This window comes from Flavobacterium sp. C3NV (assembly GCF_046825355.2).
Classification (GTDB): Bacteria; Bacteroidota; Bacteroidia; order Flavobacteriales; family Flavobacteriaceae; genus Flavobacterium.
In genome coordinates this window covers 1-115,343 of record NZ_JBKQBJ020000013.1, presented here as the reverse complement: position 1 = coordinate 115,343, position 115,343 = coordinate 1, and the positions used below count along the sequence as shown (strand labels likewise).

Here is a 115,343-nt window from a genome sequence, read left to right as displayed (position 1 = left end):
CTACAACCCTTGTTTTAATTTCGCCTGAGCTAATAATAAAAGGATGTTTCTTGTCTTTGGCTATTTCAAAAAATGCATTTCCTTTTAGTAAAGAAACTTTTCTTTGTTCGCCCATAAATTTTTCAGGATACTGAAATGATGAATTTGCTGCCAGATAAATTTTCGAGTCGTCACTTAATTGGATAGATTTGGGGGTATCTGACGTTTTAAATGATAATTGCTTTTCGGCTGTAATAGCTGGTTTAAAGTAAATCCCTAAACCAACCAGAAAAAGAATGCTGGCAGCTGCCATATATTTTAAGTAAGGATTGAAGGCCTTCTTCTTTCCTATTCGAATTTGAATATTGTCGTAAATATCCTGAGCAACTTCGTCCGGGTTTCCCATTGAAGTTGTATCCCAATTTGATTTTTGATATTCACTAAAAGTAAAATTATGCAACAAATCTTCTTCTGCTCTTGAAGTTTTATGTCGGGAACTTTTATTGATAAGATATTCTAAACTGTGCTTGATTCTTTTTACCATAATACTTGTTATTATCAATAAGTACCAGAAATGCAAAATCGTACTATCGTGAAATATTATGAAACCATTAACAGAAAGTTATCTTAAAAGTTTTTGTGCAAAATAATGTATGGAGCAAGCCAGGCAAGGTCTTTCAGGCCTTCACGCAATTGTTTTAAGGCCGAAGAAATTTGATTTTTTACGGTTTGTTTCGAAATCCCAAGTTCTTCGGCAATCTGATCAATTGACATGTCCTGAAATTTGTACATCAGCAAAACTTCTTTTCGTTTCTCCGGAAGTTTGTCTAATAAGGAATAAAGCAAATCCATTAATTCAGGATCGATCGAACTGAAATTATCAATAATATAATCTTCGAATTTATCCTCAAGAATCGTCTTGTCGAACTTGTTATTCTGGTAATGTTTGAAAACCTGATTTTTTACCGCACGAAACAAATAAGGTTCGATGGCATTTATAGTAATGTCATCTTTTCTTTCCCATAAATCGATAAAAACATCCTGAACAATGTTCTGCGCCAAGTCTTTATCCTGAGTCATCGTATACGAAAAAGCATTCAGCTTTTTCCAGTAATCATTATACGTTTTTTCAAATACTTCAGGATTTTTCATAGCTTATTTTGGGACTGTTTGGTGATGTAAAATAATAAAATGTTATACCAAAGTTTTTTGCCTGAACGTTATCTTTAAATTAAATAAAGAATTATTCTGATGTAGAAATACTACTATTTTAGGGCAATGATGACAATCAGGTTGCGATTTCTTTTTTTTTTAATAACATAAAAATCAAATCCTGTCTTTACATTAGTACTTTCTAAAAAAAGGTAATTTTCTAGTGCTGCGTCCTCAGTTCTAATAAAAATTACACTTTCAAAATCATGAAACAAATTCTGTTTACTTTATTTCTTGCCGGCGCCATAAACAGCAGCGTTCAGGCTCAAAATGACAATTTAAAAATCAATCAAATACAAGTAATAGGTTCTCATAATAGTTACCGCCAGAATATCGAACCGGATTTATACAATTTCATTCAGGCAAAAGACACTTCGCGCTCTCTAAAAGGATTGCAATACACGCATATTTCAATTACAGATCAATTGAATAAAGGTTTGCGAAATCTTGAAATTGATGTTCAGGGCGATCCTAAAGGCGGAAAATTTGCACATCCAAAAGGGTTGGATTTGGTAAAATCTGAAAAAGTTTATGACCCAAATGGAGAAATGAACAAACCTGGTTTTAAGGTTTTTCACATGATCGATATTGATTTTAGAACATCTTGCTACACGCTTCAAAATGCTCTTGCAGAATTAAAAAAATGGTCTGATGCCAATCCGGATCACGTTCCCGTTTTTATCACGCTGGAACCCAAAGATGACGACAGTTTTTTAGGTACAAAAGCAGAGAAATTTACACCTGAATTATTTGATGCTTTAGATGTTGAACTCCGCAAAGGTTTAGGCAATAAACTAATCACGCCGGATATGGTTCGCGGAAAATACAAAACCCTTGAAGAAGCGGTTTTAAACAACAATTGGCCAACGCTGAAAAAAGCAAAAGGTAAATTTTTATTTATTTTGGATAATAACGGAGCCAAAAGAGATATGTATTCGCTGAATCATCCATCCCTAAAAGGACGCTCCGCTTTTATCTGTGCAGAACCAGGAAAACCGGAAGCAGCCACTTTAATGATAGGCAATTCTGAAGATCCAAAAATCACAGATTTAGTTAAAAAAGGATATCTTATAAGAACCAGAGCAGATTCTGATACTAAAGAAGCCCGCAAAAATGATTACACACACTTTGAAGCTGCCAAAAAATCCGGCGCTCAAGTCATCACAACCGATTATTATTTACCAAGCACTTTCTTCGATTCTCCTTATCAGATCAAATATGATGATGGCAGTTATGTGAGAATGAATCCGGTTACTGGAGTGGAATAAGTTTTCAGTCTCAGTCTCATTATTCAGGTTGGAATGAGCGAAAAAATTTAACCGCAAGGAGCGCAAAGGTTTTTTGTTTTAGATTGCGGTTAGTAAACGCAAAGTTCGCAAAGCTAATTGATAAAGCTTTGCGAACTTTGCGTTTTATATAAACCTTACATGTAAAAAACCTTTGCGCTCCTTGCGGTTAAATTCACACCCAAAATTACGCTCCAACAAAACTTGAAACCTGAAACTATTTTTCAGTCTTAATCTCTCCACTCTTCAAATCAACCGTAAAATGATCCGCAGGAACTTCATGCATGAATTTATTAAAAATGATCAGAAACAATCGCATTTGGTTTTGCAATGGTTTTTCTTTTGATGCATTTTCTTTATGGTTTTCGAAAAATAACTGAGATACTACTTTATATTGTTTCGCTCTTTCAGTTCCCACATCTGCTAAAGCCAATTCGTCGGCGCTTCTGAAACGGTAGAAATCTACTAACATGTCATAACCTGTCCAATTAAAATCTTGTTTTTTTAGATTGTTTTCAGACAAAAGTTTATCTGTTTTACTTTCAGCTTCTGACCATTCTTTTTTGAGATTTTCTTTGTTCTTTAAAATCACATCAAAATCTTTATCCGATTGCATATTGGCTAAAACCAATAAATCTTTTGCAGAAATATTGAGAATAAAATTCTTGAAAGATTCCGGCCAATCGTCTTTCAGGAAACGCAAACGAACTAATTCCTTTAGATGAAAATCGGTAAAATCGTGATAATTTTTGGTTTTTAAAATATCGATATTCCAGATGTCTTTTGTGTTTTGACTTTCTAAGAATTGATATTCCATTTTATACAAATCAAAAAGTTCACCGTATCGCGGAACCTCATCAATTGTAATCGTTTGAATGTCTACCAAATTATCTTTTTTGATTGTCAATAATTTATAGGCCGGAATATAAGCTGCCAAAGATGGTGTCTGAATATTGACCAAAGTATTTCCTTTTGCTGTGGTTCTGGTTCCTGTATCATTAATATGCATATGTCCGCCAAAATGAATCTTCAATCCCGCATCAGCAAAAACCTGAGCAACTTCTTCAACCGGAACGCGGTTCAATTGCCATTTATTTGGACCAAGCAACTCTTTTATTTCCGCGGAAGCGTCATCATTAAAATCAATCATCGGGAAATGACTAAAAGCAATCAAAGTTTTGCCTTGTTGTTTGGCTTGCGCCGAAATTTCTTCGACCCATTTTATAAGGTGTTTTTTGTTCGAAAGTACATTATTATAACCAGTACTGGCTTCCGAATAATTTTTAGGATCTTTTGGATCTCCCTCGTTCTTTTTAGGGATATAAACATTTCCGTCGATTGCCATTAACCAAAGTCCATCGACAGGTTCAACGACATAACTCACATCCGGAACTTCAAATCCAAGGGAAACATTATAGACTCTATTGGATAATAAAGCGGCTTTTGATGCTTTTTCGAAACTATAATCTTTAGAAGTATAAGTTGAAAATGGTGTTGCCCAGAATTTGTATTTTTTGTTGGGATAAAAACCAAAATTTTTGAGATTATCAGTAATTCCCAAATAACCCATTTTAGCAATATCGGCGGTCACAACAACAGGCTGTTCGATGGTTAAGTTTGGCTTATAGAGGCCTTCTTTGCTATAAATGGGTTGACTTTTACCGTCTTTTCCTAAAAAATCTTCTTTACCGGATTCCTGAGCAAAAGGTCCAACGGGATCGTGATTTCCAGTGGTAATGAAAAACTCGATATTGTATTTTTTTCTGTATTCATCTAAAATTTTCTCTAAGCCTTTTACGTGAATCGGCTGACCGTCATCTGTGTAATCTCCCGGAAGTGCGACATATTTTATCTTTCTTTTTGCGATATCTTCTAAAGCCGCGATGAAAGCAAAATAGTTCTCATTGAAAATTCGGGTCGAATGCAACTGAGACGCCATTGTTCTCATTAACGTATATTTTCCGGTTTTCGTATTCAGAATGCCTTTAAAATCATTATCAGAAAATGTTCCGAACAAATCCTGTAAATGAACATCAGATAAAAAAGCAACCTGAACGCCATCAAGATTCTTTTGTTTTTGTGCTGAAATTGTATTGTTTAATAAAACAAAAAATAGACTGGCGAAGCAATATTTATGTAGAGAGGAAAATTTAAAAATCATAGGTTAGGCTTTTGTAAATGGGGATTTTTTAAAACGATTTGCAATTTTATGAATTAAAACTTTAAAATCCTTTATCGTATTGTTACCTAATGATAATTATTACTGCTGTGCCGTGATGTTGATTTAACCGCAAGGTTCGCAAAGTTTTTTAAACTGGTGCGTAATAATCGCGCAAAGTCGCAAAGGCGCCAAGTTTTTATTTTCTTTGCGCCTTCGCGACTTTGCGATTAAAAAAAATCCTTGCGAACTTAGCGTAAATCTTAGCGCTCTTCGCGGTTAAACCTTAATAATCAAAAACAGGGTTTAATGACAGAACACGGACAAAAACTTATTGATATCGCCAAAGAAAATGGGAAATGGGAACCTGTATAAAAAAACAATCTTGCCATTTCTGACAAGATTGTATTAACCCTTCTCAAAGTCTACAAGTTTGACAAAGGTTGAAATAAACATAACTAACAATATGTGCAATTGCGAATTTAACCGAGAAGAAACAAAGCTTTTTATTTTCTTTGCGACTCTGCTACTTTGCGAGATTAAAAATTAAATCTTAGCAATTAAATCTTATTTTTTAATAAAACGTCTCACGGTTTGCGTACCTTCTTTTTCAAAAACAATCAAATAAATACCTGATTTTAAAAGAGAAACATCTACGCTATTGTTGTTTACTTTTGAACCTGAAACAACAGCACCGGTTTGAGAATCTATAATACTCACATTGGCATTGCTTACATCCTGAGTAATAGAAAGTGTACTATCAACAGAAGTTGGATATATATTTAAAGCCACAAACTCTTCTGAAGCTGCAGATTTTGCAGCTAAACCTGCTCCCGATTTCGTGATTCTGAACCAATTGATATTGACACCCGAACTTTGTATAAATATCCCGAAATTGTACGTTCCGGCATTTACATTTACAGTTTGAGAAACCGTTTGCCAGTTTTGCCATCCTCCTGTATTAGGAATATTGACATTCCCTAACTGAATACTTCCCGCATTTAAATCTGATGATATCCTGGCACCGGTTACGGCACTTGCGACTCTATATTCGATTACGTAAGATCCTGAAGTAGGGAAATTAATATTCGAATATGCCATCCAGTCGCCTGTATCTGCGTAACCAACATTAAGGCCTCCGCCTGTATCTGTAGTAGATTCAGTTTGTACACCACTCATCGAAGAGTAGCTTTCTGCCTGTATTAAAGTTCCTGTACCTGTTGGTGGATTACTTCCGGTAATAACCTGATTTACGGCTGTCAATAATGATTTGGCACCGGTCGCGTCCTGAGACAATTCCCAAATCATAACTCCGCCCGCATTCTGAATCGCGAATGTTGTTTTTGCTTTGATTGTTGGAATTCCGTTATAATAAATCGTATTTCCTACCTGATCCAGATTTTCTGCTCCCGGATATTGCGCTACGATATTGGCATAAGAAATTCCCTGATTAGCAGAAGCTCCAAAACCATATCCGTAAAACGGAAGTCCAATGATCGCTTTACTTGCCGGTAAACCTCTTCCTGTCCAGTAATTAAACTGATTTACGGCCATGCTATACGGAGAATGTTGTCCTGGGTTTCCCGGTTGCCACGGTCCTGTTGCATCATATGCCATGATGTTAATCCAGTCAAAAGCTGCAAAAGTAGATGCAGGTACATTTGCACCACCATATCCTTCTGAAAGTGCTGCCGAAATTAGTTTTCCATTAGCATGCAATTTCGCAGCAAGCGCTATTACAAATCCGCCATAATCGCTATTTATTGCCGGCCCTTCAAGATCCATGTCGACACCATCAAAATTATGAGCCACAACATAATCGTAGATTTTCTGAATAAAAGCTGTTCTGTTGGCAGCTTTAATCAAATTGAAGTAGTTATCACGAATAGCGCCTCCTTCAGAAACTGAGCCTCCTCCAAGGGAAACAAACACTTTTACATTCTGAGCATGTGCCGCATTAATGATGGTATTAGATCCTGAATTAAAAGATAAATATCCGTTGGCATCCGGATTTTCAAACGCAATATTGATGTGCGTTAATTTGCTGTATTGAACGCTGCTCGAAAAGGCATTCAGATCTACCCAATTTGGGATATAAGCGATAACTTTTTTTTGGGCAACTGATAAGTTAACAACACCCAGAACCAAAATCAAGATCCATTTTAGCTGGATCACTTTGTAATTGTTTTTCATAGTAACATTTTTTAATAGATTAATAGATATGTAAATTTTCGGGGGAGAAAATAATTTTAGTTTTTAGAATTTAGATTTCAGATTGGTTGGAACCTAAAAATCTAAAGTCTTAGATCTAAAATTTCTTTTAAAACTATTCTTTAATGCATTGGGTGCAATCCATAAAAATCTTAATTAAACACATAGAAACATAGATTTTATTTGTTTGAAAAAAGAACATTAAAAAGAAACTCGTTTCTATCACATAGCTATGTTTGTTAATGCAAAGTGAAACGCCTTTTTTGATCTTTATAATTCTATGTTTCTATGTGTTAAAATAATTACACCCAAAAGCTTATTTCTTTATAAAACGTTTCACCGTTTTTTGACCGTCTTTTTCAAATACTATCAAATAAATTCCTCGTCGTAAATACGAAACATCTAAACTGTTATTATTGACTTTTCGCCCGGAAAACACAGTTCCTGTCTGAGAATCTACAATGCTTACATTTCCTCCGCTGACATCTGTAGTAATGTAAAGTGTATTTTCGACCGGACTTGGATATATGTTTAAAGCTGTTTCAACTGAATCTTCTTCAACTACCGGAGCCAAAGCCGTTTTAGCCGTTAAACCAGCTCCCACTTTTGTGATTTTTATCCAGTTGATATTCATTCCCGTATTCTGAATATAGATTCCAAAATTGTACGTTCCGGCATTTACATTTACCGTTTGAGATACGGTTTGCCAATTTTGCCATCCTCCTGTGTTTGGGATATCAACACTTCCTAAAACAATCGTTCCTCCGTTTAGATCAGATGATAATTTACCACCCGTTACGCCGCTTGCAACACGGTATTCTATTAAATAAGAACCAGTCGTTGGGAAATTAATACTGTTATAAGCCAACCAGTCACCGGTTTCGGTATAACCAACATTTGAACCTCCGCCCGTATCTGTAGTCGCTTCAACCTGAATGCCGCTCATGGCAGAATAATCTTCGGCCTGAATTAAAACAGAAGTTTGCGAAGTCGTTGCCGGAACCAATTTCCATTGTCCGCACGTTTGATTGTTATTGTCCCATTGTTGAACCACTGCGCCAGAAGCTGTACTTGCTCCTGCAACCTCAACGATTCGACCGCTATGTCTGGCTACAATTTTATAGAATCCATCACCTGTGGCAACTAATACAAACTGTTGATTAGTCGTGGCATTGTATGGATATTGCTCTACTTTCGCACCATTGGCTTTATTAAAATTGTTTACATCTAAAGACTGACCGCTATGATTGGCAATGATTTTGTACAATCCTTCGCCCAAATGCGTGAAGGTAAATTTCTGATTGCTACCTGAATTCAAAGCGCCCTGATTGATAGCTGCACCATTAGATAAATTTGCGTTCCAGACATCCATGTATAAATTGCTGTTTCTGTTTTGAAGATAAAAGGTTTGATTATTCAAAGTAGTCACTCCATTTGCCAGAATTCTAACCGAAGTTACTTTATCATTCCAGGTTGTATTCAAACAAGAATTATCAGAATTGATTACCGTTGAAGCTCCTGTAAAATTATCATCCTGATACAAAATAGCCTGAAAACCCTGAGCTACTTTAATCGAAGAAATATCATCGTTTAAAACTCCTAAAGTATTCAAACGCGCCAAATTATAATCTCCAATAGTCAATCCGCCCGAAAATCCGGTGTAATTACAATCTTTATAAACCGTAATAACATCTGTTGTAGCCGGAACCGATGGTGTTGATCCTGCATATCCTCCAAACGCTGCAATTACTTTAGTAGGTTGTGTTGTATGAAGAGATGGCGATTGATCAGCCACATCATCATAGGCAAATCCGTAAGCCAGATTATCTACACTTATTCCTGGTAAATGCCAGAATTTCGAATAATGATTGGTTGGATTCACCTGATAAAATTTTGATGCATCGTACCAATTTTGTTGTCCCGGATTTGGCGTTGTAACATTTACCACATGGCGGTTAATCGCCGCCGTTAATTGCGCCTGAACCACAAGATCCAAATCTCCGTCGACCAATCTTCTGTCCAGAACACCTTTTCCTTCAAGCGCTTCCTGAGTAGATGGTCGATATTGAACACGTCCTGTACGACCCACAAAACCTCCTGATTGCCCAACCATTTCCAGTTGTTCACCAATCACTCTTCCTTTGAAAACTCCGGCATCTCCGGCATAAAATATTAAATCTTCATTTTTATATTTGTTCCAAATGGCATCAATATAAGGTTTTAGATAATTGGCCTGAGCTCCTACAGAAGTTCCTCCGGTTCCATCTGCGAAAGCGGGAGTTTTTGATGGTGCCGTAATTTCGCCTGTTGCATCATTTACACAACCCTGAAATTCTGATGGAACATTGGCTTTGAAAGCCGCCACAATATCGGCGTGTTTTTTTAGTTCACCTACTCTTTTCTGATATCCATTGGCACCAAATAACTCTAATCCCATTGGGTATTTATACGAATCGACTCTCGATGGATTTCCAAAAAAACCATATTGATTATTCGTCAATTCGATAATTTCATACAAAATGCCCTGATTTGGGTCTGTAGCATTCAACGGATTTGGAGATGTATATCCTGACGGAGCGCCGCTTGCACCAAAAAAGTAGAAATACAATTGCTGCCCTTTGGCAATAAAAACCCTGCAGCCTGCAATTTGAGGAAGCGTAAAAGTCTTGTTTGGGATTTCGCTTAATTTGGTAAAACAATTGGCATATTTTGAATTTTGTCCCGGTCCGGTATTTCCGCCAATTGTAGGTCCTGTAACAGTATTGTAAGAAGCACTCATAGGCAAAACCTGACTTGTTTTGGCATTGACCCAAACGTGATTTCCGGTATTGTAATCGATACCTACAATGGCGACATACAATTCGTTATCATTAAATGTTGACGTATTACTTATCGTAAACGGAATTGGGCCCTGCCCGTACATAAAATTGCATAGCAATGCCAGAAGCAATGCGGTAAAAAACCTTTTTTGTAATTTAAAATTTCTCATTGGTTAAAATTGTTTGGGTTAATAAACTTGTTTTTAATTCATTAGTAAGAATGAGAAAATATTAAGCTATAACTCGTCGCATTTAATTCGGAAAATTTATTTAAACACATAGAAACATAGATTCTATGGATGAAAAAGTATACAAAAAAGAAATCCATTTCTTTCACATAGCTATCTATGCGCTTTTATATAAAGTGAAACGCCTTTTTCGCAAACAAAATCTATGTTTCTATGTGTTAAAAAGAATCATAACTACGAGTTTATTTATAAAAGTTGGGTGTAACTATTAAGGATCATTACACCCAACTGGGTTTTAGATTATTGCTTGATCAGTTTTTTAGACCAGCTTTTCTGATCTGATTTAAAGTTCAGAATGTAAATTCCTTTTCTAAGTTTACTTACATCAATGACATCTTCTTTAGCATCAGCATTCAGTTTTTTCTCTACCAGCAAGGTTCCTGAATCATCATAAATCGTTACGACTTTGTTGTCTAATTTTTCAGGTATTGCCAATTGAATAAAATTGCTTGCCGGATTAGGATATACCGCAAATGCTGTAGCTGTTACATCAGCTTCTTCAGTTACAACCGCAGCTTTTTTAGCTGTAAAGGCAGATCCGTAAGCTTCGATTTCGAATAGAGAATATCCGTACGGAGCCAAAGCTTTCGCCGTGCATAAAACTCTAATGTATCTTCCGGTTCCGCTTACAGTCAAATCATCAGTTCCGCCGTCGCTTGCCGTTTGTGTGTTTACAGTTTCATTTTCGGTAAAAACACTATCCGTCGAAATTTGCACTTTGTATTGGGTGGCAAAAGCAGCTTCCCATTTTAATACTACACGATTGATGTTGTAATTACTTCCTAAATCAACATAAATCCATTCGCTTGCATTGACAAAACTACTCGCCCATCTTGTTCCTGCGTCTCCGTCTGTGGCTTTCGCCGAAGAATAAGTGGCATTTTCTTCTGAAGAAGCTAAAGTTGTTTTGGCTAAAGCCAAATTGACATTGTTCGTTGGCGGCGTGATATTTCGAACAATAACATCGCTGAAAACTCCTGTTGCCAAAGTTCCGTTTGCATGAGAAGTCACTGCCATACCCACATAAATGGTGTTGGCCATGGCAATCGTTCTTGGCGTACCCAATGGTGTCCAGGTTGAACCATTATCTGACGTATAAGACGTAAATACATTTCCTGCTCTTGTTAAACGAAGCCATTTTGGAGTCGTTCCTGTAGCTGTCTGAGCTGTTGTGATTGCAGAAACAGCATCTCTGGATAAAAATTCTACTCCAGCTGCGGCCGTAATATCAGTCATAGCATGTTTAGAGGTTGGTGTCAAAGTTTCGCGGAACATTACTCCGGCTTTTGCATATGTATTGGTATTGGTTAACGAATTTACTTTCGCAATAATTTCAGCATCGCCCGTAATTGGTTGGTTTACAAATTGAAATTGATCGCTTGATTCCCAAATATCAGTTCCTGATCCTTTTATGGTGAAAGTTCCGCTGGCATGAGTGGCTTCTCCCGCTGGAGTTACAGCACCTAAATCTGAACTTACCCACGGCGCTGGTAAAGTTGCCGGAGGATTTTCTGTTCCCACTAAATTTACCGCTCTGATATTGTCAAAATAATACGTATTTCCTGAATTTGTTCCCGGTTCAAACAAAAACACAAAACGATTCACTTCAGTATCTAGTGTCGATGCATCCGGAGCGCTCGCATAAGTAAACGTAATGGTATGCCACGTATTGGTTTGTTTTACAACACCCTGATAAATACTATGTCTTCCCACAGGATAATTAGAAGGAACCGAAGCACTGCTTTCTGCCTGCCATGAAATCACAGATCCAACCGGCGCAGAGGTATAAACATCCATAGCAAATTTCTTGGTTCCGCTTTTGAAATCTCCAATATTATTTAAAGTAGTATTGAAAGAAAAGTTATCATACAATTCAGTCGATTTTCTAACATATTTTCCAACGTTAGAAGACGTATTGATTCCGCTTGCACTTGGATTTGGCGTGTTTGCCGTATAGGTTCCGATGGCATCTCTAAACGTGATATTGTGAACGGTTTGGTAATCTTCGTAAACGACTCCGGGCGTAAAAGTATCCGGTAATTTAGTAGAACCAATTCTGATATTATCAAAATAATAAGTATCGTTTGTAAAAGAACCTGAATTGACTAAAATCACCATTTGATTGACCGCCAGATTGGATGTTCCCGGATCCGGACTTGAATTGTAATAGAACGTTAGGGTTTCCCATTGATTCTGTTTGGTCGTGATCGCAACATAATTACTGTTTCTTCCTGTAGGGAAATTAGCCGGAAGCGATGTTGCGCTATTCTCTAAATTCAGACTAACCACTGTACCAATTGGCGCTGTAGTATAAACATCAATCATGATTTTATTGGTCTGACTTTTTAATAAACCTGCATCTTCGATATTACCTTGCGTATTAAAGAAAAGTACATCATATTGTTCGGTAATATTTCGAACATACTTCGCCACATTCGCAGACGAATTTACCGCATTTGCTCCGGGATTTGCTACAACAGAATATACTCCGGTTGTAGTTCCTTTAATTATCTTATTGATACCATCATAATTCTGAAGAACATCTGTAGCAATAATTGGTTTTTCCGGCGCTGCCCTTGTAAGCAAATTATCAAAATAATAAGTCGTGCCGGTATTCGAATTCGATTCAAAAAGAAACACTACATTATTGATCGATAACGCGCTTGTATTGGCGTCGATTACTTTTTCGAATTCAAATTCAATAGTTTCCCATTTGTTCTGAACTGTAGTTGTGGCTTTATAACCGCTGTGTCTTCCTGAAGGAAAATTCGTTGCCGTGGTTACTAAACTATTTTCGAGTTGCATCGAAATTTTTGTACCAACAGGTGCTGAAGTATAGATATCAAAAGAAAGCTTTTTTCTGCCATATACATAATCATTCGCATTGCTGATGGTTACATTTTTAATATTCATAACATCGTATAATTCAGATGCATTACGAACATATTTCCCCACCAAAGCCGAGGTATTGATTCCTGTAGCTGATGGATTTGCCACCGCTTCTGTCAAAACTCCTGTTTTAAGTCCGTAGACGATATTTCTATTCGATTGAAAATCTTCGTAGATTCTTTCTACTGGTAAAGGTACTTCTGTTATAACAGCCAATTTATAAGTATTACTGGCACATCCTGACACTGTAGTCGCTACAGAAACATCTCCGCCTGTAGTTCCCCAATTTACAGTAATTGTATTGGTACCTTGTCCTGAAGTAATGGATGCTCCCGCCGGAACGGTCCAATTATAAGTGGCTCCGGGAATCGCATTGATCGAATACGTTTTACCTGTTTCGTTATGGTATACTTTTGCATCGCCCAAAACGCCATACGTAAAACTACCGCTGTAAACACGAACATAATCTACTTGTAGTTTTGCCGGAAAGTCAGCCGGAATTGGCTCTACACCCGCTCCGTTTACACTTGTATAAGGTGTTCCGCCACTACCAACCGCCAGATTTAAAATAATATAAAACTGTTGGTCATTAAAAGGCCATCCGCCATTTACGGTCGTTTGTGGCGTGGCAGTATGAAATAAATTGCCATCAATAAACCATTTAATGATATTTGGTCCCCATTCTACCGCATAAACGTGAAATTCTGAAGATAAATCCGTTGGTGAAGAATAACTTCTTCCCGTATAATGATAGCCACCTGCGTCATAATGAAGCGTTCCGTCTACAGATTTTGGGTTTCTGTGTTTGGCTTCCATGATATCAATTTCGCCTGTAAAAGGCCAGTTTGATGTTCCGGCAGGTAACATCCAGAAAGCGGGCCATGCGCCCATTCCGTTAGATAATTTCATACGGGCTTCGATTCTTCCGTATTTGATGGCATATTTACCTTCTGTGGTAAGTTTTGCAGAAGAATACGGCTGTGACGGAAAGGCAGCATTCGGTTCGTATTTTGCCTGAATGTTCAAATAACTGTTTGTTCCTTCTTTGACAATTGTCGCCTGATTAGGATCATAACGCTGCGCTTCGGCATTTCCAAATCCGCAAAGCGATGGACAGCCGTTTCCGGAAATACTTTGCCATTTGGTCGCGTCTACGGTTGTTCCGTTAAATTCATCCGACCAAATTAAAGTGTTGCATTGTGAGTGAACTTTTAAGAGTGGAAATAATGCCAGAACGAGTAACATTAAACACCTTTTTAATACATTGTAATTACTTTTCGGTGGTCGGCCGAAAAAAGAGTCTTTTTGCTTCATTTGTTTTTAGGTTATTTGTTAGTAAAGATTATTAGCACAATAAATACCTGCTTGTAAAAACAGATTGTTATTGTAATAATAATGAGACAATATTAACGAATAAATCAGGCAAGACTTACATTTTACAATACGGTTTGACTACGGTGTTTGTAAAAAAATGTAATAATTAGCGTTCAAAAAGCGTAAAACTACTTAGGATTTTACTGATTTTAAAAAGTTCGTTATGTGTTAATTATAAACCGATAGAAGATGGATTTTAATTGTAGGAATATAAAAGAAAATGCAGTTTGCGTTTAGTTTGTCATTTCGACGGAGGAGACTCGAGCGATAGCGACTGGCGAAGCAAATCTTCGCAAGAAACTCCGTAACAAATCTAGCCAATCTTTGTAGAATTACTTACGGAGATCCCTCGTTCCTCGGGATGACAAGATTGCGGTTATGATTAGATTAATCTGGAACTTTTAGAATTAATACGTTATAAAATAAAACATCTGCGCACATCTGCTTAAATCTTTTTAAAATCTGCGTGGAAAATTTTAGCCACAGATTAAGTGATAAAAAAGATTAAAAAAATCTGTTCGATCTGTCAAATCTGCGAGAAAAAATAAACCCATTTAAAAATTCAAAATAAACTCCGTAATATTTGCTTCTGATGAAAGCTGTAATTTTTTACGAATGCGATATCGTGTATCTTCAACTCCTCGAACAGAAATTCCCAAAAGCGGTGCTATTTCTTTGGTATTAAAGTTCATTCGTAAATAAGCACACAATCGCATATCACGCGGAGTCAATTCAGGAAAACTTGTTTTCAATCGTTGCATGAAATTATCATGCAGCTGATTAAAAATCTCTTCAAACTCATTCCAGTGCTGATCTCCTTGTAATTCGTGATCAATGATTCGGTTGATTTTCTTTAATAAGCCAAAATTGGTATTAAAATCATTGTTTTTATCAATCTGACCAATAAGCTCTTTTATCGAAAGTAAAATTTCATTTAAATGAATCAAATTCACCGTATTCGAAGCTACTTTCGCATTTTTGAGATTAATCGTTGTTTCGAGATTCTCCTTCATAATCGCCATGTTTTCCTGTTCTAAAGCCAGTTTTTGTTCGTTTAATTCGGCGCGATTTCGGAGCAATTCCTTTTCCTGATTCAGGATTAATTGTTCACGTTCTCGTTCAGCCAGATTTTTTTGGTATTTGATAATCGTATAAATCAAAACACCAAACAATATTAAATACAAAATATAAGCCCAGGTTGTTCTGTACCAAGGCGGTAGAATTTCAAATTTAAAAACGGCTTCTTCGCTGACAACATCATAAATATTTTTTGCTCTTACGTGAAAAACATATTCGTTCTCCGGTAAATTGGTATATTCTTTTTCGGTCTGAAGATTCCAATCCGACCATTTGGGTTCAAAACCTTCTAGCCAATATTCGTATTTAGTTGCATCGGCCTCATCATAACAAAGCGATGCAAACGAAAAGTGCAAAGCGTTATTCGAATACGATAAAACAGGCGAAAATGTATTTGCCGATTCTATATTGGTTGGAAGTACATCATATCTGCTGGAAAACAACAAACTGTCTTTGGGGAAAATACATTTAACCTCAGAAATTATTGCTTTGTACTTCGACTGATATTTCTTGTTTTTGGTAGTGTTATAGTGAATCAATCCTTCTTGTGTTCCAAAAAACACATCTCGGTTTGCAGTAGTCTGAATATTCTCGAATCCCGGAATGTATAAATATCTCAGTTTTCGAAAAGGCAATTCTTCTACAGTAAAACCTCCGCCCGCTTTGTGCTCCATTTTTCCGGTATTCTCTCCAGAAATGTACCAGATATTGTTTTGAGGATCTTCTTTAAGCAAACGAATATGGCTATTCATTCCCAGATATTTCTTGAAGTTATTATCGGGAATCATTTTTTTTGAATGAGTATCTTGTTTGTAAACGCCTTTTGTGGTTCCAAAAAGAATCTGATTCTTAATTTTGAAATTATTCAAAAACAAACTCGACGGAAAACCATTTTTATCATTATAAAATTCAATGTTCGAAACAGCATCAAATGTTTTATTCAATCTCATTTTGAAGATGCCTTTGTAACCATGCGCAATCCAGATATTCTCATTTTGATCGGTTACAATTACCCTACTGCTTTCTTCAAAACCTTTTATTTTATGCTGATACACCCAGGAATTATTGATCTGTTTTAATAAATACAAGCCATTATAACCGCCCACAAGCAATAAATCAGGATGATTCGGAATAAGAACACCTTGCCAGGCGCCATCTGTTCTGGCTAACAATTGTGCCGAATTACCTTTGATCTCAAAAACTCCATTTTTCTCAAAAGCCAAAAGTGAGTTTCCAAAAATGCCAATATTCCAAACGTTTTCAGACATTCCTGATATATGCTGAAAGTGAACATTCTCATGCTGGCCATTTTTATACGCATTCCAATCCAGCCAAAAAACACCATTATCAGTAGCGATATACAATTTGTTTTGATAAATCTGACTGCAGTATATTTTGGTTTCTGAATTCGATGTATCGAGTATTTTTGACAACGGCGACGAAATCTGAATCATCGAAATACCATCTTTCAAAGTAACCCACAGATTGCCTTCCCTATCCATTTTAAGGTTGGTCACATAATCATTTTGCAAACCTGTCTGTTTATTAATATGCTGAATTAAATTTCCTTTGCTATTAATAACTATCAATCCGTTTTGACGTGTCCCGATTCCGAAATAGCCATCAGAAAGTAAAATCCCTGTCGAGATCTGATTCTGTTTCAATACATTATCCGCTTCGGTTACAAAAGGTTTTAACTGATTGTTTTTGTAAACCAACAAACCTTTCTTTTGTGTCAGGATGATCAAACCTTCATTGGTTTCAAAGATTTTCCTGATCTTCATTCCGATAAATTCTTTACTGTTCGGAATTTCAACTAAAGCATCATTTTCTAATTTCAGCAAACCTTTTACATTGTCGGAAACATAGATTTCTTTGCCAACTTCAAAAAATTCATCAAACTTGGCCTCACATCGTATTACTTTGATTTTGTTGTTTTTATAAATAAAAAGTTCTTCATTCGAGAAAAAAATTACTTCTTTATGGCGAATAACCGTATGCAATACATCACCAAAATTTTTGGCAGAATCCGGCAGCAACTTTACCAGAGAAGTGTATTTATATTGTCCGTTTGGTAACTGAACCGTATAACCAAATTCGCCCTGAGCACCAACATACATTTTATCCTTTTTATCGATCGCAAGAGAACGAACCATACTTTTATTTTCCGGCTGTGCCACAATGCTCCATCTCACGCCATCAAATTGCATAATACCAAAATGATTCGCAAAAAACATCATGCCTTTAGAATCCTGCAAAACATCCCAATTTTCAGATGCTGATTTATAGGTTTTAGGATTGTAATTGGTAATAAAAGGAACTCCAATTTTTTTAATTTGGGCATTAACAATTGGATACAAAAGGGATATCCATAGAACTAAAATTCTAAGTAAAAATTTTGTCATTTTTGTTTCGGTCTGTAGGTTAGTTCGTAGCTTTTTAAGAGCTACAGTCTCAAAACTACCCCTTTGGGAAAAGGCATTTTTAAGCAAAAAAGACATTCTTATTACTACTCTTAAAATTATAATTTGATAATTAAAAGCATCAAAAAAAATGAATCTTTATAATCAAATATATAAAAATTTATTTTAATGTAACAAATTACATTTTAATTAGAGGATTTGATAATGAAGAAATTGGAGAATGTGAGAATTAGAAAATGCTTAAAAGACGAAAGCTTTGTCAAAGTTTAAAACCAAGGCTGTAAGGGACTTTTTGAAAGCGCAATTTTAAAGTTGGTATGCGCATTTTCATCATTTCATAAATGAAAAAGTTACAACCTAATTTAATTTCTATCTTCAAATATAGCCCGTGGTTTCAACCACGGGAACACAATACGAGGAGCGATAATATTGCACCCCGTGGTTGAAACCACGGGCTATGTCTGACAAGTTTACAAGTAAAAAAAACTTGTCAAAGTTTAAGAACAAGTTCCTTACAACCTTGGTTTTAAACCTGAAACTTTTTAATACAAAAAAGCTAACTCTTCATAAGAATGAAAAAGCTCTGCGCCTTCTTTTTCTAAGTCTTCATTGTTATAACCATTGGCAAAACCGTAAACTTTGAATCCACCGCTAATTCCAGAGATTACTCCGGCTTTGCTGTCTTCGATTACGATGCAATCTTTTACTTCAAATCCCATTTCTTTTGCAGCGTGAAGAAAAATTTCGGGATCTGGTTTCCAGCTATTAATCTGGTACGAACTGAATATTTTATTTTCGAATTTATCCAGTAAACCTGCCACTTCAAGATTCAGTCTGATTTTATCAACCGGACCGCTTGAAGCTACACAATAAGGGATCTTTAATTTATTAAGAAATTCAATGATGCCTTCCATTGGTTTTACCTGCGTTTTAAAAGCTTCAAAACTTTTCTCACGATAATCTCCTTCAAAAGTATCGGGAAGTTTTTTGCCAATAGCATTCTCGATATACAGGAAACACTCTTTTAATTTACGACCGTTAAAATCGCGATACGCATCTTCCAGTTTCATCTTAAAACCATATTCTGCTGCCATTTCAAGCATGATTCCGTTACCAATTTTTTCAGTATCTACAAGAACTCCATCACAATCGAAAATAATACACTTAACTTCCATATTTTTTAATTTACATTTTTAATCCGTTGGGTGTAATTATTTTTAACACATAGAAACATAGAATTATTGAAATCAAAAAAGACGTTTCACTTGCATTAAAAAACATAGCTATGTGTTAGAAACGAGTTTCTTTTGATTTACTTTTTTCAAAATCATTAAATCTATGTTTCTATGTGTTTAATTAAATTTTTATCCATTACACCCAACGGTTACATTTTTAATTATTCGGCTTGACCGAAAATGTAAATTACAAAATTATTCCCGAAAGCAAGGCAAATTTTAGAGCGAAGAAGAAATTTTAGAGATTATCTGAACAATAAAATCAGCCTGTGCGGGATTTATTTTTTTTAAAGCATGTTCGGTTTGAAACCATTCGGCTCTGTCAACTTCCGGAAACAATTGTTGTTTTCCTGATTTTGGTGGCCATTCCATTTCGAATTCATTGCTTTTTACAAGCGTGGCATCAATGTCAAATTCTAACGCCCAGGCAAAAATGGTTTTACCTGATTTTAGTTTTACTGAGTCAAGTTCAATAAAATCGGTTTCTGATTCGCTTTCTAATTTAAAACCGGTTTCTTCATAAAACTCTCGTTTTGCAGCATCAAGCGGATTTTCATCCTCTGTAAATTCGCCTTTCGGAATCGACCAGCTTTCTAAATCTTTATTCTTCCAAAACGGACCACCAGGATGAACCAATAAAAAGAATATCGTTTTGTCAATAAATTTGTAGAGTAATATACCGGCGCTTTTTTTCATGGGGTTTTAAATTTATCATCTAAAGATAGTATTTAATTATTACGCTAATTACTTAATTTACTCACTTTGCTTTGGGCAATATTTTTTATTAAACACATAGAAACATAGATTTTATCTTTAGAAAAGACAATCAAAAGAAACCAGTTTCTCACACATAGTCCAGAAGCATCGGGATTATTCATGAAAGTGAAGCGCTTTTTTTGAGTTCAACAATCCTATGTGGCTATGTATTTAAATAGTTCCAACCAATAGATCAAATTAATTCTATTATCCAAATTCTGCACATATTTACCCCAATTCTGTATTTTTAATCAATTATCTATTTGTAATTTTATCATTCTTAAAATGTCACTTTACAAACATTAAAAAATAACCACTTTGAAAAAGCCTTTTTTATTTCTCGCAATTCTGGCAAGTAGTTTTGCCATTCATTCTCAAAACAAAATCATTACCGTTACCAATTCTCTTCCTATAGATCGTGAATTCGAAACCATTGAATTGACTAAAAAATCCCTTGGATTAGCAACTTCTGTTAAACTGGAAAATTATGCTGTAAAAGAAGCTGGTACAAATACTTTTTTGACTACACAATCGATCGATAATGATGGCGATGGAATAACAGATGTATTGTTATTTCAACCTAAAATAAAAGCTTCATCACAGCAAGATTTTGAAGTTTTGGTTGCCGAAAATCCATCAAAAGAAGCTACAATTAGCTGTTATTCGAGATTTGTTCCGGAACGAACAGATGATTATGCATGGGAAAATAATAAAGTCGCCTTTAGAACTTATGGTCCTGTGGCTCAAAAAATGGTCGAAGACAAAATTGCGGGCGGAACTTTAACCAGCGGAATTGATGCGTGGCTAAAAAGAGTCGATTACCCAATTATCAATAAATGGTACGAAAAAGCCACTAACGGAACCGGAACGTATCATAAAGATACTGGCGAAGGTTTGGATAATTTTCATGTAGGTGACAGTCGTGGTGTAGGTGGTATTGCCGTTAAGGTCGATGATAAATACTATTTTTCTAAGAATTTCACTAGTTGGAAAACCATCACAACCGGACCTATCAGAACAAGTTTTATCCTGACTTATGCCGATTGGGATGCAAAAGGCAACAAAATAACCGAGTCAAAATTAATCAGCCTTGATTACGGAAGTTACCTTTCTCGTTTTGAAATCAATATTACCGGAACAAAATCTATTGCAGCCGGATTAACGCTGCATGATAAAAAAGGAACAATTGGAACCAATATAAAAGAAGGCTGGTTAAGCCACTGGGAACCAATCGACGATTCTGAAATTGGAACCGGAATTGTAGCTCCAAAAAATACTTTAACGAGTTTTGATAATCATATTACCGAAGATAAAGATTTAAGTAATTTATACGGAAATATTGAGGTAAAGAACAATAAAGCGATCTATTATGTTGGTTTTGGATGGAAAAAAGGAAGCCCGTTTCAAACTCAAAAACAATGGGAAACATATTTGAGTTCGTTTGCTAAAAAGACCAATAACCCGCTGGTTGTTAAGGTGAAGAAATAGTTTTTTATGGCCCGCGGATTTGACGGGTTTCAACTGGTTTTCGCGGATTTTTTTTCGCAATCTTGTCATCCTGACGCAGGAAGGATCACACCAGAAGCTCGACAAAGATTGCGGCATCACTTTACGGATTTCCTAGTGTGATCCTTCGTTCCTCAGGAAGACAAGCTTGCGTTGAACAATCAGCACGCAACATAATCCCAAAGTATTTGTCATCCTGGCGCAGGAAGGATCACACAAGAAGCTCGACAAAGAAACTCGACAAAGATTGTGGCATTACTTTACGGAGTTGCTAGTGTGATCCTTCATTCCTCAGGAAGACAAGCTTGCGTTGAACAATCAGCACGCAACATAACCCCAAAGTCTTTGTCATCCTGACGCAGGAAGGATCACACCAGAAGCTCGACAAAGATTGCGGCATCACTTTACGGAGTTCTTAGACTGATCCTTCGTTCCTCAGGAAGAAAAGCTTGCGTTGAACAATCAGCACGCAACATAACCCCAAAGTATTTGTCATCCTGACGCAGGAAGGATCACACAAGAAGCTCGACAAAGAAGCTCGACAAAGATTGTGGCATCACTTTACGGAGTTCCTAGTGTGATCCTTCCTCCGTCAGGATGACAAGATTGCGAATAAAAAAATAAAAAATCCGCGAAAACCAGTTAAAACCCGCTAAACCCGTGGGCCAAAACTCTACGATTTCCTCGCAGGAAAATAATTCTCTTTCAGAATAATTTCCAACGGAATATAATGTGTATTCTCTACAATTTCCTGCAGGACCAGTTTTTTATACAAGTGATTAATTCCCATATACCCCTGTTCTTCGGGTCTTTGGTTGATTAAAAAATCGATTACGCCTTTATTTAAATATTCGATATTATCTTTTAATAAATCGTAACCAATAATTCTCACGCCTTTTATATGGTTTTGTTCTAAAAATCTTGCGACAATATAAGCTCTTGAATTAGGTACAAAAACACTATTGATACCGGAAAACATTTCCATATTCAATTGATCAATTCCGGAATCTTTGATGGTAATTTCAGAAAATTTAAAATTCCTGAGTTCATCATGATCTTTAAAAAACGAATAAAAACCATCGATGCGTTGCAAATAAACCGATGTACTTTCGATCTCTCTGGTGATTTTAAAAATCAGAATTTGTCTTTCATTTTTTACTGCAAAACTGATTAATCTTCCGGCAAGATATCCACTCTGAAAAGCGTCTTGTCCAACATAAGCATGTTCGTCATTATTCGAAATATTCGAATCGATCATGACGACCGGAATATTTTTCTTTTCATATTCTGCTAAAAAACGTACCGATTCTTCATAAAAAATAGGCGCAAATAAGAGTCCGTCGCAATCAAATTCCAGCACTTTTTTAACGGCTTCTTTAAACGAAGCTGCATTAAAATCATAAAAGAAATAATCCAGTACAATACCGAATTTACTAAACTCAATAGCAGCTTTTTCTATTCCTGTAATTTGGCTTTTCCAATATTCCAGATTTTCGTATTGAGGTAAAAATACTGCAAAATGAAACTTTTTATTCAAGGCCAGATTACTCGCCAGAATATTACGTTTGTAGCCATATTGCTCAATAATAGCATTTACTTTATCTACATTTTCCTGAGCAACCTGCCCACGATTGTGTATAATTCTATCAACAGTTCCAGGGGAAACGTTGGCTAATTCGGCAATTTTTTTTATCGTTATGATATTGATGAGTTTTAAGTTAAATGATGCTTTACATCATTCGAAATTATTATTTTTTTATTGAATATAAGTTGTTTTACTTAACTTTTTATATACATTTGTAAAAGCCCGTGTGCGTACACGCAAATATACACATGTGTTTGAAAAAAACATTATATTAGAGAAAAATATTTGCATTTGATTATCGCTCTTACAGGATTCAGAAAAATTTTCATGACAAAAGACAGTGTAAATAACTAATATTGATATATAAACATTTAGTATTTATAAACCAGTATTTTAAGTAAAACAATATAAAGTAATTATTTAACTAAAAAGTAGCATTGATAATTATTTAATGCTCAAATAGAAAACATAAAAACCAAATAAAATGATTGTAGATTCATTACAAAACGCTGCAAAATATTTCAGCCTTCATCCTAAATTCAAAGAAGCATTTGATTACGTAAATCAAAATGACATTAACAAACTCGAAGAAGGCGCATTTGAAATTGCCGAAGGATTAAAAGTTATCGTAATTGTTGGCGAAGGCGCAACCAAAGAAGAAAGTATAAAAGGTTTTGAATGTCATGACCAAAATATCGACATCCAGATTTCGATAAAAGGTCCTGAAACTTTTGCATGGAAACCAAGAGAAAAATGCGTGAGTCCAAACGGGGAATACAGCGACGAAAGAGATGTTCGTTTCTTTCACGACAAACCGGATATGTTTTTTGAATTGCAGGAAAAACAATTTGCGATTTTGTTTCCCACAGATGTTCACGCGGCTATGATTGGCGAAGGAACAATTAAAAAAATCGTCATTAAAGTTAAAATTTAAAACTGATGAGCACCATTCAAAAAACCATCGATGTTATTGCTGAGCAAGGTATTCTTCCGCTTTATTTTACAACCGATGAAACCATTAGTGTCGAAATTTTAAGAACGCTTTACAAGGCAGGAATCAGAGCCGTAGAATATACCAACAGAGGTCCTGAAGCGCTATCGAATTTCAAAAAAATGGTTGCGGTTCGAAATGCCGAATTGCGTGAAATGTTATTAGGTATCGGAACAATTAAAAACCTCGAACAAGCTAAAGACTTCAACGATGCAAAAGCCGACTTTTTTATTAGTCCGGGTTTTGTTCCTGAAGTGGCTGATTTCTTAAAAGATCAGGAAGTATTATACGCTCCGGGTTGTATGACGCCAACAGAAATTATAGCAGCCGAAAATGCCGGAATAAAACTCGTAAAGCTTTTTCCCGGAAACATTTTAGGAACAGAATTTTTAAGCAGCATAAAAGATGTTTTTCCATCATTGGTTTTCATGACTACCGGCGGTGTCGAACCTACTCATGCCAGTATTGAAAGCTGGTTTTCGGCCGGAGCTTCTGCGGTTGGTTTAGGAAGCAAACTCATCAGCAAAAAACGTATAGAAGAACAGGATTACGATATAATTGAAAACGAAACCAAAAAAATGCTGGAGATAGTAGCAACAATAAGAAGATAACTAATACCTAAAAAATATTTAGCACATAGAAACATCACTTTTAAAACTGAAGAATGTTCTTTAAGAAAACTAGTTTTCTCCTATAGTCTATGATTATTAATGCAAAGTGAAACGACTTCAAACGTTCCAAAAAAACTATGTTTCTATGTGTTTAAAAAACATTACCTATAAATTTAAAATTTAATATGGATTCAATATTTAATCTAAAAGGAAAAATTGCATTAATTACCGGAGGTGCCGGAGTTTTGGGAAGCAATTTTGCAAGCGTTTTGGCTCAACAAGGCGTTATTGTTGGAATCGTTTCTCAATCGATTGAAAAGGCTAATAAAGCTGTACAAAACATAGAAAGCAACGGCGGAAAAGCTTTTGCTGTTCAGGCCAATGTTTTAAACAAAGAAGAATTAGAAAAAGCCAGAGATTTTATTGTAGAAAAATACGGTCGTCTTGACATTTTAATTAATGCTGCAGGCGGAAATATGCCCGGAGCAACTATCAGCCCGGATCAGGCGATATTTGATATGAAAGTCGATGATTTACAAAAAGTTGTCGATCTTAATATTATTGGTACGATGTTGCCATCGCAAGTATTTTCGGAACTTTTTGCGCAACAAAAATCAGGAAATATCATTAATATATCATCGGCATCGGCACAAAGACCTTTAACGAGAGTTGTGGGATATTCGGCTTCAAAAGCGGCAATTGACAATTTTACGCAATGGATGGCAGTTGAGTTAGCTCAAAAATATGGTGAAGGAATTCGTGTAAATGCGATTTCTCCGGGATTTTTTATAGGAGAACAAAACAAGGCTTTATTACTTACTCCTGAAGGAAAACTAACACCAAGAGGTGAAAAAATTATCGAACATACGCCAATGGGAAGATTTGGAACTCCGGAAGATATCGACGGAGCACTTTTATTTTTATGCAGCGATATGTCAAAATTTGTAACAGGAACGATTTTAAAAGTCGATGGCGGATTTGCTGCGACGAGCATTTAAAATGATTAAAAAAAGAACACCAATTTCACAAATTAGCACAGATTGGTTTGTGAAAATTAATTTTAAAAATTAATCGAAAGATAAAATTAGTGTCAATTCGTGAAATTCGTGTTTAAAAATGAATATATAAAAGGTTTTACAACAATCATCATCAATTAAATATAAAAAAAATGGAACAAACGTTAAGATGGTTCGGACCAAACGATCCCGTTTCTTTACAAGATATTAAACAAACCGGAGCTACCGGAATTGTGACCGCATTACACCATATTCCGAATGGGCAGGTTTGGGATATTGAAGAAATTATCAAACGAAAAGTTGAAATTGAACACGAAAACGGTGATCCTAAAAAAGGTGCTTCGGGTTTAATTTGGTCGGTTGTAGAGAGTATTCCGGTTCATGAAGACATTAAAAAACAGACCGGAAATTATCTTCAATACATTGAAAATTATAAAGAAAGCATTAGAAATCTGGCTTTATGCGGAATAAAATGCATTTGCTACAATTTTATGCCGGTTTTAGACTGGTCGAGAACGGATCTGGCTTATGAAACTGCCGACGGATCTAAAGCTTTACGATTTGATATTAATGCTTTTGCTGCTTTTGAATTGTACATTCTGAAAAGACCCGGAGCAGAAAATGAATATTCGGCAGCGCAAATCGAAAAAGCAAAAAGTTATTTTGAAGCCATGACTGCTGCTGATAAAGTAAAATTACAGCAAAATATTCTGGCAGGACTTCCGGGTGCTGAAGAGGCATATTCTGTAGAAGATTTTCTGATTACTTTAAGTGGATACAATCATATTGACAGAAAGGCTTTGAAGGAGAATTTATTCTTCTTTTTAAAAGAAATTATTCCGGTTGCTGAAAGTAAAGGTGTATTGATGGCAATTCATCCTGACGATCCTCCCTACCCGATTTTAGGATTGCCAAGAGTAGTAAGTACGGAGGAAGATTTGATTGAATTGATGAATGCTGCTCCTTCAAAATCAAACGGATTCACGATGTGTACGGGTTCTTACGGCGTGAGAGCTGATAATGATTTACCGGGAATCGTAAGACGTCACGGCGATAAAATGAATTTTATTCACTTAAGAAGCACGGAAAGAGATGCCGAAGGAAGCTTTTACGAAGCTAATCATCTTGAAGGTGATGTTGATATGTACGAAGTGGTAAAAGCGATTATTGAAGTTGAAAAAAGAAATAACAGCCAATTGCCAATGCGTCCCGATCACGGACACCAAATGCTGGATGATTTGAATAAAAAGACGAATCCCGGATATTCGGCGATTGGGCGTTTGAGAGGTCTGGCTGAATTGCGAGGACTTGAAATGGGAATTAAGAAGTCACTTTAAAAGTTACCGTAAAGTTGCTTTTCTTGCCACGAAGGCGCTAAGACACGAAGTTTTTAAGTATTATTTGTCATCCTGAGGAACGAAGGATCACACGCGAAACTCGACAAAGATTGACGAATTACTTTGCAGAAATACTATACGGAATTACTTGTGTGATCCTTCGTTCCTCAGGATGACATAAAATGAGAACAAAAAAATGGCGTCTTTGCGCTTTCGTGGCAAACCACTAACTAACCAAATAACCACAACCATGAATACCCAAACCATCCTCATTTGTTGCAGCCTTTTTGTAAATAGTGTTGTCATGGCGCAGCAAACGCCCAAAATACTTACGGATTCGAAAGCCAACTATTTACCTGATTTTAGTTATGCCGGTTATCATTTCGGCGAAAGCCAAATTCCGGAAGTTCAGGGAAAAATTATCAATGCTACAGATTATGGCGTAAAAGCGAATGACGCTCTAGATGATTCTAAAGCTTTACTAAAAGCTGTAAAAGCTGCAAGTGCTTTTGAGGGAAATGTGATTCTGCAATTGCCTGCCGGACGCATTATTCTGAGCGAAATTGTATATATCGAAAGGAGCAATTTTGTACTTCGTGGCGCAGGTTCTGGTGAAAATGGAACTGAAATTTATTGCCCGAGACCGATGATGTATCTCAAAGATTCGGAGTCTTTGGCTGAACTTCGCGAATATCTAACTACACTTGATAAAAGACAACGCGAACCTGAAAATAATGTCGATTTGCCTTTCTCACAATATGCCTGGTCGGGTGGATTTATCTGGACGCAAATTCCGGGTGAACGTGTAAAATCGTATTTGGATAAATACGAACCTACTCCAAATCCGTTAGCTAAAGTAAGTTCGGGAAATATGGGTGAACATACAATCAATGTTTCGGATGTAAAAGGTTTAAAAGTGGGCGATATTGTCGAATTGCAATTGTTTAATAAAGACGGCGAAAATGGCGAAATCATCAAAGATTTATATAAAGGTGCGAATGTAAAACCGGGTTCTCATCATTGGAAATTCCCGAAACTTCCAATCGTACGACAGCAAGTTGAAATCACCAAAATTTCAAACTCTAAAATTACAATCAAAACGCCTTTGACAATTGCTATAAAACCCAGTTATCAGGCGCAATTGGTCGAATGGAAACATTTAGAAGAAGTCGGGATTGAGCATCTTCGTTTTACTTTTCCGGATATTCCGAGAGTCGCGCATCATGTTGAACCCGGAAATAATGCGATATTTTTGACACGCGTTTTTAATAGTTGGGTAAAAGATGTTACGATTACGAATGCTGACAGCGGAATTTTAGGCGAGGAAATCTCAAACATTACCATTCAGGATATCGTTACCGATGGTCCTCATATGTCGCATTATACGGTGACTTTGGGCGGGGTTCATAATGTTTTGGTCAGGAATCTTAAGATCTATAACAAAGCTGTTCATCCGTTAAGTTTCAACACTTTTGCGACTAAAAACGTGTATCAGGATTGCGAGATTTTTGCCGATGCTCTTTTAGATCAGCATTCGGGAGCGAATCATCAAAACTTATTCGATCATATTACCGTACATATAACACCGGATAAAAACAACAGTTATTACTTGTTTGGCGGCGGTGGCGCAGATTACTGGAAACCTTCACATGGGCCATTTAGTACTTTTTGGAATCTGAATGTTCTGGTCGAGAAACCAGCTGAAATCACAAAACCAGTTTTGCTTTACGGCATGAAAGACGGGCCTTTTGCAAGAATCATAGGTGTGAATGGCAACGCCAAATTTGAAGTAAAATATGAACCTGACGCTTATATTGAATTTTTGAATACGCCGATGGACAAAGTTCCTTCTCTTTATAATTATCAATTAAAAAGGAGATTAAAGAAATAATATTTAAACACATAGAAACATAGCTTTTTGGAACGTAAAAAGGCGTTTTACTTTACATTAAAAAACATAGTACTTAAGGTTTAGCTATGTGTAAAAACTAGTTTTTTGAATCACCTTATTTGACAAAGAAAATCTATGTTTCTATGTGTTTAAAAAAATGCACCAGATAGCCATCGGATAAAAAATTAATCCTTAGTATAAAAAACTTTCTCCCTTTGTTCTTTTGAACCTAAAAAAAAATGCTATGAAATACAAAATAGCCTTTCTTGTAACAATGCTTATTTCCGGGAATGTATTTTCCCAAAATAAATACCGCCTTAAAAATATCTCTACTACCGATGGACTTTCGCAGAGTTCTGTCATTGCCATACATCAGGATAAATTTGGGCAAATGTGGTTTGGTACACGTGACGGACTGAATAAATATGACGGAAGTAAATTCACTGTTTTCAGGAATGATGTTTCCAGTAAAAATTCGATCAGCAACAACGATATTTTATCTATCGAAGAAGATAATACCGGAAAAATTTGGGTAGGAACTTACAACGGGCTTAATTGTTATGATCCTGTTACCAATGCTTTTACACGATATTTGCATACAAAAAACAATCATACTATTAGCAGTAATGCTATTTGGTCGATTAGAGAAATTGGCGATGAAATGTGGTTTGGTACTTCGAAAGGATTGACGATTTACAATAAAAAATCAAAACTCTTTGCTTCTTTTTTTCATTCTGAAACAGATCCTACGACAGTTCCCAGCAACAATATTATTACGATTTTAAAATCGAAAAGAGGAGAAATCTGGATTGGTACAACAAAAGGTTTGTGCAAACTTGTAAACAGAAAAAACGGCAAATTATCCTTTAAAAATTATCCTTTAAACAATACAGATCTTCTCAATGTTCAGGCAATTGCCGAAGATGTTTCGGGTAATTTATGGGTGGGAACAAAAAACAAAGGACTTCTTAAATTTGATAAAACATCCAATGCTTTTGTTTCTTTTTTACCTGAAGATAAATACCGCGAAATCAATACTGATATTCGTTCTCTGGCCTTTGATAACCAAGGTTCTCTATGGATTGGCGCGTATGACGGAATCTATATTTTAGGAAAGGACAAAAACATTCAAAAAATAAACAGCAGCAATAACAGCAACGGAATCGATAAGGTAAAATCGATTTACATGGATCGAAAAGGTTCTGTCTGGATTGGCTGTTATTACAAAGGCGTGAATATTTGGGATATTTCGAATGTGAATTTTTCTAATTATAATCAGAATTCGAAAAAGATTCCGATGAGTTTTGATGTTGTGAGTTCGATTATTGCCGATAAAAACCAGAATATCTATTTTGGAACTGAAGGCGGCGGAATCACGATTTACAATAAAAATACCGAAGCTACGAGTTACATCAACAGTAAAAGCGGGCAAAATATCAAAAACGATATTAAATCGATGTGTTTGTCTGGTGATATTTTATGGATCGGCACGTATTCAAAAGGATTATCAGCTTACAATGTTATTTCCAAAAGAATGGAAGACCATCGAATTGCCGATGATCTTACTGTTTTATTGAAAGAATCCGGTGTTTATTCGATCAAGGCAGAAGGAAACGACATCATCTGGATTGGTACTTTTGGTAAAGGTTTGATTCGTTACAATACGGTTTCTAAAACTTTTGAAACAATCGGAAACGATAATACAAAAGCCAATTATCTGACCAATAATATTGTTCGTACTATTTTAGTCGATCAAAAAAAAGGCGCTTGGGTGGGTACTCAAAACGGTTTAAATTATATTCCGCTGAACAATTTTACGCCTAATAAATATTCTATTCAACATTACTTTTTCGATTCGGCTTCTTTATCCGGCGATGATATTCTGACTTTGTTTCAGGACAGCCAAAAGAAAATTTGGGTAGGAACAAAAGCAAAAGGTTTGCATTATTTTGATGGAAAGAAATTCAATAAAATCAATTTAAGAATCGGAAATACGGTTATCACTTCGATACATTCTATTCTTGAAGACGATGATAAAAACTTATGGATTAGTACCAATCAGGGCATTATAAAATACAGCGCAACGCTGAAAACGGTTGTTATTTATGATCAAAAAGATGGATTGGCGAGTAATGAATTTAATGATAATTCGGCTTTAAAACTCGATTCGAATCAATTTTATTTCGGAAGTCCTTCTGGCGCGACGTATTTTGATGCCAAGAAAATCTCCCTAAACACTTATGCCCCACAAGTTTTAATTACCAATCTCAAAATCAAAAACGAAAGCATTCATCCTAACGATTCGGTTGGTATTTTAGAAAAAAGCATTGGTTATACCAAAACCATTACACTTGATTATGATAAAGCCAATTTCTCGATAGATTTTGCGATCCCAAATTACATTCGATCCAAAAACAATCAATACAGTTATCGTTTGGTTGGGTTAGAAAACAACTGGACTACCACCAAAAGTACCGAAGCTATTTTTGCGATTCAGAATCCAGGAACTTATACTTTTGAAGTTCGCGGTTCTAATAATGACGGCGTTTGGAATAAAGTTCCCACTACCCTAACCGTGATCGTAAAACCTGCTCCGTGGCGCAGTATCTGGGCATTTTTATTGTACGGAATCGTAATTGGTCTGGGATTATACGGTTTGATCTGGATCATGAAATCGAAAGCAAGACTGAAACAAAAACTGGAACTGGAATATCTGGAAACCAAGCGAATTGAAGAAAACAATATCGCCAAACTGGATTTCTTTACCAATATTTCGCATGAATTCAGAACGCCATTGACCTTGATTTTAGGGCCATTACAGCAAATTCTGGCCAATTATAACGGTACAAACGAAATGTACAAAAAACTATTGGTGATTGAAGGAAGTGCCAATCATCTTTTGAGTTTAATTAATCGTTTAATGGATTTCAGAAAACTCGAAAACCATCAGGTTACGCTTGAATCTGCCGAAGGAAATATTGTAAAATTTACCAGAGAAATCTTTTTATCTTTTATCGAATATGCCAAAGACGGCGGTTATACTTATACTTTCGAATCATCGCAAGAAGAAATTCTCGTATATTTTGATCGTTATAAACTGGAACGTGTTTTTTATAATTTGATTTCGAATGCGTTTCGATATACTCCAAAAGGTGGAAATATTCACCTGAAAATTTCACACGACAACGAAAATCTTTTTATCGCCATAGAAGATTCAGGAGTGGGAATTGCGCCTGAACATATTGATAAAATTTTTGATTTGTTTTTTGAAGTTCCGATGCACAACAACGTTCAGAAAAACTATAATAAAGGAACCGGAATTGGGCTTTCGATTGTAAAAAACATTGTAAAACTGCATAAAGGAGATATCGAGGTAACGAATAAAGAAACTCAGGGTGTGGTTTTTAAAGTTACGCTTCCGTTAGGCAGAACGCATCTTTTAGACAACGAAATTATTACCGATTTTAGAATTAGTGATGACATCGATCAATACACCGCACAATTAGAAAAAGCCGAAATAACAGAGCCGGAAGATATTGATGACTTTGTAGTAAACGATGAAAAACAAACCATCCTGATTGTCGAAGATCACAAGGTTTTACGTTCGTTTATGAAAAATTTACTCAAGGAAGATTATAATATTATTGAAGCCGAAAACGGAAAAGTAGCTTTTGAAAAAGCATTGCAGCACGTTCCTAATTTGATTATCAGCGATGTTATTATGCCCGAAATGGTAGGAACTGAACTTTGTTCGAAAATCAAAGAAAATCTAAAAACAAGTCATATTCCGGTTATTCTACTGACTTCACGAACTTCATTAGTGTATAAATTTGAAGGATTAGAAAGTGGCGCCGATGATTATATCAGTAAACCTTTCAATTTAATTGAATTTAAACTTAGAGTTAAAAACCTGCTGAATTCGACTGAACGATTGAAAAACAAATTCTCCAGCGATGATAATTTCATTCCGTCAGAAATAACGGTTTCTTCTTTAGATGAAGATTTATTGAAAAAAGCTTTCAAAATTGTCGAGGAAAACATTTCGAACGAACAATTCGATATTCCGTTTTTCTGTACAGAATTGGGTGTAAGCCGTACGATGTTGTTTCTAAAAATAAAAGCCTGGACGAATTTTACGCCAAACGAATTCATTCATGAAATACGATTAAAACGCGCCGCTCAATTATTAGAACAAAACAAATTAAACGTTTCCGAAATTAGTTATAAAGTCGGCTTCAACAATCCAAAATACTTTAGTAAATGTTTCCAGAAAAAGTATGGGGAAACGCCAACTCAGTTTGCTGACAAGTTTTTTAAATCCTCAGAAGTTTTTTAGGGAATTCATTGTTTTTAAAGGGTTAAAAAAGGGTATCTGTATTTTTAGATACCCTTTTTTGTATTTCTATATCGTTTTCGGCCACTACATTTGTCATTATGAAAATCAGAAAAACAACATTCATAGTATTGCAAATTCTATTTGTGATAATCATAATCGGAATGAGTTTATTGATTTTCTACTTTATCTAACATTAACCTAAAAAACCAAAATGAATGTTCACAAACCAAAATTTCAAATCGCTTAAATGGTGTTTGCTGGTAGCTTTTTTACTGGTGAATGTTGTTATGAATGCACAGGAAAGAAAAGTCACCGGAAAAGTTACTTCAAGCGAAGACTTACTTGGGCTCCCTGGTGCTAATGTATATGTAAAAGGTTCTTCGGTTGGAGGATCTGCAGACATGGATGGAAACTATAGTGTTTTCGTTTCGGAGAAAAATGCGGTATTAGTTTTTAATTATGTGGGATATCAAACTGTTGAAGTTCCTGTGGGAAACAAAACGGTCATCAATATCAGTTTAAAACCAGATACTAAAAATCTTGATGAAGTTATTGTGGTAGGTTACGGAACGCGTAAAAAGAGCGACATTACAGGATCAGTTTCTTCTGTAACGGCAAAAGAACTGACAGCCTACCCTACTCTAAATGCTGAACAGGCTCTACAAGGCCGTGCAGCAGGGGTTTCGGTACAATCTAATAACGGTGGTGAACCAGGTGCTCCCGTAAAAATCAGGGTTCGTGGAGGAACATCAATCAACGCAAGCGGTGACGCTCTTATTGTTGTCGATGGTTTTGCAGGAGTTTCTATGCCGGCACCTCAGGATATTGCTTCTATTGAGGTTCTTAAAGATGCATCGGCTACAGCCATATACGGATCCAGAGGTTCAAACGGGGTTATTATGGTTACGACCAAAAAAGGTAAACCTGGAAAACCAGTTATCGAATTCAGTAATTCAACATCGGTACAATCTGTCAACAATAAATTAGATTTATTAAATGGGCCACAGTTTGTGGCGTACAGAAAAAGTTTTACCACACATACTGATGGTGGTGCTAATACAGACTGGCAGGATGTAATTTATCGCGAAGGAATGATTTCGAACACCTCATTATCTTTTTCAGGAGGTTCTGATAAAATCAGGTATTATGTTTCAGGAAACTATTTCAACCAAAACGGAGTCGTAATTAATTCCGGAATAGATAAATACACGATTGTAAGTAATGTTGAAGCAGATTTAACCGACAAGTTTAAAGTGGGTTTGAATATGTTTCAAAGCAAACAAAACAAAGACGGAATTATTAGCCAGACGGGCGCTGGAGGAACTGGTGCAGCGGGTGTAATTGCAGCGGCGTACAGATTTATGCCGGATAAAGGAATTTATAATGCTGACGGAACGTATACGACAACTGCTCCAATTGGGGACGATATTGATAATCCGTATGCAACGGCGATGGATAATATTCTTGAAACACTTTCGACCGTAAACAGAAGTAACTTTTTTGCTTCTTATCAAATTACAAAAGATTTAAACTTTAAAACTACTTTAGGTTTAACGGATAATAATTCTCAAACCGGACGATATATTCCGTCGACTTTGATTGCAGGAAAAAATGTAAAAGGAGAAGCTTCTATAAACAATACCAAGTTTTCTTCTTTCCTTACAGAGAACTATTTAACGTTTAAACGTGAGATTATTGACAAAGGAATCCTGACGGTTCTTGGAGGATATTCGTATCAAAAAAATAAAAATGACCGTGCTTATGCCGCATCAAGAGGATTTTTAACGAATTCTAACTCTTACCATAATTTAGGTGCAGGAACGGTGTATTTAAAACCGGAATCAAGTTTGTCTGAAACAGAATTAATATCGGCTTTTGGAAGGTTGAATTTTGATTATGATGATAAATATTTATTCACCTTTACAGCACGTCGTGACGGCTCTTCAAGCTTTAGTGAAAACTACAAATACGGGACTTTTCCTTCCGGAGCAATTGGATGGAATGTTAGTAAAGAAAACTTCTTAAAAGACAGTAAAACTGTTTCTAATCTTAAATTAAGAGCGAGTTATGGTGCCACGGGAAACCCGTCTATCGATGCCTACTCTACGCTTTCTAAATTTTCTGAAGTCTATGATGTAAGTGGCGACGTGATTGTAAATGCGGTTCAGCTTACGGCAATCAATAATCCTAATTTAAAATGGGAAACATCTTATCAACAAGATTACGGAATTGATTTGGGTTTATTTGATAACAGAATCAGTATTACAGCCGATTATTATAAAACAATTACCAAAGATTTATTGTTCAACAGACCTTTACCAGGAATTTCAGGAATAGCTTCTCAGCTTCAAAATGTGGGAGAATTAGAAAACAAAGGTTGGGAATTGGGCATTAATACCAAAAACTTTATTGGAGCAGATTTTACCTGGTCAACCAATTTTAATATTTCTTCGAACAAGAATAAAATCCTAAAACTGGCTGACAACAAAGATCTTTTGATCAACTCTGCGCCTGGACATTTTCTTGCAACAGAATCTCAGATTTTAAGAGTTGGTCAACCTGTTGGTTCTTTCTTTGGGTTTGTGTATGATGGTGTAATTCAGCAAGGAGAAGCGGTGCTTCCCGGAAATTTTGAAACTATTGCCGGAGGAGAAAAATTCAAAGATGTAAATGGCGATGGAAAACTGGATTCTAATGATAAAACGATTATCGGAAACCCAAATCCTGATTTCATCTTCGGATTCAATAATGATTTCACTTATAAAAATATTGATTTAAATATCTTTTTTCAGGGTTCTGAGGGCAATCAGATTTTAAATTATACTTTGATGGAACTGGCTTCAGGAAATAATAATGCCACTACAGAAGTTTTGGATGCCTGGACGCCAACAAACACCGATACCAATGTGCCAGTAAATGCTGCAAGAACGAAAAGAATTACTTCAAGATTTGTTTATGATGCAAGTTACATTCGTTTAAAAAACGTGTCTATAGGATATAGTTTAGATGATAATGTGGTTTCAAAAATTGGATTAAGCAAAGTTCGTTTCTACATCAGTGCACAAAACTTATGGACTATTACCAAATATCCCGGTTCTGATCCTGAGGTAAATTACCTGAATGATAACAATTCAAGAAGTAACACCAACTTAGGATTGGATTACGGAAGTTATCCTAATGTAAGAACCTTTACTTTTGGTTTTAATTTAAAATTCTAGTTTAAAAAAATAGTATTAAACACATAGTTATACGCAAAATGCTATGATTATTGATGCAAGTGAAACGCCTTATTTAGTGTTCCAAAAAGCTATGTTTCTATGTGTTAAATTATACACCCAATACCTAAAAAATAGTATTATGAAAAAATATATAGCTTTTCTTTTCTTGGGAATATTCGCATTTGGATGTTCAGATCTGGAAGAACATCCTGTAGGAACTATACGTCCTGAGAACTTCTTTAATAATACAGATGATCTGCAAGCTGCTGTAAACGGAGCTTTTGCCAACATTGCACACAATAATTATTGGGGAAGAGAATTTACCATTGCCCTAATGTTGCGCGATGATATGGCCGATATTGGCGACAGAACCACTCAGGCGGCACGTATCGATGTAAATGATATGAACATGAATGATACAAATGCTCTTGTAGCCAACTTTTGGCCACAATCGTATATCATTATCGCAGCAGCAAATCAAGCGATTGCAGGTGCTAAAAAAACTCCGGGAGATCCGGCAAAAGTAAACGCAATTGTAGCGCAGGCTTATTTTGCAAGAGCTTTTACTTACTACCATTTGGTGCGTATTTTTGGCGATGTTCCTTATATTGATTTTCCGGTAAACGAGGTTTCTCAGGTTGATAAATTAAGCAGAACAAAAGAAGCTGATATTTATCCAAAAATCATCGCCGACTTAGAATTTGCAAAACAATGGCTTGAGGATAAACCAAAAGTAAAAGCCGTTCCCGGAAAAGGTACAGCAGCAGGATATTTGGCATCCGTTTATCTTACTTTAGGAAATTACCAAAAAGCCTACGACGAATCTAAATATGTAATTACCAACGAAGCCAAATTTGGTCTAGGTTTAGATGCTGATTTTCAGGATTTATTCAATGCTACAAAAGCAGCAGCTCTAAAAGAACCTTTGTTTACAATTGACTTTAATAATTTAGTTTCAGGAAACTACGGTCAGGATTATACGGCATTTTTTACAGGTTCTTTAAAAGATGACAGTTATAGTTATGGGCAAGGATTCTCGGTAGCAGTTCCGTCGCTAAAAGTTTTTAATACCTGGGATCAAAGAGATTATAGAAGAGCGGTAAGTTTTGATACGATTATCAGAAAAAAAACCGGTCCGGGTGGAGCTTTACAAATTTACCCTTCGAGTGATAACGAAAAAGCGCCACGTCCGCATATTGCAAAATATTACCGTTTTCCTGGAAAAGCCGGTGCGAACGGAAGAACTTCTCAGCACAATTATATTACGATGCGTTTTGCAGAAGTATTGCTAACAGCTGCCGAAGCCTTAAACGAAATTACTCCGGGAACTACAGAAGCTGACGGTTATGTAAACAGAGTGCGCGCCAGAGCCCGAAACAAAGCCGGTAAACTGGTTTCTTTTCCTGCGAATGTTACACCGGGATTATCTCAGGCCGATTTTAGAAAAATGGTTATTGAAGAAAGAAGACTGGAATTCGCTTTTGAATACATCAGATGGTACGACATCAAAAGGTTGAAAAACGGTCCGGAAGTTTTTGGTCCAAGTGGTTTAGAGCCTCACGCCAATTTTAATCCTGCAAAAGATTATTTATTTCCATTACCGGGAACTGAGTTAGCAATTAATCCTAATTTAAAACCGAATAATCCTGGTTACTAAAGCATAAGAATGAAAATTAAAAATTTAGAATTAAAAATTAAAAATCTTTGGAATCGCAATTATCCTGAGTTTCGTTTTTCATACCCATTTTAAACAAAACTATAACCAATTTTTAATTTTTAATTCTCCATTTTTAATTAAATAAACAATAATAAGTATGAGTAAAGTTAGTAATTTTGCTTTAATCCTGGGGTTTGCATTGCTGGTAACAGCGTGCAAATCAGGGATTAATTCTACAACAAAAAACACCTCTGCAGCAGCAGAAAATCTTCTGGAAGCCCGATATAAAATGTTACTCGCTTATCCGGTTGATTCGATGTCGATGCCAAGAAGTATGAACATCAAAACCAATGAGATTAAAAAAGTTCCCTCAAGAGACTGGACAAGCGGATTCTTTGCCGGAAATCTTTGGCAATTGTACCGATTGACAGGGAACTCTGAATATAAAAAACAAGCCGAAAAATGGACGCCTTTCAGCAAAAAAGAAAGCGTAAACAGAAATTCTCATGACGTAGGTTTCAAAGTATATTGTGCTTACGGAGAAGCTTTAAAAGTAGAAAACAAACAAGAATACAAAGACGTCATTATCAAAGGAGCAGAAACTTTATGTACTCGTTTTGACGCAAAAGTTGGCGCAATCCGTTCTTGGGATTTCAATAAGGAAATTTGGGATTATCCTGTAATTATCGATAACATGATGAATCTCGAATTACTTTTTGAAGCCACAAAACTATCCGGTAACAAAAAGTATCAGGATATTGCGATTAAGCATGCCAATACGACGCTCAAAAACCAATTTAGAGACGATAATAGCTGCTATCATGTTATTGATTACAATCCAACAACAGGAGCCGTTAGAAAGAAAACTACGCTTCAGGGATATAATGATGATTCGGTTTGGGCACGCGGGCAAGGCTGGGCGGTTTACGGATTTACCATGTCGTACCGATATACCAAAGATCCTGCATACCTAAAACAAGCCGAAGCTACCGCAAAGTTTTTTATGACCGATAAAAATCTGCCCGAAGACGGAATTCCGTATTGGGATTTCAGAGATCCTGCTATTCCAAATTCAGCGCGTGATGTTTCTGCTGCAACCGTTATGGCTTCTGCTTTGTATGAGTTATACGACTATACTAAAAACAACAGTTATTTGGCTTTCGCCGATAAAATAATCGCGACTTTACAATCGGATAAATACATTTTAGATCCAAAAATAAACGCGCCTTTTATATTCGATCACAGCACCGGAAACTGGCCAAAACACGACGAAATCGACGAACCAATAATCTATGCCGACTATTATTTTCTGGAAGCATTGTTGAGGAAAAAGTAAGAAGGATGAAGGTTCAAAGGTACAGAGTTACAAAGGGACAAAGGTTTTGAACTTTGAACCTCTGATACTTTGAGTCTTTGAAATCTCAACCTCAGAACCTTTATAGCTTTGTCCCTTTGTCCCTTTGCACCTTTGTCCCTATTTTTTAAAAAAAGCTTTACAATCTATGAATACCTCACCGTACCAAAATAATACATTTTATACTTTTGCACTTTTTGTTTTTTTTCAGATTTGTCTGAGCAGCAGTTTTGCTCAGACAAAAATGAATATCAATCACAATTGGCAATATCTGGAAAATCATACTCCAAGTCTTGGCGAAGCACAAAAAGCCACTAATTGGATTTCATTAAACTTACCTCATACCTGGAATGCCGAAGATGCAACCGATCTTAATCCGGGTTATAGACGTGATGCCAGCTGGTATCAAAAAAAACTGAACATTGCCTCTATCGATAAAGATCAGCTTTATTATTTATATTTTGAAGGATCGAATGTAACCACAAAAGTATATGTAAACGGTAAAGAAGCCGGCGGACATATTGGCGGATATATTGGTTTTACTATTGATATCACTCATTTTATCAAGCAAGGAAACAATGAAATTTTTGTTCGTGTTGATAACAGTTATGATATTGAAATTATCCCGTCGCAAAAAAGTGATTTCTATATTTATGGCGGAATAACGCGCGATGTCTGGTTATTGTCTAAATACAAAAATCATATCGAAAATTTAAAAATTACAACTCCTGAGGTTTCGGCAAAAAAAGCTTCTTTGAATATTGTTGCTTCAACTTTAAATTCTGAAAATTCAAAAGATTTATCCTTAACGGTAATTCTTAAAAATCCAAAAGGGAAAAAGATTGCCAGTAAAACGATTCCGGTTTTGGATAAAACAACGACCATTAAATTCGAGAATCTTAAAAATCCTGAATTATGGGATACAGAGAAACCTAATTTATATAAAGTGACTGCTTTCTTATCAGAGAAAAATCAAATCAAAGACAGTGTAAACGAAAAAGTAGGTTTTAGATGGTTTGAGTTTAAAGATCACGGTCCGTTTTACCTTAACGGAAAACGATTACTTATTCGCGGTACACATCGTCATGAGGAACAAGCCGGAGTTGGCGCTGCGATGAGCAACGAACAACATCGTGCTGATATGGAATCGATTAAAAAAATGGGTGCTAACTTTGTTCGTCTGGCGCATTATCCGCAAGATCCTGAAATTTACAAAGCCTGCGATGAACTGGGTTTATTAGTTTGGGATGAATTGCCTTGGTGCCGTGGCGGAATTGGCGGTGAACTTTGGCAAACGAATACCAAAAATATGCTGGCCGAAATCATCAATCAAAATTACAATCACCCGAGTATTATTATTTGGTCGTTGGGTAATGAAATGAATTGGCTGCCTGATTTTCCTGACGGAGATAATACCGAAAAAACGAATGTGTTCTTAACAGAACTAAACGACATCGCTCATAAAATGGATCCAACCCGAAAAACGGCGATTAGAAAATATTATGAAGGTTCGCAAATTGTAGATGTCTTCTCCCCTTCGATCTGGTCGGGATGGTATTCCGGAAGTTATAAAAATTACCAGAAAGCAATTGATGTTTACAAAAAAGAATACAAGCATTTTATTCACGCCGAATATGGCGGAGACAGTCACGTAGGCCGTCATAGCGAAAACCCAGTAACGGGAGAAAACATTATAAAATCTGATGGTTGGGAAGAAGCTATTGTACAAACCAAAGTGGCCAATATTGCCCAAATTGGCGATTGGAGCGAGAATTATATCGTTGATTTATTCGACTGGCACTTGCATATATCCGAGAATGATCCAACGTTTGTGGGTAATATTCAGTGGGCATTTAAGGATTTTGCAACGCCATTGCGCCCGGAAGATGATATTCCGTACATGAATCAAAAAGGACTTGTGGATCGTAACGGAAATCCAAAAGATGCTTATTATGTTTTTAAAAGTTACTGGAGCAAAGAGCCTTTTACCTATATCGAATCGCATACCTGGACAGAACGTCAAGGTCCCGAAAATACACCAAGAACATTGAGCGTTTTTAGTAATTGCGAAAAGGTTAGTTTATTTCATCAGGGGAAATCATTGGGACAAAAACAAAGAAACCTTTCGCTTTATCCCGCAAATGGCTTAACTTGGGATGTGAATTTCCTTAAAGGTGAAAATATTTTAATCGCAGTTGGAGAAACAAAAGACGGGAAAAAAGTTTCGGATACGATCAAAGTAAATTACCGTTTTAATAAAAATGATACGGCAACTTCTTTACAATTATCATCACAAAAATTAAAAAACGGCAATTATTTGGTAACGGCAATTGCAATTGACAACAACAATTTACGTTGTTTAGATTATGAGGAAAGCGTTTATTTTCAATGTTTAAAAGGTGGAAAAACCATGAAAAGCCAGGGAACTCCAACCGGAAGTGAATCTATAAAAATGGCCAATGGAAAGGCTTCTATCGAAGTGGTTCCTGATGGAGCCGGGATTCCGATTGAAATGACGGCTTTGAATCAGAGTTTTAAAGGGGAATATTTGAAGATTGCGAATTAATTAGCTGAACGGTTTAACCGCAAAGTTCGCAATAGTTTACGCAAGGGACGCGAAGTTTTTTTGTTTCACGCTGAATGAATCTCGCAAAGGCGCAAAGTTTTTTAAAGTTCCGGAGGAACGATTCATTTTGTAGCAACGGATTTTAATCCGTTAGAGAATTTGCAATCGTTTTGTCATCCTGAGGAACGAAGGATCACACTAGAAACTCCGTCTGCAATTCATCAATCTTTGTCGATTTATGCGTGCGATTCTTCGTTCCTCAGAATGACAAAAATGAGAATAAATGCTTGAGAAAATGAATGCGGAGATCCTTCGTTTAGAAAGACAAGCCAGACTTTGAAGTCAGATGATAAAAAATTTGCCCGCATCTGCTTAAATCTTTTTAAAATCTGCGTGAAATAAAAAATTCCGCCTGAAATAATAAAGATCAACAATTATGAAAAATACAATCTTCTACGGATTTGCCTTAGCAATGACCAGTTTTATAACCAATGCACAAGTAACCCTAAATGCCGACGGCCCTGACGGACTTGGTACTTATGAATTAATTACAAAAGTTTTGGCGCCTGGAACTACAAACGGTGCCGTAGAAGCTCCGGATGCTATTCATCCCAGTTTTGGAAGGCATATTGCGGAAGTTTATGATGATGATTTGAAGAAATATGTTTTTGAATTTAATCTACATGTTACGAACACGCCTCCGGACAATGAACCTGTAAAAGGTAAAACGGACAGGCAGCGTGTCGAAATAAAGTCATTCGAACCTTCTCCTGATAATTTAAAAGGAACAACTGGAGAAACGGTTCAGTACAAATGGCGTTTTAAAATACCCGTAGGATTTCAACCTACTAAAGATTTTACCCATATTCATCAGATTAAAGCGGTCGATGGCGATGCGGGCAATCCTTTGTTTACTTTAACTTTAAGAAAAATGACAAACGGTTCTAACCAACTCGAACTCATTTATGTTAAAGATGAAGCGACAAAAATGATAAAATACCAAACGGTCGATATGTCTTTATTTGAAGGAAACTGGGTGGAAGCAACAGAAACTATTAAAGTGGGCTTAAAAGGAACTTATGCCATAACTATAAAAAAAGTAAGTGACGGAACTACTTTGCTGAATTACAGCAATTCAAATATTCAAACGATTCGCGCTGACAATTCTTTTATTAGACCTAAATGGGGAATGTATCGCAGTTTGAAAGATATTGCGAATATGAAAGACGAAACAATGAGATTCTCTGATTTTAGCATACAAGAACTCACTACTTCATCTGGAAAAGATAAGTAGTTATCCAAAATATAAAATGACCAAAATAAATATAAGAATGAAAAAACTAATTACCTTATTACTACTAACAACTGCTTTTATCGGGCAGGCACAAAATTTAATCTCGAATGTTCCAAACAGAACCACAACTTCTTTAAACGGGGTTTGGAATTATATTATTGATCCTTATCAAACGGGATTTTACAGCTTTCATTTGGATCAATACGATAAACAGGCAAAACCATCAAATGGCGCTTTTTTTAATAATTATCATGCTGCAAACAAGCAGGAACTGGTAGAATATGATTTTGATAAATCGGCAAAAATTACTATTCCGGGAGATTGGAATTCGCAGGTTCCGGAACTTAAATATTATGAAGGAAATGTTTGGTTCAAGAAATCATTCGATTATGAATTAAAGGATAAAAAGCGCCTTTTTGTTTATTTTGGAGCGATTAATTATAAAGCGGATGTTTATTTGAACGGAAAAAAACTTGGAACTCATGAAGGTGGATTTACGCCTTTTAATTATGAACTAACTTCGATTGTAAAACCAAAAGACAATTATTTGGTGGTAAAAGTTGATAATACACGCCATAAAGAAGATGTGCCGACTGTGAATACCGATTGGTGGAATTATGGCGGAATCACGCGCGATGTTACTTTAATCGAAGAGAATGAATCGTTTATTGAAGATTATAATATTCAGCTTAAAAAAGGAAATGCGGCTTTGATTTCTGGTTTTGCAAAAATCAACAATTTAAATCCGGCGCAAAATGTTGTTACGATTTCGATTCCGGAATTGAAAATTAATTATAAAGGAAAAGTAGGTGCTGACGGAATTGTAAATTTTGAAATTCCTGCTAAGAAAATTTCTTATTGGTCTCCTGAAAATCCAAAATTATATGATGTGGTAATTGATTTTAACGGACAAAAACTAAAAGACAATATTGGTTTTAGAACCATTGAAACTCAGGAAGACAAAATTTTATTAAACGGAAAACAGATCTTTTTACGCGGAATTTCTATTCACGAAGAAAATGCAAAAGGCGGACGTGCCAACTCTGAAGAAGATGCTTTGCGTTTATTAAACTGGGCTCAGGAATTGGGCTGCAACTATGTTCGTCTGGCACATTATCCGCATAATGAAAACATTATCAGACTTGCAGACAAATTAGGATTAATGGTTTGGGAAGAAATTCCGGTTTACTGGACCGTTGAATTCACCAACGAAAAAACATATAAAAATGCCGAAGATCAATTGACAGCGGCTATTACAAGAGATAAAAACAGAGCGAGTATTATTATTTGGTCGATGGCGAATGAAACGCCAATTTCTGATGCAAGAAATACGTTTCTGAAAAATTTGGTGGTACATACAAAATCACTGGACAATACAAGATTAATCAGCGCTGCATTATTGACTCATAACGTAAAAGGAGTTGGAATGATCGATGATGAAATTGGTAAATCGCTTGATATTATTGCTTTCAATCAATATTTGGGTTGGTATGGCGGAAATTTAGAAAACGCTGAAAAGACATTTTGGGACACACCTTACAACAAACCAGTAATTGTTTCTGAATTTGGAGGAGATGCCAAAGCGGGTTTTCACGGAGAAAAAAACGAACGCTGGACAGAGGAATATCAGGAATACTTATACATTCAGAACCTGAAAATGATCGAAAAAATACCTCATCTTAGCGGTTTAAGTCCGTGGATTCTGGTAGATTTCAGATCTCCAAAAAGATTGCTTCCGGGAATTCAGGACGGTTACAATCGTAAAGGTTTAATTTCGAATGACGGTGAAAAGAAGAAAGCTTTTTATATCATGCAGAACTGGTACGCCAAAAAGAAAACAGAATAATATAAATTAAGCACTATTATCAATTCATTAACAAAAAACAAACTGTAATGATATGATTTTTATTCATTATTAACTTACTTTGTAGTTATTCTAAAAATTGTAATTCTATGAAAAAATTAAGTTTAATGGTAGTTACTTTGTTTGCTGCCTTTACAGTTCAAGCTCAGGAAGTAGTAAAATTTGCTCCGCTTGATGCAAGTCCGGTTGATATTTCTTATTTCCCAAACAAGGCAGTTAAATTCAAAAAAACTGATAATCCAAATCCTGTTGTAAAAGTTACTTACGCAAGACCTTCTGCAAAAGGACGTACAATTTTTGGTGATATTGTAAAATTTGGTGAAGTTTGGAGAGTTGGTGCAAACGAAAATACAGAAATCAAATTCTACAAAGCGGTAACAATTGGTGGTAAAAAAGTTGCAGCGGGTACTTATAGTTTATTTGCAATTCCTGAAAAAGACAAATGGACGATCATCATCAATAAAGAGCTTGATTTATGGGGTGGTTATGCTTACGACGAAAGTAAAGATGTTGTGAGAGTTTCGGTTCCTGTAAAACCAGTATCTGAAGTAATCGAAGCTTTATCAATTGCTTTTACAAGTAAAGATTCTGTAGCAAATCTGGTAATTGGGTGGGACAAAACAACTGTTGAATTACCTATTACGGTTAAATAATTAAAATATTTTTTGATATGAAAAGGGATACATTTTTAATGTCTCCCTTTTTTTGTAGCTAATTTTCAGTGCTACATAAGCATTGCCCGTGGTTTCAACCACGGGGACAACAGGATTGGATACGGATTGTTTTTTAATTACGTTCCCGTGGTTGAAACCACGGGCTATGTTTGAAATAGATACAAAAAAACTCCAGAGGAGCGATATATTTATAGAACCAAAATGTCAATTTGAAAACGAAGCTCCAGCGGAGCGACATATTTTTCACCCCTACAGGGCTCTGTTGCATATCATAAAATAATATCTATAAATATTTCGTCCCGCTCGGACTTGGTTGAAAATCTTGAAATCTCAAATAATATAGCCTGTGGTTTCAACCACAGGGACATGGGATTGGATATGGATTATTTTCTTTTGATTGCGTCCCCGTGGTTAAAACCATGGGCTATGTTTGAAATTGATAAAAAAAAAACGAGACGTTGAATGTCTCGTTTTTTATTTTAAACCTTTACGGTTTCTATAATTTTATCCAGCGTAATAGGTAAATCTCGTACCCGTTTTCCTGTTGCGTTAAAAACTGCATTGGCAATTGCCGGAGCCATTCCTACGAGGGCTGTTTCTCCAAGTCCTTTTGTTCCCATTGGGTTACTAATTGGATCTTTTTTATTGACAAAAAATATTTCCTGTTTTTCAATATCGGCATTTACGGGAACATGATAATCGGCAAAATTATTGTTTATAGGGCGACCAAATCTGTGATCGATTTCTAGCGATTCCATCAATCCCATTCCGATTCCTCCTACCGCTCCGCCATACATTTGCCCTGCCGAAGTTTTCTGATTGATTACGGTTCCAATATCAGCGCAGGAAACCACATGTGCTAATCTGATTTTTCCAAGATTTGGATTTATCAATACTTTTACAAAATGTACAGAGAAAGAATAAATCGAGTATTTTTTGGCCTCTTCAGAAGCTTTTGATTCATTTTCGACTACTAATTCTTCTAATTTATTTGCGTTCAATACCTCAACTAAAGAAATACTTTTCGAACTGTCTTTTTTTGAAGTTACTAAACCATTCGCAAAGGCCAGATTAGTAATAGGCACATTCTTTAATGCGTCTGATTTACTCGCCAGTTCAATGGCTTTTGTTATTAATAACTGGCAGGAATCGTTGACCGCTGATCCTACAGATGAAGTGGTTGCTGAACCTCCTTGGGTTGGTCCTTTTGCAAGACCGCTTTTTCCCATTTCGATAATCACATTTTCACTTAGTATTCCGGTTACATCGGCACCAATCGCGGTCATCATAGTGGCTGTTCCGGGCCCCATATCGTTTACGCTACATTGCAAAACCAAAGTACCATTGGTTAAAAATTTAGCTTTTACAGAAGTAGGACTTCTATAACAGCCAAAAGTTCCGGTTCCCATTCCGTAACCTACGAGCCATTCGCCCTCACGAACAGATCCGGGTTTATTTTTACGGTTTTTCCAGCCAATGCGTTCCATACCGCCTTCATAGCATTCTAAAAGATATTTGCTACTCCAGGGTTTATTTTGTTCGAGATCTTTTTCGGCATAATTCAGTTTGCGAAACTCAATTGGATCCATATCTAATTTATGAGCCAACTCGTCCATAGCACTTTCTAAAGCAAAAGAACCTGTTGCTTCTCCCGGACCACGCATCCAGATCGGCGTACAGGTGTCAAGAGGAACAATACGATATCGGGTTGAAACATTGGCACAGTCATAAATAAATCGGGACATATTTACGGTACCTTCCATAAAATCTTCATAACTCGAAGTCATGGCGATAGCTTCATGCGTTAATCCTGTCAGTTTGCCTTCTTTGGTGGCACCAAGACCCATTTTCTGAATCGTATAAGGTCGAAATCCTACATTGGTAAACATTTGTTCTCTATGCAATACCAGTTTTACAGGACGATTTATTTTTTTTGCGCCAATAAGGGCTGCAATTTCATAAGGCCATGTATGCAATCCCATCCCAAAAGCACCTCCAAGATATTCTGAATTTACAGAAACATCTGCGGCAGGAATCCCAAATACATCTCCCACACTTTTACGGGTTCCTTCTACACCCTGACTTTTGGTATAAAGTATAGGTTTATTTCCGTCCCATTTGGCAATGATGTTAGCCAGTTCCATTGGGTTATGCACTTCGGTTGGTATGGTATATTCTTCTTCAAGAATTACTGCTGCATTTTTATAGCCGTCCTCAACGCCACGATGATAATCTTTTGCACGTTCCGGAGTTTTTCCTTTATCTTTTACTTTTTCAAGTTCTGTTGAATGGTCTTCTTTTAAATAATCTGCTTTGATCAGACTGGCAGCATATTGCATACGCTCAAAAGTATCTGCAATTACCAAAGCAATGGGCTGATCATAATAACGAACCGAATCATCCTTAAAAATCTGAAGTGGCTGACCTAAGTTATCGCGTTTTTTTGGTTGTTCGTATCCAACTGGTTTATCTACATTAAGATGTGTAATAACAGCTAAAACTCCCGGCGCCCATTCGGCTTTTTTGGTATCAATAGTTTTAATTCTTCCTTTGGCAATCGTACTTCCTACGAGGCATGCATAAGCAACGCCTGGAGTTTTATACTCGGCTGAATAGGTGGCTGAACCTGTTACTTTAGCAAATCCGTCAACTCTGTTTATATTACTTGTCTTGCTCATAATTCAAATTATTTAGATGCTGCTATCGTTAATGCTTCAGTAATGGCGTTTGGTCCCAGTGTTAATTTAAAATCATTATCACCGTAACCTCTTGCGCCATGCATGGCCAAATCAGCTGCTTGCCTGAATGTGGTTTCAGAAACTGTTTTTCCTTTCAAAAATTCTTCTGCTTCTGTGAGTCGCCATGGTTTATGCGCCACGCCGCCCATTGCAAGCCTTGCATCTTTAATCGTATTATTTTGAATATCTAAACCTACGGCAACAGATATTAATGCAAAAGCATAACTGGTTCTGTCGCGAACTTTTAGATAGTGGCTGTACTTCGCAAAATTGTTATTAGGAATCTCGATTGAAGTAATGATTTCTTTGTTTTCAAGTGTATTGTCTTTTTCCGGCATATTGCCTGGAAGCCTATGAAAGTCAGTAAACTTAATTTCTCTTTTTCCTTTAGGGCCTTCAACAAAAACGGTAGCATCTAAAGCTGCAAGTGCCACACACATATCACTTGGATGCACGGCAATACAACTATCAGAAGCACCAAAAATGGCATGCATTCTATTAGATCCGCCAATGGCGCCGCAGCCACTTTTGGGAGTTCGTTTATTGCAGGGCATATCAGTATTATAAAAATAGGAACAACGTGTACGTTGTAACATATTTCCTCCTACACTTGCCATATGCCTAATTTGTTGCGATGCACCGGCAGCTAGTGCCAATGCCAGTAAAGGATATTTTTCCTGTATTGTTTTATCTTCGGCAACCTGACTGTTTTTGGCCATTGCGCCAATTGAAACTTTTCCTGTCAGGAATTCTATCTTTTTTAAATCTACCCCGTTAATATCTATAAGTTTATCAGGAGCGACAACATTTTTCTTCATCAAATCGACAAGATTGGTTCCTCCCGCAATAAACATGGCTGAGTTTTCTTTGGCAATAGTAGTTACTGCTGATTTTGATGATAATGCTCTTATGATCTGAAAGTTTTTCATACTAGCTTCCCTCCTTCCTTAACTTCTGTAATGGCATCGACAATATTATGGTAAGCGCCGCATCTGCAAATATTTCCGCTCATATATTCCCTAATTTCTTCTCTGCTGTTGGCATGACCTTCTTTGATACAGGCTATACCTGACATAATTTGTCCGGGGGTACAATAGCCACATTGAAAACCATCATTTTTAATGAAAGCTTCCTGCATGGGATGTAGTTTTTTCCCTTTCGAAAGTCCTTCAATGGTGGTTACCTGAGCGTTTTGCTGCATGGATGCCAATGACAGGCAAGATAGTATTCTGGTGCCATTTACATGAACGGTACAAGCGCCACATTGCCCATGATCGCAGCCTTTTTTGGTTCCGGTAAGTAACAATTGTTCTCTTAATAAATCAAGCAGCGTGGTTCTGGGCTCTACATTTAGATTGTGCTTTACGCCGTTTACTTCAAGCGATAACGGAACGGTCTCTAAATATTCTGCGATTTTTTCATCCCATTTATTATCAGAAGCCATCACCAATGAAGGCGGTGTCAAAGCAAGTGCAGTAAATAATCCGGATTTTTTTATAAAATCACGACGTGAAGAACTCGATTCTTCTTCTACTGCTTTGTTTTTAATTGTTCTTTTGGCAGCCATGCATACTGTTTTTAAATTAGTAAAATCTAATGTTACTCCTAACAAATTTAAGAATCCTATGCGACAAAAAATTACAAAATTCACATAAACACCATTTTAAATACAATTTAGAATCATTAAAAAAATTAGATTTAAATTACTAAATTGTATTTTTACTTTATTAAGAATTAAAAAATGTCCCTACAGCAACCCATTTACCTCGATAATAACGCTACTACCCAACTTGACGAACGTGTACTTGATGCCATGCTTCCTTATTTTACCCATTCCTATGCGAATGCCAGTAGCGGTCATTTAGCAGGATTAACCGTAAATGAAGCTGTCGAAAATGCTTCGTGGCAAGTTGCAAACCTGATTGGGGCAACTCCGGAAGAGATCATTTTTACGTCGGGCGCAACAGAATCAATCAACTTAGCTATAAAAGGGCTTGCAAATCAAAACAAAAAACATATTGTAACGGTTATTACAGAACATAAGGCTGTTCTGGATACCTGCCAATTTATGGAAAGTATTGGTTTTGAGGTTTCTTATTTACCCGTGGATTCCGATGGTATTTTAGATCTTCAGCTTTTAAACGATTCTATTACCGATCAAACCTTAATGGTTATTGTGATGATGGTGAATAATGAGATTGGTGTGATTCAGGATATTGATAGAATATCAGCAATAGTTCATTCGAAAAAAACTCTTTTTATGTGTGATGCCACTCAGGCTGTTGGAAAAATGGCTATTGATGTACAAAAATCAGGGATTGATCTTTTGGCTCTTTCGGCACATAAATTTTACGGACCAAAAGGTGTTGGTGCTTTGTATCTTTCCGCGAAAGCGAAATTAAAATTAACTCCACAAATACACGGCGGCGGACAGCAACGCAAATTACGCAGTGGAACACTAAATGTTCCCGGAATTATTGGTATAGGAAAAGCCTCTGAAATTGCCGAAGCCGAAATGAAAACAGATCAGGAAAGAATACAAAAGCTTAGAGATCGTCTTGAAAAATCTTTACTACAAATTGAAGGATCGTTTGTAAACGGAAACACCTCAAACCGAATATACAATACGTCGAATATTTGCTTTCCGGGAGTGAATTCTGAAAGTCTGATTCTAGCTTTGCAGAATATTTCGGTTTCGAATGGTTCGTCCTGCTCTGCTGTTACATCCGAACCTTCGCATGTATTGAAGGCTTTGGGTTTATCTGATGAAAATGCTTTGAGTTCAATTCGTTTTAGTTTAGGGAAATTTACAACTGAAGGAGAAATTTTAGTGACTATTGAGAGGGTTTGTACTTTGGTAAGAGAGCTTTAGTTTTTTTTTTGCCACGAAGGCACTAAGGCGCAAAGTTTTTTTATTTGCTTAATGATTTCTGATAAGGTCGCTATTTTTTTATGTCTAATAATTTCTCGCAAAGGCGTGAAGTCGCAAAGTTTTGTATTTTTTAATGCTTATGATTTCTTGTTAAGCTGCTAAGTTTCTTTTTTTTAAGCTTCGGAGAAGCGATATATTTATAGCTAATAAATTCGGCAATTGGAAAAAGCTCCAGCGGAGCGACATGTTTTTTTTGCCATAAAGGCGCGAAGACACTAAGATTTTTTTATGTCTAATAATTTCTCGCAAAGGCGCGAAGTCGCAAAGTTTTTTATTTTTTAATGCTTATGATTTCTTGTTAAGCTGCTAAGTTTCTTTTTTTTTAAGCTTTGGAGAAGCGATATATTTATAGCTAATAAATTCGGCATTTGGAAAAAGCTCCAGCGGAGCGACATGTTTTTTTGGCCATAAAGGCGTGAAGACACTAAGATTTTTTTTTATATTTAATAATTTCTCGCAAAGTCGCAAAGTCGCAAAGTTTTTTATTTTTTAATGCTTATGATTCCTTGTTAAGCTGCTAAGTTTTTTTTTTTTTAAGCTTCGGAGAAGCGGTATATTTATAGCTAATAATTCGGCATATGGAAAAAGCTCCAGCGGAGCGACATGTTTTTTTGGCCACAAAGGCGAGAAGACACTAAGATTTTTTTTATGTTTAATAATTTCTCGCAAAGACGCAAAGTTTTTTTTTAAAAGTCTCAATTTAAAGGATCGAATAATTAAAATCTATATTTAAATTACCTTATCACTTTCCCTCTGAACCTTTGTTCCTTTGAACCTTTCTTTAAGAAATAAGCTCATTATAATCCTCAATAGTATCGATGTCTACATTGCCTTTTTCGAAAGGAACTGCAATAGTATCTTCTAAAAATCTATTGATTATTTTTTTTGCGCCTTCCTGACCTTTTAGTTGTAGCAACTCGGTGAAATATTTTTTATGGAATAGTACCGGGGTCCCTAAGGTTGCTGCGTATTCACAGGCGGCAATTCCTTTTACTGTTTTTTGATGTTCTTTTATCAAGTTCTCAAAGACGATAGTTGTAATAAAAGGCTGATCGCAAACCGTAAAAATGCATTTTTGGATATCGGGATTTAAGCGTAACAATTCTTTTAAACCTGTTGCTATAGAAGATGACATTCCCAACTCCCAATCAGGATTGAAAATTGTTTTTATTTCGGGATCAGTAATTTCTTTTTCGATCAGTTCGTGATTCGATCCGGTAACGACTATAATTGCAGTATTTGGTACCTGAGAAGCTTGGGAAATTGTATTTTTTAAAAGAGAAGTATTTTTATACAAAAGCAATTGTTTAGGCTGTCCCAATCTTGATGAACTTCCTGCTGCTAAAACAACAATTCCTGTTATCTCTTTCATATTAAACAAGATGTATTGGTTGCAGTATGTATTTTTTCTGTTTTATATTTTAATGAAGTTCCTTGTTTACCGCTCATTACCGCTTTTATTTCAGCCACGATCGATAAGGCAATTTCTTCTGATGTTTCTGCTCCCAAATCAAGTCCTATTGGGCCGTAAATGATGTTTAATTTTTCTTCTGTCAATTGTATGCCTTCATTGTTCAAATCATCGAGCATACGATTGAGTTTTGTTTTTGGACCTAAAATTCCAATATAATTACAATTGATTTTTATGAGAAGTTTTAAAACAGCCAAATCATATTTATAATTATGCGTGATCAGGACAAAATAAGTCTGTTCGTCGATAATAATATTTTCCAGTAATTGTTCCGGTTTTACAACAAATACATTTTTGGCTTCCGGAAATCTTTTTTTTGTAGCATGTGTTGCTCGGCCTTCGCCAATGGTAATTTCCCAACCTAATAAAGAAGTCATTTTTACCAATGGCTGAACGTCATTTCCTGCTCCAACAATTACCAGAGAAACGGGAGGATTTATATAATCTGCCAAAACCTCATTCTCCTGATCATCGTGAAGTTTTTTTATTAATGTTGTTTTGGCATTCAATGCCTCTTTTGCATCTTGCAGAATATTAAGTGTACTATTACTGCTGTAAATTAGTTCTTGATTTTCTCTGTAAAACAGTATTGTTCCTTGCTGAATTGCTTGTCTTTTTAATGAAAAAACGGTTGCTACGACAGCATCTTTTCGTTCCAGTTCTAACTGCTGCAAAAGCTTTATCGGATTATTCTCTACCTCATCATTAATATATTCAAAAAGAATATGAACAATTCCGTTGCATCCTAATTGCAAACCTACTTCGCTATCCTCTTCATTACTTGTATTGTAAGTAATTAATTTGTTTTGTTGCTGATGGATGGAAAGAAGCGCTTTTCGCAATGCATCGCCTTCTAAACAGCCTCCGCTAATGGCGCCTGTTAGCAAACCATCCTCGGTAACGAGCATACGAGCTCCAGGCTGACGGTACGAAGAACCCTCGACCTTTACCACGGTGGCAAGTGCTGTCTTTTTTCCGGCGGCTTTTGCCTGGGAATGTGCTTTTAGAATCTCGTTTATTTCTTTCATACTACTAAATCGTGCGTAACAAAAATAGCTAATTATTTTTTTGCCGAATATCTAAACATCTTAAAGTATTAACTCAATAAAAATATTTTTAACCATTACATTTAAATCGATATGATTCCCATGACCATCGCTGTTTTTACCGCTTCGGTTGTATTGGCGACTTTCATTTTTTCGATAATATTTTGTCTGTGACGGCGTACAGTATAAACCGAGATATTGAGCTGCGTGGCAATTTGTGCGCTGTTGCTTCCTTTTGCTACCAGTGTCAGGATTTCGAGTTCTCTTTTAGAAAGCAGGGTTTGTTCGTAATGTTTGTATTTTTCGATCGAAATAACTTCACCAGTTTCGATATTGACTATTTTACCGTCGATTCCTAAACGGGGCTGAATATCTGCCGATGGTGCATAAAGACACAATGCCAGCCAGACGCTTCCGTTGCTAAAGCTTTTTAGGTAAATGGTTCTGTGATTGATGTAGGCACAATTTTCCAATGTATTTTGAGTACGAATGCGGCTTGATGTACTGTACTTATGACTGTCCTGATAAGGCAGTGTTTTTAGATATTGAAAATAATTCAGTTCTAAGATATGACGCTCGATTAAATCGTCTGGATGAATTTTGGTGAAGATACATTCTTCAAAGGCAGAATCGATCACAGAGTTTTCTGCCGGTAAACCAAATACTTTTCCGAAATTCCCTGCATAAATATAACTGCAATCGGCTTGAAAATCTGATAAGACGGCCACACACTGATCGAGACTGACATAACCTGCAACTAATTTTTTGAAGGTTTCTATATCATTGCATTCTTCTATCGAAAATGTTTGTTCTAATAAAGTAGCTGATAATTGATTCTCGACGGATACATTTGACATAAACAGGATTAAAAATGGTTAATTTTACGTATTGCAGCTTCTGCAAAGCGGTGGTATTTTTGATAAACTAAAATATAATTTTTCTATTTAAAAAAAGCACTTTATGAAATCAAAATTTTATGTTTTCTGCATTTTATCCGGTTTAACTTTACTATCGGCCTGCGGAAACAATAACCAAAAAGAAGTATCAGAAGGAACTTCAAAAAACAGCCAAAAAACGGATTCTGCCTTTGTAAACGGGAGTCCCTGCGATATTAAACTTGCTAATATTCATTTTACTAAATCTATTAATGGCGCTGATACTTTGGCGAAAGCCGATGCAAATGGCAAAGTAATTTTCCGCGCAGGCGAAAAGAAAGATTATTTTTCGGATCCTAATGGTGAATTATCCAACAACACTGCTCCTATTCTATTATCAAAAGTCGATAATACCAAACCTTTTACTTTAATAGCAAAAGTAACGCCTGAATTTACAGAGAAAGGATTGTACAATGCGGGTGTTTTATATATTTATGTGCATGATAATTTTTATCAAAAATTTTGTTTTGAGCAGGACGAACGCGGCAATCATCGTGTGGTAACGGTACGCACGATTGGAACTTCTGACGATAATAATCATGATGTTGTGACGGCTCCAACGATTTACATGAAAATATCATCAGATACCAAAACAGTGGCCAGTTATTATTCTTTGGATAAAAAAAACTGGCAAATGGTTCGTTTGTACAAAAACAATTATCCTAAAACAATCTGGATGGGAATTAGTACCCAATGTCCTGTAGATAAAGGAACACAAAGTATTTTTGAAGAGATTAGCTTAGATCAAAAAAGTGTGACCGATTTTAGAATGGGGAATTAATTAAACCAGAAGTTACCATTTTGTAACTCCCATAGAATCAATTATTTTTTGTATTTGTATGATTTATATGATCAAGTTTTGTATTTTTATCTGTAGCAAAATAAATAATATTTAACTTAAATAAAACTACATGGGAAAATTTGTAATTACTAAAAGAACCAATGGTGAATTCCAATTTAATCTAAAAGCAGGTAACGGCCAGACTATTTTGAGTAGTGAAGGTTATTCTTCAAAAGCTGCTTGCTTAAACGGAATTGAATCTGTGAAAACAAATTCTAAGGATGATTCTAAATTTGATAAACTGGAATCTAAAAGCGGTAAACCGTATTTTAATTTAAAAGCCAGCAATGGTCAAATCATCGGATCAAGCGAAATGTACGAAAGTACAAGCGCGAGAGATAACGGAATTGCATCAGTAAAAACAAATGCAGCTGACGCAACTACAGATGATCAAACAGTATAATAGATTTTTATAATGATAGAAAAAACGGGGTTATGCGACCCCGTTTTTTATGCTTAAACTTTTTTAAGTTTTGTAACTGTGTCTTTTACTCAGTAAAATCGCTATTCTTATCAAACAAATAAATCCTGATATTACTTATATTACTTTTTGAAAATAAGCCAAGGGAATCCGGTTTTCGTTCGACTTTTTTTGAAGAGTAACCTTCCTTTCTTAAAACTATTTTACAGATTTTATTTGGTTTTACTTTTAAGATAAAATATCCTGTGCTATCTGTTTCGGTTTTATTTCCGTTGCTGTCTATTTGTACATTTTTAATGGGCTTTTCGGTATCATAATCATATACATAACCTGATAGAGTATTGTTAGTGCAGCTACAGAATAATAGTATGAGGACAATTAGGCTTATTTTTGATTTCATTTCTTTAAAAAATATTCGAACCAAATTATACTCCTTTTACAGAATACACAATACCCACTTTTAGTGATTTTTTTGGTGCCAAAATAAAAAGGGTGCCTGAAAAATTTCATACACCCTTTGGTAAGCGATAATTAAATCGTAATAATTGATACTTCAAATTTGTCCGAATCTGTCTTTGTAGCGACATAATTCTTCTTCGGTTTTAAGTAATAATTTTTCTAAAAGTTTTATTTTATCTTCATACAGCACCTTAAGTGTGGCGCTGTTATCTGAGTTAATCTGAATACTTCCGTTATTGTTTCCTCTGACTTTATTGACATTATTAAAATATCTCTGACTGTCAAAACTAATAACATCTTCTACACTAACTTCGAGAATACGGGCGATTTCGACTAATTTTACATAAGAAAGAATGGTCTTTCCTTTTTCAATTTTACTATAACCTGCCTGTGTAACTCCTAGTTGATCTGCCATATATTCCTGCGTATAATTTTTTAATTCTCGAATGCTTTTAATTTTATTTTTTATTGAAGAGGTCATAATTTCATTGGGGGATTTTGCATAGCTAAAACTGACCGGTACTAAACTTTTAGTATTACAGCTATACTATTTAATGTTTAATATCATACTACCTCAATAGTAGGGTTACTGTAGTAGTATGTGTTCATTTTTTTTTAGTTGTAATAAAAAAACCATATAAAATAGCCACTGCTATCATAACTAAATCGTAAAGGGAAATTCCTAATAACATGGCTTATTTTATAGGTTGTTTTTTTGTTTTTTGTAATAATCGGTTGAAATTGAGATTTAAAAAATGATCAATCTGTTTTCCTATTACAGGACGATCTACACCGTTGATTTTTACCTTGGTTTCTTTTTTATAAATGTCTCTCACAATGACATAATATTCAAATTCGATGTCGTTATGAAATCTCAAAATAATTAGAATTGTATAGAGTATTAAGGTAGGTCCTATATAATACAACTCAGATAAATTGGAGAAAACCATACAGTAATACGCCAAAGCTGTTACTGCTATAAAAGCACAATTTTCAAGAAGAAAAGACTTCTTTTTTTTGAGTAAACCAAGTTCTACAATCTCATTATAGCTGTATTGCCATTGATTTGATCCATATTGAAATTGAACTTGATCATGAGTAAGGGTAATGAACATAATAATTTGGGGGATTAAAAAAAACATAAATTCACTGTCGTGAAGAATTGAAAAAGGTTAAAAAAATTATCTGATCATAATTATTTTTAAATCAATTCCTCACCTCCGCAATATTACGCATTATCTCGTTTTTTTTTCTTACAAACCCTCTTATAGAATATAACTAAAAGTTGTAATTAAATCTAAAATGTAAATTTTTACTTCTTATTCGATGCTTAAACGTGAGAATTTAATTTATGACTTCATTTTTGTATTGCATCTGTTTTTCAGATGAATATAAAAAAAATAAGGACTATTTCTATCAAAAGAAATAGCCCTTACTGACCAAAATTAATATATAAAATTATTTAATTGCTTTTATACCCAAATGAGTTGGTGTTACTTGTTTAATAGTCCCATCCTGATTAAACTCCAGTTTATCGATACAAACTTCACGGTGAAAACCGCCGGCATCTCCCATTTTTATTCCTGTTGGATATGAAAATCGATGATAAACAATGTACCATTCGTCTTTATTTGGAATCTGCAAAACCGAATTATGTCCTGTTGCATAAATTTCTTCTCCAGGATTTCCTTGTATGACAATATTGTCTTTAGGAATTTCTATTGGCCCTAAAGGCGATTTCGAAACTCCGTATCTTACTTTATAATTTGGGCTTCTGGTATCGTCTTCGCTCCACAAGAAATAATATTGTCCTTTTCTGTAAATAACATACGTTCCTTCACGATAAGTGTGATCTACTTTGATGACTTTTGTTGTTCCTTCTTTAAGCGAAATCATATCGGCATTCAATTCGGCTACAGCCATATATCCATTACCCCAGTACAAATAACTTTTACCGCTTTTAGGATCTGTAAAAACATCCGGATCGATTTCCTGACCGCCTTTTATACCTTCGGGTCTTGTGCTTACCAAAGCTTTTCCGCTGTCTGTAAATGGTCCCGTAGGATTATCTGATGAAGCTACACCTACTTTTTGAGCTGCTGTAAAATAATAGAAATACTTGTATTTTCCTTTGATCTTTTTCTCTACAATACAAGGCGCCCACGCATTTCTGTTGGCCCAGCTTACATCTTTTCTAAGATCTACAATAATTCCTTCATCTTTCCAGTCGGTTAAATTATCTGATGAAAAGGTTTTAAAATAATTTCCTGACCAGCCGTCGAATCCGTCGCTGGTTGGGTAAATATAATATTTCTTCGTTTTGTTTGAATATAAAATTTCAGGATCAGCATAATACCCTTCAAGAACCGGATTATTATTTATTTTTGGAAATTTCTCCGGCATTCCCCATTTGGCCACAAGCCTTTTCAACTCAGAACGTGTGATAGGTAAAATGGTTCCGTGACGCGGATTAAAATCCATTGAAATATCATTGTCAATTACTGTAAAGTTCTCCAGATCTTTGGTTTTAGTAAACTGATATTTTCCTTTCGTATACACATCGTACATCAGGATATAATCATCAGAATTGTTGAGTTTAAAAACGCTTGAACCTTCGACTCCATCATTGGTTTGTTGCAGATAATTGTCGTTTTCTGTCCATTTTCCTGAAGTTAAATCTGTTGTTGTAGCTACTTTTATTCCCGCTTTTCCGCCTTCGGTTTTATAGAAAAGATGATAAACACCATCTTTTTCGATAATATCGCCATCGATAGAAGCTCGCTCTGATTTTGGAACAAATAACAATTTTGGCGCGCTTTCCAGAGCAGTGAAATCCTTATTCGCATAAGCGTAATAAATTTTATCAGGACCTCCGGCGTATTGCAGACTGAAGTAAACCAGATATTTTCCCGCTTTAGCATCGTAAATAGTTTGCGGTGCCCAAACACGTTTTAGGTTTTCATTTCCAGGAAAAGTAGTTTGAATATTTACTACACTGCTTTCCCACTTTACAAGATCGGTACTTTTTAGTAAAATCATGGCGCGGTTACTGTCCCAGCCTTTAGACGAAGTCATATCGGTCAGCACCATATAAAATGTTTTGCCATCATCGCCACGCAAAATATGCGGATCACGAACGCCTCCGGTTGAACTTATCGCTTTACTGTCAATTACCGGTTTATTATTATTTAAATGATAATAATGATAACCATCGGCACTTATGGCGTATCGCACTGCTTCTTCCTCTACAGAATTTCCTGTAAAGTATACAAACAAATAAGCTGTTAAATCTTTATCGGCAATAACGGGCGGAGTTCCTTTTGGGGTATTCTGGGCTTGTAAAAAATTAAAAATCATTAAAAATAATACAAGACTAAAATGTGTTTTTTTCATTATCTATTCTGTTTATGGTTTTCAACTTTCAAAAAATATAACTTTAAATAGTCGAAAAATTATTTAGTTTTAATACGAATCACAGTAAATGAATAAGCAGGCAATTCTTTTGAAAAGGCTTCTTTTACTGTAATAGTTTGAGATATTGGTCTGGCAGTGGTACTCTCGGGAGTTCCTGAAAATGTAGTATAACCTGCAGTTTCAGTCGTCGTTAGATTCGATACATCTATTGATGGAATTACAGCAACCGGAAGCATATTGACCAACTTTACAATCAAATCTCCCGAAGCATTATCCTGAACCACTGAAACACCAATTCGCTTATGAACTTCATTATTTGCATCTGATAATTTTATTTTAGGCTGCAAATAAATATCACCCGGATTTTGTCCGTACAATTTCTGTACAAAATAATTTACTGTTGGTTTTACTTCATTTCCTGTAAAATAAATCAAATCAGGATTCCATTGCGTATGTTTCTCGCGAGCTAATAAAGGTGCATAAGAAGCCATTGTAACTACATCGCCATTTCGCTCAATAGCAGTAAGATAAAGCGCCTCGGCCAAAGCATTATAAAATTTATTGCCACGAGATGCATATTCTCCCAAATACACTTTTGATTTAGAACGGTCATAACTGTCATAAAAATTCTGGTTATTAATGAACCAACCCGGACTTTGATAATAATGTTCGTCTACAATTGGCAGTTTCAAATCATCGGCAATCGCCCATCCTTCGTTATAATCTGTGCCTTCAAAAAAGGGTCCAACAGTACCAATAATGATAATTTCAGGATATTTTTTCTGCACGGCTTTTACAATCATTCTGTAACGTTCTTCAAAAACATCACTAATTAAATCTTCATTACCAATACCAACATATTTTAAATTAAAAGGTTTAGGATGTCCTGCTTCAGCACGTTTTTTACCCCAAACACTTGTAACAGGACCGTTGGCATATTCAATTAAATCCAGAACATCCTGCACGTATTCATCCATGTCTTCCATCGGAATACCAAATTGTTGTCCGGCACCACCGTCAGATGAATTTTGACACGGAACTCCTGCCGCTAAAACCGGAACAGGAAGCGCGCCCAGATCTTCACAAAACTGAAAATATTCAAAATATCCTAATCCAAGTGATTGATGATATCCCCAAATATTACGCATTGGAGTCCGGCTTTCTAAAGGTCCAATAGTATTTTTCCAACGGTAAATATTTTCTATTCCATCGCCGTGAGCTACACAGCCACCAGGAAAGCGAACAAACTTTGGATGCATATCCGCAATGGTTTCAGCCAAATCAGCACGAAGTCCGTTTTTATGATTTTTGAACGTTTTTTGAGGAAAAAGAGATACCATATCAACGGCAACTTCTCCATCAGAACTAATTTCTAAATGAGCATCGCTTACTGTTTTGGATACTTTTAGCACTGCGCTAATTTTTTTCCATGAAGTATTGGGTTTTAGTGCGGCTTCCGCCAAAGTTTCTCCGCTAGCCCCAATTAATTTTACCGTAAATTTTGCTCCTTTTGCAAAAACACTGAAATCGTATTTTTCATTCGCTTTAAGCGGAATTCCGTCAAAACCTGAATTGCTGATTTTACTTTTTGTAAGCACAGCATAATGCGAATTATTAGGATGAATTGGATTTTCCTTTTCTACCTTAAAATTTCCACTCCACGCCATTGTTTCATTCCAGTTTTTATCACTGCCTTTTTTATCGTGTAACGAATATTCAAAATCACGATTCTGGATCAATTCAGCATATAAACCACCATCTGCAGCGTAATTAATATCTTCAAAAAACATTCCCGTAAGCATATTGCTTATTTTTTTAGAATCCTTTCCGTCAATACTTATTTGAGCCGTTACAGGTTTCAGGCCAACAAACAGCAAACTATCACTTTTTGGTGAAGTATTATCTTGTTTGTCCCTAAGCCTTGATGATTCCATGCTTTTTATCAGCGAATCGACTAAAGTCCAATCGACTTCAGTAATAGTTCCTTTTTGAGTTTCTCCCTGTAATGTGATTTCACTAAACTGAGGAGCTTTATTGTCATCAATTATGGCTTTAGAATATGTTTTAAAATCTTTGGTAACACTAGTGTAATTTGCGTTATCTGCTTTCCAATGAATGGTATATTGTCCTGCTTTTTTGCTGACTTTTATGTTTTGAATAATTGGTTTACCTGATTCATTTTTCGTCACATTTTTCATTGCCTGAATGTAACTTTGTCTTGTCCAGTTAATCAAATCCTTACTTGAAGCAGCTGCAAAAACATCATCCTGCACTCCCCAAAAACAATGAAAAATTCCGTTATCATCCTGAATCAAAAAAGCTTCAGACATTGATTTACCCGTTGGTCCCCAACTTCCATAATCTGATTTTAAAAAAGAATGTTCAGGACCTACGCCAAACCAGTTTTTCTGATCTGTACTCCAGGCAAAATGAAGTCCGTTTTTTCCATTATTTTTTAATGTGGAATAGGCGAAAAGGTATACCTTGTCCGGTTTGTCTTCTTTTGATTTTAAACCAAATGCAAATGAAATAAAAACTGCAAAAAGTACAATCAGAATTCGATGACGCAGTAAAAGCTTCTTCATTATTTTTTAGCTTTTAATTGAAAAAGTACTGAACTATGAGGTTTTAATGCTGCTGAAACTGCTGTAGCTGAAACTGTCGATTTCTCCCCTGTCCACAAATTAACAGCCTGAACTGAACCTGAAATTCCAAGATCTGATAAATTTACCGAAATCGTTTCTGTCTCACTATCCAAGATATTAAATAACGCCAAATAAGTACTTCCGTCTTTAGGATTTTTTGAAGTCACCGCAATTTTTCCGTCTTTCTGGAAAAGTTGTTTTACATCGGTACTTTCATTGTGCATTTTTACCACTTCTTTATTCGTTAATAATGATAAAGTAAAAGCGTCATTACTTGGTAAATCTCCACCAAAAAACAAAGGTGATTTAAAAATATTGAAGAAAGTAATCAAAGTATATTGCTCGTCTTTTGTTAATCGCGACATTCTGTCTTCGCCACGTTCTCCTCTTAAAGAAATACGTCCAAGCGGAATCATATCGCAGTCTGGCCATGTTCCTGGTGCAATGTACGGATACCATTTTTGAGCAACATTCATTAAATGTGTAATGTGTGGCCAGGTATCCCAAACGTCGTCTACCATTCTCCACATATTGGCGTGGGTGGTTACGTGTGGCGCAGCAGTGATAGGAGTTTCTCCCGGTGAAGTGCTTAAGACAATTTTGCGTCCGCATTTGTCGATTGCGTTTCTGATCAGGTTGATTTCTCCTTCGTGATACGGTCTTGATAAATCATCGATTTTGATAAAATCAACGCCCCATTGTGCGTACAATTCAAATAACGAATCGTAATATTCCTGTGCTCCTGGTTTGTCTGCAACAACAGTATAATTGTCTCTTAACCATTCGCATTGCAATGCTGTTGAGTAAATCTGATCGGCTGTGATTCCGTTTGTACCTTTAATAGGTAATTTGTCTTCAACGGCCTTTTTAGGAATTCCGCGCATAATGTGAATCCCGAATTTCAATCCTTTTTTATGGATATAATCTGCCAAAGGTTTAAATCCTTGTCCGTCTTTTGCAGATGGAAAACGATTTAAAGCCGGCAAATATCTTCCGTACTGATCGATTACATAACGCGGATCTGTTTGATTGTATCCTCCTGCTTTGTCATTTTCTACAAACCATCTGATATCGACTACGACATATTCCCAACCAAATTTTTTCAGGTTTTTTACCATATAATCGGCGTTGGCTTTTACTTCGTGTTCTTCAACTGTAGAACCGTAGCAATCCCAACTGTTCCAACCCATTGGCGGCGTTTGTGCCCATTGTTTGAATTCTTCTTTTTTGAATGTTGTCGTTTGAGCATTCGATGAAACCGATGCTAAAACAACGCCTATTGCCAAAGCAATTGTATTTTTTATTTTCATTTTAATTAAATATGTGTAAATTTTACACTTTAAATATAATAAACTTTTGGATACTATAAAAATAAACCCATCAGCTTAACAAAAAGACTGACAGGTTAATTTTTTTATAACATTGCATTGTTAGACCTAACAGTCCCGAAGCCCAATGTCATTAAGTTAAGCTTTTAGAAAATAAAATCTGTTTTTATCTGCGTTTTTACGAAGTAAATCTGTTTTATCCGCGTCAAAATTAGACGCTGATTTTACTGATTCGCTAAAGCGAAAACGCTGATAAAAACGGATTTTTCTAATTACTTTCTTGATTAAACTTTTAAGTAATTTTGTAGATTTCCCCTTAACTTAATGACATTGCCCGAGCCCTCGGGATTAAAAACCTGTTAGGTCTTCGTTGAAAACTGATTATTTCACATTAATGGTAACTTCAACTGGTTTTAACCATTGACTTGTAAACGTCACTTTTATAGGCTGAGCTTCTCCGGTTGCCTGAATGTATGCTGCAATATGACCGTGGAAAACTCTTTGAACATTATCTGTATAATCCGTCATGTCGCTGTTGTTTCCTGCCTCAAGTCCTAATAAAACTCCAGGTCCGCTAATGGTGCAGGTAACTTCATTATCTGAAAGCATAACCGGCAAACCGTTCTGGTCCTTAACCTGAACCATGATTTTAGCAACTCCTTTGTCTTTTGTAATCGTAATGTTTTTGTCTGCAATAGTTAACTCTACAGGTTGTTGTGTAGTCGAAATAGCATATCTGCTTACTTCTTTGTCATCTTTACTTAAACCAACTGCTTCTAGTTTTCCTGAAGCAAATGGAATATCCCAATAGATAATTCCGGTTTTTTCGTCGTAAGCTTTTGTTTCGCCCACTACTTTTCCGTTCAATTCTAAACGTGCTTTTGCTGCATTGGTATACACCACTACGCGAATTTTTTCACCTTGAGTGTAATTCCAAATTGCCCATGCATCTTTAGAAACATCTTTTACATCTTTTAATGGATAAGTTCCGATATATGCCATTGGTTTATCTGACCAAAGTGACTGACGGAAATATCCTCTAGGTTTGATTACTCCTGCAAAATCAACCAATCCTGAGTAAAAACCTCTTGATGGCCATCTTCCTGATTCACCTAAATAATCAATTCCTGTCCACAAGAATTGTCCGAAGATGTGTTTGTTGTTTTTTACCGCCAACCAAGGTTCCATGTCGTGAACGTTTTCACTTCCAAAAATAACTCTGTTCGGGTATTTCTCGTGATCCGATTGGTATTTACTTTCTGTATAATTATATCCTGTAATGTCTAAAGCACCAGGATATTCTGTTTCGTTAGACATTGCAACTCCCGCTAAACCAGCAGTTGTTGGGCGTGATTTGTCGTATTTTTTAACCGCAGCTACCAAACGTTTTGCAATTGCTCCAAGACGCATCGCATCTGGCGCATCTTTTTTGTAACCACCATAATTGGCTTGTCCAAATCCGTCTTTTCCTTTATCCAGAACCGGATGAGAATACGGATCATTTGGATAATCTACTTCATTACCAATACTCCATGCAAAAACCGAAAGGTGGTTTCTGTCACGACGTACAAAATCTTCCAGATCTTTCTCTGCGTAATCTGCAAAAATATCAAACGTACCTTCGAATCCCGGAGTTCCATAATTCCAGCCTTCTAACCATTTACGTTTTGGAAATTCCCATTCGTCGTAAGCTTCGTTTAAAACCAATATTCCCAACTCGTCGCAAAGTTCATAAAAAACAGGCGCTTGCGGATTATGACTGGTACGGATTGCATTTACACCAATTTCTTTTAATGTTTTCAGTCTTGTTTCCCAAACTTCTCTTGGTACTGCAGAACCTAAAACTCCGGCGTCATGGTGCAGACAAACACCTTTCATTTTCATCCATTTTCCGTTTAATGCAAAACCATTATTAGGATCGAATTTGAAATCTCTGAAACCGGTTTTCGTTACCGTTTCATCAATTTGTTTTCCGTCTTTGAAAACAGTGGTTTTAAGCTGATATAAATTTGGGTTCTCTAAATCCCATAATTGCGGATTTTTTACATTTATTTTAGTCGAAATTTTTCCGTTTTTATTAGCGGCAACCTCTACTTTAGATGAAGATTTCCCTACTGATTTTCCGTCTTTTGAAATCAGTTCATTTACTACGGTAAGACTTGATTTTGCAGCTGAACCATTTTCAACCTCAACCTCAACATTTAGTGTTCCTGTTCCTTTTTTTACTTCCGGATATGCATAAACACCCCATTGTGCAATATGAACCGGATTAGAATATACCAACCAAACATCACGGTAAATTCCTGAACCTGTGTACCATCTTGAATCGGCACTTTGACTGTGATCTACACGAACTGAAATCGTGTTTTCTCCACCATATTTTACATACGGAGTCGCATCATAAGCAAAAGAAATATATCCGTTTGGACGTTTCCCTAATGAATGTCCGTTGATGAAAACCTCGCTTCTGTTGTAAACGCCTTCAAAATACAAATAGACTTTTTCGCCTGTTTTACTTTGAGGAATCGTAACCGATTTGCGGTACCAGCCAATTCCGCCAGGTAAAAAACCGGTACAACTAGCCAATGTTGGGCTCAATTGTCCTTTTACGCTCCAATCATGAGGAACATTTACCGATTGCCATTTGCTATCGTCGTAAGCTTGTTTTTGAGCATCCGGAGTATCCTGAAGATTGAACTTCCAGTTGTCATTGATTTTCTTTGAATCTCCAAACGAGATCTGACTGAATGCAGACAAACACGAGAAGAGTAATACGGGTAGTAAGATCTTTTTTGTAAACATTTTTTTTTAAAGGTTCTAAGTGGCTAAGAATCTAAGTTTCTAAGCTTTTTGTTATGTTAAATTTGTTATTTTTTTGTTTCAGGTTTAAACTGTAACTGTGACTGTAAACTGAGACTGAAAACTAATACTCAAGCTCCCCCACAAACGTCACTATAGACTTTGCGGGAATTTCGAGATTGTCGATTTTTTGAGTTGCTGCTCTTTTTAAATTCGAAGTATCTGAGGTTATGTAAGGTGTAAAATCATTGTTTTTTAAAGTTCCTTTCGATAAGTTGAATTTGTATTTTTGGGCTGATTTTCCAACGTTTACGGCTACTACAATTAGCTTTTTGTTTTCGACATCTTTATAAGCGGTTAGCATTACATCGTTTGCTGCTTCCAGATCGTTTTGATTGGGAACATCGATTCTAAGCATTCCCGGACGTACAAACAAAGAGTAATTTCCTAAAGCCCAAAGTAATTTTGAATCGTGAAATTCTCCGTCATTTTTTACATAATCCGGCGCTGTTCCTCCGTTGCTTTTTCCGTCATCAAGATAAATCAGACCGTCTTTGTAATCAACACGTGTTAGCGATGTCCACCATTGCCATGAAGCAGCATTGGCAACAGCAATATCATTGTGAATCAAACGCCCTACGAATAAGGCAGTTTGCATTCCTAAATCTCTTCCTCCGCCTGAACCACCAGGAATTTCAGCTTCTCCCGGATTTTCTAAAATACAATATTCCGATTGCCAGTATTTTAATCCCGGATTTTGTTTGATGTTGGCAGCAATTAATTTTCTGCTTAAAACCTGTCTTTCAATTGGCCAGGTAGTAAAATAACTATGTCCTAAAATGACGTTTTTTACATTTGGGAATTTTGAAACGTTGGTTTTCGTTTTTCCAAAGAAATAATCAATTTGCTTGTCGCGGTTTTCGGAATTTACATTTTCATATAAATAATCGATTTGGGCGGCTTCGGCAATGACGATTTCTGTATTCATTTTATTCGCTTTCAGTTTTTCTGAAAGTGATTTGGTCAAATCGTAAATTTCCTGATTGGTAGCCGGAGTTCCTTCCTGACTGTTGGTGTCGCCATGTTTTGGCATCCATTCCCATTGCGGTTCGTTGATTGGGCTTACATAATCAAATTTGATTCCTTCTTTCTTTTCCAATCCCTGAATACTTTGAACTAGAAAATCGGCAAATTTTGGAATTGCACCATCTTTTAGATTCAGTTTATTCTTTTCGGATGCAAAAGATAATCCGTTTTTGGTCATGTAAACCGGCGGACTATTGGTAAAAATCAGGAATTTTTCGACACCACGTTTTTTGGCTGCCTGCAAGAACCATCTTTGTCCTTCTTGTTTATTAAAATCGTAAGTACCATCTGCCTGCAAAAAAGATTCGCTTCTTCTCCACTCGTCCGAAACTTTACTTTTTTCGCCTTGCTCCGTACTTCCCGCACCCAGATTAAACCTCCAGATCGAAAGCCCGATTCCTTTTGGATTTCCCTGTGCATCGATTTCTTTGCTAAAAAGCAAATCGGCAATGGCATTCTTTTTTTGTTCCGGCCAATTTTTACCCACAAACTGGCATCTCCAGGCATCAGAGCCTCCAAAACCATCCATGGTTTGTACTACATGATCAGTGCTAATGGTGACGGTTCGCTGTGCATACGACAGCGAGCTCATGACCAATAAAAGCGAGATGTATACTTTTCTCATTTATTCTTTTTGTTTTTTCAACCGCAATGACGCTAAGTTTTCGCAAGGTTCGCAAAGTTTATATCAGCTTGGCGAACCTTTGCGGTCTTTCTTTGCGCGCTTTGCGGTTAATTTTTTACTCTTACTTATATGTCCCAACATAAGTCACAATTGACTTAGCAGGAATTTCAAATCCAGAAGCTTCAACAGCGGTTCCTTTTTTCAAACTCAAGGTTTCAGAAGTGGTATAAGGTGTCAATTTATTATCTGTTAATGCACCGCCTGAAAGGTTCAGTTTATAGGCTTTCGCCGATTTGCCAACGTTTACTGCTACAACTACTAATTTTTTTGTTGTCGCATCTTTGTATGCAGTAACCATTACACCATTCACGGAAGTGGCATTATCTACACTAGGAATCTGAACTCTCACCATTCCCGGTTTTACGAAGAATGAAAAGTTTCCTAATGCCCAAAGTGTTTTTGCATCTCTGACAAAACCGTCGTTTTTGCAATAATCTGCATTTCCTGCTCCGTTGCTTGAACCATCGTCTACGTGAATTAAACCGTCTTTGTAATCTCCGCGGCTGATGGCTGTCCACCATTGCCATGACGAAACACCACCAACGGCAATATCTGTACTGATAATACGGGCTGTCCAAAGTGCTGTCTGGATTCCTAAATCTCTTCCCGGACCTGCTCCGCCTGGTAATTCAGCTGTTCCAGGGCTTTCTAAAACACAATATTCTGATGACCAAAGGCTTAATCCCGGAACTGACTGCGTTCTTGTTGCTGCCAATTGTCTTGAATACACCAACTCTGTCAAAGGCCATGCTTGCCAGTAACTGTGTCCTGAAATGGTCTTTTTTACATTTGGTAATCCAGCAATATTTTTAGCCGAATTTACTCCGAAGAAATAATCGATTTGGTTCGATCTGTTTTCTTTACCAGAAACTGTTTTGTATAAATGTTCGTAAGCTGCTGTTTCTCCTACCACAATCTGAGAAGTCAATCCTTTTGATTGTAATTTTGGTGAAAGGACATTTACAAAACTGTAAATATTAGCATTCGTTGCCGGTGAACCTTCTTGTCCTGAACCGTCCCACTCGTATTGTGGCTCATTAAACGGAGCAACATAATCGATTGTTAGACCGTGTTCTGTTTTTAGTTTATCTAAAGAGTTGGTCCAGAAATCAGCTAATTCTGACCATTTTCCCTCTTTTATATTATAAAATTCTTTTATGGATGCGTGCGCTTTCCCGTTTTGTGTTAAATACACCGGAGCACTATTGGCGAAAGCCAGTAATTTTTCTAAACCACGCTCTTTTGCCGCTTTCATAAACCAAACCTGACCGGCTTGTTTGTTCATGTTGTAAGTAACTCCATCGTTGGTGAAACATTCGGTACGTCTCCATTCATCTGTAATATCACTTGCATCTCCCTGCTCAGCACTTCCTGAACCAAGATTGAAACGCCATAATGATAAACCAATTCCTTTTGGATTTCCGTCTGCATCTACTTCTTTACTGAAAAGTAAATCGGCTATTTTATTTTTTTTATCCGAAGGCCAATTTCTTCCTATAAAATTACATTGCCAGGCATCAGAAGCACCAAAGCTTTCCATTGTTTGAAGATTTGCATCCAGATTTATACTCAACTCGGCTGTAGTATTTTCAGCATCTGAGTTTCCGTTGTTTTCTGAATCGCAGCTTACCAAAAATGAGTTTGCGAAAAGTAAGCCTGCACACAGCAGACTTACTTTATTGTTGTTTATAAATCTCATTTTAGTAATTAGGATTTTGAGTGATTAATCCGCCACTTAAATCAATTTCGATTTGAGGTATTGGCCATACTAAGTGTTTTGCAGGATTAAAATTGATTCCTTTATCCTGAGGTTCTCTTAAATTGGTTGTTTCGTAAGGATCTGTAGAATTCAGGTTGTACTGAACAAAAGTTCCGTTTGGTCCCATTAATGATTCGATAACAGGTCTTCCTGTATTTGGATCTTTTTCACGACGAATATCATACAAACGCAATCCTTCGAAAGCCAGTTCTAAACGACGCTCTTTGTAGATTTGTCTTAAAAGTGTTGGTCCTGATAATCCTGTTTTTGGATCTAATTTTACACGGGCTCTAATGATGTTGATATCTGCTAAAGCGTCTCCGCCAGTATGATAGTTAGCTTCTGCTCTTGTAAGATACATTTCGGCCAAACGAATCAACGGAATATTCAATGGTAAGTGTCCGTCTTTTTTGTCTAATGCACGACGTGTCGCGATCGGAATATAATATTTACGAATGATACGTCCTGATTTATTATCGTTTAAACTGAATTTGTGTGTTGGATTCAACACCTCATCTCCGTATGCAGCTTCTCCCCATTTTGTAATAGTGCTTCTGCGACGAATTACATCATTTTCTGAAAGATAAGCATTCTCTAAATCGCTGGTTGGCATACACCATCCCCAACCATCTAAAACATCTCCTGCATCATTACTCGGAAAGTTTTTCTTGTCTTCTCCTCTGGCTCCTGCCAAAGTTGGTAAAGCAGCTCCAAGATTTTTATCCTGAACAGCTGAAGTTTGCGCTTCAAGAATAGATTCAACACCATTATGGTTGTTTACATTCCAGATGTTTAAGAAATCAGATTCAAGAGCATAAGGCCCTTCAGTAATTACTTTGTTTGAGTATAATTTGGCTTCAGCCCATTTTTCCTGAAACAACGAAACACGCGCCAATAAAGCATAAGCAGCCCATTTATTGATTCTTCCGTTTCTGGCTACCGGAGCATTATCCAGTTTTGCAGCAGATTCCTTAAGATCGGCTTCTATTTGAGCGTAAACAGCTGCAACAGGACTACGTTGTAAATTTAGATCTGAAGTTCCCAATACTTTTGTATATAAAGGAACCGCTCCATAAAGATTCACCAATTCGTAATAGCAGTAAGCACGAACGAATAAAGATTCTCCCATATATTGATTTTTCTGTGCATCAGGAATTGGCGATGCAGCCATTTTCTCTAAACCAATATTGGCTGATTGAATGGTGTAATAATGAGCGGTATAAGCACCATTCATATCTCCCATATTATCAGGTGTTATCAGGTATTGCGAAGCTGGTCTGTGTGCACTGTTATCCTGACCTGTATTACCCATCCAGGCATCATCAGTAGCCATTTCGTTGGTTACTCTTGGCGCTGTTAGTACCCACCAGTCTTTGGCAAGCAATAATCGCTGTGTTAGCTCATTGGCATAATTCTCGCATTCCTGCGCGGTTTGAAAATAGTTCTCTAAGGTTTGTTTACCTCTTTCGTCTTTTTCAATAAAATCGCTGCATGAAACTGCAATTAGAGAAAAAGCTAGTATTGATAATATCGTTTTTTTCATGTCGTTTTTTATTAAAATGCTACATTAAGCCCCATCAAAATAGTTGGCTGAACCGGATAGTTCCATCCTCCAAAACCTGCTCCTTTTACTCTGTCGCCTTTGTCAGGATCTCCTCCTGCAACTTCAGGATCAACACCATCGTATTTGGTCCATGTCCATAAATTTTGTCCTGATAATGAGATTCTCAATTTATCTAAACCAAATTTGTTGTAGAACGAATATCCAACCTGAAGGTTTTTCATACGTACAAACGAACCATCTTCAACATATAAAGAAGAGAATTTGGTAAAGTTTTCGTTGTTATCATCTTTAGACAAACGAGGAACACGGTTTGAAGTTCCTTCGCCATGCCAGGCCATTTGCTCTAAGCCGCTTACTTTGTTGGTTAAGCTTGCACCATTGTATAAATCCGAAATGTTTTCGTTTACGATTTCATTTCCAATACTGGAGTAAAAGTTGGCTACTAAATCAAATTGTTTGTAAGCAAAATTCAAATTCAGACCCACGTTGTAATCTGCCCAAGGTGAACCAATTTTTGTACGGTCTTTTTCATCTATTTTTCCGTCACCGTTTACATCTTTAAAACGAACATCTCCTACCTGAGCATAAGGCTGTAATTTTGTTCCGTGCTCGTCTGTATGCGAATTCAATTGTGTTTGGTTTTGGAATAAACCGTCAGCAACATATCCGTAGAAAAATCCAGGTTCTTCACCTTTCATCGTTAGGGTTCTGTTTCCTGCTCCGTAAAGTCTTTCTCCTTCAGATGATAATGACAGCATTTCTATGTTTACTGTTGTAAAAGTAACATCAACTCCATAAGAGAAATCTCCTTTTTTATCTTTATAAGAAACCAATAAATCAATACCGCTTGATTGCATAGAACCTACGTTTGACCAGATTCTTGAATTGTCCGGGAAACCACTGTAAGTTGGAAATTGTTTCAGGAACAACATATCCTTGGTTTTCTTTTGATAATACTCTAAAGATCCAGAAAGTTTGTTTTTCCATAATCCGAAATCAAGTCCAAAACTCATATCTTCTACTGTTTCCCATTTGATGTCTTTATTCGCCATTGATGACGGGAATGAAGTATCGCCCACTACATCGCCTATAGGATAAAATCCCTGACCAATGTTAGATTGATAAACTGCTGTTGGTAATCCCTGATTTCCTACTTTACCCCAACCGGCTCTAAATCTTAAATCGCTTAAAACATCTTTTGTAGATTCCATAAATCCTTCGTTAAGAATTCTCCATGAAACAGATGCCGATGGGAAATTGGCCCATTTATTATTCGTCATGAATTTAGAAGAACCATCACGTCTGAATGTTCCTGTAAAATAATATTTACTGTCATAATTGTATGAGAAACGAGAAATATAAGACATCAAAGAACTTGACCAGCTGTTACCACCGCTATTACGGTTTTTCGTTGCAGCATTTAATTCTCTCATGGCATCAGTATTGTTAGGCACTCCTTCTCCGTATCCCCAAAGATCTTTACCATTGTATTCTTCCATAGTATTACCTACCATTAAAGAGAAATTATGCTTTTCTGCAAATGCTCTTGAATAAGTAATCGTATTTTGCCATGTCCAGTCAACATTTGTTGTATTCCATCTTTCGATTGTATTGATCTCTGCTTTTTCGTGTGCCGCATCGATTACGAAATCAGGCGTAAATTTGCTTCTTACTTTATCTCCTACTTCTACAGAAGCCTGAGTACGAATTACCAAACCTTTTATAGGCGTATATTGCAAATAACCGTTTGTATTTAAGTTGTACTGATCTGTAAAATCATCATAACGTTTTACAGATGCAACAGGATTCCAGATGTATGAAGGAGAACGTGCAAAAATGCTGTATTCGTTTTCTAATCCAGTCAATTGATCTGCTGGTTTGTAAACTGGCGTAATAGGATCAATTTTATCAAAATCAGCCCAGTTTCCAGGAGCTCCGTAAGTTTCGTAACGAGGATTTAAAGTAATTCCGGCAGAAAATTTATCCGAGAATTTAAAATCGTTGTTGATTCTCATCGTGATTCTTTCCCATCCTCCCACTTCATAAATAGATTCTGAGTTATAATAGTTTAAACTAATAGAATAAGTATGTTTGTCAGAACCTCCGCTAACTCCCAAAGAAGCATTCGTTACAGGCGCTCCGGACTTAATTCCAGCTTTCCACCAATCAGTAGTTTTTCCTCTGTATTGAGACGGATTTGGCAAATAATCTGCATATCCTGAATTGTTGTAAGCTTTGTTCATAATACTAGCGTAGCCTTCAGCATCTGCCATATTATAAGGGTTATTCATCATCTGAATCCCTGAACTTAAATCAAAATTGAATCTTGTCTGACCGCTTTTACCTTTTTTGGTCGTGATCAAAATAACTCCGTTCGAAGCTCTTGAACCGTAAATGGCACTTGCAGAAGCATCTTTTAATACTTCCATCGATTCAATCTCATTGTTGCTCAAAAAGTTGATGCTCGTTCCCATCGGGATTCCGTCGATCACATAAAGCGGATCTGTGTTAAGGTTTACCGTAGAAATTCCACGAATTAAAACCCTTGGCTGAGCGCCAGGACCACCCTGACCTGTAACCTGAACTCCGGCAACTTTACCCTGCAAAGATTCTGCAACGTTACCCACAGTCATGGTTTGTAATTCTTTTCCTTTTATAGAAGAAATCGAACTCGTTACATCGCTCTTTTTTACCGCGGCATAACCTACCACAACAATCTCGTCTAATACTTGGCTTGATTCTTCAAGAGTCACATTCAGAACAGTTTGCTCTCCTACCGAAATTGTTTTATTGGCAAAGCCAATGAACGAAAACTCGATCTGAGAATTTTTATTTGGAACAGAAATCGTAAAATTTCCATCAAAATCTGTAGCCGCTGTACTTGCAGATCCTTTTACCAATAAGTTTACTCCCGGAATGGGCACATTGCCTTTATCCTTTACGGTTCCTTTTACTGTTATTTGACCAAACGTTGCAGCACTGCACAACATGGTAATAAACAACCATATAAATCTATATTTCATATTAAGATATTTTTTAATTAAATGTTATAGCCAGATGATAAGCTACTATTTTTTAGTAACAAAAAGTCTTTCCAATTCGGTATCCAGCACCACTTTGTAAACTCCCGGAGCTGCAGGATATTTAGCATTTCCGTTTTCTCCCGGCGACATTGTAGCCACCCCGTTTTTGATTAACCTCCATGATGGATTCCACCACTGACCTGTAAAAGTTGCCTCCATAGTTCCTGTCAGCGTATACTCTCCTACTAATTGGTAAGGATTATTTGGGTTGTTGGCTAAGTGTAATCCTGTTTGAACCCAAGCCGTCCAGGTATCCCAGTCAGCACCCTGAATTCCGGCACCGCAAACACTTACGAAAGGTCTTCTTTTGGCTTCTTCATCATGCCATAATCCGTTGGCTACATCAGCCCAGACTTTGCTTGATGGCGTATATTTAGTTGCAGTATATTTTAAAGTGTTCGGATTTACTTTGATTACATAATATCCTTTTGTAGGTAAGATAATTGGTGTCGAAGCAACATCATCTGCCAATTCTCCCGAAGCATTTAAGCCAAAACAATGTGGCGCAAAATCAGATTCCTGACCTAAGAAATAAATCTCTTTATTGTCTTTATCTGCATAATATTTGAATTCGAAATCTTGCCCTTCTTTATTGTGGAAATACATTGGAACTCCAACCGCATCAGTAGTAAGGTTTGTGCCTTTTGGCTGATCGCATAAGTAAATTGCCGGATATTCATTTGTAGCCACAACATTTACGCTTAACGTTCCAGTATTCGGAATCGCAAATTTGTCTTTTGCCGTAATTGTTAAAACATAATTATCAGCCGTTACCGGTAATGTATAGGTTTTATTGAAAGTATACGATTGTGGAGATCCTGTTAACTGAACTGTTTCGTCGATACCCAATGCAGCACACTGAATTTGAATAAAATCGATTCCTGAATCGTCATTCACAACAAAATTTACTGGCATTTTATTGCTTGTCGACAATAAAATAACGGCTCCTTCTTTTGGAGTAATCATTGTGATTGATGGCGCAGCAAATTCTCCGTCAAGACGTAAGTTGATGTCTTCATCAATTGCATTTCCTGAAACATCGGTAATCGTTAATTTTATTTTGAAAGCTTCAGAGGTTCCTCTATTGGCAGGAATTTCAAAAAAATAACTTAAGTCGTATGATTTAAGTAAGGGATCAGTTGCAAAAGCAATGACTTTGTCCAGTGATAATTCAGGGATTTGAATTCTCACGCTTTTTAATCCTAAATCGTCAGCCAAAGCGGCTTTAATTTCAAATTTCCTGCTTGGTGCTCCGTAAATTTCCTTTGTTGAAACAACAACAGTAGGATTATCAGAACTTGGAAAATCAGATTCGTTATTTTGACATCCTGTAAAAAGAACAGCAAAAACAGCAAGAAAAAATAAAAATACATTTTTTTTCATTTGATTTTTAAGGTTAGGTTAGTTAGGTATTGTAAAGTGATAGTTTAAAAAATTCTGTAGGTTTAATTTGTGAGGATATTGTTGCTGCTATTTTTTTAGGGGAAAAACAGAAGAACAAAAAATTCATTATGTGGTTATTTTCATATGGATGAGTTTGGTTAATTGTTAGCTACTTTTTTCTTTTTTTTATTTATATACTTCTCGTCTTAATAAGACAACTTCTTATTGATCTAATTGTATAATTAACCTTTATTTTACCCCGCAGTTTTCACTGCGGGTTTGATAAGTAAACATGTAAAACCAACTCTTACTATCTTATTTTAAAGAAGGCTCAATTCCTTTAAACAGATCAAAAAACTTATCGTAAAATAAACACTTATATTATACACAGTAATTCAACTAACAGATTACTATAAGTACAAAGAAATGTATATTCAACACTTTTAAGGAGGGGTAAAATGGAAAAAAAAGGAGGTCAAAATTGCAATTAACTATTATTTTGGATTAAAAATTAAGGACTATGAAAAAATACCAGTCTATTTTTGAATTATATGTAATTAGTAAATAAAATGATGTTTTACAGCTAAAACGTTTGCGTTTTTTCGACAATAAGATATCAACTCAAGATTTGTCATTTCGACGGAGGAGAAATCTCGACGAGAAGCTCGACAAAAATTAGACTTTCGTTACGGAGTTACTTGCGGAGATTTACTTCGTCTGTTCGCTATCGCTCGAGTCTCCTCCGTCGAAATGACAACATTGGGTATTCGAAATTCAAATAATGGATTAATCCGTTTAAAAAACAAGAAATTGATTTTCATCATAAATATTAAAAATGATTATTATTTTGTCATTTCTCCCTTCAGTCGAAATGACAAACCAGACGAAAATATTATTATGAAAATGATTGCCCTAGCCCCGATAGAAGTGGAAATCCTTTTGTTCCGGGGTTCGGAACAAAAGATTGTAGCGAATAGCGGGATTAGCTCCTGAAAAAAAAGATTTTGGCTGATCATGAAATCGAAATGACAGGTTTGAACGTGAAAAATGCTTTAGAATTATTTAATAACATTAAGATCTGAGTTGAAAGAACTCTTGTACTTTTTGATGTATTCTGAAGGTGTCATCCCAAAGAGTTTTACAAATTGCTGTCTGAAATATTTAGGATCTTCAAAACCGACTTCGGCACTTGCCTGGGTAATATTGATATCTTCGGTAAGCATTAACATGGCCGCTCTTCGAATTCGAACCGAACGGATAAATGCATTTAAAGTCTGGCCGGAAATGATTTTAATTTTCGTGTACAATGTTCTATGGCTCATTCCCATTTCGAGGGCAAAGTTTTTTATTGTAAAATCTCTTTTATGAATATTGGCTTCGACAATATCGATACACTTTTTTAGGATTTCCTGATATTCCTGCGGTACTTTCTGGGTGTTTTCTTTGAGCGTGATACTATCTAAGAAATAGGTGCGCAAATTGCTGCGGTTTCTTAGTAGCGATTCTACACGCGCTACGAGAATATCATCATCAAAAGGTTTGGTGATATAATCATCGGCTCCGTCGTTGATACCCTGCAGATGCGTTTCGGGATTTTTTGATGCGGTTAATAAAATAACCGGAATGTGAGACAATGCGTCATTTTCTTTTATTTTTCGGCACAATTCCAAACCATCCATTTCTTCCATCGTGATATCACTAATCACCAGATCAGGCATGTGTTTCTTGGTTAGTTTTAGACCTTCTTCCCCATTTTCGGCGCTGTAAACAATATAGGATTCAGAAAATAATTTGATCAGATAAGCTCTTATTTCGACATTATCATCAATAATCAAAACCGTACGCTTATCTGTAAGCATGATTTTCTGGAAATCATTTTCTGAAACTGAAGGATTCGCAGCCTGATTCTCCTGACCATCATCTATAATAAGTTCATCAAATAACTGGCTTCTTTTTGGAATTTCATTTGTAATTTCGACATTATCAAAATGGCTGTCTCCTTTTAGGAATGTGAGTTTAAAAGTACTTCCTTTGCCAATTTCACTGGTACAGCTTACGGTTCCTTTGTGTTTGTCGACAAAATGTTTTACGATATAAAGCCCGATTCCGAAACCGGTTCCTATGGATACTTTCGATTTTATTTGTTTGAATTTTTCGAAAATCACTTCAATATCTTTGGCTTCGATTCCATCTCCGCTATCCGAAATTTCTAAGAAAACTTCGTAATCGTTTTCTGTAAGTTTAAGATTGATTTCTCCGCCAATTGGAGTGTATTTAAAGGCATTTGACATTAAATTGAACAACGAAATTTCGATTTTTTCATAATCGCCAATGATCACAATTTCATGATCCGGAATACCAAAATTGTATCGAATACTTTTATCTTTTGCCTGATTTACAAAACATTGGTATACTTCATTACAAAGATTATTCACGTTTATAGGAGATAATCTGAGTGAATCTGCATCATTCTCTGCTTTCCTGAAAAGCAACAACTGATCGACCAGACTCAAAAGTCTTCTGGCGTTTCTGTGCGCAATCGCCAAATCACTTCCCGAAGAACCATTTTGTACACTTTCTTTCTGCACTGCTTTTTTCAACGGATTTATAATCAGCGAAAGCGGCGTTCTAAATTCGTGCGATATATAGGTAAACATCGAGGATTGTTTCTCGGCAATTTCCTTTTCTTTCTTGCTTTCCAGTTCAGCAATCTTGACTTTATACTTTAGTTTTTCTTTGTTTTTATTGTATTCCAAATAGGCAAAAATAGCACCAATACCCGCCAGTAAATACAATGCATACGCCCACCAGGCTCTGTACCATGGTGGCAAAACTTCGATGGTAATCAAGCTTACTTCTTTATTCCAGCCACCTTTAAAATTGGTTGTTTTTACTTTAAAAATATATTTCCCCTCGGTTAATCTCGCATAATTGGCTTTTCGGGCCTGACCCACATAATTCCATTGTTCGTCCCAGCCTTCTAAATAATAGGCGTAATTTATTTTGTCGGCATTGTTATAATCCAAAGCTACAAACTCGAGAGATAAAGTGGTTTGATCGTACGGAAGGCTTACTTGTTCGATTTTACCATTCTCCCACTCTAAGTCGTTTTTGCTTTCTTCGATAGGTAAATTGTTGACATAAAAATCAGACAGCAGTAAGTTGTTTTTTTGATTGAATCCTTTTATGGCTTCGGGAAAAAAGGCATTAAAACCGTTTATTCCTCCAAACAAAAATTCTCCTGTAGACAATTTAAGGCCGGCATTAAAACTAAACTGATTGCTTTGCAAACCATCATTGACAGAAAAATTACGGAATGTTTTTCTCTTTTTATCGTATCTGCAAATACCGTTGTAGGTACTCATCCAGAGATTGCCTTCTTTATCTTCGAGCAATCTTAAAACCGTGTTCGAAGGCAAACCATCATCTGTGGTCAGTCTTTTAAAAGTATTTGTTTTTCGGTCAAACAACAATAAACCACCTTCCTGTGTTCCCAGCCAGAGGTTTTTATCCTTGTCTTCGTGAATGCATCTTACGGGATTTCCTATCGTAATTTTATTGATTTTTCGGGTTGCTTTTTCGATAGAAAATAAAGAACTATAATTTCCTGCCCACAATTTTCCGTCGCTGGTTTCGGTCATGCATTGCAAATTCGTAACCGACGGATCAAAAAGTGTGAAACTGTTTTTTTCTCTGTCTAAAAAATACAAAGCACCTTCGTTTGTACCACTTGCCCAGATATTAGCTTTTGAATCTTTGTAAACAAACCAAATATTTTTTTCGATTTGTTTCGTGTATGGATTGTAGCAGGAATATGGTGTAACCGAATTGTTTTTTGGGTTAATTTTATTTATGCCTCCAGCCCAGGTCGAAAGCCAGATTTCGTTGTTATTGTCGCGTACAATTCCCGTAATAAATTTGCTCGAAAGTTTGTTGCTGTAATTGGTATAGGTATTATTTTTTCGATCCCAATATTTTAAACCTGCACCATCTGTACCAACCCACACATTGTTTTTTTCGTCTTCGCAAAAAGAAAGGATAAAGTTTTCAACCAGATCTTTTGAGTTGTATTTGATGCTTTTAAAATATTTAGGCGTATTGCTGAGCATACTGATTCCGCCGCGCAAAGAACCAAACCATTTGTTGCCTGATTTATCTTCGTATAAACTCCAAACCGAATTACTTTTGGCAACCTGATTTTCTTTTATTGCATTTGCCGGAATAGCTTTTTTACTGTTACCAATGACTTTATAAATTCCGGAACCGTCTGTGGTAATCCAGATTTCATTTTTTTTATCTAAAAGAAGATCGGTAACGCTGCTTTTGGTCGAAAAGTAATTCTCTGACAGCACACCGGATTTGGTATTAAAGAGAAACAAACCTTCATCGGTTCCTAATAATAAGTTCCCGTCAGCAGCCAGTTTCATTGCTTTAACTTCTATTGAAAGCGGAAAAACGACCTTTAAATTTTTAGAAGAATAGCTGTAACTGCAAACCCCAACATTCCTGATATACACCCAGCAACGGTTATTTTTTTTATCATCCTGAATCGCAATCGCGTCATAATTATTGACGGTGATTCTGTTTCCGGGAACATTTAAAGCAATGTGTTTCCCAACAAAAGAGCCGTTTTCGAAAGCAATTAAACCTAAGTTTTGAGAAGCTACTAAAACCAAATTATCCGAAACAGAACGCATCTGGTGAATAATATCTTTTAAAACCTCAGGTTTTTTACCCGATACAGTATATTGTACATTATGAAATGTGGCTGTAGTTTTGTTGTAAATACAAATACCATTGGAACCGCCGACCCAAATATTTTTTTTGGAATCTCCCTCGATATTATAGATTGTATTGAACAACAATGATTTTTTATCGTTGATTCGGTTACGGAAAACTTTAAAATTATAGCCGTCATAACGATTGAGTCCATCGTAAGTCCCAAACCACATATAACCGTCGCTATCCTGAAAAATAGTGGTCACGGAATTGTTAGACAATCCATCAGAAATATCAAGAAATTTTACAGGATTGTCCTGTGCATAACTCAATGGAGAAAACCCCAATAGCAGTATAAAAAGTAAAACTAAATACTTCAAAATAAAAGGTATTTTTTTGATTTTGTGTAAATAGTACAATTATAAGCTAAATTTCTATATATATCATAAAAATATAGTTATAAAAATCACTTTCATCCCAGTGTTTATAGGATTTTACCTTGATCTTACTTTTTAATAAAATAATCCCTACGTGAAAAAAAGTTAATGCCAAGAAGGCACAAAGGCACTAAGATTCTCTATTGCTTTGGGTAAAATAAAAAATGCCAAGAAGGCACCAAGTCACAAAGCTTTCAATCATTTATAGATTATAAAAAAACTTTGCGTCTTAGCGTCTTGGTAGAAAAAACTTTATAAAAAACTTCGTGTCTTAGCGCCTTTGTGGAAAAAACTTTATAAAAAATTTAGCGTCTTAGCGCCTTCGTGGCAAAAAACTTTTAACCGCATTTAGACGAACCGCAATCACTACATGTAAGACAGCCTTCCTGATAAATAAGATTATCTGAGTTGCAATTGCTGCATTTTTGTCCGCGTACTTCTGTGCCGTCTACGATATAACGTTTCAGGGCACGTGATACGCCATTTTTCCAGGTATTTATAGATTCGCTGTCTAGTTGTAAACTGCTAATTAAATCTACTACTTTATCAATAGGCATTCCGTGTCTTAGGGTACTTGAGATTAGTTTGGCATAATTCCAATATTCCGGATTAAACTTATGCGAAAGTCCTTCGATCGTGGTTTTGTAACCTCTTGTATTTTTATATTGAAAATCGTAACGGGTATTTCCGTCTTCGTTTTTATTTTTGATAATCAAGCCTTCAGAAACCCAACGCGGAATCAAAATACCATCTTCATCATCTACCAAACCAGTAAAAATCTCATAAGGTTTGCCATCTAATAATCCGATAAAAGCGATCCATTTGTCTTTACTGTTTTGAAAGCGCACTACATCAGCTTCTAATATTTGCGGACGTTTGGTTGTAAAAGTATTCGATTGCGTTTCTGTTGGTTCTTCTTTCTTTTCTGTATTCGAAATCAAGACTCCTGAACGTGAACCATCACGATATACGGTAACACCTTTACATCCGGCTTCCCAGGCTTCCATGTACAATTTATTCACCATTTCCTCTGGTGTTTCATTAGGTACATTTATAGTAACCGAAATCGAGTGATCGACCCATTTCTGGATTTTCCCCTGCATTTTTACTTTGTTCAGCCAGTCGATATCATTACTGGTGGCTTTGTAATAAGGCGATTTTTCGACTAATACATCAATTTCTTCCTGACTGTAGTTTTTAGAAGTATCGTATCCGTTGATCAGCATCCATTCTTTGAATCGGTGATGAAACACCACATATTCTTCCCAACTATCTCCTAATTCATCTACAAAATCAACTCTGGCGTCTTTATCATTTGGGTTTACTTTTCTTCTTCGTTTATAAACCGGAAGAAAAACTGGCTCAATACCAGATGTGGTTTGCGTCATTAAACTTGTAGTTCCCGTTGGTGCGATTGTCAATAATGCAATATTACGACGGCCGTATTTTTGCATTTGATTGTACAACTCGGCATCAGCTTTTTTTAATCGAAGTAAAAACGGATTGTTTTTCTCTCTTTTAGCATCGTAGATAGCAAACATTCCGCGTTCTTTCGCCAAATTTACTGACCCACGATAGGCTTCTAATGCAAGCGTTTCATGAATTTTTTCGGCAAATAAAATACCTTCGTCGCTTCCGTAACGTAAACCTAGAGCTGCCAGCATATCACCTTCGGCAGTGATTCCAATTCCGGTACGACGGCCTTCATTGGCTTTATGTTTGATGTTTAACCAAAGGTTTTTCTCTACCATTTTCACCTCATCACTTTCCGGATCCTGATTGATTTTTTCTAAAATAGCGTCAATTTTTTCCAGTTCAAGATCAATAATATCATCCATTATTCTTTGAGCGGCGGCTACATGTTTTTTGAAAAGTTCAAAATCAAAAGAGGCCACTTTCGTGAAAGGTTGAATGACATACGAAAAAAGGTTTATTGCCAGTAAACGACAGGAATCATAAGCACAAAGCGGGATTTCGCCACACGGATTCGTAGATAAGGTTTTGTATCCTAAATCAGCATAACAGTCCGGCAAAGATTCATTAATAATAGTATCCCAGAATAAAATTCCAGGCTCAGCCGATTTCCAGGCATTGTGTATGATTTTGTCCCAAAGTTCTTTTGCTTTTATTACTTTAGAATACAATGGTTTCTCGCTAAAAATAGGATATTTCTGTTCGTATAAAGCATCATCTTTTACTGCTTTCATAAAAATATCATCAATTCTTACTGATACATTGGCACCGGTTACTTTTCCCTGTTCCATTTTAGCATCAATAAAATCGGCAGCATCGGGATGATTTACAGAAACCGAAAGCATCAAAGCACCTCGACGTCCATCCTGAGCCACTTCGCGGGTAGAATTAGAATAACGCTCCATAAAAGGAACCAATCCTGTAGAGGTTAAAGCAGAATTTCTAACCGGAGAACCTTTTGGTCGAACATGCGACAAATCATGTCCTACTCCTCCTCTTCGCTTCATTAACTGAACTTGTTCCTGATCGGTTTTCATGATTCCGCCATACGAATCCGAGTTATCATTACCAATTACAAAACAATTCGACAATGATGCTACCTGAAACGGATTCCCTATTCCGGTCATCGGACTTCCCTGAGGTACGAGATATTTAAAATCTTTAATGAGATCGAAAACTTCTTTTTCGCTAAGCGGATTTGCATACCGACTTTCGATTCGCGCAATTTCTGACGCAATACGATGGTGCATATCATTGGGTGATTTTTCGAAAATATTACCCTGAGAATCTTTAAGAGCATACTTGCTTACCCAAACTGTTGCCGCAAGACTATCTCCTTTAAAATATTCTAAAGAAGCCTGAATTGCTTCATCCTGAGTGTAAATAATTGTTTCCTTTTTTGCAGCTAATAATTCATCCATGATTATGATATTTTTGACGTTTTTTACGAGTGGTAAATTTAGAACCAAATAAACTCTAAAAAAAATCAGATTAAAAAAGTTTACAAAAAATAACATTTAATTACTTGATAACAAATACATTAAAAATTTATAAACATCAGAAAGTTAACAAATAAATACATTTATGATTCACAATTAACAGAAAATATGACAAAAATCATTGAATGATAATAATGGAGAGAATGAGTTAAATAAAAACATAAAGCGATAATTTTTCTTACTTATTTTGAATGATTGATTTTTAATTAAGAGATTTGTCAAATTTCAATTCTGATTGCTTTATTGATATGTTCTAAATAATAAAAAATGCCTTCAGGAAAATTTACCTGAAAGCATTTCTTTTTATTAATTTATAGTATCAATTAGTATCACTTTTTTATTTTTCTTTTCTAAAACACTTCTCCAGACTACCATCAATAAAGCTAAAATTCCAAAGACCATTCCTGCCCACGGAATATTATTAATTGCGCTATGAGAAATAATCCATCCTCCGGCGGCCGTACCCAGAAATACGCCCAGATTTCCAAAAGAAGTTGCCAGACTATTGGCAAATTCTAAAGATTTTGGTGCAGCAGAAATCATATAGGCCGAAGCATTTAAAAAACAGGGCGCATAAAAAAATCCCCATATAATAATGACAATTACAGTTGTCCAGATGCTATCTACTGAGTAGACCAATATCACTGGAATAATCACAGTTCCGCAAAGAAAAAAAGCAACTGTTTTTGTTATGCTTTTGGTCAGCATTTTTCCGGACAACCAATTAGAAAAAACGCCTACAACGCCAAACAAAAGCAAAAGATAACTAATGGTTGCCATGTCTACTTTTCTGGTTTTTATTAAATAATCAGCAAAATAACTGTAAGTTGAAAACCACGATGCGATCATAAAAAAGTTCATTGCAGTACTTAATATAAAGGGGCTGTCTTTTAAAATTCTGATCTGACTTCCGTATGATTTTTTCTCCGGTATATCTCCGTCTGGCATTGTTTTAAAAATAGCCACTAATGCTAAAGCACTAACAATTGTCTGAATATAAAACGAAACCTGCCAGCTAAAAATACTAGCCAGATAGGTTGCAAATGGCACGGTTGTAACCATTGCCAATGCAATTCCGCCCAGAACGATTCCCATTAATTGATTCTCCTGACTTTTTTTTCCTGATGCTACGGCAGCTGCAATTGCTGTAGCAATATAAACCGGTTGTAAAAATGCAGGCAACATACGAACAATCATCAAAAGCCAAAAAGGTGGAGAAAACGCTGAAACAATTGTAGAAAAGAAAAAGATAAAAATAGTCGCAAGCATGATCTTTTTTCTGTCAAATCCCGAAAGTAATAAAGTCATAAAAGGTCCCGTAAGCGCAATAACCAATGCAAAAGCACTTAATAAATAAGCTGCTTTATCGATTGTAATTTCGTAATAAACGGCAATTTGTGGCAAGATGCCAATTATTCCAAATTCTGTTGTTATGATCCCAATCATTCCCAAACATCCAACGTAGGCAATTTTTTTATTTAGTTTCATTACTTTCAGGGTTTAGTGATGAATAAATGGCATTTTTGATGGTTTGTCCCTGACTTGGTATTCCGGTGAGTGCTATCGCCATAATAAGTATCAATGAGTATGTAAACATGTTTATTAAAATTTTGAATTAGAATTGCAAAATTACTGCGAGTGCTATATTTTTGCACTATTCACGTCCCATTGTGGGGTACTAACAAAAAAGTAAGTAATGGCAAAAAGAAAAGAAACATCTACCAATTCAGAAAATAGAAATTATTTTGCGACCTGCGATCTTACCTACGCTGTATGCCTTATAGGCGGTCGCTGGAAACTACTTATACTTTGCAAGCTTGAAAACGGAAAACTTAGATTTGGAGAATTAAGAAATCAAATATGCAACATTACAGAGCGCATGCTTACTTTGCAATTGCGCGAACTGGAACGTGATGGAATGGTAAAACGTACTGTTTATGCCGAAGTTCCGCCAAGGGTAGAATATGAGCTTACCGAAATCAGTGAAAAATTAGTGCCTATTTGGAGACAACTTAGCAATTGGGGAGGAAAACATAAAGAGACTATGTTGCAAAAAAGTATTGTGGACACAGAAAACTTAGTAGAGCAGGAATAAAATTATTTTTTGGATTTCTTCAACAAAAAAACCACTCCTTTTGAGAGTGGTTTTTACTTTAATGTTCTTCAAAAAACAATTAAAAGACTAAATATTATGAAACTTTAGTCATTAAATTTTCAATTTTAGAATGTGAAATTTCTGGATTTGCTCCCGGAGATGCGGCCACCAAAGCGCCAATGGCGCACGCAAAATCTATAGCTGCCTGAGGTTCTTTTCCGGTAAGCAGCGAAGTAGTTAATGCGGCCAAAAATGAATCGCCTGCCCCTACTGTATCTGACACCTCAACAGGGTATCCGCTATTATCATAAAGTTTGCCTTCCCACATTAGCAATGCGCCGTGTTTACCTTTTGTTACGCACATTGCCGTAACATTGGTTTTTTCTGCCATAAAATGCATATTCTCTTCTAAACCGGTAAAAGGCGAATGCATGGCTTCGGCAATTTCTAATAATTCTTCGTCATTAAACTTTATAAAATTAGCCGAATGCATTAATTGCTCCAAAATCTCATACGAATAATGTGGCTTTCTTAAATTCACATCAAAAACCTTATATACTTTTGTCTGTAACAATTCTTCCAGAGATTTTCTTGAAACTTCGTCTCTGCAAACCAAACTGCCGTAAATTAGCACATCAGCATCGGCAACAACTTTTTTTGCAAAATCGTTGAGTACAATTTTGTCCCAGGCCGATGGATAAGCAATTTCATAAGTTGCAGAACCACGTTCGTTTAAGGTTACATTCACCAATCCGGTTGGAAAATTTTCCGACTGCATGATCGCATTCGTTTCAAGTCCCAGACTTTTGACCTGATTGATAATCGCTTCTCCGTCAGCATCTTTTCCTACGCAGCTAATCATGGCTACATCGCAACCTAATGTTTTCATGCGTAAAGCAACATTAAGAGGCGCTCCGCCAATCTTTTTTTCGTTATCAAAAACATCCCAAAGTACTTCTCCGTAGGCTACAGCTTTAAGGTTTTTTCCGTTATTCATTCTAAAACTATTTTATATTAATGTTATTCCGGTTGCGTAATCTGAAGGTTAGAAATCGTACTATTTTGTCCTTCAGCAATTAATCCCCATTTATTTTTGTCTCTTCCGTAAATTCGATTCGTTAAAGCCACTTTTCCGTTGATGTAAAATACCACTACACTTCCTTCAACAATTATCTCAACATCGTATTTTGTATTTGCTTGCAGCTTAAACGGTATTGCGGTTGCTTCCTGCGATGCTGAATTATATCCTATTATTTTACCTTTAGCAATATCCAGTACAATTTTATAATAACTTCCGGTTTCATTGGTATGAAAAACAAATCCTGAAGTACCATTTGAACCAGATAAAGTAAGATCAGCTTTTAGTTTTGCTTTTTTACCTATAGTTTTAAACGTTAATAAAGCTTTATTTGTTGCGCCTGACAAGGTATAAGTTCCTGATGTTGCTGTTACATCTCCTAAAGTTGTCTCTACTTCGGGCGTTACTTTTTTAGAAAATAAATCTTTTACCTTTTGCGGTGACTGGGTTGCTAAGGTTCCATCTGCATTTTGCGTTAGCTCATGAATTACCATATTTCCGGCCCAATCTTTATTTCCTAAATCATTTTCAGGTGTTTTTCTGGCATTCCATCCAAAAACATATCTTTTGTTTCCGTCAGAAGCTGTTTTTCCGGCATAAAAATATTCTCCGTCGATCCTGTCAATTTCCGGCGTTGTCCATGGCCCGTTGATAGAAGTTGACATTTTGTAATGTGTTCCTTTATTAGCACTCCAATTTTCAGAAAAAATCAAATACCAGTAACTTCCCATTTTGAAGATATCGGCACATTCCATCATCAGATAATTTTCCTGAGGAGTTGTAGTGTAAATTGGCGTTTGAACATCCCACTTTCCAGAAACCGGATCAGCACTTGTAAAATGCAGCAAAACTGCTTTTCGGCCTGGTTCTGTTTGTGTGCTTACCAACATCGAATACTTTTTAAGCTCATCGTTGTAAAACACATGCGGATCTCTAAAATCATAATTGTAATATCCGGCTGGTGCTGTAATCTTAAATGAAGGCACTTTTGTCCAGTTTTTTAGATCAGAACTTGTCGCACATAAAACACTTTCTCTGGCATTTGACTGCACAAAAGCTGGCGTTTCATTATGGCCTGTATAATAAAAGTAATAAATATTACCGACTTTTACAACTGATCCTGTGCCAACGGCAAAATCAGGATCAGTAGTTTTTCCATATGGAATCATTTGCCCTTCGTAAGTAAAATGGGCTAAATCTGTACTCAAGTATTCATGAATATCATGAAATCCCTTTCCGGCAGGTTTATTCTGAGCGTCGTGAAGGAAGTAAATATGAAATTTTCCGTTATCGAAAAATGGCATGATATCTCCTGTATAACCCGCACTGTAGTAAGGATCACTGGCACCCATCCACTGTGAAGGCGGGACAGGAAAAATACTTGCTATTTCGGTATTACCTCCTGAAATCGAGCCTCCGGTATAATTATCGTCCTGACTACATGAGGCAAGCGAAAAGAAGATGGAAACTATGGTTATAATGTTTCTGTATTTCATTTTTTTGAATTGAAAATAAATTATTTCTCAGCCAGATAATTGATGCTGTTTTGTGTCAAAAGCTTAATATTTGTAATAAACTCATTAGACTGACTTGGTACTCCGGAACTATTAGCTTCATTATACCAATCATAAGCTCCCATCGAGATCACAATTACATTTTTATCTGTTGCTGTATTTGGGAACTCTGCAATAGTAACTCTTCCGTCAAGATTATTGTCCCAGGCTTCACTGGCCAAATTGGTTCCTCCGGTTTGGTTTCTCCAGCCTTCACCGTTTCCGTAACCTCCCCATTCCGGTAAAAACCACCATGCGGTATGATTTAACCTGAAAGTTCCGCCTTGCAGCAAATTGGCTTTTCCAGCTTCAAAAGTGGTTAATCCCTGAAATATTGGATGGTTCTCATGACCTACAAATGACATTCCCCATGAATTACCATCTACATTTCCGTTTGGAGGAAAATCTCCAAAAACATTATTAGGTCCTTTTCCGGATGGAACAATTCCTAAAGCATCTACATATTGAGATGCAAAAGAGGTTAAAAGTAAATTCCCGCCGCTAGTTCTGAAATTTTTGAGCGCTGTTGTTACCGCAGGATTATAAGCCACTGAAGGTAAATTTGCAGCCGAATCAAAATGCCACCAAATCACGTTAACATCACTTAAATCAGCTCCGTTTAAAACACTTTCGAATGAAATATATCTGGCGCCAGGGAAATTATCAAACAGCCAGTTCGATGCTGCAACTTCATCCATATTCGTAATTCCAGATCTTGTTGCTGCTGTTCCTAAAAAGGCTACTACCAAACCTGCTACCGGAACTCCCACATTGGCTGTATAATTAACACTTTTACCATTTGAGGTTACTACAAAAGTTACCGAATTACTAAAATCAATCGTAGTTCCTGAAACCGGCGAGATAGAAACCCCTTCTGTTAATACGATTACAGGCTGAAGTGCTGTCAGGTTTGTATTCTCGGGCAATGTCATCGTAATAGTTTTGCTTACATCGTTTATTGTTGCTGCAACTCCATTAATAGTAAAACTCTTAATTGGACTTGAAACTACCGTTGTCACCGTATAATCTTTGTACAAATTACCGTTTACCACTCTGAACTTTACAGGATTTGCGAAGTTTATTGGTGCACTTAGATCCAGATTTGATGTTGCTCCTTCTGCCAAAACAATTTCAGGTTTTACAGCCGTAATATCAGATCCGTAAGGCATTGTTATATTGATAGCTCCGGTTTTCTGGTCGATGGTTCCTGCAACTCCGTTTGTTTTAAAAGAAGTAACATTCGATGGCGAATTGACATCAAAACCTCCGTTTTCAAAACTATTTTCACAGGCTGTAAATACAAAAACGATAGCCAATACTGCAGCCACTTTGACCCAGTATGTATTGATAAGTTTTCTCATATTGATTTCTTAAAATAGATTAATAACCTAAATTTTGTTTGTACAATCCCTGACTGAAATTAATTTGCTTTAACGGAATTGGGCAATACTCCTCTTTATGAGCATCAAAAAAGGCATCCTGATAATAGGTACGTTTTGTTTTTTCTTCACTGTAAAATGCATTCATTACTTCATCAGTTACCCCCCAGCGAACCAAATCAAAGAAACGATTTCCTTCCATCGCCAGTTCTAAACGACGTTCCCAACGCAAGGCTTTACGAGCAAAATCCTGTGTCCAGTTGCAATTGCTTCCGTCTACATAAGTGTTGATTTTAAAGTTTTTTGCATACGGAAGTCTTCCTGTACTTTGCGCCGCACGCTCTCTGATTTGATTGATTAATGGCAAAGCTTCTGATTGTCTTCCTAATTCAATCAGGGCTTCGGCACGCATCAAAATCACATCGGCGTAACGAATCTGGATTCTGTTTTTTGAGTTTCCGTAAAACGGATCAATATTGACTACGCAACTACAGTTTGGCGCTACGTTTTCTTTTAATGAAGCAAAATAACCGTATGTTCCCGGAGATCTCACCCAAGCTTCTACGTACAAAAATTCAGGATCGTATTTATATGGTAAACCCGGCATCGCAACAGTATGATACAATCTTGGATCAACCGTATTGGCATCTCTGTTTTTGTAATCAAAATCCTGATCGTTATAAGTATCAAATTCCGGCAAACCATTAGTTCCTGTTTTAAAGGCATTTACTAAGTTCTGACTTGGTTTATGAAAATCGCAGCATCCTAAACCCTGAGGCGTAGAAAGGACATCTGAAAAATTTAATCTTCCGTATAAAGTTCCATCATTATCAGAAAACTGAATAGAGAAAATAGATTCTGTCCCGTTTTCAAAAGTTCCCGGCAAGAAGTTGTTAGCGAAATCAGGCTCTAAACTTGCTTTCCCAATTACTTTATCTGTCGCTGCAATTACTTCCTGCAAATGCTGTTGATTGATTCCAGTAACTTTATACGTTTCATCTTGCGTATACGCCTGATACAAACGTGTTTTGGCTAAATAAGCATAAGCTGCTTTTTGAGTTGCACGACCTACTTGTGGCTGAGTTTCCGGCAGAGCATCGGCTGCAGCCTGAAAATCTTCGGCAATTTTGTTCCAAAGTTCTTCGTTTGAAAGTACTTTGTTTGAGATCGTTTTATAATTTTCCACCGGAATATCTTCTGTGATGTAAGGAACGCTTCTGAACATAATTTTCAGCATAAAGTAAAAATGTCCTCTTAAGAAACGCATTTCAGCAATACGCGTTTTTTTCAACGGATAATCAGCTTCTGAAATTTGTTCTAATGCTTTCAAGGCTTTATTCGCTCTTGAAACCCCCACATAACTGATGTACCAGAAATTGTCTAATTCGGCAAAATCAGGTCGGATATTATTGGACACTTCGAAAAAGTGAAAATCCTGAATGTCGTTTGTTCCGCTTCCTCCTTTGTACGCATCATCAGAACGCACATTTCCAAAAGGCCATAAACTGTACGGTGAATCATAATGGTCGTTGCCTAATTGTGCATAAGCTGCATTCATAAATCCTTCTACCGATTGCGGTGTCACAATATCTTCTTCTGAAAGTACACCACGAGGATCATTTTCGAGAAAATCTGAACAGGAACCCAACATTCCAAGTACTAAAAAGCCGGTTATATATAGTAATTTTTTCATTTTTTTTTGATTTAAGCTTTTATTATAAAGTAAAATTAAGACCAGCCGTAAAAGTCGTTGGCTGCGGATATCCAAATCCTGAGTTTTCAGGATCTACACCGGTAAAACTTTTTGCATCAATGATCAATAAATTTTGACCGCTGATGTAAAACCTAAAGCTATCGAAATTCATTTTTTTCAATAAATCTTTTGGCAAACTGTATCCTACCTGTAAAACACGCAGTTTAAGATAGTTTCCGTTTTCTACATAATAAGTCGAAAATCTTGATTCTGCATTTCTGTCTACAGTCGTCAATGCCGGGATAGTAGAATTTGGATTGTCTAAAGACCACGCATTTAATAAACGGGTTCCTTTATTAGAACCTACGTCATCAACACTCCAGAAATCAGTTTGGTATTTGGTATTATTAATGACATCAACATCACTTGCTCCTTCCCAGAAAGTGGTGAAATCCCAGTTTTTATACCCTAATCCTAAATTAAATCCATAAGTCAAACCCGGATTTGGATTTCCTATCCACGTACGGTCTTTATCTGTAATTACTCCATCTCCGTTTAAATCTTTATAGCGAATTCTACCAAGGCCTTTTCCTTCCTGAGTGGCCGAGTTATCTACTTCATCCTGACTTTTAAACAATCCGTCAGTAACATAACCGTACATTGAATTAATTGGACGACCTAAAATATTATCGTCTAATCCGTCTCCTCCGTAATTATTTCGTACTTCGTCCGGCAATTTTGTAATCTTGTTTTTATTGGCCGAAACGTTTGCCGAGATATCATATTTTAGTCCAAATGAGGTTTCGTCATGATAGCCTAAAGTAACTTCCCAACCTTCGTTTTGCATCGAAGCACCGTTTACCCAACGATTTCCACCTTCGCCAATTACACCTAAATAAGGCGGTAAAACCAAAATATCATCTGTTTTTTTGATGTAATAATCTACAGAACCGCTTAATTTTTGTTTGAATAATCCAAAGTCTAAACCGATGTTGGTTTGTGTAGTGGTTTCCCATTTCAAATCATCATTTCCGGATTGAGTTGCAATGAAACCTGACGGAAGTAACCCGTTTCCGTTTCCTGCAATATCATAAGCTGTACCGTAAGAAGTTGCCCAGGTTGGACTTCCGCCTGCATAACTGGCCAAATACAAACTGTAAACAGCAGTATTACTAATTTCCTGATTTCCGGTTTGTCCCCATCCTGCTCTTAATTTTAAATCAGAGAAAACAGGTGCATTATTTTTAATGAAATCTTCATTACTGATTCTCCATCCTGCCGAAACTGCCGGGAAGGTTCCGTACTGGTTATTTTTACCAAAACGAGACGATCCGTCACGACGAATAGTACCAGAAAGTAGGTAACGATTATCGAACTCATAATCTACTTTTCCGAAGAAAGACAACAATGAATACGTTGTCGAAGTTCCGCTTGTAAACGATTCTCCTGTTCCTGCATCAGGATACATATAATCAGGAGTTTCGATCAGGAAATCGTTTTTACGCAAAGTTGTCGTATCATAAACATCTTTGTACATCTCTGTTCCTGCCATCAAATTCAGGTTGCTTTTTCCGAAATTCAGACTGTAAATTGCCGTATTGGTCCAGGTCCATTTGTCACTCAATGACTGATCAATAGTTACCGATGTCTGATCGTTTTGCAAATAACCGGACTGATAACTTCTTTGCAGCGTACGTTTTTTATACGATCCGTAATCGATACCAAAACTACTCTTGATATGTAAGTTTTTAATAATTTCCAGATCGGCATACATATTCCCGAAAAGACGTAAATAATCGTATTTATTGTCTTTGTTGTATTCTAAAAGACGAACCGGATTTTGTCTGTCGTTCATTCCTCCTACTGGTCCTCCCCAGCCTTTTCCGTCTACAGTATGCACCGGAATTATTGGTAAGGCGCGAAGTGCAGGATCCAAAACTCCGGGATCTGTAACCTCATTGGTACGGGTCATCGAGAAATTTTCTCCAATAACCAGTTTCCCGTCAAAATATTTATACGAACCGTTCATTCTGGCAGAAATTCTCTGGAAATCTGTCGTTTTTACAACACCTTCATTTCCATAATAACCCAACGAAAAAACATAATTCCCTTTGTCTGACGCATTAGAAACCGATAAGTCGTACGAATTTGCAATTCCGGTTTGTGAGATGGCATCGTACCAATCGGTATTTGAAGCTTTCAGGGTTTGATTGGCATCTAAATATTCCGGAACCAAAACTTTGTTTAATTGTGGTTTGTTATTGTTTACAGACCAGTCAAACTGATAACGTAAATTATTATTGTTCGGGTTTAAACCGTCGTTGATATTGGCTTGCCATAAAGCCTGTCCAAACTGATTGGCATTCAGCACTTCCTGCTTTCTGGAATAATCAGACAAAGAAGTATAAGTACTAAAATTGATTCTCATTTTACCCTCTTTCCCTTTTTTGGTCGTGATGATAATAACTCCGTTTGAAGCTCTTGAACCGTAAATACTGGCCGAAGAAGCATCTTTTAAAACCTGAATTGTTTCAATATCATTTGGGTTCAATTCGTGCATTCCCGATTTGGTTGGCATTCCGTCGATTACATAAAGAGGATCAGTATTGTTTAAAGTTCCAACTCCACGAATCACTACTTTGGTATTTCCTCCAGATGGCGAACCATCAGACGTAACTTTTACCCCCGCCACTCTTCCTTGCAGCGCTTTTATTGGGTTTGGTTCCGGTTGCTTCATGACTTCCTTCATGTTTACAACCGCAACTGCTCCTGTAATATCTGTTTTCTTTTGTTTGGAATATCCTGTTACAACAACTTCATTCAACTGATTATTATCTACTTTTAAAGTGATAGTGAATGTTTTTTGTCCTTTTACTTCAATCGATTGCGGGCTGTATCCAATAAAAGAAACAACAATCTTTGCATCTGAAGCTACATTCTGAAAAGAGAAATTCCCGTCAAAATCTGTTACTGTACTGGTATTCGTTCCCGAAACAATTACTGTTGCTCCCGGAAGCGGCATTCCATCGTCTGACGAAATTACCGTTCCTTTTATTCCTGCTTCCTGTGCTGTCATTACCAGCATGGGAAAAAAGAATAATAGAAAATAAATGAGTTTAGTTTTCATAGTTAGTGGTTTTTGGTTTTAAGGTTAGTTTATATTTAATTGGTTAATTTCTAAATTGCTCAGCTCAACCCCACTGTTTGAAGAAACAGAAAGAGAGGTATAAGGCTGGTTTGGAAAAAAGATTTCGGTAATTACTTTTTCTCCATTATTATAAAATATCTCTATAGAGGTTTTATCTAATATGATTTTAAAAACACCTTCTTTTTGACTTCCGTCTAAAGCTGCTTTGGTAATTGTTGAAGCAAATTTTTCTGAGAAATCAATCTTTCCTGATTTCGAACGATCCAAAAATAAATAGTGATCTGTATTATTGATCCCGAAAGTCACGGTTTCTCCATTTGCATTTGAAAGTGTAAAAGTGTATGTATCCTGTTTCAGATTTTTGATATTAAAATGAAGCATTGCATTAGTTAAATCAATTTTTCCTGTTTCAACAATCGCTAATTTTTCTTTTCCTTTCAGGCTTTTTACTTTGATCGTTTTACCAATATATTTATTGATTTCTTTTACCGGATTATTAATCAAAGTATAATTGTTTCCTTTTTTAATGACCTGAAGTTCACGCGCAATGGTCGTGGCACTTCTCCAGGATTGTGTTGGAACTTGCTGAGCATAATCCCAGTTTGACATCCAGCCAATAAACAATCGTCGACCGTCTGAAGCAGGAACATTATTCCAGGTTACGCCAGCATAATTGTCTTTTCCGTAATCAAGCCAGGCTGCTTTTTCTGTATCTATTTTTTTAGCAAAATTAGATTCAAGTGTAAAAGTTGTTCCGTCGAAATCGCCAATAAAATATTGTGTTCCTGAACCTCCGTTTGCTCCGCCGGGATTCAAATTCTGAATCAAAACCCATTTGGTTTCATTAGTTCCTTTTACTTTTATTTCGAAGAAATCCGGGCATTCCCAAACACCTCCGTGAGCGCCAATACTTTTTCCAAACTCAGATAAATATTTCCAGTTTTTAAGATCTTTAGACGCATAAAACTGAGTTCTGTCTTGTGCTGCCAAAGACATAATCCATTGTTTATGGGTTTCATCCCAGTTTACCTTTGGATCACGAAAATCACGAATTCCGGGATTTTTAATGACAGGATTTCCTTCCTCAAATTTCTGCCATGTAAAACCATTGTCATTCGAAAACGCAATATCCTGTTGTTCAACATCAATCTTGCCTTCTTTTTCTTTTGTCATATCATGCAGCGTATAAATCGCTACAATTGGAGCCTTTTTACCAGTTCCTAAACCTGAAGTATTATGTGTATCTACAACAGCACTTCCTGAAAAAATATATTTGTCTTTGTCTGGATAAATCGCAATTGGCTGCTCTTCCCATTTAATTAAATCTTTACTAATCGCATGCCCCCAGTGCATTGGTCCCCAAACACTTTTTTCAGGATAATGCTGATAATACAAATGATAAACTCCATCAGCATAGAACATTCCGTTAGGATCATTCATCCAGCCATTTTTTGGTGTAAAGTGAAAATTAGGGCGGTACATTTTTTCTTCTGTTGCAACCGAAGTTGAAACTGCAGTTGTTTGTGCAACAGCCGTATATGGTTTACAAGCTCCTATCGATAATAGTACGGCACTATATAATGCCAGCGGTAGATGTTTCTTTGATGTCATGTTTTTTGATATTTTTTTTGGTTAAATTTTCACTTAAAACTTCTAAAGAGATTCCTTTAGTTTCCGGCATTATAAATATTACAAACAGTAATTGCAGAACCATCATCAATGCAAAAATTAAGAATACGACTTCCGGTCCAATTTCTGAAAACAACATTGGAATTAAGGATGGAATAATCGCCGCTAAAACCCAGTGTACCGAACTCCCGAAAGCTTGTCCTGAAGCACGAATGTGATTAGGGAAAATTTCTGAGATAAACACCCAGATTACGGCTCCCTGGCCAATGGCGTGCGATGCAATAAATAAGAAAAGAAAAGTAGGTACTGATAATCCTCCCCAATTGTAATAAAAGGAAGCAGAGACTAAGCCTAGAGAAATAATATATCCAACAGAACCAATGTACATTAACAACTTTCTTCCTAATTTGTCAATTAATGCTACTCCGATTAAGGTAAATATAAGATTGGTGATCCCGATCCCAATACTGCTCAGTAAGGCTGTATTTTGTCCTAAACCTGCTTCTTCAAAAATTCTTGGTGCGTAATATAAAAAGGCATTGATTCCTGAAAACTGATTGAAAAACGCAATTAAAAAAGCCAGAATCAACGGGAAACGGTATTTTTTCATGAAAATATTCTCGTGTTTGGTAACTCCGTTTTCTCTTGAATCGTCCATGATATCTTTAAGATCAGCCGTAGGATCAATTTTAAACAAAACTTTACGGGCTTCTTCATCACGGTTTTTAGACAATAACCATCTTGGGCTTTCCGGGATTGTAAGTATGAAAAGAATATAGATAAGCGATGGAAAAGCCTGAACTCCTACCATCCAACGCCAGGCGTTTTCTCCAATATCTTTTAAAAAGTAATTGGATATAAAAGCAATTAGAATTCCCAATACAATATTAAACTGATACAAAGCTACCAATCGTCCGCGTTTGTCTGCCGGAGCAATTTCAGAAACATAGGCCGGAGCAGCAATAGTTGAAGCACCAACACCTAAACCTCCAATAAACCTGAAAGCGGCAAATACATAAGGATCGTTTGCGAAAGAAGCGCCTATTGCCGAAACAAAATATAAAATCCCAATCCAGAAGAGTGTTTTTTTACGTCCTATTTTATTGGTTGGAATTCCTCCAAAAATGGCACCTATAACGGTTCCCCACAATGCCATTGCCATAACAACAGAACCGTGAAAAGCATCAGATGAATGCCATAAAAGCTGTAATTGTTTATCAGCTCCAGAAATAACTACGGTATCAAAACCGAATAGAAAACCTGCCAGTGCAGCAGTAACAGACCAAATCAATATCTTGTTCATTGTAGATGTATTAAAAACTTGTTGCTAAGATATCCGCAAAAAAAACAACTTATTTTTAATGATGTTACAATTTAATTCTATAATTATTGATAGTTTGATACTTTAAGCTCAAATCGTTTATTTACAAGCCTTTACGTATATTAAAATTTATTTACGAAAACCATGTAGTTTCGATTTTGTTACATTTAATACAAAAATGATACATGAAATAATTGAAAAAGGGACAAAGTAACAAAGGTCCTGAGGTTCAAAGTTGTTAAAAAAACTATAAGTAAAGAGAATTTTACATTTTATTTAAGTTTTGTCTTTTGAATTGGTGGTGATTTATTTGAAGATATAAAATAAAGCTAAGAATGAATTTAGCCCAGATAATGAGCATTTTGGCTAAAGCCCCTCTAGATCCATTCTCTCTCCTCCAGCTGAAGCTGGAGGCAATTCAAATGTGATATCCTAACAGGTTTCTAATCCCGAGGCTCGGGTAATGTCATTAAGTTAAGCTATTTTAGATTGTGTTCCATCGGAACAACTCATCGGTAGAAAAAAAAATGCATCGTGAGAAACATCGTCCCATTGGGACGTTTGAGAAATAGTATAGGAAATCTGTATAAGTTTTTGCTAATTGTTAATTATAAAATCAAACGTTCCTACGGAACGTGAAAGAAGCCGTATTTATTGGGCTACCAATCAAATGTTCCTATGGAACAAAAACAAAGTGATGAGATATTGTTCTTAACAAATTGTGCCATTAGATTTTTCCTTAACTTAATGACATGCGCTTCGGGACTTTTAGGTATTCTATTGAATTCATCTGACAACGATTAAATTCTCGTTACGGAGTTACTTGCGAAGATTTGATTCGTCTGTTCGTTATCGCTCGGGTCTCCTTCGCCGAAATGACAAATTAGACGGAAATCTTGTTATGAAAATGATTTCCCTAGCCCCGATAGAAGTGGAAATCCTTTTGTGTCCGCCGCGGCGGACACAAAAGATTGCAACGGATAGCGGGATTAGCTCCTAAAAAAAAATTCTACCAATATTTAGTGCTTAACAGCACAAATTGCAGACTCTAAATTCTTGATTGGTACTAATACTTATCATTTTTGTATTCTTTTGGAGAAATTCCAAATTTATTCTTAAAAGCGGTTGAAAAATAGTTGGGAGAAGAGAATCCCAATGAGTATGCAATTTCAGAAATATTCATCTCATTTGATTTTAAAAGCTCTGCTGCTTTCTCTAATTTGACATTATTGATATGATCGCTAATATTAATTCCGATAATTGCTTTCACTTTTCGATACAACTGAACTCTTGAAACACTTAGTTTATCTGCCAAATCTTCGACAGAGAATTTAGGATTTTCGACATTCATCTTGATGATATCATTCATTTTAGTAATGAACGTTTGTTCCTGATTACCAAATTTTGATTCCGGTTCGATGCGGTAAATGTTATTGGTATAGTAATAACGGAGTTTTTCTCTGTTGAAAAGCAAGCCCGAAATGGATTGTTTTAAGATCGAAAGACTGAATGGTTTGGTCAAATATTGGTCTACTCCACTCTGCAGTCCTTTTAAAACCGCTTCTTTATTGCTTTGCGCCGTTAGGATGATAATAGGAATATGCGAAGAGCGCAAATCTTTTTTCAGTTCTTTACTAATTTCATAACCGTCTTTATCGACCAGGTTGATATCGCAAATAATAATATCAGGCACTATTTCCATTGCTTTTTCAATAGCGTCACTTCCGTCAGAAGTATGAACGGTATATTCATTCGATAATTTAGCTTTTAGAAAAGTAACCAAATCGTTATTGTCTTCTATAATTAAAATCGAATGTTTCTCTGCATCAGAAATAACGTGTACCTCATTTACATCTGATTCTATATCAAGATTATCCGTTATTAAATTGGGCGTTATATTTAGGCTTTCGGCTTTACTTACGATCTCTGAAGGCTGCAAATGACTGTTTCCTTTTAATAAAATAATGACAAACTCACTTCCCTGCTTCGATTTTAATTCGATGGTTCCGTGATGCAAAAGCACAAACTCTTTCGATAAATGAAGCCCAATTCCTGAACTGTTTTTATTATTATTCGAAGCTTTAAAAAACGGACTAAACACATTAGACAATTCATTCTCGGGAATTCCTATTCCGGAATCTTTGCAGCTAATTTTAACGGTATTGTCCTGGTTTTCGATAATCGAGATCGTGATTTTTCCATTATCAGGCGTAAATTTAAAAGCGTTCGAAAGCAAATTAAAATATACTTTATCCATCAATCCTTTATCAATAAACAATTCCAGATTTTTATTTTTACAAATAAGCTGAAAATCAATATTCCTGCGAACTGCTTCTCCCCTAAAATTGGTCATTGTTTCATTCGTAAAATCATAGATTTTAGTATTTGAAGCTCTTAACGTAAATTTTTGCTCTTCTATTTTTCTGAAATCCAGTAACTGATTTATTAATCTAAGTAGTCTGTTTGAGTTTTTATGAATGAGTTTTACCTCATCAATAAGTGCGGTTCCTTTTATTTTTTCATTTTCGATCAAAGACTCTACATAACTCATAATAAGCGTTATGGGAGTTTTAAATTCATGCGAAAGTCCGGTAAAGAAATTCAGTTTTGCTTCGTTGCTTTTCTCAGCCACTTTAGCCATTTCCTGAATTTCATTGTTCTGATCAATTACGGTCTGGTTGATACGTTCCAACTGTTTTTTCTTTCTCGAAATAGAAATCGTCGAGTAAATGCTGTAAATGGTCAAACTCAGGATAATCACTAAGAAAAAACTCAGTAATCTCACCAAATTGTTTTGCGAAGCATATTCTCTTTCCTGCACTTTTATAGCTCCTTGCTGTGACTCGATAACGGTTTGCTGCTGATCGACTTTATCCATTTGGTTTTCGATAATTTCAGCATTGTTATGGTCGATTACAATGGTATTGAGGATATTGTTTTTAGAAATGGGTTCTTTATTGTACATTTTCAAAGCCAGTTTTAACGCTTCATTTCCTCCCGTAGGATATAAAATGGTTCCGTCTAAAACGCCGCTTTTTACCAGTTCGATTCCGCCATTGACAGAGTTTAGTCCGTCGACACCTAAAAACTTAATTTTATTTTCCAGACCAACCGTTTTGGCTGTTTCCCAAGCGCTTAATGCCATACGATCGTTATGGGCAAAAATGTATTCGACATCAGGATTTTGTAAAAGAATGTTTTTTAACGGGGCACTAACAGATTCTTTTTCCCAATTGCCGTGAATGGTATTGACAACTTTAAAACGTTTGTTTCCCTGAATAATCTGACTGAAGCCCAGACTACGTTCATACGCAGGCGACGAACCATTTGCGCCTGTAATTTCAATAATTTTCCCCGAAGCTTTACTGTGCGAAATAATATATCGGGCAGCAATTCTTCCTATTTCGATATTATCTGCACCAAGATAAGCGGTGTAATTTTCGCCATCGATTTTGCGGTCTACAACAAGAACCGGAATTCCGGCTTTGATCGATTTTTCGACAACGGCAGTTAAGGGTTTTGACTGAATGGGAGATACAATAATTACATCTACTTTATTGGCGATGAACTTTTCGATATCGTCGATTTGTTTGGCGACATTATTATTGGCATCGCTAATTTTTAAATCGACTTCTGGACGTAATGATGCTTCAATTTTCATTGAGCTGGTCATTTGTTTGCGCCAATCATCTGTGGTCATCGCCTGAGAAAATCCAACCTTTATTTTATTTCCTTGTTTTTGAGTACAGGAAACTAAACTTAATGATGCTAAAAAAAGCAGCAAAATATATTTTACAAGTGAATACATGAATTATGAGTTTATGTAAATGAAAATGAGTTTTCAAAAAAAAATACCTTATCAGACCAGCAACCTGTCAAAATAATTAGGAAGGATTATTTTTCACTGACAAGTGGGAAGGCAATATATAATAAGGTAAAATTAAACTTTTATTTGATGTACACAAACGTTATCGTATATCTGTAAACAAAAAAAAAGAGGATATTGAATCCTCTTTTAATTTGTATTTTATAAACTGTAAATAATTTCTTGTTTTGGTTGGCTATAATTGCTTTGTCTGTTTACTTTGGCGGATTATAAATAAACTTTAAGTCGATTTTTTTTCTCGCAGATTTTGCAGATCGGGCAGATTTTTTTTATAAATTAATCCAACATAAAAACAATCAATCCTCTTGCGCCATGCGCTCCAAGAACCAATGATTGCTCGATATCAGCCGTTTTAGATGGTCCGGCGATAAAAGTTCCGAAACCGTATTCCTGATTGCCAATTCTTTCGTAAGCCTGATGCATTGTCGCGATAATATCTTTTTTATGAACGATTATAGCCAGATATTGTGCAATAAATGGCGATACGCGTTGTCCTAATACAGCATCTGTCACCCAAAGCGCACTATTTTCGGCTACGCCAAAATGAGCTTTAATCACATTTAATTCGACATCCTGAAGCGAATGCGGATCATCGTTTGTCCAGTCTAAAGCCGCAATTTCAGAAAGTTCCGGAATTGTCGTGATCAGGCGTTTTTCGAGATTATAATTTGATTTTATATATTCGATGATTTCAGCATAATTCGCCACTTCAACAGGATCTCCGCCTATATTTTTGAGTACTGTTTTATAGGTTGAAAGCACATCTGGATTCTCTGAATTTAAAAGATTCAGATCAGGCAAATTAGTGATAAAAGCAGGTTGATTTTGCTTTATTTTATTTAAAATATCTGATTTACTACTCATTGTCTTTTGCTTTTGCTTCTCTTGAATTTTTCTTGTACCATTCTCTAAATGATTCCTCAGGAACTTCCGGCATTTCGCGCTGATCGTACCATTTGTTCATTTTATTATTGACCAGACCGGGAATATTTTTCATTACAAAACGACCTGATTTTCCGGCAATATTAAAAATAGTCGGGTTTGCCAGAACTGTTGCCATCGTTTTCATTGCAACGGTTTTTGCAGTTGGCGTATGCCCTTCTTTTACCAAAACCTGACGCCATTTGTACAATTGGTCGTGTATATCAATTTTTACAGGACAAACATTGGTACAAGAACCGCAAAGTGTACTTGCGAATGGTAGGTCGGCATTTTTACTCATGTCTAAATTGGGTGCCAAAATAGAACCTATTGGTCCTGCAACGGCATTGTGATAACTGTGTCCGCCGCTTCGTCTGTAAACGGGGCATGTATTCATACACGCGCCGCAACGAATACATTTTAGTGAGTTTCTAAAATCTTCTCTTCCTAATTGTGTGCTTCTGCCGTTATCTACAATCACGATATGAATTTCTTTTCCGTCTCTTGGTTTCTTAAAATGACTTGAAAAAGTGGTAATAGGCTGTCCTGTGGCGCTTCTGGCTAATAATCTCAGAAATACACCTAAATGTTTGCGTTGCGGAATCAGTTTTTCGAATCCCATGCAGGCAATATGAACATCGGCAAGATGTGTGCCCATATCGGCATTTCCTTCATTGGTACAAACGACAATTTCGCCTGCTTCTGCAATGGCAAAATTGACTCCGGTCAACGCTACTTTTCTCGTTAAAAAAGTATTTCTTAGACTCAAACGAGCCGATTCTGTTAAATATTGAGGATCTATATTTCCTTTTTCTGTACCTAAATGTTCGTGGAAAGTTTCACTTACATCTTCTTTTTTAAGGTGAATCGCAGGCAAAACAATATGGCTTGGCGGTTCTTTACGAAGCTGTACAATGTATTCTCCTAAATCAGAATCGATTACTTCGATACCTTTTTCGGCCAGATAATCATTCAAATGACATTCTTCTGTAAGCATCGATTTTGATTTTACCATTTGCTTTACATCATGTTTTGCCATGATCGAATGCACAATTTCGTTATGCTCTTTTGCATCGGCTGCCCAATGTACTATTATACCGTTTTTCTGTGCATTGGCTTCAAATTCAATCAAATAATCATGAATATTAGAAAGCACATTGTTTTTGATTTGCGATGCAGTTTCACGAAGCAATTCCCAATCCGGGATTTGATGCGCCGATTTATCCCTTTTTTCACGAACAAACCAAAGCGTTTCATCGTGCCAGTTGACGCGTTCTACATCTTTGTTAAAACGTGTTGCGGCTTCGCTGTGCGGTATAACTTTTTCTGATGACATCTTTAATTATTTAAAAGTCAATTTTGAAATTAATTAAATTTCTAAACCTTAATTATTGGTAATTAATTTAACCGCAAAGCCCGCAAGCTTTTTACGCAAGGTTCGCAAAGCTAAATTTAATCTTAGCGGACTTTGCGTTTTTTTTCTTTGCGAGCTTTGCGGTTAAAAATTACACTCAAAACTTATTTTTTAATTTTCCAACGAATTTAATATTTCGGCAATATGAATGGTTTTGATGGGGCTTTTTTGCCTTTTCAGAATTCCTTCTAAATGCATCAAACACGACATATCTCCACCGGTAATATAATCTACGTGATGGTTTTCATGGTCTTTTATTCGGTCTTGTCCCATTTTTACTGAAACAGCTTCTTCGGTTACACAAAATGTTCCACCAAAACCGCAACATTCATCTTTTCTGGATAAAGAAACCAAATCTAATCCTTTTATATTGTGCAGTAATCGCTCTGGTTTAGAGAAAAATGGGGCATTAAGTTCTGTCATCTGCGAAAGCTTTAATCCGCGTTGACCGTGACAACTTACATGCATTCCTACTCTGTACGGAAAATTTCCATCTATAGCATCTACTTTTAGAATATCGGTGATAAACTCCGTTAATTCGAAAACTTTCTTTCGCATTTCTGCTGCTACTTCTTCTTGTTTTTCGTCATGCAAATGTTCTTTTACATGCAAAACACAACTTCCCGAAGGGCAAACAATATAATCGAATCCGGCAAAATTGGCGATAAAATTAGCATCGCAGCCTTTGGTTAAATATTGGTATCCGCTATTCGCCATAGGTTGTCCGCAGCAGGTTTGCCCCATTGGAAAATGAACTTCACAACCTAATTTCTGCAAAAGTTCATAAGTTGCAATCCCTACTTTTGGGTAAAACTGATCGACATAACACGGTATAAATAATCCGATTTTCATATGCTGTCTTTTTAAACGCTTTGAGTTTGTTTATCAATATGAAGGGACTTTTCACTCCAAATAAATCTCAAAGTGCTAATGTAAAAAATTGTATTTCTTTTTTACGCACAAAATTTATGTTTTATGTGTGTATTTGTTTTTTATGTGTAATCTATTTTATACTATTATTTCGCGCAGATTTTAAAAAGATTTAAGCCGATGTATGCAGATTATTATCTAAATTAAATCTGCTTAAATCTGTAGAATCTGCGTGAAACAAAAATCCTTTAATCTGTTGCTGTTTTTCTCTCGCAGATTTTACAGATTTAGCAGATTTTTTGCTTCCCTCATTTTTTGTCATCCCGAGGAACGAGGGATCTTCGCAAGAAACTCTACAAAGATTGGTCTGCAAATTGTAACGGAGCTACTTGCGGAGATCCCTCGTTCCTCGGGATGACAAACTATGCGGAAATGAATCATCCACAATCCTTTATCCTAATAGCAATCGGGATTACCTAATTATTTTTAATTTTTAATTCTAAATTTTTAATTTAAAATCAATGCTTATAAAACTTCAAATCAATCAAATCATTCTGGATCGGTTTTGGATTCCAGTTTTGATGAATCGCCAATGCAGCACCCAAAGCACTTGCCTGCGCCATCGAAGCGGCAAAAACTTCGATATCCGGATAAGCTTCGGCCAATAAATTCATGAAAATTGAATTTTTACTGAAACCTCCATCTACAAAAATCTTCTTTACCGGACTATTGTGAATGACCAAATTAGTCGAAAAAAACTGTTGCTCTACCAAATCCAGCATCAATTGATGATAGGCGATTTCGTAGCTTTTAAAATTATCAAGATCTCTCTTTTGAAACGGACATTCTTTTAGAATATCAAAATCATATTTCTTTGGATAAATAATCTGAAAATTCAGTGCTCGCAAATTCGACACTATCTTTTTATCAAAATAAACCTCTTTATAAGTATCTACAGGCACTTTAAAATGTTCTGCCAATCTTTTTGTTTGTACTTCGTGTTCGTTTCCTGAAAACAGACGTGCTGCTTTTACAGGCTTTTCTGTGTATTGCATATAACACAAACAATCGTGCTGCAGTTCTTCAAAAGTCAATTGTTTATTATTGAAAGGATTTAGGGAAATACTCCAGGTTCCGGTCGACAATAAAACAAAAGGTTCTGTGAAATTTATCGTGTACGGAATAATAGCCGATGAACTGTCGTGAAGTCCAACACCAATGGCTAGTCCGTCTTCTTTTTTTATAATATCTTTTCCGTAATGAAGCGGCGGAATTTTATCTGAAATACCTTCATTTTTGAGCCATTTATGATACTTCATCTTCTTAAAATTCCAAAGATTGGTATGGCATCCAATACTTGTAATATCAACGTAAGCTTCATTAGTTAAAAGAAAACTCAAATACTGCGGTAAATGCAAACAGTATTTTACCTGATCAAATAGTTCCGGATTTTCTTCTTTGAGCCTGTAAATCTGCATTCCTGAATTCAAACTTCCCAATACGGGCGAAGCTGTTTTGACTGCAAAAGTTTCTTGTCCTTTATATTTATTATAAAAGTCATTTTTTAACTCCTCCGGATACTCTTTTAAGTAGTTATACAGAGGAGTTAAAACTTTTCCTTTTTCATCAATGTAAACAAAACTAGCACCATAAGTACTAAAATTGATGGCTTTTAAAACGTAATCCGTTAGGTTTTTAATTTCTGCCAATCGATCGAATATCCAGTTTTTAAGGACTTCGATATTTTCACAGGGAAAACCATCTTCATCAAGGGTTTCGTCAAGATTTACTGATTTTTCCCAAACAATTTTATAATTTTCATCAAATAAAAATACTTTCTTGTTTGTTTTACCAATATCAAAAATTGCAACTACATTCATTTAATTATAAGTTATGAGTTTTGAATTATGAGTTATGAGTTAGTTTTTTGTTTTATAAAAAACTGCAATAGAGTATTAATATAACTCAAAACTCATAATTCATAATTTACAATCCTGTCGCCAATGTTTTTAATCCTCTTTCACCAATTAGATTTTTTCTAACAGAAAGACTTCTGTACAATTCCACCGGATTTAATGCCGCTCCGGAACGCAAACGAGCTTCTGCAACCAATGCACGAACATCTGTACGGAAAGCGTCCTGAAGGATTTCCTGTGCTTTTACAACATCATTTTCTTCCTGTGCTTTTTCTAATGCTTTTCTATCTACCAAAAGAGCCTGGGCATATGCAATCATAATGGCTTCTACAGATTGTAATAAATCTTCTAAAGGATCTTTTATGTTGTGAGAAGCATCAATCATCCAGCCTAAATCTTTGGCGTGATTCATTCCGCGAGCGTCCATTCCTTCTACTAATTCATTAAAAATCAAGAATAATTGATAAGGTTTTAAAGCTCCGGCAGTTAAATCATCATCTCCGTATTTTGAATCATTAAAGTGGAAACCTCCCAGTTTTTCTTCCATCAATAATAAAGAAACGATTTGCTCGATATTGGCATTGGGTAAATGATGTCCTAAATCGACCAAAGTTTGTGCTTTGTCTCCTAATTTTTTAACATACGAATACGATTGTCCCCAGTCGGCCACTGTTGTGGAATAAAAATTAGGTTCTGCACATTTGTATTCTAAAAATAGTTTCCAGTTTGAAGGTAATGCATCGTAGATTTCTTCTAAACTTTCTAATGTATTTTGGTACGCTTTTCTAAAGTTTAATTGACCTGGAAAAGAAGATCCATCGGCTAACCAAATTGTTAGTGATTCTGATCCTAATTCGATTCCGTGCTGGATAACTTCTATATTATGAGCAATTGCTTGTTTGCGAACTGCTTTGTTTACGTTTTGTAATGATCCAAATTTATACGAATTGTCCTGACCTGCCTGATCCTGAAAGGTATTCGAATTCATTGCATCAAATCTTAAATTGTGTTGTGCGGCAAGACTTTTTATGGCTTTATAATCCTGTGGAATATCCCACGGAATATGTAAAGAAATCGCTCCTGAAGCATTGTTTAAAGCATGAAGCAAACCTACATCTTCGATTTTTTCTTCGATAGAACGTGGTTCTCCACCTCCTGCAAAACGACCAAAACGTGTTCCTCCTGTTCCTAAAGCCCAAGATGGAATCGCGATTTGAAAATCGATCAATTTTTGAATAATAGATTCTGTATCACCAATTTCTGATACTGTAAAGGCAAATTTATTTTGATGTTTTTTTAATAAATCGTCGTTGTGAGATGCGATATTGTTTGATCCGATTAACATATTATTTTATCTTTTAATAGAGATTACAATATATAAAATTATATAAATTGAACTCTGGTTTAACTTTAATCTTTTATGCTATTTGTTCATTTTTGCAGGCAGTTATGTCTAAAAAAATCTAACGTCCGAATGATATCGAACGTTAGACCACAAAAAACCACTTTTGCTTTAAACAAACTTAAAAACTTAAACTATCTATCTGTAAAAGCCCATTGATACTCCGCCGTCTACATTCAGGGCGTTTCCTGTTGATTTGTCCAGCAAACCGCCAACGAATGCAAAACAAGCGTTTGCAATATCATCCGGCAATATAATTTCATTTAGTAACGTACGTTTTGCATAATACGCCGGTAACTCAGCAACCGTTATACCGTATGCTTTTGCACGACCTTCTGCCCAGCCACCAGACCAAATATTAGAATCTGAGATTACTGCATCAGGATTTACTGTGTTTACACGAATTTTATCGGCACCTAATTCAGCTGCCATCAAACGGGTTAAATGTGCCTGAGCTGCTTTGGCTGAACCGTAACCCGGATTATTTGGACCCGCAACAACTGCATTTTTAGATACAATGTTTACGATGTCTCCGCCAAATCCTTGTTTGCGCATGACTTCGATTCCGGCTTTCGAAACAATAAATTGTCCTTTTACCAAAATATCATACAATCTGTCCCACTCTTCAAGGGTGTGTTCTGCAATAGATTTAGAAATACTAATTCCTGCATTGTTTACTATAATATCTGCACCTCCAAAAGCTAATGAAGCTTCGTCTAATGCTTTTTCTGTACTTTTTTCGTCTGTTACATTTAGTAATGTACTTGCCACGGCATCTTTACCAAATAGTTTAATAAACTCAGCTGTAGCTTGTTCTAAACGTTCTTCGTTGATGTCGTTGATGACCACACAAGCGCCTTCCTGAGCAAACTTTTTAGCAATTGCCTTACCAATTCCGCCGGCAGAACCTGTAATTACAGCTACTCTTCCTGAAAGTGCTTTAGGTTTTGGCATACGCTGTAGTTTGGCTTCTTCAAGCAACCAATATTCAATATCAAAAGCTTCCTGATGTGGCAACGAAGTATATTCTGAAACTGCTTCGGCACCTTTCATTACATTGACTGCATTGATATAATATTCTGATGCCAAACGAGCCATTGTTTTATCTTTGGCAAACGTAAACATACCAACTCCCGGATATAAAATCACCACCGGATTTGGGTCACGCATTGCAGGCGAATTCGACTTTTTGCAAGCACTATAATAGTCTTTGTACATGGTGCGATACGCTTCAAAAGCAGGTGTTAATTTTGCTTTGATCGCATCAACATCTGATAAATCTTCGTTTGGTTCTAAGGTTAAAACCAAAGGACTTATTTTGGTACGTAAAAAGTGATCCGGGCAAGAAGTTCCAAGTGGAGCCAGTTTTGATAAATCATTAGAATTAATGAATTCCAAAACTCTTGCATCATCTGTATAATGTCCAATCATTTGACGTTCTGATGAACAGAAACCTCTAAGAATTGGTGCTACTTTTGCCGCTTTTAATTTACGATCAGCCTCAGGAAGACTGTCTATTTTTTTACCTCCAAAAACAGCGCGTTTTTTTCCGTAGTTACTTTCTAAATATTCAGCACATTTCTCGATTACCTCAAGTGTGTTTACATAACTTTCGTAAGCAGTATCTCCCCAGGTAAACAAACCATGAGAACCTAACATGATACCACGCAATTTTTTTCCTTTTTTCTCTGCCTCTTCCAGACAGCTTCTTAACTGAAGCCCTAAGTCAAAACCAGGACGCTGCCATCCTACCCAGCCAATTTCGCCGTCGAATAATTCGTGGGTAATTTTAGCTCCGTCTTTGGCTGCAGCGATTGCAATTGCCGCATCAGGATGTAAGTGATCGATATGTTTGAAGGGCAAAAAACCATGTAAAGGCGTATCTATAGAAGGTGCTTTTGAAGCCAAATCGAAAATACAGTGATTGAATAATTCGACCATTTCGTCTTCGAATTCTATTCCTCTGTATACATTTTCAAGATTGCGAAGACGATCCAGATAAAGTGCCGCACAACCCGATTTTGTCAATGTACCAATGTCTCCACCAGAACCTTTAATCCACATTACTTCAGAGGTTTCTCCGGTTAACGGATCTTTATCGGTAATTTTTACCGACGTGTTTCCACCGCCATAGTTTGTCAGTCTTAAATCGGCCCCTAATAAATTAGATCGATAAATGAAAAGCGCTACTTCATCTCCTGCCAATGCTGCTGCCTTAGCGTCATCCCAAAGATAGCTTACATGCTTAAAAGTCATATTATTTATATTTATATTCGACATTGTTGTTATGTTATGTTTGTATGTTTATAATGAGTTTCCAATTCCAACTAAAACAATTGATAGCATGATCAGTGCAATTCCCCAACCAAAAGTTCTAAGTGTTCTCTTAGAAACTCCTGCCCATTCTTTAAGATAAAAGCCCCAGAAATTTGCCGTGAGGATAATGGTTGCCATGTGCAAAATCCATGAACTTGCGCCGTTTCCTAATTTGCTTTCTCCCATTCCGTAAAAGAAAAATTGTAAAAACCACATCGTTCCTGCAATACCCGAAAAAAGGACGTTTCTGGCAATTGGCGTTTTGGTATTGGTATAATCTGAGAAAGTTTTATTTTTGAAATTAAGGTACATGCACCAGATAAAGTTGGTGGTAAGACCTCCCCACATCAAAACTATATAGGTCACATTGTTTTGGAATAACGGATTACAGCCATAATTTACTGCGGTTTCTGCCATTGGTTTTCCAGCTTCGATTCCGTAATTAAAAAACGAACTCAGAATTCCCGAAATAACGGCGATAATTAAACCTTTTACTAAACTAAAATCTTTGTCTTTGTCCTCGTGTCCTGTTGCAAAATCTTTTTCTTTTAAAATTCCTGCTTTTCCGGAAATGGCAATTCCTATAAGACAAACTAAAACTCCTGCCAGAACAAGACGTCCGCCTGGATTTGAAAGCATATCGGTAAACGAAATTTTACCTTCTGTTGGATATAAATCGTAATAAACAGACGGAACCAAGGCACCAAAAGCAGAACAAAATCCAAGGATAATAGAGTTTCCTAAAGACATTCCTAAATAGCGAACTCCCAAGCCGTAGGTTAATCCGCCAACTCCCCAAATTAATCCCATCAAAAAGGTGAATGCTTTTATGGTTGGCGATGCTGTTACAATAATATCGACAAAATTTGGAATCGTTAAATAGGCAGCAATGGGCGGTACTATTAGCCAGGAGAAAAATCCTCCCACGATCCAGTAGCTTTCCCAAGCCCAATCTTTTACTTTTTTAAATGGCATATAAAAACTACCTGAAGAAAATCCTCCGATAGAATGAAAAATGATTCCTAATAATGATTCCATTAATAATTTAGTTTTTGGTTAATTTGATAGTTAAATTGGTTTTGTAAAATAATAGAATGTAAAAAAGAAAACTGTCCTGTACTATCCTTTATAGTTTTGTTATTTATGTTAAAACTGAAGATTATTACAAACAACTGCCCGATATTATTGGAAATATAAATTTAAAATTTCTATTTTAGCAATCGATTTCGTAATTATTATATCCTCAATTTGCCTTAAACATACAAATCAGCAAAAACATACAACAACCCTTATTTAATTTGAAAGCCTTTGTGAGAAAAGTACCGGACTGAATTATTTTACCGTTTTAGGCTAAAACTTTTTTTGCACAAATTATAACTCAAAATTAAATCGTAACTTATTGCTGCATAATTTACAAGACTTAAAAAATGATTAAATTAATTAAAATAGATGAAGAGTCCAGGATTCCTAAATACAAACAAATTGTAGATTCGATCCTGCAGAATATTGCCAACGGAAACTTAAAAATAAATCAAAAAATACCTTCTATAAATAGCTTTAGCGAAGAGTTTTATATGTCGAGAGATACTGTCGAAAAGGCCTATAATATTCTAAAAGAGCGAAAAATCATTTCTTCTATAAGAGGAAAAGGATATTATATTACCCGAACTAAACTGGAATCTAAGGTAAATATCCTCTTTGTGTTAAATAAGCTTAGTGCTTATAAAATGAAGACTTACAACTCATTTATCAATACAATTGGAGCAAATGCGCATACTGATCTGCATATTTACCACTGCGACGAAACCTTGTTTTTGAACTTACTGGATAAATTTGAAGGTGCTTATGATTATTATGTGATTACAACGCATTTTAAAACCGATGAATTAAAACACCTTAGTTTTACTGATGAAGTTGCGAAAGCGATCCAGAATATACCAGAGGACAAACTTGTTTTAATGGATAATATCAAACTGGGGATGCAGGGCGAAATCATCAAGATTTATCAGGATTTTGAAAATGATATTTATAACGCCTTAAAGGAAGGTCTTGCCAAAATAACAAAATACGAAAAACTAATTCTTGTCTATCCTGACAAAGCGGTTTATCCGTATCCGCGCAGAATTTTGCATGGGTTTAGAAAATTTTGTGTAGAGCATGAAATCAATTTTGAAATTCTAAGCGAAGTCTACGACGATATGATTCTTAAAAAAGGGGATTTATTTATCACCATCGAAGAATCGGATTTGGTGAATTTAATGAAACAAATTCGCGATGAAAAATTTACTCTGGGTAAGGATATTGGCGTGATTTCGTATAATGATACGCCTTTGAAAGAGTTATTGGGGATAACCGTTATGTCTACCGATTTTAATGTAATGGGGGAAACTGCCGCCCGAATGATTCTGAATAAAGAAAAAGGACAGGTAAAAGTGCCGTTTAATTTTATTGATCGAAATTCTATTTAGTTTTTTTGCCACTAAGACGCTAAGGTGCTAAGTTTTTTTTATAGAATTGAGATTCTAATTATGTATTAAAGTAGAAAGCTTCAGGGAAATCTGGGGCTTTTTTTTTAAAAAAATCAGGAGAATTTTATTTGATTTAAGATTTATTAGAACAAAAAAATTGCGCAAAGTATGAGGCATTTGTTTAGCTTTTCAAGTAAATCCTTTTAAGAAAATAGATTTTTTAAATTTCATTACTATCATACTAACCTCACAAACTATTTAACTAAGAAAACATTGCTAAGAAAAAAATAAGTTTAGGTACGTATTGCGGATAACTAAATAGAATCATATCTATATTTTTGCCCAAAATCCATCATAAAGGATTTCAAAACCCTAAAATAACTAAAAACTATGTCTGATTTTTTAAAACAGTTTGGAGAAGATCTAAAAAAAAATGTACCCGGTTTTATCGCAGTTTCTGTAGCTGAAATCAAAAGTGGAATGTCATATTATTCACAATCTGTGGTAAGCGATTTCGATCCTGAATTGGCCTCTGCATTTAATCTTGAAGTTGTTAAAGCAAAAATGAATGCTATAAAAGCATTAAATTTGCAAGGACAGGCTGTTGATAATGTAATGATTACCCTAACTTCTCAAATTCACATTATTGACGTTTCTGATAATGGAGAATATTTTATTTATTTAGCTGTAGATTCTACAAGAGCTAATTTAGGGATGACAAAATCTATCCTGAATAAATACAAAAAAGAAATAGCAGAAAAATTGTAATTGTATTTTATATAAATTTTAAAAAGAGAATATTCGTTTTTGAATATTCTCTTTTTTATTTATGCTCTTTCTTTGCATGCCTAATTCATTTATCTATATTTATTCGGTAAAAGAAAATAGCCCTAAATGGAATTACGAGAGTACTTCGAAAAATACCCAAATGAAGAAATTTGCATTGAAGAATTTAAAAACAAGCGTTTAAAAAATGGTTTGATTTGCAAGAAATGCGCAAATAATACCCATTCCTTCAGAAAATCTGATTTAAAATTTCAATGCAGGAAATGCAAAAACAGAATTGGTCTTCGTTCCGGAACAGTGATGGAAAACTCTAATTTACCTCTTAAATACTGGATGATTTGTATTGAACTAATGACACTCTCTAAAAGAAAATTTTCTATTTTAGAAATACAATATTTGTTAGGACACAAACGATACGAACCTATTTGGTTAATGGTACAGAAAATTCGTTTTGTAATGCAAAAAAGAGATGAAAAATATACACTTCGGGCGTATACTGAATTTGATCCTGAATTTCTCAACGAAGTTGGAAAACTTAACTTTTCTAAAAATGAACAACTAGAATCTGTTGTAAATTAATTCGATTGAGATATTTTTTTTCTACCAAGACACTAAGTTTTTTTTATAGAATTGAGACTCTAATTAAGAATATTAGAATAGAAAATATCAGAGAAATCTGGCGCTTTTTTTTTGAAAAAGTCGGGAGACTTTTATTAGATGTAAGATTCATTCGTATAAAAATAATCGTTTTTATCTTACAAAAAATATTTTTAGAAAACTTACAGTGAAAAGTCGGGAGACTTTTATTAGATATAAGATTCATTAGACAAAAAAAATTGCGCAAAGTCAGAGACATTTGCGCAGCTTTTCATGAGAACACTTCGGGAAGCGGGGCTTATTAGCTAGTTAACAATAATTGGAATATCAATATAAACTTTTCTAGTTTTATGATTAACTACTTCTTTATTATTTGTGTCTTCATAAAAATGCTCTTCGATGTAACCTCTAAAATATTTTTTTCCTTTATTTTTAAAACTAATATTAATTTTAAAACTAATATCATTTCCAGATGATTTTAACCCGTTTTTCTTTATTTTATCAATGTTACAAAATTTATTGTCAAAATCAGGTGAAAAATATATTAGTGATATTACACCTTTTTTCTTTATTAACGGAACGTATTT

General features: G+C 36.0%; 69 protein-coding genes and 1 pseudogene (1 of these 70 running past the window's edge). 22 read left to right on the top strand and 48 right to left on the bottom strand.

Going from position 1 to position 115,343, the window contains the following annotated elements; translation table 11 throughout:
* A protein-coding gene (locus ACIDC4_RS18025; protein WP_412043641.1) for a FecR family protein crosses the window boundary here: on the bottom strand, positions 1-523 show its 5' portion. The gene continues 401 nt to the left of window position 1, outside the view; only the first 523 of its 924 coding nucleotides appear in the window; it begins with the start codon at positions 521-523; its stop codon lies beyond the left edge, outside the window.
* A gap of 83 nt (positions 524-606) precedes the next feature.
* Positions 607-1,131 carry an RNA polymerase sigma-70 factor gene (locus ACIDC4_RS18020; RefSeq protein WP_230039268.1) on the bottom strand — a complete coding sequence of 175 codons (525 nt, stop codon included), beginning with the start codon at positions 1,129-1,131 and terminating at the stop codon, positions 607-609.
* A 266-nt stretch (positions 1,132-1,397) separates the two neighbouring features.
* On the opposite strand from ACIDC4_RS18020, the gene ACIDC4_RS18015 reads away from it, so the two are divergent.
* Positions 1,398-2,459, top strand: coding sequence for a phosphatidylinositol-specific phospholipase C1-like protein (locus ACIDC4_RS18015; protein ID WP_412043640.1), 1,062 nt, complete (start codon positions 1,398-1,400; stop codon positions 2,457-2,459).
* A gap of 235 nt (positions 2,460-2,694) precedes the next feature.
* Here the strand turns inward: ACIDC4_RS18015 and ACIDC4_RS18010 are convergent, their stop codons facing one another.
* The 7 genes from ACIDC4_RS18010 to ACIDC4_RS17980 all read right to left on the bottom strand — a co-directional run bounded on the left by ACIDC4_RS18010 (position 2,695) and on the right by ACIDC4_RS17980 (position 19,607).
* Positions 2,695-4,638 (bottom strand): metallophosphoesterase, encoded by a 1,944-nt coding sequence (locus tag ACIDC4_RS18010; RefSeq protein WP_412043639.1) that lies wholly within the window; start codon positions 4,636-4,638, stop codon positions 2,695-2,697.
* A gap of 564 nt (positions 4,639-5,202) precedes the next feature.
* The gene (locus tag ACIDC4_RS18005; RefSeq protein WP_412043638.1) at positions 5,203-6,828 is read right to left on the bottom strand and encodes a glycosyl hydrolase family 18 protein; all 1,626 of its coding nucleotides are present in this window, start codon (positions 6,826-6,828) and stop codon (positions 5,203-5,205) included.
* 334 nt (positions 6,829-7,162) lie between these two features.
* Positions 7,163-9,835: a beta-1,3-glucanase family protein gene (locus ACIDC4_RS18000; protein ID WP_412043637.1), complete on the bottom strand. Its 2,673-nt coding sequence runs from the start codon at positions 9,833-9,835 to the stop codon at positions 7,163-7,165.
* 318 nt (positions 9,836-10,153) lie between these two features.
* Positions 10,154-14,047 (bottom strand): family 16 glycosylhydrolase, encoded by a 3,894-nt coding sequence (locus ACIDC4_RS17995; RefSeq protein ID WP_412043636.1) that lies wholly within the window; start codon positions 14,045-14,047, stop codon positions 10,154-10,156.
* A 683-nt stretch (positions 14,048-14,730) separates the two neighbouring features.
* Positions 14,731-17,658 carry a triple tyrosine motif-containing protein gene (locus ACIDC4_RS17990; RefSeq protein WP_412043635.1) on the bottom strand — a complete coding sequence of 976 codons (2,928 nt, stop codon included), beginning with the start codon at positions 17,656-17,658 and terminating at the stop codon, positions 14,731-14,733.
* Between the two features lie 560 nt (positions 17,659-18,218).
* The gene (locus ACIDC4_RS17985; protein ID WP_412043634.1) at positions 18,219-18,851 is read right to left on the bottom strand and encodes an HAD family hydrolase; all 633 of its coding nucleotides are present in this window, start codon (positions 18,849-18,851) and stop codon (positions 18,219-18,221) included.
* Between the two features lie 279 nt (positions 18,852-19,130).
* Positions 19,131-19,607: an NUDIX hydrolase gene (locus ACIDC4_RS17980; protein WP_412043633.1), complete on the bottom strand. Its 477-nt coding sequence runs from the start codon at positions 19,605-19,607 to the stop codon at positions 19,131-19,133.
* Positions 19,608-19,985: 378 nt separating this feature from the next.
* Between ACIDC4_RS17980 and ACIDC4_RS17975 the strand changes: the two genes are divergently transcribed.
* Positions 19,986-21,155 (top strand): BT3233 family polysaccharide utilization protein, encoded by a 1,170-nt coding sequence (locus ACIDC4_RS17975; RefSeq protein WP_412043632.1) that lies wholly within the window; start codon positions 19,986-19,988, stop codon positions 21,153-21,155.
* Positions 21,156-21,846: 691 nt separating this feature from the next.
* Here ACIDC4_RS17975 and ACIDC4_RS17970 read toward each other — a convergent pair.
* Entirely contained in the window at positions 21,847-22,857 is a 1,011-nt protein-coding gene (locus ACIDC4_RS17970; RefSeq protein WP_412043644.1) for a LacI family DNA-binding transcriptional regulator, read from the bottom strand.
* A gap of 385 nt (positions 22,858-23,242) precedes the next feature.
* Here ACIDC4_RS17970 and ACIDC4_RS17965 point away from each other — a divergent pair, with 385 nt between their 5' ends.
* The 13 genes from ACIDC4_RS17965 to ACIDC4_RS17905 all read left to right on the top strand — a co-directional run bounded on the left by ACIDC4_RS17965 (position 23,243) and on the right by ACIDC4_RS17905 (position 45,546).
* Positions 23,243-23,692, top strand: coding sequence for a NanQ anomerase/TabA/YiaL family protein (locus tag ACIDC4_RS17965; protein ID WP_412043631.1), 450 nt, complete (start codon positions 23,243-23,245; stop codon positions 23,690-23,692).
* A 5-nt stretch (positions 23,693-23,697) separates the two neighbouring features.
* Positions 23,698-24,360: a bifunctional 4-hydroxy-2-oxoglutarate aldolase/2-dehydro-3-deoxy-phosphogluconate aldolase gene (locus tag ACIDC4_RS17960; protein WP_412043630.1), complete on the top strand. Its 663-nt coding sequence runs from the start codon at positions 23,698-23,700 to the stop codon at positions 24,358-24,360.
* A 185-nt stretch (positions 24,361-24,545) separates the two neighbouring features.
* The gene (locus ACIDC4_RS17955) at positions 24,546-25,358 is read left to right on the top strand and encodes an SDR family oxidoreductase (protein ID WP_412043629.1); all 813 of its coding nucleotides are present in this window, start codon (positions 24,546-24,548) and stop codon (positions 25,356-25,358) included.
* 170 nt (positions 25,359-25,528) lie between these two features.
* Complete coding sequence (gene uxuA / locus ACIDC4_RS17950) at positions 25,529-26,713, top strand: mannonate dehydratase (protein WP_412043628.1); 1,185 nt, start codon at positions 25,529-25,531, stop codon at positions 26,711-26,713.
* A 250-nt stretch (positions 26,714-26,963) separates the two neighbouring features.
* Entirely contained in the window at positions 26,964-28,604 is a 1,641-nt protein-coding gene (locus ACIDC4_RS17945) for a hypothetical protein (protein ID WP_412043627.1), read from the top strand.
* 244 nt (positions 28,605-28,848) lie between these two features.
* On the top strand, positions 28,849-32,940 hold the full coding sequence (locus tag ACIDC4_RS17940) for a two-component regulator propeller domain-containing protein (protein ID WP_412043626.1): 4,092 nt from the start codon (positions 28,849-28,851) through the stop codon (positions 32,938-32,940).
* A gap of 215 nt (positions 32,941-33,155) precedes the next feature.
* A complete protein-coding gene (locus ACIDC4_RS17935) occupies positions 33,156-36,158 on the top strand; it encodes a SusC/RagA family TonB-linked outer membrane protein (RefSeq protein WP_412043625.1) in 3,003 nt (1,000 codons plus the stop codon).
* Between the two features lie 139 nt (positions 36,159-36,297).
* A complete protein-coding gene (locus tag ACIDC4_RS17930) occupies positions 36,298-37,815 on the top strand; it encodes a RagB/SusD family nutrient uptake outer membrane protein (protein WP_412043624.1) in 1,518 nt (505 codons plus the stop codon).
* A 157-nt stretch (positions 37,816-37,972) separates the two neighbouring features.
* On the top strand, positions 37,973-39,151 hold the full coding sequence (locus ACIDC4_RS17925; RefSeq protein ID WP_412043623.1) for a glycoside hydrolase family 88 protein: 1,179 nt from the start codon (positions 37,973-37,975) through the stop codon (positions 39,149-39,151).
* Between the two features lie 166 nt (positions 39,152-39,317).
* Positions 39,318-41,735: a glycoside hydrolase family 2 protein gene (locus tag ACIDC4_RS17920; RefSeq protein WP_412043622.1), complete on the top strand. Its 2,418-nt coding sequence runs from the start codon at positions 39,318-39,320 to the stop codon at positions 41,733-41,735.
* Between the two features lie 436 nt (positions 41,736-42,171).
* On the top strand, positions 42,172-43,029 hold the full coding sequence (locus ACIDC4_RS17915) for a heparin lyase I family protein (protein WP_412043621.1): 858 nt from the start codon (positions 42,172-42,174) through the stop codon (positions 43,027-43,029).
* Positions 43,030-43,066: 37 nt separating this feature from the next.
* The gene (locus tag ACIDC4_RS17910; RefSeq protein ID WP_412043620.1) at positions 43,067-44,875 is read left to right on the top strand and encodes a glycoside hydrolase family 2 protein; all 1,809 of its coding nucleotides are present in this window, start codon (positions 43,067-43,069) and stop codon (positions 44,873-44,875) included.
* Between the two features lie 107 nt (positions 44,876-44,982).
* Positions 44,983-45,546, top strand: a complete 564-nt coding sequence (locus ACIDC4_RS17905; RefSeq protein ID WP_412043619.1) for a DUF2911 domain-containing protein — start codon at positions 44,983-44,985, stop codon at positions 45,544-45,546.
* Between the two features lie 500 nt (positions 45,547-46,046).
* Here ACIDC4_RS17905 and ACIDC4_RS17900 read toward each other — a convergent pair whose 3' ends face one another.
* The 3 genes from ACIDC4_RS17900 to ACIDC4_RS17890 are packed head-to-tail and all read right to left on the bottom strand — an operon-like array spanning position 46,047 to position 49,872.
* A complete protein-coding gene (locus ACIDC4_RS17900; RefSeq protein ID WP_412043618.1) occupies positions 46,047-48,245 on the bottom strand; it encodes a xanthine dehydrogenase family protein molybdopterin-binding subunit in 2,199 nt (732 codons plus the stop codon).
* An 8-nt stretch (positions 48,246-48,253) separates the two neighbouring features.
* On the bottom strand, positions 48,254-49,234 hold the full coding sequence (locus ACIDC4_RS17895) for an FAD binding domain-containing protein (RefSeq protein ID WP_412043617.1): 981 nt from the start codon (positions 49,232-49,234) through the stop codon (positions 48,254-48,256).
* Complete coding sequence (locus ACIDC4_RS17890; RefSeq protein WP_412043616.1) at positions 49,231-49,872, bottom strand: (2Fe-2S)-binding protein; 642 nt, start codon at positions 49,870-49,872, stop codon at positions 49,231-49,233. Before ACIDC4_RS17890 ends, ACIDC4_RS17895 begins: the two co-directional genes overlap by 4 nt.
* 174 nt (positions 49,873-50,046) lie before the next feature.
* Here ACIDC4_RS17890 and ACIDC4_RS17885 point away from each other — a divergent pair, with 174 nt between their 5' ends.
* Entirely contained in the window at positions 50,047-51,177 is a 1,131-nt protein-coding gene (locus ACIDC4_RS17885; protein ID WP_412043615.1) for a cysteine desulfurase family protein, read from the top strand.
* 841 nt (positions 51,178-52,018) lie between these two features.
* On the opposite strand, the gene ACIDC4_RS17880 is transcribed toward ACIDC4_RS17885, so the two are convergent.
* The 3 genes from ACIDC4_RS17880 to ACIDC4_RS17870 form a co-directional block, all read right to left on the bottom strand.
* Positions 52,019-52,609, bottom strand: a complete 591-nt coding sequence (locus ACIDC4_RS17880) for a nucleotidyltransferase family protein (protein WP_412043614.1) — start codon at positions 52,607-52,609, stop codon at positions 52,019-52,021.
* A complete protein-coding gene (locus ACIDC4_RS17875) occupies positions 52,606-53,736 on the bottom strand; it encodes an XdhC family protein (RefSeq protein ID WP_412043613.1) in 1,131 nt (376 codons plus the stop codon). The genes ACIDC4_RS17880 and ACIDC4_RS17875 overlap by 4 nt, the downstream gene beginning before the upstream one ends.
* A 101-nt stretch (positions 53,737-53,837) precedes the next feature.
* Positions 53,838-54,611 (bottom strand): response regulator transcription factor, encoded by a 774-nt coding sequence (locus tag ACIDC4_RS17870; RefSeq protein WP_412043612.1) that lies wholly within the window; start codon positions 54,609-54,611, stop codon positions 53,838-53,840.
* Positions 54,612-54,714: 103 nt separating this feature from the next.
* Between ACIDC4_RS17870 and ACIDC4_RS17865 the strand changes: the two genes are divergently transcribed.
* Positions 54,715-55,470: a DUF1349 domain-containing protein gene (locus ACIDC4_RS17865; protein WP_412043611.1), complete on the top strand. Its 756-nt coding sequence runs from the start codon at positions 54,715-54,717 to the stop codon at positions 55,468-55,470.
* A gap of 130 nt (positions 55,471-55,600) precedes the next feature.
* Positions 55,601-55,933, top strand: coding sequence for a YegP family protein (locus tag ACIDC4_RS17860; RefSeq protein WP_412043610.1), 333 nt, complete (start codon positions 55,601-55,603; stop codon positions 55,931-55,933).
* Positions 55,934-56,018: 85 nt separating this feature from the next.
* Here the strand turns inward: ACIDC4_RS17860 and ACIDC4_RS17855 are convergent, their stop codons facing one another.
* From ACIDC4_RS17855 to ACIDC4_RS17780, 16 genes are all read right to left on the bottom strand, one after another.
* Complete coding sequence (locus ACIDC4_RS17855; RefSeq protein WP_412043609.1) at positions 56,019-56,351, bottom strand: peptidase associated/transthyretin-like domain-containing protein; 333 nt, start codon at positions 56,349-56,351, stop codon at positions 56,019-56,021.
* Between the two features lie 153 nt (positions 56,352-56,504).
* A complete protein-coding gene (locus ACIDC4_RS17850) occupies positions 56,505-56,891 on the bottom strand; it encodes a helix-turn-helix transcriptional regulator (protein ID WP_255700761.1) in 387 nt (128 codons plus the stop codon).
* A gap of 214 nt (positions 56,892-57,105) precedes the next feature.
* Positions 57,106-57,525 (bottom strand): hypothetical protein, encoded by a 420-nt coding sequence (locus tag ACIDC4_RS17845; RefSeq protein WP_412043608.1) that lies wholly within the window; start codon positions 57,523-57,525, stop codon positions 57,106-57,108.
* Between the two features lie 343 nt (positions 57,526-57,868).
* Positions 57,869-59,803 (bottom strand): glycoside hydrolase family 43 protein, encoded by a 1,935-nt coding sequence (locus tag ACIDC4_RS17840; RefSeq protein WP_412043607.1) that lies wholly within the window; start codon positions 59,801-59,803, stop codon positions 57,869-57,871.
* A 59-nt stretch (positions 59,804-59,862) separates the two neighbouring features.
* Positions 59,863-62,409, bottom strand: coding sequence for an alpha-L-arabinofuranosidase C-terminal domain-containing protein (locus tag ACIDC4_RS17835; RefSeq protein ID WP_412043606.1), 2,547 nt, complete (start codon positions 62,407-62,409; stop codon positions 59,863-59,865).
* Positions 62,409-63,779 (bottom strand): glycoside hydrolase family 27 protein, encoded by a 1,371-nt coding sequence (locus ACIDC4_RS17830; protein ID WP_412043605.1) that lies wholly within the window; start codon positions 63,777-63,779, stop codon positions 62,409-62,411. The genes ACIDC4_RS17835 and ACIDC4_RS17830 overlap by 1 nt, the downstream gene beginning before the upstream one ends.
* A 399-nt stretch (positions 63,780-64,178) precedes the next feature.
* Positions 64,179-66,599, bottom strand: a complete 2,421-nt coding sequence (locus ACIDC4_RS17825; protein WP_412043604.1) for a glycoside hydrolase family 2 TIM barrel-domain containing protein — start codon at positions 66,597-66,599, stop codon at positions 64,179-64,181.
* Positions 66,600-66,720: 121 nt separating this feature from the next.
* Complete coding sequence (locus tag ACIDC4_RS17820; RefSeq protein ID WP_412043603.1) at positions 66,721-68,307, bottom strand: glycoside hydrolase; 1,587 nt, start codon at positions 68,305-68,307, stop codon at positions 66,721-66,723.
* 121 nt (positions 68,308-68,428) lie between these two features.
* Positions 68,429-70,066 carry a glycoside hydrolase gene (locus ACIDC4_RS17815; protein ID WP_412043602.1) on the bottom strand — a complete coding sequence of 546 codons (1,638 nt, stop codon included), beginning with the start codon at positions 70,064-70,066 and terminating at the stop codon, positions 68,429-68,431.
* Between the two features lies 1 nt (position 70,067).
* Positions 70,068-71,669, bottom strand: coding sequence for a RagB/SusD family nutrient uptake outer membrane protein (locus ACIDC4_RS17810; protein ID WP_412043601.1), 1,602 nt, complete (start codon positions 71,667-71,669; stop codon positions 70,068-70,070).
* 11 nt (positions 71,670-71,680) lie between these two features.
* Positions 71,681-74,713, bottom strand: a complete 3,033-nt coding sequence (locus ACIDC4_RS17805; protein WP_230039317.1) for a SusC/RagA family TonB-linked outer membrane protein — start codon at positions 74,711-74,713, stop codon at positions 71,681-71,683.
* Between the two features lie 45 nt (positions 74,714-74,758).
* Complete coding sequence (locus ACIDC4_RS17800; RefSeq protein WP_412043600.1) at positions 74,759-76,156, bottom strand: hypothetical protein; 1,398 nt, start codon at positions 76,154-76,156, stop codon at positions 74,759-74,761.
* A gap of 1,058 nt (positions 76,157-77,214) precedes the next feature.
* The gene (locus ACIDC4_RS17795; protein ID WP_412043599.1) at positions 77,215-81,255 is read right to left on the bottom strand and encodes a two-component regulator propeller domain-containing protein; all 4,041 of its coding nucleotides are present in this window, start codon (positions 81,253-81,255) and stop codon (positions 77,215-77,217) included.
* Positions 81,256-81,650: 395 nt separating this feature from the next.
* Entirely contained in the window at positions 81,651-84,206 is a 2,556-nt protein-coding gene (locus ACIDC4_RS17790) for an adenosylcobalamin-dependent ribonucleoside-diphosphate reductase (RefSeq protein ID WP_412043598.1), read from the bottom strand.
* 384 nt (positions 84,207-84,590) lie between these two features.
* The gene (locus tag ACIDC4_RS17785; RefSeq protein WP_412043597.1) at positions 84,591-85,772 is read right to left on the bottom strand and encodes an MFS transporter; all 1,182 of its coding nucleotides are present in this window, start codon (positions 85,770-85,772) and stop codon (positions 84,591-84,593) included.
* Positions 85,759-85,881, bottom strand: coding sequence for a hypothetical protein (locus ACIDC4_RS17780; protein ID WP_412043596.1), 123 nt, complete (start codon positions 85,879-85,881; stop codon positions 85,759-85,761). Before ACIDC4_RS17780 ends, ACIDC4_RS17785 begins: the two co-directional genes overlap by 14 nt.
* A gap of 99 nt (positions 85,882-85,980) precedes the next feature.
* Between ACIDC4_RS17780 and ACIDC4_RS17775 the strand changes: the two genes are divergently transcribed.
* Positions 85,981-86,379, top strand: a complete 399-nt coding sequence (locus tag ACIDC4_RS17775; protein WP_412043595.1) for a winged helix-turn-helix transcriptional regulator — start codon at positions 85,981-85,983, stop codon at positions 86,377-86,379.
* A gap of 94 nt (positions 86,380-86,473) precedes the next feature.
* On the opposite strand, the gene ACIDC4_RS17770 is transcribed toward ACIDC4_RS17775, so the two are convergent.
* The 15 genes from ACIDC4_RS17770 to rhaT form a co-directional block, all read right to left on the bottom strand.
* A complete protein-coding gene (locus tag ACIDC4_RS17770) occupies positions 86,474-87,376 on the bottom strand; it encodes a carbohydrate kinase family protein (RefSeq protein WP_412043594.1) in 903 nt (300 codons plus the stop codon).
* 23 nt (positions 87,377-87,399) lie between these two features.
* A complete protein-coding gene (locus ACIDC4_RS17765) occupies positions 87,400-88,953 on the bottom strand; it encodes a glycoside hydrolase domain-containing protein (RefSeq protein WP_412043593.1) in 1,554 nt (517 codons plus the stop codon).
* A gap of 20 nt (positions 88,954-88,973) precedes the next feature.
* On the bottom strand, positions 88,974-90,371 hold the full coding sequence (locus ACIDC4_RS17760; RefSeq protein WP_412043592.1) for a DUF4960 domain-containing protein: 1,398 nt from the start codon (positions 90,369-90,371) through the stop codon (positions 88,974-88,976).
* 19 nt (positions 90,372-90,390) lie between these two features.
* Positions 90,391-92,082, bottom strand: a complete 1,692-nt coding sequence (locus tag ACIDC4_RS17755) for a RagB/SusD family nutrient uptake outer membrane protein (protein ID WP_412043591.1) — start codon at positions 92,080-92,082, stop codon at positions 90,391-90,393.
* A gap of 22 nt (positions 92,083-92,104) precedes the next feature.
* Positions 92,105-95,209 (bottom strand): SusC/RagA family TonB-linked outer membrane protein, encoded by a 3,105-nt coding sequence (locus ACIDC4_RS17750; protein WP_412043590.1) that lies wholly within the window; start codon positions 95,207-95,209, stop codon positions 92,105-92,107.
* 24 nt (positions 95,210-95,233) lie between these two features.
* Complete coding sequence (locus tag ACIDC4_RS17745; RefSeq protein ID WP_412043589.1) at positions 95,234-96,841, bottom strand: glycoside hydrolase family 32 protein; 1,608 nt, start codon at positions 96,839-96,841, stop codon at positions 95,234-95,236.
* Positions 96,804-98,162: a sugar porter family MFS transporter gene (locus ACIDC4_RS17740; protein ID WP_412043588.1), complete on the bottom strand. Its 1,359-nt coding sequence runs from the start codon at positions 98,160-98,162 to the stop codon at positions 96,804-96,806. Before ACIDC4_RS17740 ends, ACIDC4_RS17745 begins: the two co-directional genes overlap by 38 nt.
* A gap of 1,084 nt (positions 98,163-99,246) precedes the next feature.
* Entirely contained in the window at positions 99,247-101,988 is a 2,742-nt protein-coding gene (locus ACIDC4_RS17735; protein ID WP_412043587.1) for a substrate-binding domain-containing protein, read from the bottom strand.
* 354 nt (positions 101,989-102,342) lie between these two features.
* The gene (locus tag ACIDC4_RS17730) at positions 102,343-102,930 is read right to left on the bottom strand and encodes a LutC/YkgG family protein (protein WP_412043586.1); all 588 of its coding nucleotides are present in this window, start codon (positions 102,928-102,930) and stop codon (positions 102,343-102,345) included.
* Positions 102,923-104,323, bottom strand: coding sequence for a lactate utilization protein B (locus ACIDC4_RS17725; protein WP_412043585.1), 1,401 nt, complete (start codon positions 104,321-104,323; stop codon positions 102,923-102,925). Before ACIDC4_RS17725 ends, ACIDC4_RS17730 begins: the two co-directional genes overlap by 8 nt.
* Positions 104,324-104,512: 189 nt before the next feature.
* Positions 104,513-105,253: a (Fe-S)-binding protein gene (locus ACIDC4_RS17720; RefSeq protein ID WP_412043584.1), complete on the bottom strand. Its 741-nt coding sequence runs from the start codon at positions 105,251-105,253 to the stop codon at positions 104,513-104,515.
* 536 nt (positions 105,254-105,789) lie between these two features.
* Entirely contained in the window at positions 105,790-107,151 is a 1,362-nt protein-coding gene (locus ACIDC4_RS17715; RefSeq protein ID WP_412043583.1) for an FGGY-family carbohydrate kinase, read from the bottom strand.
* Between the two features lie 106 nt (positions 107,152-107,257).
* On the bottom strand, positions 107,258-108,532 hold the full coding sequence (locus ACIDC4_RS17710) for a sugar isomerase (protein WP_230039338.1): 1,275 nt from the start codon (positions 108,530-108,532) through the stop codon (positions 107,258-107,260).
* A gap of 195 nt (positions 108,533-108,727) precedes the next feature.
* A complete protein-coding gene (locus tag ACIDC4_RS17705) occupies positions 108,728-110,869 on the bottom strand; it encodes a bifunctional aldolase/short-chain dehydrogenase (RefSeq protein WP_412043582.1) in 2,142 nt (713 codons plus the stop codon).
* A gap of 24 nt (positions 110,870-110,893) precedes the next feature.
* A complete protein-coding gene (gene rhaT / locus ACIDC4_RS17700) occupies positions 110,894-111,943 on the bottom strand; it encodes an L-rhamnose/proton symporter RhaT (RefSeq protein ID WP_230039340.1) in 1,050 nt (349 codons plus the stop codon).
* A gap of 389 nt (positions 111,944-112,332) precedes the next feature.
* On the opposite strand from rhaT, the gene ACIDC4_RS17695 reads away from it, so the two are divergent.
* From ACIDC4_RS17695 to ACIDC4_RS17685, 3 genes and pseudogenes are all read left to right on the top strand, one after another.
* Complete coding sequence (locus tag ACIDC4_RS17695) at positions 112,333-113,373, top strand: GntR family transcriptional regulator (protein ID WP_230039341.1); 1,041 nt, start codon at positions 112,333-112,335, stop codon at positions 113,371-113,373.
* Between the two features lie 390 nt (positions 113,374-113,763).
* Entirely contained in the window at positions 113,764-114,141 is a 378-nt protein-coding gene (locus ACIDC4_RS17690) for a hypothetical protein (protein ID WP_230039342.1), read from the top strand.
* Positions 114,142-114,267: 126 nt separating this feature from the next.
* Positions 114,268-114,726, top strand: a pseudogene (locus ACIDC4_RS17685) (transposase); the annotation flags it as partial.
* 335 nt (positions 114,727-115,061) lie between these two features.
* Here ACIDC4_RS17685 and ACIDC4_RS17680 read toward each other — a convergent pair.
* On the bottom strand, positions 115,062-115,343 hold a 282-nt coding region (locus tag ACIDC4_RS17680; RefSeq protein WP_488381155.1), incomplete at its 5' end, for a hypothetical protein.

Bases quoted from the DNA above. Each gene is read 5' to 3' on its own strand.
- ACIDC4_RS17825 (WP_412043604.1), bottom strand. From the start codon at position 66,599: ATGTTTACAAAAAAGATCTTACTACCCGTATTACTCTTCTCGTGTTTG.
- ACIDC4_RS17840 (WP_412043607.1), bottom strand. From the start codon at position 59,803: ATGAAAAAAACACATTTTAGTCTTGTATTATTTTTAATGATTTTTAAT.
- ACIDC4_RS17945 (WP_412043627.1), top strand. From the start codon at position 26,964: ATGAATACCCAAACCATCCTCATTTGTTGCAGCCTTTTTGTAAATAGT.
- ACIDC4_RS17965 (WP_412043631.1), top strand. From the start codon at position 23,243: ATGATTGTAGATTCATTACAAAACGCTGCAAAATATTTCAGCCTTCAT.
- ACIDC4_RS18000 (WP_412043637.1), bottom strand. From the start codon at position 9,835: ATGAGAAATTTTAAATTACAAAAAAGGTTTTTTACCGCATTGCTTCTG.
- ACIDC4_RS17775 (WP_412043595.1), top strand. From the start codon at position 85,981: ATGGCAAAAAGAAAAGAAACATCTACCAATTCAGAAAATAGAAATTAT.
- ACIDC4_RS18015 (WP_412043640.1), top strand. From the start codon at position 1,398: ATGAAACAAATTCTGTTTACTTTATTTCTTGCCGGCGCCATAAACAGC.
- ACIDC4_RS17855 (WP_412043609.1), bottom strand. From the start codon at position 56,351: ATGAAATCAAAAATAAGCCTAATTGTCCTCATACTATTATTCTGTAGC.
- ACIDC4_RS17920 (WP_412043622.1), top strand. From the start codon at position 39,318: ATGAATACCTCACCGTACCAAAATAATACATTTTATACTTTTGCACTT.
- ACIDC4_RS18010 (WP_412043639.1), bottom strand. From the start codon at position 4,638: ATGATTTTTAAATTTTCCTCTCTACATAAATATTGCTTCGCCAGTCTA.
- ACIDC4_RS17755 (WP_412043591.1), bottom strand. From the start codon at position 92,082: ATGAAAAAATTACTATATATAACCGGCTTTTTAGTACTTGGAATGTTG.
- ACIDC4_RS17980 (WP_412043633.1), bottom strand. From the start codon at position 19,607: ATGAAAAAAAGCGCCGGTATATTACTCTACAAATTTATTGACAAAACG.
- ACIDC4_RS17770 (WP_412043594.1), bottom strand. From the start codon at position 87,376: ATGAATAACGGAAAAAACCTTAAAGCTGTAGCCTACGGAGAAGTACTT.
- ACIDC4_RS17960 (WP_412043630.1), top strand. From the start codon at position 23,698: ATGAGCACCATTCAAAAAACCATCGATGTTATTGCTGAGCAAGGTATT.
- ACIDC4_RS17815 (WP_412043602.1), bottom strand. From the start codon at position 70,066: ATGAGATTTATAAACAACAATAAAGTAAGTCTGCTGTGTGCAGGCTTA.
- ACIDC4_RS17870 (WP_412043612.1), bottom strand. From the start codon at position 54,611: ATGTCAAATGTATCCGTCGAGAATCAATTATCAGCTACTTTATTAGAA.
- ACIDC4_RS18020 (WP_230039268.1), bottom strand. From the start codon at position 1,131: ATGAAAAATCCTGAAGTATTTGAAAAAACGTATAATGATTACTGGAAA.
- ACIDC4_RS17765 (WP_412043593.1), bottom strand. From the start codon at position 88,953: ATGAAATACAGAAACATTATAACCATAGTTTCCATCTTCTTTTCGCTT.
- ACIDC4_RS17760 (WP_412043592.1), bottom strand. From the start codon at position 90,371: ATGAGAAAACTTATCAATACATACTGGGTCAAAGTGGCTGCAGTATTG.
- ACIDC4_RS17710 (WP_230039338.1), bottom strand. From the start codon at position 108,532: ATGTTAATCGGATCAAACAATATCGCATCTCACAACGACGATTTATTA.
- ACIDC4_RS17890 (WP_412043616.1), bottom strand. From the start codon at position 49,872: ATGGCTGCCAAAAGAACAATTAAAAACAAAGCAGTAGAAGAAGAATCG.
- rhaT (WP_230039340.1), bottom strand. From the start codon at position 111,943: ATGGAATCATTATTAGGAATCATTTTTCATTCTATCGGAGGATTTTCT.
- ACIDC4_RS17930 (WP_412043624.1), top strand. From the start codon at position 36,298: ATGAAAAAATATATAGCTTTTCTTTTCTTGGGAATATTCGCATTTGGA.
- ACIDC4_RS17805 (WP_230039317.1), bottom strand. From the start codon at position 74,713: ATGAAATATAGATTTATATGGTTGTTTATTACCATGTTGTGCAGTGCT.
- ACIDC4_RS17985 (WP_412043634.1), bottom strand. From the start codon at position 18,851: ATGGAAGTTAAGTGTATTATTTTCGATTGTGATGGAGTTCTTGTAGAT.
- ACIDC4_RS17785 (WP_412043597.1), bottom strand. From the start codon at position 85,772: ATGAAACTAAATAAAAAAATTGCCTACGTTGGATGTTTGGGAATGATT.
- ACIDC4_RS17880 (WP_412043614.1), bottom strand. From the start codon at position 52,609: ATGAAAGAGATAACAGGAATTGTTGTTTTAGCAGCAGGAAGTTCATCA.
- ACIDC4_RS17695 (WP_230039341.1), top strand. From the start codon at position 112,333: ATGATTAAATTAATTAAAATAGATGAAGAGTCCAGGATTCCTAAATAC.
- ACIDC4_RS17905 (WP_412043619.1), top strand. From the start codon at position 44,983: ATGAAAAAATTAAGTTTAATGGTAGTTACTTTGTTTGCTGCCTTTACA.
- ACIDC4_RS17865 (WP_412043611.1), top strand. From the start codon at position 54,715: ATGAAATCAAAATTTTATGTTTTCTGCATTTTATCCGGTTTAACTTTA.
- ACIDC4_RS17860 (WP_412043610.1), top strand. From the start codon at position 55,601: ATGGGAAAATTTGTAATTACTAAAAGAACCAATGGTGAATTCCAATTT.
- ACIDC4_RS18005 (WP_412043638.1), bottom strand. From the start codon at position 6,828: ATGAAAAACAATTACAAAGTGATCCAGCTAAAATGGATCTTGATTTTG.
- ACIDC4_RS17955 (WP_412043629.1), top strand. From the start codon at position 24,546: ATGGATTCAATATTTAATCTAAAAGGAAAAATTGCATTAATTACCGGA.
- ACIDC4_RS17925 (WP_412043623.1), top strand. From the start codon at position 37,973: ATGAGTAAAGTTAGTAATTTTGCTTTAATCCTGGGGTTTGCATTGCTG.
- ACIDC4_RS17750 (WP_412043590.1), bottom strand. From the start codon at position 95,209: ATGAAAACTAAACTCATTTATTTTCTATTATTCTTTTTTCCCATGCTG.
- ACIDC4_RS17875 (WP_412043613.1), bottom strand. From the start codon at position 53,736: ATGAAAGAAATAAACGAGATTCTAAAAGCACATTCCCAGGCAAAAGCC.
- ACIDC4_RS17720 (WP_412043584.1), bottom strand. From the start codon at position 105,253: ATGAAAATCGGATTATTTATACCGTGTTATGTCGATCAGTTTTACCCA.
- ACIDC4_RS17810 (WP_412043601.1), bottom strand. From the start codon at position 71,669: ATGAAAAAAACGATATTATCAATACTAGCTTTTTCTCTAATTGCAGTT.
- ACIDC4_RS17690 (WP_230039342.1), top strand. From the start codon at position 113,764: ATGTCTGATTTTTTAAAACAGTTTGGAGAAGATCTAAAAAAAAATGTA.
- ACIDC4_RS17995 (WP_412043636.1), bottom strand. From the start codon at position 14,047: ATGTTACTCGTTCTGGCATTATTTCCACTCTTAAAAGTTCACTCACAA.
- ACIDC4_RS17745 (WP_412043589.1), bottom strand. From the start codon at position 96,841: ATGACATCAAAGAAACATCTACCGCTGGCATTATATAGTGCCGTACTA.
- ACIDC4_RS17830 (WP_412043605.1), bottom strand. From the start codon at position 63,779: ATGAAAATAAAAAATACAATTGCTTTGGCAATAGGCGTTGTTTTAGCA.
- ACIDC4_RS17900 (WP_412043618.1), bottom strand. From the start codon at position 48,245: ATGAGCAAGACAAGTAATATAAACAGAGTTGACGGATTTGCTAAAGTA.
- ACIDC4_RS17935 (WP_412043625.1), top strand. From the start codon at position 33,156: ATGTTCACAAACCAAAATTTCAAATCGCTTAAATGGTGTTTGCTGGTA.
- ACIDC4_RS17990 (WP_412043635.1), bottom strand. From the start codon at position 17,658: ATGACAAAATTTTTACTTAGAATTTTAGTTCTATGGATATCCCTTTTG.
- ACIDC4_RS17915 (WP_412043621.1), top strand. From the start codon at position 42,172: ATGAAAAATACAATCTTCTACGGATTTGCCTTAGCAATGACCAGTTTT.
- ACIDC4_RS17885 (WP_412043615.1), top strand. From the start codon at position 50,047: ATGTCCCTACAGCAACCCATTTACCTCGATAATAACGCTACTACCCAA.
- ACIDC4_RS17780 (WP_412043596.1), bottom strand. From the start codon at position 85,881: ATGTTTACATACTCATTGATACTTATTATGGCGATAGCACTCACCGGA.
- ACIDC4_RS17740 (WP_412043588.1), bottom strand. From the start codon at position 98,162: ATGAACAAGATATTGATTTGGTCTGTTACTGCTGCACTGGCAGGTTTT.
- ACIDC4_RS17725 (WP_412043585.1), bottom strand. From the start codon at position 104,323: ATGTCATCAGAAAAAGTTATACCGCACAGCGAAGCCGCAACACGTTTT.
- ACIDC4_RS17790 (WP_412043598.1), bottom strand. From the start codon at position 84,206: ATGGATGAATTATTAGCTGCAAAAAAGGAAACAATTATTTACACTCAG.
- ACIDC4_RS17850 (WP_255700761.1), bottom strand. From the start codon at position 56,891: ATGACCTCTTCAATAAAAAATAAAATTAAAAGCATTCGAGAATTAAAA.
- ACIDC4_RS17845 (WP_412043608.1), bottom strand. From the start codon at position 57,525: ATGTTCATTACCCTTACTCATGATCAAGTTCAATTTCAATATGGATCA.
- ACIDC4_RS17735 (WP_412043587.1), bottom strand. From the start codon at position 101,988: ATGTATTCACTTGTAAAATATATTTTGCTGCTTTTTTTAGCATCATTA.
- ACIDC4_RS17820 (WP_412043603.1), bottom strand. From the start codon at position 68,307: ATGAGAAAAGTATACATCTCGCTTTTATTGGTCATGAGCTCGCTGTCG.
- ACIDC4_RS17835 (WP_412043606.1), bottom strand. From the start codon at position 62,409: ATGAAGAAGCTTTTACTGCGTCATCGAATTCTGATTGTACTTTTTGCA.
- ACIDC4_RS17940 (WP_412043626.1), top strand. From the start codon at position 28,849: ATGAAATACAAAATAGCCTTTCTTGTAACAATGCTTATTTCCGGGAAT.
- ACIDC4_RS17895 (WP_412043617.1), bottom strand. From the start codon at position 49,234: ATGAAAAACTTTCAGATCATAAGAGCATTATCATCAAAATCAGCAGTA.
- ACIDC4_RS17705 (WP_412043582.1), bottom strand. From the start codon at position 110,869: ATGTCGAATATAAATATAAATAATATGACTTTTAAGCATGTAAGCTAT.
- ACIDC4_RS17715 (WP_412043583.1), bottom strand. From the start codon at position 107,151: ATGAATGTAGTTGCAATTTTTGATATTGGTAAAACAAACAAGAAAGTA.
- ACIDC4_RS17730 (WP_412043586.1), bottom strand. From the start codon at position 102,930: ATGAGTAGTAAATCAGATATTTTAAATAAAATAAAGCAAAATCAACCT.
- uxuA (WP_412043628.1), top strand. From the start codon at position 25,529: ATGGAACAAACGTTAAGATGGTTCGGACCAAACGATCCCGTTTCTTTA.
- ACIDC4_RS17910 (WP_412043620.1), top strand. From the start codon at position 43,067: ATGAAAAAACTAATTACCTTATTACTACTAACAACTGCTTTTATCGGG.
- ACIDC4_RS17800 (WP_412043600.1), bottom strand. From the start codon at position 76,156: ATGAAAAAAAATGTATTTTTATTTTTTCTTGCTGTTTTTGCTGTTCTT.